The 115,343-nt window shown below is 72.5% G+C and carries 92 protein-coding genes, 2 tRNA genes and 1 riboswitch (1 of these 95 running past the window's edge); of the genes, 37 read left to right on the top strand and 57 right to left on the bottom strand.

Features of this window, described 5'->3' with window-relative positions; translation table 11 throughout:
* Positions 1–189: 189 nt before the first annotated feature.
* Complete coding sequence (locus IG86_RS0118940) at positions 190–564, bottom strand: DUF3499 domain-containing protein (RefSeq protein ID WP_030659884.1); 375 nt, start codon at positions 562–564, stop codon at positions 190–192.
* Between the two features lie 90 nt (positions 565–654).
* Here IG86_RS0118940 and IG86_RS0118945 point away from each other — a divergent pair, with 90 nt between their 5' ends.
* The gene (locus tag IG86_RS0118945; protein WP_385872772.1) at positions 655–1,134 is read left to right on the top strand and encodes a metallopeptidase family protein; all 480 of its coding nucleotides are present in this window, start codon (positions 655–657) and stop codon (positions 1,132–1,134) included.
* Between the two features lie 26 nt (positions 1,135–1,160).
* Here IG86_RS0118945 and IG86_RS0118950 read toward each other — a convergent pair whose 3' ends face one another.
* From IG86_RS0118950 to IG86_RS0118960, 3 genes are all read right to left on the bottom strand, one after another.
* Positions 1,161–2,645, bottom strand: coding sequence for a DUF5719 family protein (locus tag IG86_RS0118950; RefSeq protein ID WP_030898189.1), 1,485 nt, complete (start codon positions 2,643–2,645; stop codon positions 1,161–1,163).
* Entirely contained in the window at positions 2,642–6,298 is a 3,657-nt protein-coding gene (locus tag IG86_RS0118955; protein ID WP_051785272.1) for a glycosyltransferase family 2 protein, read from the bottom strand. Before IG86_RS0118955 ends, IG86_RS0118950 begins: the two co-directional genes overlap by 4 nt.
* 238 nt (positions 6,299–6,536) lie before the next feature.
* Positions 6,537–6,800, bottom strand: coding sequence for a WhiB family transcriptional regulator (locus IG86_RS0118960; protein ID WP_003983763.1), 264 nt, complete (start codon positions 6,798–6,800; stop codon positions 6,537–6,539).
* Positions 6,801–7,424: 624 nt separating this feature from the next.
* On the opposite strand from IG86_RS0118960, the gene IG86_RS0118965 reads away from it, so the two are divergent.
* The 3 genes from IG86_RS0118965 (at position 7,425) to IG86_RS0118975 (ending at position 10,316) form a co-directional block, all read left to right on the top strand.
* Positions 7,425–8,000 carry a cysteine dioxygenase gene (locus IG86_RS0118965; protein ID WP_244305933.1) on the top strand — a complete coding sequence of 192 codons (576 nt, stop codon included), beginning with the start codon at positions 7,425–7,427 and terminating at the stop codon, positions 7,998–8,000.
* Positions 8,001–8,061: 61 nt separating this feature from the next.
* Positions 8,062–9,021, top strand: coding sequence for a 2-phospho-L-lactate transferase (gene cofD / locus IG86_RS0118970; protein ID WP_030827733.1), 960 nt, complete (start codon positions 8,062–8,064; stop codon positions 9,019–9,021).
* Positions 9,018–10,316 carry a coenzyme F420-0:L-glutamate ligase gene (locus IG86_RS0118975; protein WP_030827731.1) on the top strand — a complete coding sequence of 433 codons (1,299 nt, stop codon included), beginning with the start codon at positions 9,018–9,020 and terminating at the stop codon, positions 10,314–10,316. The genes cofD and IG86_RS0118975 overlap by 4 nt, the downstream gene beginning before the upstream one ends.
* A gap of 109 nt (positions 10,317–10,425) precedes the next feature.
* On the opposite strand, the gene IG86_RS0118980 is transcribed toward IG86_RS0118975, so the two are convergent.
* Together IG86_RS0118980 and IG86_RS0118985 are read right to left on the bottom strand one after the other, a co-directional pair.
* Complete coding sequence (locus IG86_RS0118980) at positions 10,426–11,433, bottom strand: DNA-3-methyladenine glycosylase family protein (protein ID WP_030827728.1); 1,008 nt, start codon at positions 11,431–11,433, stop codon at positions 10,426–10,428.
* 204 nt (positions 11,434–11,637) lie between these two features.
* Positions 11,638–13,023, bottom strand: coding sequence for a peptidoglycan recognition protein family protein (locus IG86_RS0118985; protein WP_030827725.1), 1,386 nt, complete (start codon positions 13,021–13,023; stop codon positions 11,638–11,640).
* A gap of 139 nt (positions 13,024–13,162) precedes the next feature.
* Here IG86_RS0118985 and IG86_RS0118990 point away from each other — a divergent pair, with 139 nt between their 5' ends.
* From IG86_RS0118990 to IG86_RS0119005, 4 genes are all read left to right on the top strand, one after another.
* Positions 13,163–13,912 carry a TIGR03089 family protein gene (locus tag IG86_RS0118990; protein ID WP_030827722.1) on the top strand — a complete coding sequence of 250 codons (750 nt, stop codon included), beginning with the start codon at positions 13,163–13,165 and terminating at the stop codon, positions 13,910–13,912.
* Positions 13,913–14,086: 174 nt separating this feature from the next.
* The gene (locus IG86_RS0118995) at positions 14,087–15,307 is read left to right on the top strand and encodes an LCP family protein (RefSeq protein WP_030827721.1); all 1,221 of its coding nucleotides are present in this window, start codon (positions 14,087–14,089) and stop codon (positions 15,305–15,307) included.
* 223 nt (positions 15,308–15,530) lie between these two features.
* Entirely contained in the window at positions 15,531–17,270 is a 1,740-nt protein-coding gene (locus IG86_RS0119000) for an LCP family protein (RefSeq protein ID WP_030898200.1), read from the top strand.
* A 61-nt stretch (positions 17,271–17,331) separates the two neighbouring features.
* Positions 17,332–19,023 (top strand): LCP family protein, encoded by a 1,692-nt coding sequence (locus IG86_RS0119005; RefSeq protein ID WP_234316134.1) that lies wholly within the window; start codon positions 17,332–17,334, stop codon positions 19,021–19,023.
* A gap of 73 nt (positions 19,024–19,096) precedes the next feature.
* On the opposite strand, the gene IG86_RS0119010 is transcribed toward IG86_RS0119005, so the two are convergent.
* Positions 19,097–20,122: a glycosyltransferase family 2 protein gene (locus tag IG86_RS0119010; RefSeq protein ID WP_030827711.1), complete on the bottom strand. Its 1,026-nt coding sequence runs from the start codon at positions 20,120–20,122 to the stop codon at positions 19,097–19,099.
* A gap of 187 nt (positions 20,123–20,309) precedes the next feature.
* On the opposite strand from IG86_RS0119010, the gene IG86_RS0119015 reads away from it, so the two are divergent.
* The gene (locus IG86_RS0119015) at positions 20,310–21,806 is read left to right on the top strand and encodes an LCP family protein (RefSeq protein WP_435867159.1); all 1,497 of its coding nucleotides are present in this window, start codon (positions 20,310–20,312) and stop codon (positions 21,804–21,806) included.
* A gap of 49 nt (positions 21,807–21,855) precedes the next feature.
* On the opposite strand, the gene IG86_RS0119020 is transcribed toward IG86_RS0119015, so the two are convergent.
* Positions 21,856–22,392, bottom strand: a complete 537-nt coding sequence (locus tag IG86_RS0119020; RefSeq protein ID WP_030659854.1) for an acyl-CoA thioesterase — start codon at positions 22,390–22,392, stop codon at positions 21,856–21,858.
* A 162-nt stretch (positions 22,393–22,554) separates the two neighbouring features.
* Here IG86_RS0119020 and IG86_RS0119025 point away from each other — a divergent pair, with 162 nt between their 5' ends.
* Positions 22,555–23,877, top strand: coding sequence for an LCP family protein (locus IG86_RS0119025; RefSeq protein ID WP_078848360.1), 1,323 nt, complete (start codon positions 22,555–22,557; stop codon positions 23,875–23,877).
* 52 nt (positions 23,878–23,929) lie between these two features.
* Here the strand turns inward: IG86_RS0119025 and manB are convergent, their stop codons facing one another.
* The 3 genes from manB to IG86_RS0119040 all read right to left on the bottom strand — a co-directional run bounded on the left by manB (position 23,930) and on the right by IG86_RS0119040 (position 27,110).
* Complete coding sequence (gene manB / locus IG86_RS0119030; protein ID WP_030898205.1) at positions 23,930–25,012, bottom strand: mannose-1-phosphate guanylyltransferase; 1,083 nt, start codon at positions 25,010–25,012, stop codon at positions 23,930–23,932.
* A gap of 150 nt (positions 25,013–25,162) precedes the next feature.
* Entirely contained in the window at positions 25,163–25,804 is a 642-nt protein-coding gene (locus IG86_RS0119035) for a hypothetical protein (RefSeq protein WP_051785273.1), read from the bottom strand.
* 148 nt (positions 25,805–25,952) lie between these two features.
* Positions 25,953–27,110 (bottom strand): acyl-CoA dehydrogenase family protein, encoded by a 1,158-nt coding sequence (locus IG86_RS0119040; RefSeq protein ID WP_030898207.1) that lies wholly within the window; start codon positions 27,108–27,110, stop codon positions 25,953–25,955.
* 213 nt (positions 27,111–27,323) lie between these two features.
* On the opposite strand from IG86_RS0119040, the gene IG86_RS0119045 reads away from it, so the two are divergent.
* On the top strand, positions 27,324–28,667 hold the full coding sequence (locus tag IG86_RS0119045) for a UDP-glucose dehydrogenase family protein (RefSeq protein WP_030827695.1): 1,344 nt from the start codon (positions 27,324–27,326) through the stop codon (positions 28,665–28,667).
* A gap of 106 nt (positions 28,668–28,773) precedes the next feature.
* On the opposite strand, the gene IG86_RS0119050 is transcribed toward IG86_RS0119045, so the two are convergent.
* The 4 genes from IG86_RS0119050 to IG86_RS0119065 all read right to left on the bottom strand — a co-directional run bounded on the left by IG86_RS0119050 (position 28,774) and on the right by IG86_RS0119065 (position 32,826).
* Positions 28,774–29,853: a membrane dipeptidase gene (locus IG86_RS0119050; RefSeq protein WP_030827692.1), complete on the bottom strand. Its 1,080-nt coding sequence runs from the start codon at positions 29,851–29,853 to the stop codon at positions 28,774–28,776.
* A gap of 146 nt (positions 29,854–29,999) precedes the next feature.
* On the bottom strand, positions 30,000–31,178 hold the full coding sequence (locus IG86_RS0119055; protein ID WP_030827689.1) for a dipeptidase: 1,179 nt from the start codon (positions 31,176–31,178) through the stop codon (positions 30,000–30,002).
* Positions 31,175–31,711, bottom strand: coding sequence for a 5-(carboxyamino)imidazole ribonucleotide mutase (gene purE / locus IG86_RS0119060; RefSeq protein ID WP_030659829.1), 537 nt, complete (start codon positions 31,709–31,711; stop codon positions 31,175–31,177). The genes IG86_RS0119055 and purE overlap by 4 nt, the downstream gene beginning before the upstream one ends.
* Complete coding sequence (locus IG86_RS0119065) at positions 31,708–32,826, bottom strand: 5-(carboxyamino)imidazole ribonucleotide synthase (RefSeq protein WP_030827686.1); 1,119 nt, start codon at positions 32,824–32,826, stop codon at positions 31,708–31,710. The genes purE and IG86_RS0119065 overlap by 4 nt, the downstream gene beginning before the upstream one ends.
* Positions 32,827–33,033: 207 nt before the next feature.
* Here IG86_RS0119065 and IG86_RS0119070 point away from each other — a divergent pair, with 207 nt between their 5' ends.
* Positions 33,034–33,576 carry a GtrA family protein gene (locus IG86_RS0119070; RefSeq protein ID WP_030827683.1) on the top strand — a complete coding sequence of 181 codons (543 nt, stop codon included), beginning with the start codon at positions 33,034–33,036 and terminating at the stop codon, positions 33,574–33,576.
* Between the two features lie 9 nt (positions 33,577–33,585).
* Here IG86_RS0119070 and IG86_RS0119075 read toward each other — a convergent pair whose 3' ends face one another.
* Both IG86_RS0119075 and IG86_RS0119080 read right to left on the bottom strand, forming a co-directional pair.
* The gene (locus IG86_RS0119075; RefSeq protein ID WP_030827680.1) at positions 33,586–34,851 is read right to left on the bottom strand and encodes an ATP-binding protein; all 1,266 of its coding nucleotides are present in this window, start codon (positions 34,849–34,851) and stop codon (positions 33,586–33,588) included.
* A 9-nt stretch (positions 34,852–34,860) separates the two neighbouring features.
* Positions 34,861–35,538: a response regulator transcription factor gene (locus tag IG86_RS0119080; RefSeq protein WP_030659823.1), complete on the bottom strand. Its 678-nt coding sequence runs from the start codon at positions 35,536–35,538 to the stop codon at positions 34,861–34,863.
* Between the two features lie 498 nt (positions 35,539–36,036).
* On the opposite strand from IG86_RS0119080, the gene IG86_RS0119085 reads away from it, so the two are divergent.
* Positions 36,037–37,557, top strand: coding sequence for a peptide MFS transporter (locus IG86_RS0119085; RefSeq protein WP_030827677.1), 1,521 nt, complete (start codon positions 36,037–36,039; stop codon positions 37,555–37,557).
* A gap of 63 nt (positions 37,558–37,620) precedes the next feature.
* Here the strand turns inward: IG86_RS0119085 and IG86_RS43010 are convergent, their stop codons facing one another.
* The 8 genes from IG86_RS43010 to hutU form a co-directional block, all read right to left on the bottom strand.
* Entirely contained in the window at positions 37,621–38,931 is a 1,311-nt protein-coding gene (locus IG86_RS43010; protein ID WP_157854849.1) for a hypothetical protein, read from the bottom strand.
* Positions 38,928–40,076, bottom strand: coding sequence for a hypothetical protein (locus IG86_RS0119095; RefSeq protein WP_078848362.1), 1,149 nt, complete (start codon positions 40,074–40,076; stop codon positions 38,928–38,930). The genes IG86_RS43010 and IG86_RS0119095 overlap by 4 nt, the downstream gene beginning before the upstream one ends.
* Before the next feature lie 5 nt (positions 40,077–40,081).
* The gene (locus IG86_RS0119100; protein WP_051785274.1) at positions 40,082–41,110 is read right to left on the bottom strand and encodes a COG1470 family protein; all 1,029 of its coding nucleotides are present in this window, start codon (positions 41,108–41,110) and stop codon (positions 40,082–40,084) included.
* Between the two features lie 17 nt (positions 41,111–41,127).
* Positions 41,128–41,814 carry an LPXTG cell wall anchor domain-containing protein gene (locus IG86_RS0119105; protein ID WP_030898215.1) on the bottom strand — a complete coding sequence of 229 codons (687 nt, stop codon included), beginning with the start codon at positions 41,812–41,814 and terminating at the stop codon, positions 41,128–41,130.
* Positions 41,815–41,927: 113 nt separating this feature from the next.
* A complete protein-coding gene (gene hutI, locus IG86_RS0119110; protein WP_030827661.1) occupies positions 41,928–43,106 on the bottom strand; it encodes an imidazolonepropionase in 1,179 nt (392 codons plus the stop codon).
* Between the two features lie 81 nt (positions 43,107–43,187).
* A complete protein-coding gene (locus IG86_RS0119115) occupies positions 43,188–44,528 on the bottom strand; it encodes a formimidoylglutamate deiminase (RefSeq protein WP_030898218.1) in 1,341 nt (446 codons plus the stop codon).
* Complete coding sequence (locus IG86_RS0119120; protein WP_030898221.1) at positions 44,519–45,709, bottom strand: allantoate amidohydrolase; 1,191 nt, start codon at positions 45,707–45,709, stop codon at positions 44,519–44,521. The genes IG86_RS0119115 and IG86_RS0119120 overlap by 10 nt, the downstream gene beginning before the upstream one ends.
* A gap of 68 nt (positions 45,710–45,777) precedes the next feature.
* Positions 45,778–47,442, bottom strand: coding sequence for a urocanate hydratase (hutU, locus tag IG86_RS0119125; protein ID WP_030827653.1), 1,665 nt, complete (start codon positions 47,440–47,442; stop codon positions 45,778–45,780).
* A gap of 105 nt (positions 47,443–47,547) precedes the next feature.
* On the opposite strand from hutU, the gene IG86_RS0119130 reads away from it, so the two are divergent.
* A complete protein-coding gene (locus IG86_RS0119130; RefSeq protein WP_030898226.1) occupies positions 47,548–48,900 on the top strand; it encodes a type III PLP-dependent enzyme domain-containing protein in 1,353 nt (450 codons plus the stop codon).
* 41 nt (positions 48,901–48,941) lie between these two features.
* Here the strand turns inward: IG86_RS0119130 and IG86_RS0119135 are convergent, their stop codons facing one another.
* A complete protein-coding gene (locus IG86_RS0119135; protein WP_030827648.1) occupies positions 48,942–49,784 on the bottom strand; it encodes a MurR/RpiR family transcriptional regulator in 843 nt (280 codons plus the stop codon).
* A gap of 142 nt (positions 49,785–49,926) precedes the next feature.
* Here IG86_RS0119135 and IG86_RS0119140 point away from each other — a divergent pair, with 142 nt between their 5' ends.
* Positions 49,927–50,310, top strand: coding sequence for a hypothetical protein (locus IG86_RS0119140; protein WP_030827645.1), 384 nt, complete (start codon positions 49,927–49,929; stop codon positions 50,308–50,310).
* Positions 50,311–50,704: 394 nt separating this feature from the next.
* Here IG86_RS0119140 and IG86_RS0119145 read toward each other — a convergent pair whose 3' ends face one another.
* Complete coding sequence (locus IG86_RS0119145; protein WP_030898231.1) at positions 50,705–52,087, bottom strand: cystathionine beta-synthase; 1,383 nt, start codon at positions 52,085–52,087, stop codon at positions 50,705–50,707.
* Positions 52,088–52,215: 128 nt separating this feature from the next.
* On the opposite strand from IG86_RS0119145, the gene IG86_RS0119150 reads away from it, so the two are divergent.
* The 3 genes from IG86_RS0119150 (at position 52,216) to IG86_RS0119160 (ending at position 55,890) form a co-directional block, all read left to right on the top strand.
* The gene (locus IG86_RS0119150) at positions 52,216–53,232 is read left to right on the top strand and encodes an SGNH/GDSL hydrolase family protein (RefSeq protein WP_030827639.1); all 1,017 of its coding nucleotides are present in this window, start codon (positions 52,216–52,218) and stop codon (positions 53,230–53,232) included.
* A gap of 168 nt (positions 53,233–53,400) precedes the next feature.
* Positions 53,401–54,621, top strand: coding sequence for an acetyl-CoA C-acetyltransferase (locus IG86_RS0119155; RefSeq protein WP_030827637.1), 1,221 nt, complete (start codon positions 53,401–53,403; stop codon positions 54,619–54,621).
* 453 nt (positions 54,622–55,074) lie between these two features.
* Positions 55,075–55,890, top strand: coding sequence for a hypothetical protein (locus IG86_RS0119160; RefSeq protein ID WP_030827634.1), 816 nt, complete (start codon positions 55,075–55,077; stop codon positions 55,888–55,890).
* Here the strand turns inward: IG86_RS0119160 and IG86_RS0119165 are convergent.
* The gene (locus IG86_RS0119165) at positions 55,874–56,218 is read right to left on the bottom strand and encodes a hypothetical protein (protein WP_030898234.1); all 345 of its coding nucleotides are present in this window, start codon (positions 56,216–56,218) and stop codon (positions 55,874–55,876) included. The genes IG86_RS0119160 and IG86_RS0119165 overlap by 17 nt on opposite strands.
* Before the next feature lie 101 nt (positions 56,219–56,319).
* Here IG86_RS0119165 and IG86_RS0119170 point away from each other — a divergent pair, with 101 nt between their 5' ends.
* A complete protein-coding gene (locus tag IG86_RS0119170; RefSeq protein ID WP_030659790.1) occupies positions 56,320–56,550 on the top strand; it encodes a DUF4287 domain-containing protein in 231 nt (76 codons plus the stop codon).
* Between the two features lie 121 nt (positions 56,551–56,671).
* Here the strand turns inward: IG86_RS0119170 and IG86_RS0119180 are convergent, their stop codons facing one another.
* Complete coding sequence (locus tag IG86_RS0119180) at positions 56,672–57,520, bottom strand: Bax inhibitor-1/YccA family protein (RefSeq protein WP_030659788.1); 849 nt, start codon at positions 57,518–57,520, stop codon at positions 56,672–56,674.
* Between the two features lie 169 nt (positions 57,521–57,689).
* Positions 57,690–57,771: transfer RNA gene (locus IG86_RS0119185), tRNA-Leu, on the bottom strand.
* Positions 57,772–58,204: 433 nt separating this feature from the next.
* On the opposite strand from IG86_RS0119185, the gene IG86_RS0119190 reads away from it, so the two are divergent.
* Positions 58,205–58,969 (top strand): ABC transporter ATP-binding protein, encoded by a 765-nt coding sequence (locus IG86_RS0119190; RefSeq protein WP_107051929.1) that lies wholly within the window; start codon positions 58,205–58,207, stop codon positions 58,967–58,969.
* Positions 58,970–59,027: 58 nt separating this feature from the next.
* On the top strand, positions 59,028–61,580 hold the full coding sequence (locus IG86_RS0119195; protein WP_030898239.1) for an ABC transporter permease: 2,553 nt from the start codon (positions 59,028–59,030) through the stop codon (positions 61,578–61,580).
* Between the two features lie 88 nt (positions 61,581–61,668).
* Here the strand turns inward: IG86_RS0119195 and IG86_RS0119200 are convergent, their stop codons facing one another.
* The 9 genes from IG86_RS0119200 to IG86_RS0119240 form a co-directional block, all read right to left on the bottom strand.
* Positions 61,669–63,045, bottom strand: a complete 1,377-nt coding sequence (locus IG86_RS0119200; RefSeq protein ID WP_030898243.1) for an SAM-dependent methyltransferase — start codon at positions 63,043–63,045, stop codon at positions 61,669–61,671.
* Between the two features lie 146 nt (positions 63,046–63,191).
* The gene (locus IG86_RS0119205; protein WP_030827617.1) at positions 63,192–64,577 is read right to left on the bottom strand and encodes an NAD(P)/FAD-dependent oxidoreductase; all 1,386 of its coding nucleotides are present in this window, start codon (positions 64,575–64,577) and stop codon (positions 63,192–63,194) included.
* Positions 64,578–65,075: 498 nt separating this feature from the next.
* Positions 65,076–66,029, bottom strand: a complete 954-nt coding sequence (locus IG86_RS0119210; RefSeq protein WP_030898246.1) for a Ppx/GppA phosphatase family protein — start codon at positions 66,027–66,029, stop codon at positions 65,076–65,078.
* Positions 66,026–66,568: a DUF501 domain-containing protein gene (locus IG86_RS0119215; RefSeq protein WP_030827612.1), complete on the bottom strand. Its 543-nt coding sequence runs from the start codon at positions 66,566–66,568 to the stop codon at positions 66,026–66,028. The genes IG86_RS0119210 and IG86_RS0119215 overlap by 4 nt, the downstream gene beginning before the upstream one ends.
* 69 nt (positions 66,569–66,637) lie before the next feature.
* The gene (locus IG86_RS0119220; RefSeq protein ID WP_030827608.1) at positions 66,638–67,126 is read right to left on the bottom strand and encodes an FtsB family cell division protein; all 489 of its coding nucleotides are present in this window, start codon (positions 67,124–67,126) and stop codon (positions 66,638–66,640) included.
* Positions 67,127–67,215: 89 nt separating this feature from the next.
* A complete protein-coding gene (gene eno / locus IG86_RS0119225; protein ID WP_030028493.1) occupies positions 67,216–68,502 on the bottom strand; it encodes a phosphopyruvate hydratase in 1,287 nt (428 codons plus the stop codon).
* 272 nt (positions 68,503–68,774) lie between these two features.
* Positions 68,775–69,479 carry a LysM peptidoglycan-binding domain-containing protein gene (locus IG86_RS0119230; RefSeq protein ID WP_030827605.1) on the bottom strand — a complete coding sequence of 235 codons (705 nt, stop codon included), beginning with the start codon at positions 69,477–69,479 and terminating at the stop codon, positions 68,775–68,777.
* Positions 69,480–69,482: 3 nt separating this feature from the next.
* A riboswitch (cyclic di-AMP (ydaO/yuaA leader) is annotated at positions 69,483–69,654 on the bottom strand.
* 280 nt (positions 69,655–69,934) lie between these two features.
* The gene (locus IG86_RS0119235) at positions 69,935–70,888 is read right to left on the bottom strand and encodes a transglycosylase family protein (protein WP_324610399.1); all 954 of its coding nucleotides are present in this window, start codon (positions 70,886–70,888) and stop codon (positions 69,935–69,937) included.
* A gap of 157 nt (positions 70,889–71,045) precedes the next feature.
* A complete protein-coding gene (locus IG86_RS0119240; protein ID WP_045937247.1) occupies positions 71,046–72,341 on the bottom strand; it encodes a cytochrome P450 family protein in 1,296 nt (431 codons plus the stop codon).
* A 180-nt stretch (positions 72,342–72,521) separates the two neighbouring features.
* Here IG86_RS0119240 and IG86_RS0119245 point away from each other — a divergent pair, with 180 nt between their 5' ends.
* The gene (locus tag IG86_RS0119245) at positions 72,522–73,709 is read left to right on the top strand and encodes a globin domain-containing protein (protein ID WP_234316299.1); all 1,188 of its coding nucleotides are present in this window, start codon (positions 72,522–72,524) and stop codon (positions 73,707–73,709) included.
* Between the two features lie 3 nt (positions 73,710–73,712).
* On the opposite strand, the gene IG86_RS0119250 is transcribed toward IG86_RS0119245, so the two are convergent.
* Both IG86_RS0119250 and IG86_RS0119255 read right to left on the bottom strand, forming a co-directional pair.
* Positions 73,713–74,765 (bottom strand): nucleoside triphosphate pyrophosphohydrolase, encoded by a 1,053-nt coding sequence (locus IG86_RS0119250; protein WP_030898255.1) that lies wholly within the window; start codon positions 74,763–74,765, stop codon positions 73,713–73,715.
* A gap of 28 nt (positions 74,766–74,793) precedes the next feature.
* Positions 74,794–75,414 (bottom strand): SurA N-terminal domain-containing protein, encoded by a 621-nt coding sequence (locus IG86_RS0119255; RefSeq protein WP_030827593.1) that lies wholly within the window; start codon positions 75,412–75,414, stop codon positions 74,794–74,796.
* A gap of 193 nt (positions 75,415–75,607) precedes the next feature.
* Between IG86_RS0119255 and IG86_RS0119260 the strand changes: the two genes are divergently transcribed.
* A complete protein-coding gene (locus tag IG86_RS0119260; RefSeq protein WP_030898258.1) occupies positions 75,608–77,959 on the top strand; it encodes a YfhO family protein in 2,352 nt (783 codons plus the stop codon).
* A gap of 38 nt (positions 77,960–77,997) precedes the next feature.
* Here IG86_RS0119260 and IG86_RS0119265 read toward each other — a convergent pair whose 3' ends face one another.
* The 3 genes from IG86_RS0119265 to mfd form a co-directional block, all read right to left on the bottom strand.
* Positions 77,998–79,581 carry a serine/threonine-protein kinase gene (locus IG86_RS0119265; RefSeq protein WP_030898260.1) on the bottom strand — a complete coding sequence of 528 codons (1,584 nt, stop codon included), beginning with the start codon at positions 79,579–79,581 and terminating at the stop codon, positions 77,998–78,000.
* Entirely contained in the window at positions 79,578–80,210 is a 633-nt protein-coding gene (locus tag IG86_RS0119270) for a hypothetical protein (protein ID WP_030827587.1), read from the bottom strand. Before IG86_RS0119270 ends, IG86_RS0119265 begins: the two co-directional genes overlap by 4 nt.
* 168 nt (positions 80,211–80,378) lie before the next feature.
* Positions 80,379–83,915 carry a transcription-repair coupling factor gene (mfd, locus tag IG86_RS0119275; protein WP_030827586.1) on the bottom strand — a complete coding sequence of 1,179 codons (3,537 nt, stop codon included), beginning with the start codon at positions 83,913–83,915 and terminating at the stop codon, positions 80,379–80,381.
* Between the two features lie 438 nt (positions 83,916–84,353).
* Here mfd and IG86_RS0119280 point away from each other — a divergent pair, with 438 nt between their 5' ends.
* On the top strand, positions 84,354–85,625 hold the full coding sequence (locus IG86_RS0119280; protein WP_107051928.1) for a DUF2079 domain-containing protein: 1,272 nt from the start codon (positions 84,354–84,356) through the stop codon (positions 85,623–85,625).
* A gap of 89 nt (positions 85,626–85,714) precedes the next feature.
* Here IG86_RS0119280 and IG86_RS0119285 read toward each other — a convergent pair whose 3' ends face one another.
* The gene (locus IG86_RS0119285; protein WP_030827574.1) at positions 85,715–88,300 is read right to left on the bottom strand and encodes an ABC transporter permease; all 2,586 of its coding nucleotides are present in this window, start codon (positions 88,298–88,300) and stop codon (positions 85,715–85,717) included.
* Positions 88,297–89,073 (bottom strand): ABC transporter ATP-binding protein, encoded by a 777-nt coding sequence (locus IG86_RS0119290; RefSeq protein ID WP_385873209.1) that lies wholly within the window; start codon positions 89,071–89,073, stop codon positions 88,297–88,299. Before IG86_RS0119290 ends, IG86_RS0119285 begins: the two co-directional genes overlap by 4 nt.
* A gap of 388 nt (positions 89,074–89,461) precedes the next feature.
* Between IG86_RS0119290 and IG86_RS0119295 the strand changes: the two genes are divergently transcribed.
* Both IG86_RS0119295 and IG86_RS0119300 read left to right on the top strand, forming a co-directional pair.
* On the top strand, positions 89,462–91,087 hold the full coding sequence (locus IG86_RS0119295) for an MDR family MFS transporter (protein WP_030898264.1): 1,626 nt from the start codon (positions 89,462–89,464) through the stop codon (positions 91,085–91,087).
* An 84-nt stretch (positions 91,088–91,171) separates the two neighbouring features.
* Positions 91,172–92,011, top strand: a complete 840-nt coding sequence (locus tag IG86_RS0119300; RefSeq protein WP_234316300.1) for a hypothetical protein — start codon at positions 91,172–91,174, stop codon at positions 92,009–92,011.
* Between the two features lie 41 nt (positions 92,012–92,052).
* Here the strand turns inward: IG86_RS0119300 and IG86_RS0119305 are convergent, their stop codons facing one another.
* Complete coding sequence (locus tag IG86_RS0119305; protein WP_030827564.1) at positions 92,053–92,604, bottom strand: CGNR zinc finger domain-containing protein; 552 nt, start codon at positions 92,602–92,604, stop codon at positions 92,053–92,055.
* Positions 92,605–92,684: 80 nt separating this feature from the next.
* Between IG86_RS0119305 and IG86_RS0119310 the strand changes: the two genes are divergently transcribed.
* Positions 92,685–93,554, top strand: coding sequence for an alpha/beta fold hydrolase (locus IG86_RS0119310; RefSeq protein WP_030827562.1), 870 nt, complete (start codon positions 92,685–92,687; stop codon positions 93,552–93,554).
* A gap of 239 nt (positions 93,555–93,793) precedes the next feature.
* On the opposite strand, the gene IG86_RS0119315 is transcribed toward IG86_RS0119310, so the two are convergent.
* From IG86_RS0119315 to IG86_RS0119325, 3 genes are all read right to left on the bottom strand, one after another.
* On the bottom strand, positions 93,794–94,666 hold the full coding sequence (locus IG86_RS0119315; RefSeq protein WP_030827559.1) for a cellulose-binding protein: 873 nt from the start codon (positions 94,664–94,666) through the stop codon (positions 93,794–93,796).
* A gap of 130 nt (positions 94,667–94,796) precedes the next feature.
* Entirely contained in the window at positions 94,797–97,160 is a 2,364-nt protein-coding gene (locus tag IG86_RS0119320) for an SUKH-4 family immunity protein (protein ID WP_030898267.1), read from the bottom strand.
* Positions 97,161–97,167: 7 nt separating this feature from the next.
* Positions 97,168–98,163: an SMI1/KNR4 family protein gene (locus IG86_RS0119325; RefSeq protein WP_078848563.1), complete on the bottom strand. Its 996-nt coding sequence runs from the start codon at positions 98,161–98,163 to the stop codon at positions 97,168–97,170.
* A 230-nt stretch (positions 98,164–98,393) separates the two neighbouring features.
* Between IG86_RS0119325 and IG86_RS0119330 the strand changes: the two genes are divergently transcribed.
* Together IG86_RS0119330 and IG86_RS0119335 are read left to right on the top strand one after the other, a co-directional pair.
* The gene (locus IG86_RS0119330; protein WP_030898268.1) at positions 98,394–98,954 is read left to right on the top strand and encodes a YwqJ-related putative deaminase; all 561 of its coding nucleotides are present in this window, start codon (positions 98,394–98,396) and stop codon (positions 98,952–98,954) included.
* 2 nt (positions 98,955–98,956) lie between these two features.
* Positions 98,957–99,463, top strand: coding sequence for an SUKH-3 domain-containing protein (locus IG86_RS0119335; protein WP_030827547.1), 507 nt, complete (start codon positions 98,957–98,959; stop codon positions 99,461–99,463).
* Positions 99,464–99,912: 449 nt separating this feature from the next.
* On the opposite strand, the gene IG86_RS0119340 is transcribed toward IG86_RS0119335, so the two are convergent.
* Positions 99,913–101,172, bottom strand: coding sequence for a histidine kinase (locus IG86_RS0119340; RefSeq protein ID WP_030827544.1), 1,260 nt, complete (start codon positions 101,170–101,172; stop codon positions 99,913–99,915).
* Positions 101,173–101,340: 168 nt separating this feature from the next.
* Between IG86_RS0119340 and IG86_RS0119345 the strand changes: the two genes are divergently transcribed.
* The 5 genes from IG86_RS0119345 to pth all read left to right on the top strand — a co-directional run bounded on the left by IG86_RS0119345 (position 101,341) and on the right by pth (position 105,541).
* Positions 101,341–101,412 (top strand) — tRNA-Gln (locus tag IG86_RS0119345).
* Positions 101,413–101,522: 110 nt separating this feature from the next.
* Positions 101,523–102,968, top strand: coding sequence for a bifunctional UDP-N-acetylglucosamine diphosphorylase/glucosamine-1-phosphate N-acetyltransferase GlmU (gene glmU / locus IG86_RS0119350; protein ID WP_030827541.1), 1,446 nt, complete (start codon positions 101,523–101,525; stop codon positions 102,966–102,968).
* A 133-nt stretch (positions 102,969–103,101) separates the two neighbouring features.
* Entirely contained in the window at positions 103,102–104,079 is a 978-nt protein-coding gene (locus IG86_RS0119355; protein ID WP_030027111.1) for a ribose-phosphate diphosphokinase, read from the top strand.
* A gap of 178 nt (positions 104,080–104,257) precedes the next feature.
* On the top strand, positions 104,258–104,851 hold the full coding sequence (locus IG86_RS0119360; RefSeq protein WP_030827538.1) for a 50S ribosomal protein L25/general stress protein Ctc: 594 nt from the start codon (positions 104,258–104,260) through the stop codon (positions 104,849–104,851).
* A gap of 99 nt (positions 104,852–104,950) precedes the next feature.
* Positions 104,951–105,541 (top strand): aminoacyl-tRNA hydrolase, encoded by a 591-nt coding sequence (gene pth / locus IG86_RS0119365; RefSeq protein WP_030827535.1) that lies wholly within the window; start codon positions 104,951–104,953, stop codon positions 105,539–105,541.
* A 75-nt stretch (positions 105,542–105,616) separates the two neighbouring features.
* On the opposite strand, the gene ppc is transcribed toward pth, so the two are convergent.
* The gene (ppc, locus tag IG86_RS0119370) at positions 105,617–108,385 is read right to left on the bottom strand and encodes a phosphoenolpyruvate carboxylase (protein ID WP_045937286.1); all 2,769 of its coding nucleotides are present in this window, start codon (positions 108,383–108,385) and stop codon (positions 105,617–105,619) included.
* 373 nt (positions 108,386–108,758) lie between these two features.
* Between ppc and IG86_RS0119375 the strand changes: the two genes are divergently transcribed.
* Together IG86_RS0119375 and IG86_RS0119380 are read left to right on the top strand one after the other, a co-directional pair.
* Complete coding sequence (locus tag IG86_RS0119375; RefSeq protein WP_030827529.1) at positions 108,759–109,739, top strand: acyl-CoA desaturase; 981 nt, start codon at positions 108,759–108,761, stop codon at positions 109,737–109,739.
* Entirely contained in the window at positions 109,736–110,410 is a 675-nt protein-coding gene (locus IG86_RS0119380) for a TetR family transcriptional regulator (protein ID WP_030827526.1), read from the top strand. The genes IG86_RS0119375 and IG86_RS0119380 overlap by 4 nt, the downstream gene beginning before the upstream one ends.
* A 116-nt stretch (positions 110,411–110,526) precedes the next feature.
* On the opposite strand, the gene IG86_RS0119385 is transcribed toward IG86_RS0119380, so the two are convergent.
* Together IG86_RS0119385 and IG86_RS0119390 are read right to left on the bottom strand one after the other, a co-directional pair.
* Positions 110,527–110,904 (bottom strand): VOC family protein, encoded by a 378-nt coding sequence (locus IG86_RS0119385; protein ID WP_030898272.1) that lies wholly within the window; start codon positions 110,902–110,904, stop codon positions 110,527–110,529.
* Positions 110,905–110,906: 2 nt separating this feature from the next.
* A complete protein-coding gene (locus tag IG86_RS0119390; RefSeq protein WP_030898274.1) occupies positions 110,907–111,764 on the bottom strand; it encodes a trans-aconitate 2-methyltransferase in 858 nt (285 codons plus the stop codon).
* Positions 111,765–111,925: 161 nt separating this feature from the next.
* Here IG86_RS0119390 and IG86_RS0119395 point away from each other — a divergent pair, with 161 nt between their 5' ends.
* Entirely contained in the window at positions 111,926–112,423 is a 498-nt protein-coding gene (locus tag IG86_RS0119395) for a MarR family winged helix-turn-helix transcriptional regulator (protein ID WP_030659599.1), read from the top strand.
* Here IG86_RS0119395 and IG86_RS0119400 read toward each other — a convergent pair.
* The 3 genes from IG86_RS0119400 to IG86_RS0119410 all read right to left on the bottom strand — a co-directional run.
* On the bottom strand, positions 112,382–113,149 hold the full coding sequence (locus tag IG86_RS0119400) for a LuxR C-terminal-related transcriptional regulator (RefSeq protein WP_030659597.1): 768 nt from the start codon (positions 113,147–113,149) through the stop codon (positions 112,382–112,384). The genes IG86_RS0119395 and IG86_RS0119400 overlap by 42 nt on opposite strands.
* 639 nt (positions 113,150–113,788) lie before the next feature.
* The gene (galE, locus tag IG86_RS0119405) at positions 113,789–114,748 is read right to left on the bottom strand and encodes a UDP-glucose 4-epimerase GalE (RefSeq protein WP_030827519.1); all 960 of its coding nucleotides are present in this window, start codon (positions 114,746–114,748) and stop codon (positions 113,789–113,791) included.
* Between the two features lie 113 nt (positions 114,749–114,861).
* Positions 114,862–115,343 carry the 3' portion of a response regulator transcription factor gene (locus IG86_RS0119410; RefSeq protein ID WP_030827517.1) on the bottom strand. The gene runs 211 nt beyond the window's last position, so only the last 482 of its 693 coding nucleotides appear in the window; its start codon lies beyond the right edge, outside the window; its stop codon occupies positions 114,862–114,864.

Here is a 115,343-nt window from a genome sequence, read left to right on the forward strand (position 1 = left end):
AACCTCGACGAAAGCAGCACCGAACAGCTCCGCCAGGGACTCGTCCCACTCGTCCGGCACGACACCACGCACGTCGTACGCCTTGACGATGTTCGAAAGATCTGCGGCCACTGCGTGCCCTCCTGAGGTTCTGTGCGGTTCGGCAAAACCTACCCTGAACCTGCAGCTCCACCGCAGATGACCCGAGCGTCAGGAATCGGGCGATCTGAGGACGCGCAGGTGTCCCCGACGGGTCTCGCCGGTGGCCTGGCCGCCCTTGCCGGTCCCGCCGGGACCGGCCGCGCGGCCCGGCGGGCGCGCGGCTTCGCGGACGGCGTTGGCCAGGGCTTCGAGGTCGTCGCCGCTGGGGCGCGACGGACCGGACCCGTCGGACAGACGGACGACCTCCCAGCCCCGCGGGGCTGTCAGGCGCTCCGAGTGCTCGGCGCACAGGTCGTAGCAGTGGGGTTCGGCGTAGGTGGCGAGCGGGCCGAGAACTGCGGTCGAATCGGCGTAGACGTACGTCAGTGTCGCGACGGCAGGGCGGCCGCACGCGGTGCGCGAACAGCGACGTACAAGGCTCACGACGTTGGACGGTACCGCACTCTTGACCGGGCCGCGACGACTCCACCTCTGCTCCCTCCCCCGTGTCGTGCTCGGAGCTACCCTGCGGGGGTGACGGACACCCCTCTGCCCCCTTGCCCCGCCGAGCCCCCCGCGGGGAGTCCCGTCGAGCCCAGAACGCGTCGGCGGGACCGGCACGGGCGCGGGATGCGCGGTCCGCTGGCCCCGCCGCAGGTGCCGCTGGCGGCGAGCCGGGCGGAGCTGTTCGGGGATCTCGTACGGGACTCCGTCGAGCGGCTGGAGCGGCGCTGGCCGCAGCTGTCGGAGGTGGAGTTCCTGGTCGGTGACGTGCCGGGGCCACCGGGCGGTCCGGACGGCGGCTGGAACGACGAGGCGGTGCCGCTCGGCGCGGTGTCGGAGCCCCGGCAGGGGCGGCCGGCCCGGATCGTGGTCTTCCGGCGGCCGGTGGAGATCCGTACGAAGTCGCGCGACGAGAAGGCGATGCTGGTCCACGAGATCGTGGTGGAGCAGGTGGCGGAGCTGCTGGGGCTCACTCCGGAGACCGTGGACCCCCGCTACGGCCAGGACTGATCCGGCCGCGACGGGGGTCCGGCCCGTCACCTGGTCAGGACGGAGAGGTCCTGGGCGGCCTTGGGCACCGACACCGTGGAGTGGTCGTCCGAGAGGCCCTGGACGGTGAACATCGTGATGCCGTCGTTCGGGAGGGACAGGGTGCGGGCCGCGTGGACCGGGCCGCCCGAGAGCGTCTCGACGGTGAGGGCGTAGGAGCCCTTCCCGCCGGCGGGGGCCAGCGTCAGCGTCTGCGTGGTGCCCGCCTTGACCGTGACCTCCTGGGAGGCCGGCTCGCCGCCGCCGGTGCCAGGGGACGCCGTCACCTTGACCTTCGCCTCGGCGCTCGGAGCGGTCAGCGCCAGCAGGGTGGTGTTCTCCTCGGGCCGGTTGTCGGCGACGGTGGCCCGGGCGCCGACCGGCCGGGTGGCCGGGACGAATCCCAGTTCCTGCTTGGCCCCGCTGCCGCGGACGACGCGTACCGCCGCGACCAGCGGGGCGGCCTTCTTGGCGTCGGTGGGGGCCAGCACCAGCGAGCCGGGCTCGCCGCGGGTCAGGTCCTTGAGGTCCATCACCGCCGTCATCCCGGCCTTGACGTGCAGCTGCTCGCTGCCGGCCGGGCTGATGGAGCCGCCCGGTCCGGCCAGGCGCAGCTTCAGGTCCGCGTCCTCCTCGCCGGGTACGAAGGCGACCAGCCGTACGGAGGTCGCGTCCGCCGGGATGCCGGGCAGCACCAGTGAGCCGGTCGGGTCGGTGGACGCGGGCAGCCAGTCGGCGCCGACGTTCTCCTCGGCGACCTGTACGGAGGCGCCCACCCGGCCGGCGCGGGTCGTCACGTGGGCGGTGGCGTCGGCGAGCTGGGTGGCGGGGAGGAGGGAGGAGAGCAGGACGGTCTTGGTGGACTTGGCGTCGACGCGGATGTTCTCGCCGGTGCCCGCCTCGGGCTTGGCCATGCCGTCGGGGCCGAAGAGGGTGATGTCGACGATGGCGGCCGCGTCGTCGGGGTTGGTGAGGTGGAGGTAGTCCTCGCGGCCCTTGGCGGTGCTGACCCCGGGGAACCAGAAGTCGGTGCCGGGCGCGGTGCAGCCGACGCCGAGCACGCCCCGGGCCCGGCCGACCGAGACCTTGGTGGTGAGCTGCGCCGTCCAGCCGGGGGCGAGGACCCCGTCGGCGCTGCCGGTGAGGGCGGGGGCGTCGGCTCCGTTGGCGGTGGCGCCGACGGGCTTGCCGGGTTCCTTGGGCTCCAGGACGGGTTTGGCGTCCTTGGTCGCGCCGAGCAGCCGGGCCGAGCCCTTGCCCTCGCCGGCGGCGGCGCCGGGCGTGAAGGAGGTGTACGTGGTCTCCGCGATGTCCGAGGAGCTGGGCCCGGGGCACACCAGCAGGGACCGCTCCACCGGCATCCGGGCGGAGGCGGCGGCCTTGCCGTCGGACGCCCCGCCCGCGGGGGCGGGCGCGGTGAGGGCGGCGACGCCGGTGAGGGCGGCCAGCGCGGCGGTCACGGCCGCCAGCGTCAGGGGTGCGCGCTGCTTCACTGCTGGGGGCTCCCGTCAGGACGCGGGTCGTGCTGTGCGTGGACGTCGTGGGGTGGGTACGGCTCGTAGGGCTCGTACGGGTAGGGGTAGTGCTGCCCGTCCTGGTCGTGGACCGGCTGGTGCGGCTGCTGCGGGTACGGGGTCCCGTAGGCCGCGCCGCCCTGCTGCTGGTCGTACCCGGTGTACTGCTGCTCGTACGGGTACTGCTGCTCGGGCTGCTCGGGCTGCTGGGGCTCGTAGGCGTAGCCGCCCTGGTCGTCGTACGCCTGGTACGCGTAGGACTCCTCGCCGTACACCGGCTGCGCGGGGATCTGCGCGTACGGGTCGGCGGCGGCCGCGGTCTCCACGGGGCCGGGGGCGGCGTCCGCCTCGGCCTCGGCGCGCAGCCGGCGGGCGCGGCGGCCTTCGCCGGCTTCGCCCGGGCCGGGGCGGGAGGTGGGCGCGGCCTCCTCCTCGGGCAGGTCGTCGTCGAGCTGGGCGCGCCGGCCGGGCAGGGCCATGACCAGCAGGACGAGGGCGAGCAGGCCCTGGGTCCAGTTCCAGGCGGTGCGCAGCGGGGAGTCCTCGTGGACGAGGTCGAGGCGGCCTCCGCCGGCGGGGAGCTCGAAGCCCTGGGCCCAGCCGTCGAGGGTCTTGGCCTTGAGGGGCTTGCCGTCGAGGGTGGCCTGCCAGCCGCCGTCGGCCCGGTCGGCGATGCGCAGCACGCGGCCGGCCTCGCCGGCGGGGATCTTGCCGTGGGCCTCGACGGGGCCGGCGGCGACCGGGATGGGGGCCTCGCCCTGCTTGGCGGAGACGATGACGGCGCGCGGCAGCCAGGGCTCGACGCCCCAGAGGGCGGTGCCGTCCTGCTGGTGGCGTCGGCTCAGGCCCGGGGTGGCGTCGAGGACGCGGCGGATGTCCTCGGGGCCGCCGGGGCGGAACATCACGAAGCGGACGGCGTAGGCGCTGAGCTGGCTGGACTGGTCGGCGCCGGAGCCGGCGACGAGGTTGGAGACGACCTTGTCGAGGCGGGGGTCGTCGCCGGTCCGGGCGGTGATCTCGGCGTCGCCGAGGCGGCCGCCGGGGCCGCGGACGAGGCTGTAGGAGACGGTGGCGGGCCGGTTGAGGTCGAGGAGCAGGGTGCGGGTCTGGTTGTCGTCGCCGCCGGCGTCGGCGACGAAGGCCGGCACCTGTACGGGGTCGCGGCGCTGGAGCGGGCCGTCGGCGCCGGCGACCACCCAGGTGGCCGCGGCGATGAGCGGGCCCGCGGCGGCGGCGAGGGCGATGAGGGCGGCGAGCGGCTGGCGCCAGCCGAAGTTGCGGGCGGCGACCCGGTCCTTGGCGCCGTCCGCGCCGACCGTGGCGGCGGCGAGGAGGGCGATTCCGTAGACGAGGGTGGCGGGTCCGGCCCAGGCGGTCCGGTTGGTGAGGACGGCGAGGAGGAGGGCGGCCAGGGCGGTGGCCCAGGCGGTGCGGACGGCGAACTGCCGGTCGGCGCGGAGCAGGGCCGCCAGGGCGGCGAGGACGACGCCGGCGAGCAGCAGGCGGGCGCCGGTGCCGGGGCCGCCGGGGCTGAGGCCGAGGAGGTCCAGGGCGCCCGCGGAGCCGGCGCCGTAGGGCAGTCCGGCTTCCTGGAGGAGGCGGCCGGGGTGCGTGAGCAGGCCCAGCGACCAGGGGGCGAGGACGAGGAGGGGGACGGCGAGGGTGGCGAGCAGCCGCAGGCCGTACGTCTTCCACTGTGCGCGGCGCAGGACGAGCGCGGCGGTGCCGAGGAGGACGGCGAGCGGCCAGGCGACCGGGGTGAAGGCGGTGGCCAGGGTCAGCAGGAGCGTGTACGTCCACACCGCGCGCCAGCCGCCCCGCTGTTCGGGTGCGGCGTGCTCGCCGAGGCCGAAGGCGGCGATGGCGGAGCGGGCGATGAGGGGGAGCACGACGGCGAGGACGGCGGTGCCGAGGCGGCCGCCCGCGAGGGCGCCGGTGACGGCGGGGAGGAAGGCGTAGGCGGTGGCGGCCCAGGCGCGCAGCAGCCGGGATTCGACGAGCGGCCGGGAGGCGAAGTAGGCGGTGAGGCCGGCCAGCGGCACGGATCCGACGAGCAGGAGGGTCAGGGCGGCCTGGGTGGAGCCGAACAGCAGGGTGGAGAGGGCGCCGAGGGCGGCCAGGTAGGGCGGTGCGGAGGCGGTGGAGCCGGTGCCCACGGGGTGCCAGCCGTCGGTGTGGATGTTCCACAGGTCGAGGCCGCTGTCGGGGGCGGGCAGCAGGGCGCCGCCCATGAGGGAGCCGCCGCCGATCAGGGCGCGGCAGGCCGCGAGGGAGACCAGAAGGAGCAGTCCGAAGAGGAAGGGTGCGGGGTTGCGCGCGATCCGCTTGAGGCGTGCGAAGCGCTCGGTCTCCTGGTAGTCGCCGTCCTCGCCGGGTGCGCTCAGGATGCTGGCGCCGCCGTGGCGGCCGGCGGGGGCGGAGTCGGTGTGGCGGTCGCCGCCGAAGTACCCGGCGAGCTGTTCGGCGTTGGCCCGCAGGGAGGCTCCCGGCGGCGGGAAGAGCTGGCGCAGTTCGGAGGCGGGGACGGCCGGGCGGCTGCGGGCCTTGCGGGCGGCGAGCAGGCGGCCGGGGCGCAGCAGGGTGGCGAGGAGGCCGGTGATCTCGTCGACGGCCTGGCCGGGGGCCTTGCCGATCAGGTAGGCGAGGGTGCGCAGGACGGTGCCGAGGACGACGCGCAGCAGTACGTAGGGCAGGGCGCGGCCGGAGCTGTTGGCGAGGATCGTGTAGACGGCGCCGGCCTTGTCGACGCGGTGCGGGCCGGCGGTGGTGCGGCCGGCGCAGTCGACGGTCCGGCGTTCGCGGGCGGAGGCCTCGGCGTGGCGCATGACGGCGTCGGGGGCGACGAGGACGGTGTGGCCGGCGCTCTGGGCGCGCCAGCACAGGTCGACGTCGTCGCGCATGAGGGGCAGGCGCCGGTCGAAGCCGCCGAGGTCGTCGTAGACGTCGCGGCGTACGAGCATGCCGGCGGTGGAGACGGAGAGGACGGGGCGGACCTGGTCGTGCTGGCCCTGGTCCTGTTCGCGGCGGTCGAGGCCGGTCCAGCGGCGGCCGCTGCGGGCGATGGTGACGCCGGCTTCGAGGAGCTGCTTCTTGTCGTACCAGCCGCGGAGCTTGGGGCCGATGATCGCGGCGTCGGGGTTCTCGTCGGCGACGCGGAGCAGTTCGGTGAGGGCGTCGGGTTCGGGGGCGCTGTCGTCGTGCAGGAGCCAGAGCCACTGGACGGGTTCGCCGTGGGGGAGGTCGGGGAGGTCGTAGGCGTCGTCGCGCCACGTGCGGCTGACGGGGTCCCAGCCGCTGGGGCGCTTGAGGTACGGGAGGTCCTCGGGGCTCAGGGTGCCTGCGGTGCGCGCGGATTCGTCGACGGCGGTGCCGAATCCGGTGCGGCGGGCGAGGTGGAGGACGCGGTCGTCGCCGAGGGCTTCGGTGAGGAGCCGCGCGGACTCGTCGGCGCTGCCGGTGTCGGCGGCGACGTGGTTCTGCGCGGGGCGTTCCTGGCCGAGGAGGCCGGCGAGCGTCCGGGGCAGCCAGCGGGCGCCGTCGTGGGCGACGAGGACCGCGGTGACGACGTGCCGGGGGAACTGTGGTGTGTCGGGGGCCTGGTAGGAGGCCGTCGACTGGCTGTGCAGGGACATCGCGGTACGGGCCCTCCGGCCGGGGGTCCGGGGGTGGTGTGCCCTCGGAGGCTGCTGGACAGCGCCCCACCCTAACGGCTGCCAAAGCAGCGGTCCGCCTCCTGCGGGGAAGGTGCAGGAGGCGGACCGTGTGTGGTGCTCTTCGTTCGGCTGTGCGTCGTGCTCGACGTCTTGCTCGGATATTCGGATATGTCGTGCGGGGTGCCGCGGGTGCCGGGCCGTTGGCGCTCCGGCGGTGTCAGACGGCTGCCTTTTTCAGGCGCCGGCGCTCGCGCTCGGACAGGCCGCCCCAGATGCCGAATCGCTCGTCGTTGGCGAGGGCGTACTCAAGGCATTCGGAGCGGACCTCGCAGGCGAGGCAGACCTTCTTGGCCTCACGGGTGGAGCCGCCCTTCTCGGGAAAGAAGGATTCGGGGTCGGTCTGGGCGCACAGGGCGCGCTCCTGCCATCCGAGCTCCTCGTCCGCTTCCTCGACCAGCAGTTCCTGAAACAGCTCGGTCATGTGCGCCCCTCGCTCTGTTGGTGCGTCCCCGTGGTCACGTCGTCACTCATTGCTACGTAACGACACGAGTGAAATTACAAGTGCGTGGCTCCGGGGCAGTCAAGCCGAGATCTGCTATTGGGCCCCTTATTCACTCTGCGGAACCAAGCCTATGCAGAAAGTGTTCATATCGCCAAAAATCGTGACACATGCCATCGGCGTCCTCAGATGTCACCTTCACCCGTTATCCACGCGTCACCTCGGAGTGGGGTTGCGATCGGCCCCGAAGAGCGGCGCAGATCACATTCAGGTCACGATGGCGAGATCAGGTTTAGCCCCGGCGCAGCGCAATTGCCCCGCCCTGGACTGCACAAACCTTTCTCCGCTCACAGTAACCGGATGAGGTGAAACTTTTCCCCCAAACCGGACATTGGGTTGACAGCCGGACCCCAAACCCGGTCTCCTTGTTCGCATGTCAGCGCCCGCAGCCACCACCCGGACCCCCATTCGTGGGTTCCTGTGCGCTGCCCAGGTTCGCTGTTGCTGTTGCTGCTGTTGATGCCCGTGGAGCCTCGGCTCCCCAGAGCTCCGGCACTCCCCCACAGCGACCGCCAGCACGACTGACATCCGTCGAGGTACACCCCGATGAACAGCACCACCACCAGCGCCACCACCGCTCCCGCGACCGCCGTCACCGACGCGACCGCCACCACCGTCGCCACCGCCGCCACCGTCGAGAGCGACCTCCAGATCGCCGGCGACATCCTCGCCGTCCAGCACCTCCTCCAGCCCGCCCGCGAACATCCGGCCACCGTCGCCGAGTTCGTCGGCCTGGCCCGCTCCATCGCCGAGGACCGCGCCTCCTGGGAGCACCTCGTCCGGTACGACGCCACCACCCGCTGGTACCACCGGCTGCGCACCGGCCCCGGCTACGAGGTCTGGCTGCTCAGCTGGGTCCCCGGCCAGGGCAGCGGCCTGCACGACCACGGCGCCTCCTCCGGCGTCCTGACGGTCCTGGAGGGCGAGCTCACCGAGCACACCTCCCGCGGACGGCTCACCCACCGCGCCGGCGGCCAGCGCGTCTTCGCCCCCGGCTACGCACACGAGGTCGTCAACGACACCCTCGACGGCGCGGTCAGCCTGCACGTCTACTTCCCCGGGCTGACCGAGATGCCGATGCACAGCTGCTCCCCGGCCGAATCCGAGTCCGTCCCCGCCTGACGCCGCCTGACGCCGAGCGGCCTGACGGTCCCGCCCGCCGCCCGGCTGACAGACTGTCCGCATGCGCATTGTTGTTCTGGCCGGCGGTATAGGCGGCGCCCGGTTCCTGTCCGGACTCAAGTCGGCGGTGCCCGACGCGGACATCACGGTCATCGGCAACACCGGTGACGACATTCACCTCTTCGGGCTCAAGGTCTGCCCCGACCTGGACACGGTGATGTACACCCTCGGCGGTGGCATCAACGAGGACCAGGGCTGGGGCCGCGCCGACGAGTCCTTCACCGTCAAGGAGGAACTCGCCGCCTACGGGGTCGGACCCACGTGGTTCGGCCTCGGGGACCGCGACTTCGCCACCCACATCGTCCGCACGCAGATGCTCGGCGCCGGCTACCCGCTGAGCGCCGTCACCGAAGCCCTCTGCGACCGCTGGCAGCCCGGGGTGCGACTGCTGCCCATGTCCGACGACCGGGTCGAGACCCACGTCGCGATCACCGAGGCCGGTACCGGGGAGCGCCGGGTCGTGCACTTCCAGGAGTACTGGGTCCGGCTGCGCGCCTCGCTCGACGCCGAGGCCGTCGTACCCGTGGGGGCCGAGCAGGCCAAGCCCGCGCCCGGCGTGCTGGAGGCCATCGCCGCGGCCGACGTGATCGTCTTCCCGCCGTCCAACCCCGTGGTGTCGGTGGGCACCATCCTCGCCGTGCCCGGCATCCGGGAGGCCGTGGCCGCGGCCGACGCCCCCGTCGTGGGCCTGTCCCCCATCGTCGGCGGCGCGCCCGTGCGCGGGATGGCCGACAAGGTGCTCGCCGCCGTGGGCGTCGAGGCCACCGCCGCCGCGGTAGCCCTGCACTACGGGACCGAGCTGCTCGACGGCTGGCTGGTCGACACCGCCGACGCGGACGCGGTCGCCGAGGTGGAGGCCGCCGGGATCACCTGCCGCGCGGTGCCGCTGATGATGACCGACCTGGAGGCCACCGCCGAGATGGCCCGGGCCGCGCTGGAGCTGGCGGAGGCCTCTCGGTGACGGCGGCGCCCTCCTACGAGGTGCGGGCCGTCGAAGGGATACCGGAGGTCAGGCCGGGCGACGACCTGGCGAAGCTGATCACGACGGCCGCGCCCGACCTGCGCGACGGCGACGTCCTGCTCGTCACCTCGAAGATCGTCTCCAAGGCCGAGGGGCGGATCGTGCGCGCGGACTCGCGCGAGGCCGCCATCGACGCGGAGACCGTACGGGTCGTCGCGCGCCGGGGCGCGCTGCGGATCGTCGAGAACCGGCAGGGCCTGGTGATGGCCGCGGCCGGTGTGGACGCCTCCAACACCACCCCGGGCACGGTGCTGCTGCTGCCGCAGGACCCGGACGCCTCGGCCGCCGCGATCCGCGCCGGGGTGCGCGACGCGCTCTGCGTGGACGTGGGCGTGGTCGTGACGGACACCTTCGGGAGGCCGTGGCGCAACGGGCTGACCGACGTGGCCATCGGCTCGGCCGGGGTGCGGGTCCTGGACGACCTGCGCGGCGCCACCGACGCCCACGGCAATCCGCTGAGCGCGACGGTGGTGGCGACGGCGGACGAGCTCGCCGCCGCCGGCGACCTGGTCAAGGGCAAGGCGGCCGGGCTGCCGGTGGCCGTCGTGCGCGGACTGGCGCACGTGATGGGCGAGGGCGCCTCGGCCCGGGACCTGGTGCGCGCCCCGGCCGACGACATGTTCCGGCTGGGGACCTCGGAGGCGGTACGGGAAGCCGTGACGCAGCGCCGGACCGTACGGGCCTTCACGGCGGAGCCGGTGGACCCGGGCGCGGTGCGGCGGGCGGTGGCGGCGGCCGTGACGGCACCGGCACCGCACCACACGACGCCGTGGCGGTTCGTGCTGCTGGAGTCCGAGTCCTCGCGGGTCCGGCTGCTGGACGCGATGCGGGACGCGTGGATCGCCGACCTGCGCTCGGACGGCAAGTCCGAGGAGTCCATCGCGAAGCGGGTACGGCGCGGGGACGTGCTGCGGGCCGCCCCGTACCTGGTGGTGCCGTGTCTGGTGACGGACGGGGCACACCACTACGGGCACGCCCGGCGGGACGCCGCCGAGCGGGAGATGTTCGTGGTGGCGATGGGCGCGGGCGTGCAGAACCTGCTGGTCGCGCTGGCCGGTGAGCGGCTGGGGTCGGCGTGGGTGTCCTCGACGATGTTCTGCCGGGACGTGGTGCGGGAGGTGCTGGAGCTGCCCGCGGACTGGGACCCGATGGGGACCGTGGCGGTCGGCCACCCGGCGGCGGCGCCGCCGCAGCGGCCGGGGCGTGCGGCGGAGGACTTCGTCCGGGTGCGGTGACGCCCGCGGCGGGCCCGGCGGACCGGCGGGCCCCCGCCTGCCCTGCCGGGCGGGCCCGCTGCGGCCTGATCGGCGGGGCCACCCGCGGCCAACGCCCTGCGGACACGACCTAGAAGCGGCCGATGTCGCTGCGGTACATGCGGGGGCTGCGGCGGGGCGGGGTGCGGCCCGCCAGGAGGATGAGGCGGGCCGCGCGGTGGCGCTGGCCGGCGTACGGGGCGAGGAGCTCCAGCATGGCCGCGTCGTCGGCGTCGCGGTCGCCGGCGAGGGCGTAGCCGATGATGCCGGGCAGGTGCAGGTCGCCGGTGGTGACGGCGTCGGGGTGGCCGTTGCTGCGCTGGAGGGTCTCGGCGGAGGTCCACGGGCCGATGCCGGGGACGGCCTCCAGCCGTCGTGCGGCCTCGGGCAGGTCCATGGCCGCCGCCTCCTCCAGGCGGTTCGCGACGCGTACGGCCCGGACGATGGTGTCGGAGCGTTTGGCGTCGACCCCGGCCTTGTGCCAATCCCAGGACGGGATCAGCGCCCAGGTGCGGGGGTCGGGCATGACGTAGAGGTTCTGCCCGTGGGGGCCGGGGGCGGGCTCGCCGTACTGCCGTACGAGGCGGCGCCAGGCGCGGTAGGCCTCGTCGGCGGTGACCTTCTGCTCCAGGACCGTGGGGATCAGGGACTCCAGCACCAGGCCGGTGCGGGTCAGGCGCAGGCCCGGACGACTGCGGTGGCTGGCGTGCACGAGGCGGTGGCGGGGGACGAAGACCGCCGGGTCGTCGCCGGCGCCGAGCAGCGCGGGCAGTTGGTCGAGCAGCCATGCTGCGCCGGCGCCCCAGGCCTCGGCGTCGATCTCGGTGCCGGCCGGTCCGGTGCGGGAGACGCGCAGGGTGGCGGGCCCTTCGGGGGTCCGGGTGGCGCGCCAGACGGAGCCGTCGGGTGTGGTGCGGAAAGTGGGGTCGCCGGGGCCGCGGCGCAGCGGGCCGAGGGTGAGGCCGAGGTCGACGGGGCCGTCGGGGACCCAGCGGCGCTCCCCGGCCCCGCCGCCCGCACTGCTTGCGCGCCCCGGCGGCACGTCGGTGCGCCCGCCGCGCACGGCGGTCCGGTTGAGGGGGTCGAAGCGGCCGGCCATGTACCGAGCCTAAGCGCTCCGCGGTGCCGCCATAGGTGGCACCGGCCCGGCGGGCGCCGGCGGGAGGGACCCGGGCCCGCGGAACACCTGGCGGCGGTGCCGGAGCTGCGGCGCGGGCGCCGGCCGCCCGGCCCCGCCCGGCCCCGGCTCCCGGGGCGGGGACGGGTGGGCCGGGCGGGACCTGCGTGACCGGCGAGACACCCCCTACGGGCGGCCCTGGAGTTTGGCCGAGGAGGTGCGGGTCGTCGGGAGTTTGCCGTAGAGCTTCTTGCCGGGGCATTCCGTGGCGAAGCCGTCGCGGTGGCCCGAGATGACGTTCATCGAGACGTTCCGGCCCTTCGGGTAGCGGTTGCCGCCGCCCGACTTGAGGGTGGTCTTCGCGCGCGGGTCCCGGCCGAAGAGGCCGAGCTTCCAGGCGGTGAGGCGGGCGACCGCGTCGACGGCGGCGGCAGGCGGCGCGGAGGAGGTGAAGGTGCCGAGCACCGCCACGCCCATGCTGTCCGTGTTGAAGCCCATCGTGTGCGCGCCGAGGACCGGCTTGGCGACGCCGCCCGCGCGGCCCTCGTAGACCGTGCCGCACTTGTCGACGGCGAAGTTGTAGCCGAAGTCGCGCCAGCCGCTGCTGACCACGTGGTAGCGGTACAGGCTGCGCAGCACCGCCGGGGCGTCCTTGCAGGCGTAGTTGTTGCCGGAGGCGCTGTGGTGGACGAACGCCGCCTTCACGGTGTTCGTGTAGGCGAAGGCCTTCTCGCGCAGGGACTCGTCCGCGCCCCACCCCTTGCGGGTGACGATCCGCGGGCGCGGGCCGATGTACGGGGCGGCCGCCGCGGTCAGTTCGCCGTCGCTGGCGAAGACGGCGTCGGCGGTGGAGTCGGCCTTGTTCAGCTCGGTGATCTCGTTCGCGCCGAGCTGGGCGTGCGGCACGTTCGCCGCGGAGGCCTCGGCCATCTCCATCGTCAGGCCGGGCGCCACGATCTCGCCCTTGTCGTCGCCCGGGCCGCTGTTCTTGCCGTCCGTGGGCCCCGCGGGCGGCGCCGCGCCCGGGTCGACGAGTTCGATCCGCATGCCCGAGGGCAGCCGGGATCCCGCGCGGGTGGCCGGGGCGTCCGTTTCCGCCTGGACGCGGACCTCCACGCCGTCGGACTCGCCGACCCACAGCGGGGCGGTGGCGCCGCGGACCCGGCCGGAGCCGCGCTCCACCGCGTCGGGGTCGGCCGCGTGCTCGCTGTTGTGGACCTCGACGTCCTGCCAGTCGGACCAGGTCGCGGTCCGGGTGGAACGCGTACGGACCTGGACGCGGCCGTTGAGCTGGGTGGCGACGTCGTCCCAGACGACACCGACCAGCGAGAACGTCTTGACCTCACGGGCGGTCAGGCCCTGCGTCTCGGGACCGCGGGGCGAGGCGCTCATGCCGGGGACGCCGGGGCTGCGGTCCGCCGCGGGTCCCACGGGGGCGAGCGGCAGCGACTGGGTGGACCCGGCCGGGGTCACGGGGACGGTTTCGGCGAGTGCTGGAGTCGGGAGCGCGAGGGGCAGGGCCAGTGCGGCGGCCGTCGCGACGCCGATCGAGGAAGCAAGGAATCCACGCATGAAAAGGATGGTGAACACGCGCACCACGGGGCGCCATCCGAGATCTGATGCTCCGTCCGCTGCGCCGCCGATACCCCTCCCCCGTACGGAGGAGCCGCGGGCCCCCGTACGGGGGAGGGCCCCGCGTACGCTGTGCCGGGTGAACGCCATGACCCGCACCCCTGCCGACCTGCTGCGATCCGCGCTCGCCGCCGATCCGGGCCGTCCGCTCGTCACCTTCTACGACGACGCCACCGGCGAACGCGTCGAATTGTCCGTCGCGACCTTCGCCAATTGGGTGGCCAAGACCGCGAATCTGCTCCAGGGCGACCTGGGGGCCGAGCCCGGGGACCGGCTCGCTCTGCTGCTCCCCGCGCACTGGCAGAGCGCCGTGTGGCTGCTCGCCTGCGACTCGGTCGGGGTCGTGGCCTCGGTGGGCGGCGACCCGGGCGGCGCCGATCTCGTCGTCAGCGGCCCGGACACGCTGGAGCGGGCCCTGGAGTGCGGCGGCGAGCGGGTGGCGCTCGCCCTGCGGCCGCTGGGCGGGCGCTTCCCGCAGCCACCGGCCGGGTTCGCGGACTACGCGGTGGAGGTGCCGGGCCAGGGCGACCGCTTCGCCCCGTTCTCCCCGGTGGATCCCGCAGGTCCCGCGCTGATCGTCGGCGGCGAGGAGCTCTCCCACACGGCACTGGTCGACCGGGCCCGCGAGGACGCGGCGAAGCTCGGCCTGGGCGAGGGCTCGCGGGTACTGACCGGGCTGGGCTACGACACCTGGGAGGGACTGTCCGCCGGGCTGTACGCCGCGCTGGCGGCGGGGGCCTCGGTGGTGCTCTGCCGAAACCTGGACCGGCTGTCGCCCGAGGGGCTGGCCCAGCGGACCGAGAGCGAGCGCGTCACCCACACGGTCTGACTCCGGCGCGCGGCCCGTCACCCACACTGATCAATCTCGGGAACGGTCGATCTGTCACCCGGACGGCCCTAGACACGCCCCCGCCCCCGGGCTGCTCCGGCGCCCCGGGGGCAGGATCGGCAGTGGCCGTGCTCACCCGTACGGCTGCTCGCAGCGGCGAGGGGACGGACGCCAGTGACGGACAGCGCAGGCATACCGGGCGGCACCGACGCGGCCGGAGGCGAACGACGGCCTCCGCGGAACCGCAGGCGTCGGCTGCTGCGCTGGATCGGTCTCGGGCTGGCCCTGCTGGTGCTGGTGGGGACGGCCGCCGGCTGGTGGCTCTACAACAAGCTCGACGGGAACATCACCGAGGACACCTCGGCCGCGGCCGAGCTGGCGCGCTACGAGCGCGAACGCCCGGCGCACCTCGCCACGGGCGCCCAGAACATCCTGCTGATCGGCTCCGACTCCCGCTCGGGCAGGGGAAACGCCGGGTACGGGGAGGACAAGGGCACCCAGCGCTCGGACACCACGATCCTGCTGCACCTGCCCCAGGACCGCCGGAGCGCGACCGCGGTGTCGATACCCCGGGACCTCATGACGCAGATCCCCTCCTGCCTGCGGCCGGACGGGAGCCGCACCGGCGCCTCCTTCGCGCAGTTCAACTGGGCGTTCGAGTGGGGCGGGGCCGCCTGCACCATCCGGACCGTGGAGAAGCTCACGGGCATCCGGATCGACCACCACATGGTCATCGACTTCAGCGGGTTCAAGCGGATGGTCGATGCCGTCGGCGGGGTGGAGGTGTGCCTCGCCAAGCCGATCGACGACGTGCAGGCCAAGCTGCGGCTGCCCGCCGGTCTGCAGACCCTCCGGGGCGAGCAGGCGCTCGGGTTCGTCCGCGCCCGGCACAGCCTGGGCAACGGCAGTGACACCGAACGGATGGGCCGCCAGCAGCAGTTCCTCGGCTCGCTCGTCAAGAAGGTGCAGAGCAACGGCGTTCTGCTGAACCCGACGCGGCTGTACCCGCTGCTGGACGCCGCGACGTCCTCGCTGACCACCGACCCCGGACTGGCCTCGCTGCGCAACATGTACGAACTCGTGCGGGGCGTACGGGACATACCGACCGATCGCGTCACGTTCCTGACCGTTCCGCGCCGACCCTACGCCCCCAACCCCAACCGGGACGAGCTGGTGGAACCGGACGCCACACGGCTGTTCCGGCAGCTGCGGGAGGACGAGCCGGTGACGGTGACCCCGCCGGAGCCGTCGGCTTCGAGCGCCGCCCGGACCCCCGCCCCGACCGCCACTGACGCGGTTCCGGAAGGGAATTCGACCGGCGAGGCAACCACGACGCCCTCCGCACCCATCCCTACCTTCACAGGAACGACCGCAGGGAACGCAGAGTGCCGGTAAAGCAATCCCAAAAGCCGGTGACCGAACCGAGTGGGATGGGCGGTTCACCCCGTTATAAGGGGAGTGGAATTTGTCACCACCATGGTTTGCGGCCGAACAGGACGGATAAGGTGAGCGATCCGGTGCCCGGCCGGACCGGAGACCGGGTACCAGCAGCCGGATCGTTGACCGTGCGCCTTGGGGAGGCGCGTCGCGAGGCACCCGACGGAGGATTCGAGCAACCGTGGATGCGCAAAGCCGTGGGCGGGCGGACGAGATCGACCCCGCAGACCAGTGGGTGCTCAATCCCCGCACCGGCCACTACGAGCTGCAATTGAACGACTCCGCAGCGCGAGAGCGGCCCAAGGTGGGCGCGCCCCGCAGATCCTCGTCGGCACCCTCCGCCCCCACCGCACCCTCCCCCGGCGTGCCGGGGCCGCGCCGCGGCGACGCCCCGCCCGGGGGCCGCAGGGGCGGCCGCTCGCGCAAGGGCGGCGGCGGCAGCGGTGGCGGACGCCGCAAGAAGGCCCTGCTGATCACCAGTGGGACGCTGGCGTTCCTGCTGGTCGGCGGCGCCACGGCGGCGTACCTCTACTACGACCACCTGAACGGCAACCTCAGCGTCACCGACATCGCGGGCGCCGGCACCGGCGGCTTCAAGAAGGACCAGGCCATCAACATCCTGGTCATCGGCACCGACAAGCGCAGCGGTGCGGGCAACGAGGGCTACGGCGACAAGGACAGCGTCGGCCACGCCGACACCACGATCCTGTTCCACATCGCCAAGGACCGCTCCAACGCCACCGCGCTGTCCATCCCCCGCGACCTGATCACGAACATCCCGGACTGCCCGACGAAGCAGCCCGACGGCACCACCAAGGCGATCCGCGGCACGAAGGGCGTGCGCTTCAACAACAGCCTGGGCCAGGAGGGCCGTGACGCGGGCTGCACGATGCGCACGGTCAAGGAGCTCACCGGCATAGAGGTCGACAACTTCATGATGGTCGACTTCAACGCTGTGAAGACCCTGAGCACGGCGGTGGGCGGCGTGCCCGTGTGCCTGGAGAAGGCCGTCGACGACGAGGACTCCAAGCTCAAGCTCTCCCAGGGCGAGCACCGGCTGGAGGGCGAGCAGGCGCTGGCCTTCGTACGGACCCGGCACGCCTTCGGCAACGAGAGCGACCTGGACCGGATCAAGACCCAGCAGCAGTTCCTCGGGTCGATGATGCGCGAGATGAAGTCCAAGGAGACGCTGACCAGCCCGAAGAAGTTCTTCTCGCTGGCGGAGGCGGCCACCAAGTCGCTGACCGTCGACCAGGGTCTGGGGTCCATCGACAAACTCACCGACCTCGCGGGCGAGTTGAAGGACATCGACCTCAAGAACATCACCTTCACCACCATGCCGGTGCTCGACAACCCCGCCGAGCCGGCGAACCGCAAGGCGACCGTCATCGTCAACCAGGGCCTCGCCGACCCGCTGTTGCAGATGATCCGGGGGGACGTCTCGCTCACGGAGGTCGAGAAGAAGGAGCAGGCGGCGAAGGAGGCGGCCGACGCGGACGCGAAGGCCAAGCAGGACGCGCTGCTCCAGGGCAACCGGGCGCCCGCCGGGGACGTACGGGTGAGCGTCTACAACGGCGGCGGACCCTCGGGCTCCGCCTCCACCACGCTGAAGTGGCTGCAGGACACCAAGGGGATGTCCAAGACCAGCAACCAGGGCAACGCCCCGGCGAAGGTCGGCGCCACCCAGCTGGAGTACGCGCCCAACCAGGCCGACCAGGCCCGGGCGCTCGCGGACGCCATGGGGCTGCCCGCCACCGCGCTGAAGATGGGGACGACGGACGCGGCGGCGAAGACCCCGATGAAGCTGACGCTGGGTCCGGACTTCCAGAAGCCCGGCACCCCGCTGGCGCCGCCGGTTCCGCAGGAGCTGCCCAAGGACGTCCAGCAGGCGCAGGCCGACAAGGCGATCTGCGCCAAGTAGCGGGACGTTGCCGGTCGGACCGGCGCAATGTCGACCAAGAAGGACCTTGAGGGGGATACGCGTGAGGCACAGCGACGTGCGGGAGGAGGGGGCGAGCGCCCAGGCCGACGGGGACATACCCGGCGACGGGGCGAGCGCTCCCGGCACGGTGCCCCCACAGAGGGGCGGCTCCAGGTCGGCCCGCCGGGGCGGCGCCCGTCCCACCAGGCCGCGCCGCCGGCGCGTGCTGCGCTGGGTCTCCTCCGTGCTGTCCCTGCTCATACTCGGGACCGCGGCGGCCGGCTACCTCTACTACCGGCACCTCAACGGCAGCATCCAGACGGACGCGCTGAACCTCGGTGAGAACAAGCTGGGCGGTTCCAAGCCCAACGCCTTCGGGCAGACCCCGCTGAACATCCTGCTCATCGGCTCCGACGCGCGCAACGACGCGGAGAACCAGGCCCTCGGCGGGGCCACGGAGACCTTCGACGGGCCGCCGCTCGCGGACGTCCAGATGCTGCTGCACCTGTCCGCGGACCGCAGCAACATGTCCGTGATCTCGATGCCGCGCGACACGATGCTGATGATGCCCAAGTGCACCGAGCCGGGCGGCAAGGTGCACCCCGCCAGCAAGGGGCTCGTCCAGACGAACGAGTCGATCCAGCGCGGCGGGCCGGGCTGCACCGTCGCCGCGTGGAGCGAGCTGACGAAGATCCCCATCGATCACTTCATGATGATCGACTTCAAGGGCGTGGTCCGGATGGCGGACGCCATCGGCGGCGTCCCGGTCTGCGTCGAGCAGAACGTGCACTCCCGCACGCGGGACGGCAAGGGCTCCGGCCTGAAGCTGCCGAAGGGCACCAGCGTCATCCAGGGCGAAACCGCCCTGCAGTGGCTGCGCACCCGCTACGGCTTCGAGGACGGCACCGACATCGGCCGCACCCACGCCCAGCACCAGTACATGAACTCGATGGCCCGCGAGTTCCGCAAGAACGCCAAGCTCAGCAACCCGGTCAAGCTCAACAGCCTGGCCCAGGCGGCGATCGAGGCCATGGTCGTGGACACCGGCCTGAACAAGATCGACAAGCTGTTCGACCTCAGCATGGAGCTCAAGAAGGTCCCGCCGGGCCGCATCACCATGACCACCATGCCGTGGGTCTACAGCACCAAGCCCGGCCTGGACGGGCGGGTCGAGCCCAAGGCGGGCGAAGCCGAGGACCTGTTCCGGATGGTCCGCGAGGACATCGCGCTCGACGGCCAGGGCTCGGGCTCCCCGGCCGCCTCCGCGTCCCCGGCCACCCCGTCCGCGCCCGCCCAGCAGCCGAGCCCCGCCGCCACCGCGGCGGCCACGGCCGCACCGCCCGCGAAGATCGCGGTCACCGTCCGCAATTCGACCGGCGGCAAGGACGGCACCGAGGCCAAGGTCAAGGGCCGGGCGAGCGAGGTCGCGGCCCTGCTCACCGGCAAGGGCTTCACTAAGGTCGTCGCCGACACCCAGACGGGTGCGGAGGACACCTCGGTGATCCGCTACGCCACCGACGCCCAGGCGGCCGACGCGGCCGCCGTGGCCACCGCCCTCGGCCTGCCCGCCGCCTCCGTGCAGAAGTCCGACCAGGTCGCCGGCATCGTCGTGTTCGTCGGCAAGGACTGGCGGTCCGGCGGCAGCCCGGCCGCGCCGGCGCCCGCCCCGACCAAGGCGCCGGACTCCGCGCACGCGCTCAACGGCGACAACGACCAGGCCTGCATGCCGATCCAGCCCGGCTTCACCTGGTAGCGCGCACACGAGAGGGGCCCGGCGCGGGAACTGCGGTCGTACGCAGTTCCCGCGCCGGGCCCCTTCGTACGTCTCAGGCCTGCGGGACGCCGGGCAGCACGGCCGGGCGGCGGCTCGCGATGAGCTTGTTCGCCAGGGCGCGCGGGCTGGTCAGGAAGCCGAAGCCCCAGGACAGGTGCATGGTCGCCAGGGCCAGGGGGATCTGCGCCCGGGCCTTCGGCGGCAGCCCCTTGCCGGCCGGGACGGAGCCCACGGCGATCGCCGCGAGGTAGCCGGCCGGGACTGCGAAGCCGAGCGGGCTGACGGTCACGCCCACGACCACGCCCGCGGCGATCGCGCAGACGAGGGTCGGCGGGGCCAGGTAGCGCATGTTGATGGAGCCCGAGTGGTAGCGGGCCACCACGTGCCGCCACCGGCCGTAGTCCTTGTACTGCTTGGCCAGGGCCTTGACGGAGCGTCGCGGGCGGTACTGGACCTTCAGCTCGGGCGAGAACCAGATCAGCCCGCCGGCTTCGCGGATGCGGAAGTTCAGCTCCCAGTCCTGGGCGCGGATGAACTCCTCGTTGTAGCCGCCCTGCTGTTCCAGCGCCTCACGGCGGAAGACGCCGAGGTAGACGGTCTCGGCCGGGCCGGCCTGGCCTCCGGTGTGGAAGGGGGCGTTGCCGACGCCGATCTTCGAGGTCATCGCGGCGGCGACGGCCTCCTCCCAGGCGTTCTGGCCTTCGGCGTGCATGATCCCGCCGACGTTCTGCGCACCGGTCTCCTCCAGGAGGCGGACGGCGGTGGCGATGTAGTTCGGGGAGAGCATGCCGTGGCCGTCGACGCGTACCACGATCGGGTGACGCGAGGCCTTGATGGCGGCGTTGAGCGCCGCCGGGGTCCGGCCGGTGGGATTCGGGACGGTGTGGACTCGGGGATCCTCGGCGACGAGTTCGGCGGCGATCTCGTCGGTGCGGTCCGTGGACGGCCCGAGTGCGATCACCACCTCCATCTCGCCCGCATACTCCTGTTCCAGGATGTGGCGGACGGACTCACGGAGGTAGTGCTCCTCATTGAGCACCGGCATGATCACCGAGACTGCGGGCTGCTGGGCGGGCATGTGGTCCTTCAAGGTCGGGTATCGGTGTCACGTTACCGCGTACGGGGGAACCGGGTGCGCGCCGAGTGATCGGTAAGGACAGCTGCTGATCGTATGGGCCTACTGTTCTGTCGAATCAGCGGGCTGAGTGCACAAGACCCGGCCCGGCAGTGACCGGTATCCCTGCTGCCCCGCGGAGGTGTCCGCCGTGCCCCAGCCGCACCGACCCACCCGTCCCGCCCGGCCGCCCGAGCCGCCGCGCGCACGGCGCGGCGGCGGTGGCGGGCGGGCCCGGCGCCGGGAGGGCCGGCCCCGGTGGGGGGTGCGGCTGGCTGCCGGGCTGTCGGTGGCGGTGCTGGGCTCCGGAGCCGTCGGGCACGCCGTGATGACCGGTCTGGACACCGGGATCGAGCGGGTGGACCCGTTCAAGGACATGAAGAACCGCCCGCAGGCCGGACACGGCATCAACTTCCTGCTGGTGGGCACCGACGGCCGGGACAAGATCAGCCCCGAGGAGAAGCGCGAGTACCGCCTGGGCGGGGCGCCGTGCCACTGCACGGACACGATCATGCTGGTGCACCTGTCGGCGGACAAGGAGCGGGCGAGCGTCGTCAGCCTGCCCCGCGACAGCTACGCCGAGGTGCCCGCGCACCGCGACCAGGTCACCGGCAAGGCGCACAAGGCTCACCCGGTTCGGCTGAACGCGGCGTACGCGGAGGGCGGTCCCAACCTCACCGTGCGGACGGTCGAGAACATGACCCGCGTGAAGATCGACCACTACCTGGAGGTCGACTTCACCAGCTTCATGAAGACGGTCGACGCGATGGGCGGGGTGGAGATCTGCACCGCCAAGACCATGCGCGACCCCAACACCGGCCTCGACCTGCTGCCCGGCACCCACCGGCTGACCGGCGGCCAGGCCCTGCAGTACGTACGCTCGCGCCACGTCGACGGCGCCTCCGACCTCGGCCGGATGCAGCGCCAGCAGCGGTTCATCGCCGCCCTCATCAAGCAGGCGACCGGCGGCGGGGTGCTGCTGAACCCCGTCAAGTTCAAGGAACTCAGTTCCACCCTGCTGGGGTCGGTGCGCGCCGACAAGGGCTTCGGCTCGGAGCAGATGCTGGCGCTCGGGCAGGCGATGCGGGACTTCACCCCCTCCTCCTCCGAGTTCGCCTCGGTGCCCATCGGCAGCCCCTCCTTCCAGGTGAAGGGCATCGGCTCCACCGTGAAATGGGACGAGCCGAAGGCGGCCAAGCTCTTCGAGGCACTGCGCGAGGACCGGCCGCTGGCCCCGGCCCGGCCCGGGAAGGCCGCCGCCGGCCGGCCCGCGGCGGTGCCGGTGGACGTGCCGCCGCCGCAGGTCCGGGTCCAGGTGGAGAACGGGACGCGGATCGACGGGCTGGGCGGGCGCGTCGACAGCGCACTGCGCGCCACCGGCTTCGACACCACGGGGACACCGGGCAACGGCGCCGGCCGCGACGTCAAGCGCACGGTGATCACGTACGACCCCCGCTGGGACCGCTCGGCGCGGTCGGTGGCGACCGCGCTGCCCGGCAGTGAGCTGCGGGCGGTCGCGGGGCAGGGCCGGACGGTCACGGTGATCGCCGGCGCCGACTACCGCAAGGTGGTGCCGGTCCGCGCGGAGGACCCGTACCAGGGTGCCTTCGGGGTGGTCAGCGGCGACCAGGTGGTCTGCGGCAACTGAGCGCCCGTACGGGCTCTTGGGCCGTGCGGGCTGCCCCGCGCGGGCCGTCTCAGTCGTCGAAGCCCTGGGCGGCGCGCTCCTCGCGCAGGGCCATGATGGCCTGGCGGCGGGCGAGCCGGTGGGTGCGGCGGATCTGGGCCTCCTGGTAGCGCCGCTCGTCCTGCTCCGTCTCGGGGAGCACGGGCGGGACCTGTCGGGGCTTGCCGTCGGCGTCCACGGCCGCGAAGACGAGGTAGGCGCTGCCGACCTGGGTGGCGGGGGTGGACTCGTTCCACCGCTCGGCGAGGACGCGCACGCCGATCTCCATGGAGGAGCGGCCGGTCCAGTTGCACTGGGCCTTCACGTGGACGAGGTCGCCCACGCGCACGGGTGCGAGGAAGGCCATCTCGTCCATGGAGGCGGTGACCGCCGGACCGCCGGAGTGACGGCCCGCCACGGCGCCCGCGGCGTCGTCGACCAGCTTCATGATGACGCCACCGTGCACCGTGCCCAGGAGGTTGGTGTCGTTGGCGGTCATGATGTGGCTGAGGGTCGTCCGGGAGGCGGCGGTCGGCTTCCCGGGCAGCTCGCCCGGTATCTGTGTCATACGGACACCTTAGGCGGTGTCCTGCGGGTCAGGGCCGGGCCCGGCCCTGACCCGCAGGACACCCCCTCTATGGGTCGTGGAGGCATCAGCTCTGCAACAGCACAGGTACGGAACCTCCCCCGGGCTGTCGGAGGCGCCGCTCCGGCATGCATCCTTGGGCGCATGAATGACTGGCCAGAAGGTCGTGACGACGCCTACGGACGCGGCAGCGCGCGTCCGCAGCCCGAAGGTGTGCAGCGGATGCGGCACATCCAGCGGCAGCCCCAGCAGCCGCCGCGGCCCCCGCAGCCCGGGCAGCCGCCGCGGCCGCAGCGCCCGGCGGGACCCGTGCCCACGCCCGGCGTCCCCCCGCAGCAGGCGGGCGGCCACGACACGTACGGCGGTTACGACAGCGGCTACAACACCGGCCAGGTGTACGGCTCGCCCGCCGGCGGCGCCCCGGGCCGGCCGGGAGGTCCCGGCGGGCCGTCGGGCCCCGACGGGCCGGGCCGGGCGCCCGGCCCGGCCCCGGACTGGCGCAAGCGCATCAAGGTCGGCTCGATCGTGCTGGTCTCCGCGCTGCTCGTGACGTCCGTCTCCACCTACTTCTGGGCCGACTCCAAGGTGCGCCGCGAGGTGGACCTCTCCAAGGTCATCGAACGGCCGAAGGAGGGCGACTGCACGACGTACCTGATCGTGGGCTCGGACAGCCGTGAGGGCATGTCCGACGAGGAGAAGAAGAAGCTCCACACGGGCTCGGCCGAGGGCAAGCGGACCGACTCGATGATGATCCTGGCGAAGTGCTCCAGCGGGAACACCATGATCTCGCTGCCGCGCGACTCGGACGTGGAGATCCCCTCCTTCGTCGGCTCCCAGTCCGGCAAGAAGTTCACCGGCACGGGGCGGCGGGTCAAGCTCAACGCGGCGTACGCGGAGGACGGCCCCGAGCTGCTGGTGCGCACGGTCGAGCACAACACGGGCCTGCGCATCGACCACTACGCGGAGATCGGCTTCGCCGGCTTCGCGAACATCGTGGACGCGCTGGGCGGTGTGGAGCTCGACATCGAGGAGGGCTTCAAGGACGAGAAGTCGGGCGCCGACTTCAAGGCGGGCAAGCAGACGCTGAACGGCGAGCAGTCGCTGGCCTTCGTACGGACCCGCTACGCCTTCGCCGAGTCGGACCTCCAGCGGACGAAGAACCAGCAGAAGTTCCTGTCGGCGCTGGCCAACCAGGCGGCGACCCCGTCGACGATCCTCAACCCGTTCGCGCTCTACCCGATGCTGGGCGCGGGCCTGGACACCCTGATCGTGGACAAGGACATGGGCCTGTACGACATGGGCCAGATGTTCTTCGCGATGAAGGGCGTCAACGGAGGTGACGGCGTGTCGATGAACATGCCGATCTCCGGGCAGCGCGGCGGCAACCTCGTCTGGGACAAGGCGAAGGTGCAGCAGCTGGTGAAGCAGATCCAGAACGACGAGAAGGTCACCGTCCGCGGGAACTGACGTGGGGCCGGGGCCTTGCGGGCCCCGGCCGTACGCGCTCCCCGGAGCGGGATCAGGCGTCCGGGGAGAAGCGGATGGCGGCGGCGGGCAGTTCCGCCTCGCACCACACCCGGGCGCCGGCCCGCAGTTCGTTGTCGGCGCCCACGACGGCGCCGTCGCCGACGACGGTGCCGTCCAGCACGGTCCGCGCGCCCACGGCGGCGCGGGCGCCGATGAGGCTCGCGTTGACCTGGGCGTCGGGGCCGATGACGGCGCCGTCGAGCACGATGGAGCCCTGGACGACCGCTCCGGCCTCGACGCGTGCGCCGGCGCCCACGACGGTGCCGCCCGACAGCTTGGCCCCGGCCGCCACCTCGGCGCCGGGCAGGACCAGGGACTCGCCCCGGCGGCCGGGTACGGCCGGGGAGGGGACGACCCCGCGGACGAGGTCGGCGGAGGCCTGGATGATGGATTCGGGCTTGCCGAGGTCCATCCAGTAGGTGTTCTCGGTGACTCCGTGGAGCTTGGCCCCGGAGGCGAGCAGGCCCGGGAAGGTCTCGCGCTCGACGGAGACGGGGCGGCCGGCCGGGATGGAGTCGATGACGCTGCGGCGGAAGACGTAGCAGCCGGCGTTGATCTGGTCGGTGATGATCTCTTCGGGCGTCTGCGGCTTCTCGGTGAAGGCGAGCACCCGCCCGTCGGGGTCGGTGGGGACGAGGCCGAAGGCGCGCGGGTCCTCGACCCGCACCAGGTGCAGGGAGACGTCGGCGTCGGCCGCCCGGTGGGCCTCGACGAGGCCGGCGATGTCCAGGCCGGTGAGGATGTCGCCGTTGAAGACGAGGACGGAGGAGTCGGGGCCGCCGGTCAGGCGCTGCCCGGCGTTGCGGATGGCTCCGCCCGTGCCGAGGGGCTCGTCCTCGACCACGTATTCGAGGCTGAGGCCGAAGTCGGAACCGTCACCGAAGTAGGGCTCGAAGACCTCGGCGAGGTAGCAGGTCGCCATGACGATGTGCGTGACACCGGCGGCGGCGGCCCTGGCTATCTGGTGGGCGAGGAACGGGACGCCCGCCGTGGGGACCATGGGCTTGGGCGTGTTCACCGTCACGGGACGCAGCCGCGTCCCCTGTCCGCCGACCAGCAGGATCGCTTCCGTCATTGCGTTCTCCCCAACCGATTACGGCGTACGAAGGTCCAAATTTAGCCCATCCGGGGGCGCCCCAAGGCCGATGCCGGATGTGTCGACCGGCGCGCGCACCGTACGGGCGCGGCGGTCGGTATGTCATGAAATGACCGGGTGTTCGCGCCGTCAGGAGGCGAACGGATCGGTGTGGCCGGGGAGTTGCTGCCCGGGCCGCAGGAAGCCCGGCCGGCCCGAACCGTCCCGTACCGGTACGAACCCGGCGGCGGTGAGCCGGCCGGTGATCTGCTGTCGGCGGATCTCGCCCAGCTTGTACGCGCCGGTCAGGAACGCCGCGAGCACACCGCCGCCGACGAGCGCGACGAGCGGTTTCCCGGAGACGAGCAGGACGAGGGCCAGGACCGCGCACATGCCGTAGCCGAGCACCTTGCGGGGCGTGTCCGCGGCGTGGGAGGACAGGACGTCGAACATGATCCGGTCCTTGGTCCGGGCGACCGCGTCCCCCGCCTCGGGCAGGGGCCGCAACGTCCCCTTCCGCATCCCGGGAACGGCGCCGCCGTTTCCGGCCGCGGGGTACGCGGCGACGGTGGCCGCCTCGCGGGTCCGGGCCCGGGGGCTCGGGTCGCGGTACATCCGGGCCAGGACGAGCGTCTTCTTGTGCCCGGTCCGGATCGACTGCCCGTACTCGAAGCCGTAGTGCTCGGCCACGTGGACCAGGGCGGCCATGCGTCCCACGGCGGAGCCGGGGCCGATCTCGACGACGTCCTGACGGGCGATCTGCCGGAGCAGTCCCGATATCTCGCGTTCCACGGACACTTTCCCCGCCCCGCCCCCAAGCACCGGGCACCGGGCACCGGGGCCAGGCGCCGACCACTGATCGGCGCACAGCCTAGTGGTACCCGGACGACCCCCGGCCACGGCCGGAGGTCGTCCTGGTGCGCGGGTCGCCCCCTCGCGGCTACGGCAGGTTGCGGGCCATGACGATCCGCTGGACCTGGTTCGTGCCCTCGTAGATCTGGGTGATCTTGGCGTCGCGCATCATGCGCTCCACCGGGTAGTCACGGGTGTAGCCGTAGCCGCCGAGGAGCTGGACGGCGTCCGTGGTGACCTCCATGGCCACGTCGGAGGCGAAGCACTTGGCCGCGGCGCCGAAGAAGGTCAGGTCGCTGTCGACGCGCTCGGACTTGGCGGCGGCCGAGTAGGTCAGCTGGCGGGCGGCTTCGATCTTCATGGCCATGTCCGCGAGCATGAACTGCACGCCCTGGAAGTCGCCGATCGGCTTGCCGAACTGCTTGCGCTCCTGGACGTAGCCCTTGGCGTAGTCCAGGGCGCCCTGCGCGATGCCGAGCGCCTGGGCGGCGATCGTGATGCGGGTGTGGTCGAGGGTCTTCATCGCGGTGGCGAAGCCGGTGCCCTCGGCGCCGATCATGCGGTCGGCCGGGATCCGGACGTTGTCGAGGTAGACCTCGCGCGTCGGGGAGCCCTTGATGCCGAGCTTCTTCTCCGGGGCGCCGAAGGACACGCCCTCGTCGCTCTTCTCCACGACGAAGGCGCTGATGCCCTTGGAGCGCTTCTCCGGGGCGGTGACGGCCATGACCGTGTAGTACTCGGAGACGCCCGCGTTGGTGATCCAGCGCTTGACGCCGTTGAGCACCCAGAAGTCCCCGTCGCGCACGGCGCGGGTCTTCATGCCGGCGGCGTCGGAGCCCGCGTCCGGCTCGGAGAGCGCGTAGGAGAACATCGCGTCGCCCTTGGCGAGCGGGCCGAGGTACTTGGCCTTGAGCTCCTCGGAGCCGGAGAGGATCACCGGGAGGGAGCCGAGCTTGTTCACGGCCGGGATCAGGGAGGAGGAGGCGCAGACGCGGGCCACTTCCTCGATCACGATCACGGTGGCCAGGGCGTCCGCGCCCGCGCCGCCGTAGGTCTCGGGCACGTGGACGGCGTGCAGGTCGTTGGCGACCAGCGCGTCGAGGGCCTCCTGCGGGAAGCGGGACTCCTCGTCGACGGCGGCTGCGAACGGCAGGATCTTCGCCTCGGCGAGCGAGCGGACCGACTCGCGGAGCATGTCGTGCTCCTCGGCCGGGCGGTACAGGTCGAAGTCGGCAGAACCCGCCAAGATCTCTCACTCCCCAGGGTGACACGCGATACGTGATGCTAACTACCGTTAAGTAACCCAAGCTTAGTGTCCCGGTCACGGATGGCGATATGGACGAGCCACGTGAGCTGCATGACAGAGACGGTGCTGCAGGGGCGCTCCTGGAGACCGTCCCCGCCGGTGGGCCCGACTATGCTCAGTGGCCGCAAACGGCCCCGCACCTCTGGAGCACCCATGGCCCCCCTCAGGATCACTGTGATCGGAACCGGCTACCTCGGCGCGACCCACGCCGCGGCGATGGCCGAGCTGGGCTTCGAGGTGCTCGGTCTGGACGTGGTGCCGGAGAAGATCGAGATGCTGGCCGCGGGCCGGGTGCCGATGTACGAGCCCGGGCTGGAGGAACTGCTGGCCAAGCACGTGGCCGGGCTGCCGGGCTCGACCGGGCGGCTGCGGTTCACGACCTCCTACGAGGAGGTCGGCGCCTTCGGCGACGTCCACTTCGTCTGCGTGAACACCCCGCAGAAGCACGGCGAGTACGCGTGCGACATGTCCTACGTCGACGCCGCGATGTCCTCGCTGGCCCCGCACCTGACGCGGCCGGTGCTGGTCGTCGGCAAGTCCACGGTGCCGGTGGGCTCGGCGCAGCGGCTGGCGGAGAAGCTGGCGGAGCTGGCCCCGGCGGGCGGGGACGTGGAGCTGGCCTGGAACCCGGAGTTCCTGCGGGAGGGCTTCGCGGTGCAGGACACCCTGCACCCCGACCGGATCGTGATCGGCGTCCAGGGCGAGCGCGGCGAGAAGCTGCTGCGCGAGGTGTACGAGACCCCCATGTCCGAGGGGTCCCCGCTGGTCGTCACGGACTTCCCGACCTCCGAGCTGGTCAAGACCGCCGCCAACTCCTTCCTCGCCACCAAGATCTCCTTCATCAACGCGATGGCGGAGGTGTGCGAGGCCGCCGGCGGCGACGTGGTCAAGCTGGCTGAGGCCATCGGCTACGACGAGCGGATCGGCGCGAAGTTCCTGCGGGCCGGGATCGGCTTCGGCGGCGGCTGCCTGCCGAAGGACATCCGGGCCTTCATGGCGCGCGCGGGCGAGCTGGGCGCGGACCAGGCGCTGACGTTCCTGCGCGAGGTCGACTCCATCAACATGCGTCGGCGCGGTCACATGGTCGAGCTGGCCCGCGAGGCCGTGGGCGGGTCCTTCCTCGGCAAGCGGGTCGCCGTGCTCGGCGCCACCTTCAAGCCGGACTCGGACGACGTCCGCGACTCCCCCGCGCTGAACGTGGCCGGTCAGATCCACCTGCAGGGCGGTCAGGTCACCGTCTACGACCCCAAGGGCATGGACAACGCCCGGCAGGTCTTCCCGACCCTCGGGTACGCGGACTCCGCGCTCGCGGCGGCCCGCGGCGCGGAGGTGGTCCTCCACCTCACCGAGTGGCGCGAGTTCCGCGACCTCGACCCGGCGGAGCTCGCCTCCGTCGTGACCGACCGGCTCGTGCTGGACGGCCGCAACGCGCTGGATCCGGTGCGGTGGCGTGCCGCCGGCTGGACGTACCGGGCGATGGGGCGGCCCCGGGCCTGACCCCCTTCGGGGTTGCCCGGCCGACTGCCCGGTGCGGGCGCGCCCGGCGCGGGCGCACGGCGGGTGCGGCGCCGTAGCGGGGGCGCTGCCCCCGGACCCCCTCGCCTCAAACGCCGGCGGGGCTTGCCTTGCGGCGGGCGGTGAATTCCGCGTCCCGGATCACGCGCTGGGCGTTGCCCCAGGTCAGCAGGGCGAGGTCCGATTCGGGCCAGCCGCGGTCCAGGAGTTCCGCGATCAGCCGCGGGTAGCCCGAGGGGTCGGTCAGGCCGGAAGGGCGCACGACCGGCGGCTCGGCGCCGAAGGCCGCGCCGAGTCCGACGCCCTCCGGGCCCGCGACCGCCCGGACGTGGTCCAGGTGGTCCGCGACCGCGTGCAGGGAGTCCCCGGTGCGCGCGCTGTCGAAGGTGACCATCACCAGGCCGTTCGCCTCGCGCACCGCGAGGAGCACCTCGTCGGGCACGTTCCCCGGATGCGGGTTCAGCGCGGCGGCCGCCGTGTTCGAGATGATCACCGGGGCCTTCGAGGCGCCCGCGAGCCGGCGGGCGGCCGCCGGTTCGCAGCCCGTCAGGTCCAGGAGGATCGCCAGCCGGTTCGCCTCGTGCACCACCTCGTGGCCGAAGGCCGTCAGTGTCTCCTGCGCCCAGGGCGCTCCGGCGGGCGCGAGGATCCGTACGCCCAGCGCGTGGAAGGCGCGCAGCGCGCCCAGCGAACCGGCCAGAGCCCGGCCCGGCACGGGGCCGAGGAAGGAGGCGATCCGGCCGCGGTTGCGGGCGTCCGCCATGTCGTCGGCGCTGAGTGCGAGGCGGAGGCTGTCGGGGTAGCGGCGTACCAGGGTCAGCGCCGCGTCGATCTGTTCCAGGGTGTCGGAGACCACCTGGTCGCCGGCCTCGTCCTCGCCCGCCCGGCCCTGAGGCGGCACGAGCAGGGACCAGAACTGGGCCCCCACTCCGCCGGCGCGCAGGCGCGGGATGTCGGTGTCGACGCCCGCGTCGGGGGTCTCGATGTCGTGGTACGGGCTCTGGCGCAGGGTCCAGACCAGCGTGTTGCACCCGTCGGCGACGGGGTGGACGGACAGCAGCGCGGCGGCCCTGTCGAGGGCGCTCGCCTTCGTCTCGGGTCCGGCGGGGACCGGGAGGTCCTCGGCCCCGACGCCCACGGAGTGGGGTTCATCCTGCAGGTCGGCCATGGCATTCGCTCCGGTCTCGGCGGCAGCAGGGAGATGCAGCCACCGTGACACGCGGGGCGGCGCGGACGCCCGGCGGGTGGGGCGTTCGGGTGATCCGCAGGTCACACCCGGTCACCACACCCACCGGACCGTCGCCCTCCCGGCGGCTAGATCACCGCGTTCGACGGGCCCCGGGTCGCCGACAGCTCGCGCGCCACCGCTTCCGCGTCACGCAGCGCGCGTACCGCGTTGGACCAGGTCAGCTTGGCCAGATCGGCCCTGGACCAGCCGCGTGCGAGGAGCTCCGCGACCAGGTTCGGGTAGCCGGCCACGTCGTCCAGCCCGGACGGGGTGAAGGCCGTGCCGTCGTAGTCGCCGCCGATGCCGATGTGGTCGACCCCGGCGACCTCCCGCATGTGGTCCAGGTGGTCGGCCACGGTGGCGGCGGTGGCCACCGGCCGGGGGCTCGCCTCCTCGAACGCCCGGTGCAGGGCCATCGCCTCGGGGGTGGTGTCGAGGTGGTGGAAGCCGTGCGCCCGCAGGTTCTCGTCCGCCGCCAGGGTCCACTCGACGGCCGCCGGGAGGATGAACTTCGGCACGAAGGTGGCCATCGCCACCCCTCCGTTGGCCGGCAGCAGCGCCAGCACGTCGTCGGGGATGTTGCGCGGGTGGTCGCAGACCGCCCGCGCCGAGGAGTGCGAGAAGACCACCGGCGCGACCGACACGGCGAGGGCGTCGCGCATCGTCGTCGCGGCGACGTGCGAGAGGTCCACCAGCATGCCGACGCGGTTCATCTCGCGGACGACCTCGCGGCCGAAGCCGGTCAGACCGCCGTGCCGGGGCTCGTCGGTCGCCGAGTCCGCCCAGTCGATGTTGTCGTTGTGCGTGAGCGTCATGTACCGCACGCCCAGCCGGTGCAGGGCGCGCAGCGTGGCGAGCGAGTTGTTGATGGAGTGGCCGCCCTCGGCGCCCATCAGCGAGGCGATCCGGCCGGCGGCGCGGGCCTCCTCCATGTCGTCCGCCGTCAGCGCCCGCACGAGGTCGCCGGGGTAACGGTCGATCAGCTGGGCGACGGCGTCGATCTGCTCCAGGGTGGCGCTGACCGCCTCGTCGCCCGCGTAGTCCGAGCGCACGTACACCGACCAGAACTGCGCCCCGACACCCCCGGCGCGCAGCCGGGGGATGTCGGTGTGCAGGTGGGCGGACTGGTCGCCCGCGATGTCCCGTTGCGCCAGGTCGTAGCGCACCTGCTGGCGCAGCGCCCAGGGCAGGTCGTTGTGACCGTCCACGACGGGGTGCTCGGCCAGCAGCTCGCGCGCCTCCGCCAGACGCTGCGCCGCGCTCACTTGCCGAACCCGAAGGACTCCGCGTTCGCGACCTTGGTGCGCAGCCGCTTGCCCTTCTCGGTGGCCTGGTCGTTGAGCTCCTGCTGGAACTCGCGCATCCGGGCCAGCAGCTCCGTGTCGTGCGCGGCCAGCATCCGTACGGCCAGCAGACCGGCGTTGCGCGCCCCGGCGACCGAGACGGTGGCGACGGGAACGCCCGCCGGCATCTGGACGATCGACAGCAGGGAGTCCATGCCGTCGAGGTACTTCAGCGGCACGGGCACGCCGATGACCGGCAGCGGGGTGACCGAGGCGAGCATGCCGGGCAGGTGGGCGGCCCCGCCCGCGCCCGCGATGATCGCCTTCAGGCCGCGGCCGGCGGCCCGCTCCCCGTACTCGATCATCTCGCGCGGCATCCGGTGGGCGGAGACGACGTCGACCTCGTAGGGGATCTCGAACTCGTCGAGGGCCTGGGCGGCGGCCTCCATCACGGGCCAGTCCGAGTCGGACCCCATGACGATGCCGATGACAGGACCTGCGGCGGTGGTGCTCATTGCGTGACCGTTCCTCTGAGGTAGTCGGCAGCGTGGCGTGCGCGCTCCAGCACATCGTCCAGGTCGTCGCCGTAGGTGTTGACGTGGCCGACCTTGCGACCGTGTTTCACGTCCTTGCCGTACATGTGGATCTTCAGCTGGGGGTCGTGGGCCATGCAGTGCAGGTAGGCCGCGTACATGTCGGGGTAGTCCCCGCCCAGCACGTTCGCCATGACCGTCCACCTGGCGCGGGGGCGCGGGTCGCCCAGCGGGAGGTCCAGGACCGCGCGCACGTGGTTGGCGAACTGGGAGGTCACGGCCCCGTCCTGGGTCCAGTGGCCGCTGTTGTGCGGACGCATCGCCAGTTCGTTGACCAGGATCCGGCCGTCGGTGGTCTCGAACAGCTCCACGGCCAGGTGGCCGGTCACGCCCAGTTCCTGCGCGATGCGCAGGGCGAGGGCCTGGGCCTCGCCGGCCAGCTCCTCGGAGAGGTCGGGGGCGGGAGCGATCACCGTGTCGCAGACCCCGTCCACCTGGCGGGACTCGACGACGGGGTAGGCGACCGCCTGCCCGTGCGGGGAGCGGACGATGTTCGCCGCGAGTTCGCGGACGAAGTCCACCTTCTCCTCGGCGAGGACCGGGACGCCCGCCTTGAACGGGGCCTCGGCGTCCTGCGGGGTGCGGACGAACCACACCCCCTTGCCGTCGTAGCCGCCGCGCACGGTCTTGAGGATGACGGGGAACCCGCCCACCTCGTCCGCGAAGGCGGCCACGTCGTCCGGATCGCTCACGATCCGGTGGCGGGGGCTGGGCGCGCCGATCTCGTCGAGCTTGGCGCGCATCACCCCCTTGTCCTGGGCGTGTACCAAAGCGTCGGGCCCCGGGCGGACGGGGATGCCGTCCGCTTCCAGGGCCCGCAGGTGCTCCGTGGGTACATGCTCGTGGTCGAAGGTGATCACGTCACAGCCGCGCGCGAAGGCACGCAGCGTCTCCAGGTCGCGATAGTCGCCGATGACGACATCGCTCACGACCTGGGCCGCCGAGTCCTGTGGTGTGTCACTGAGGAGCTTGAATCTGATGCCGAGGGGGATACCCGCCTCGTGGGTCATGCGGGCGAGCTGACCGCCGCCGACCATGCCGACTACCGGGAACGTCACTCCTCCAGGGTATCCGCCGGTATTCCGCCATCCGGACCTGACCCTGGCCCGATCCCCCGGTGTGCCGTGCGTCGCAGGGTGCCGGAAGGCACAGACGGAGCACTGGGGGGAGACTTAGCATGGGCGGGTTGACGGAGAACACGGACGCCCCGTGACGGGGCGGTGACCGACAGGACTGGCCTACTGATGACCACGCAGGGCGGATCTGTCCTCGAACGCGTACGCGGCCTCGTGCGAGAGGTCGCCAAGTTCGGGGCGGTCGGCGGCCTGGGCGTCCTGGTCAACCTGGGAGTCTTCAACCTGATCCGTCACACCACCGATCTCCAGGTGGTCCGCGCCAGCGTGACGGCCACGATCGTGGCCATCGCCACGAACTACCTCGGCTTCCGCTACTTCGCCTACCGGGACCGCGCCCAGAGCGGCCGCACCCGCGAGATGGCCCTCTTCGCCGCCTTCAGCGCCATCGGCCTGGTCATCGAGAACGGCGTGCTCTACACCGCGACCTACGGCTTCGGCTGGGACGGGCCGGTCGCGAGCAACGTCTTCAAGTTCATCGGCATCGGCACGGCCACCGTCTTCCGCTTCTGGTCGTACCGGACCTGGGTCTTCAAGGCCCTGCCGCCGGTCGCCCCGCCCGCGGCCGCCGAACCGCTGCCCGAGCCGGCGCCGCGGCCCAGGCCGGAGCGCCGGCCCGATCCGCGGCCGGAGCCGGAGCCCGCGAACAACTAGCGGGACCCCCTAGCGGACGGTCTTCTCCGGCTCTGCCGGTTGCGGGGCCGTGCGGCTCAGGAACAGCGCGAACACCGGCGGCTGCGTCTGGAGCAGCTCCAGGCGGCCGCCGTCCGCCTCCGCGAGGTCCCGGGCGACCGCGAGGCCGATCCCGGTGGAGTTGCGGCCGCTGATGGCCCGCTCGAAGATCCGGTTGCCGAGGTCCGGCGGGACGCCCGGTCCCTCGTCCGTGACCTCCAGCACCGCCTGGTTGCCGATGACCCTGGTGCGCAGGGCGACGGTGCCGCCGCCGTGCATCAGGGCGTTCTCCACCAGGGTGGCCAGCACCTGGGAGACCGCGCCGGGGGTGCCGACGGCCCGTACGCCCTGCTTCCCGGAGCGCACGATGGCCCGGCCGGCGCTGCGGTAGGCCGGCCGCCACTCCTCCACCTGCTGTTTGACGACTTCGTCGAGGTCGAAGGGGACGGCGGAGCCCGTACGCGGGTCCCGCGAGTTCGTGAGCAGCCGCTGCACGACGTCCGTGAGCCGCTCCACCTGGGTCAGGGCGATCGTCGCCTCTTCCCGTACGGTCTCCAGGTCGTCGGTGACCGTGATCTCCTCCAGGCGCATCGACAGCGCCGTGAGCGGGGTGCGCAGCTGGTGGGAGGCGTCGGCGGCGAGGCGCCGCTCGGCGGTGAGCATCCGGCCGATGCGTTCGGCGCTGGAGTCCAGCACGTCGGCGACCCGGTCCAGCTCGGGAACCCCGTACCGCTTGTGCCGGGGCCGCGGGTCGCCCGAGCCGAGCCGCTCGGCGGTCTCGGCGAGGTCGGTGAGCGGGGAGGCCAGCCGGTTCGCCTGCCGTACGGCGAGCAGTACGGCGGCCACGACGGCCAGCAGGGCCACCGCTCCGACCACGGCCAGGGTCCGTACGACCTCCCTGGTCACGGTGGAGCGGGCCTCCTCCACGACGACGATCTCGCCCTGCTCGCCCCGCGCGGTGCCGCGTACGACGCTGTCGGGGATCGACGCGCCGACCTCGACGGCCGGCTGCCCGGGGATCGTGATCCGGGCGTAGTGGCCGGCGTCGAGCTGTTCGGCGAGGGCGACGGGGTCGGTCGGCTTCTTCTCCAGGACGTTCGCCTCGACGACGCTCACCAGCCGCAGCGCCTCGGACTCGACCCGGTCCTGGGCGCTGCTGGTGATGGTCCGGGTCTCCACGATGACGAGGGAGACCCCGAAGACGGCGATCACGACGAGCACCACGGCGAGCGTGGACTGGATGAGGCGGCGGCGCATGGGCTGGAACTAGCTCTTCTCGAAGCGGAAGCCGACGCCTCGGACGGTGGCGATGTAGCGGGGGTTGGCGGCGTCGTCGCCCAGCTTCTTGCGCAGCCAGGAGATGTGCATGTCGAGGGTCTTGGTGGACGACCACCAGGTGGTGTCCCAGACCTCGCGCATGAGCTGGTCGCGGGTGACGACCCGGCCCGCGTCGCGCACCAGGACGCGCAGCAGGTCGAATTCCTTGGCGGTGAGCTGGAGCTCCTCCTCGCCCATCCAGGCGCGGTGCGACTCGACGTCGATGCGGACGCCGTGGGTGGCGGGGGGCTGGGCGGCCTCGTTGGCGCCGCGCCGCAGCAGGGCCCGGACCCGGGCCAGGAGTTCGGCCAGCCGGAAGGGCTTGGTCACGTAGTCGTCGGCGCCCGCGTCCAGGCCGACGACCGTGTCGACCTCGTCCGCGCGGGCGGTGAGGACCAGGATCGGGAAGCCGTGGCCCTCGGCGCGCAGCCGGCGGGCCACTTCGAGGCCGTCCATGCCCGGCAGGCCCAGGTCCAGGACGACGAGGTCGACGCCGCCCTGGAGTCCCGCGTCCAGGGCGGTGGGGCCGTCCTCCCGGACCTCGACCTCGTACCCCTCCCGGCGCAGGGCGCGGGCCAGGGGCTCCGAGATGGATGCGTCGTCCTCGGCGAGCAGTACACGCGTCATGTGGGTGATGGTAGTCCGAGGCGACTGCATCGAGAGGCCTGCCGGCAGACCCCTTCCGATCTGGCTTTATGGACTACTAAGCGCCTTCGAATATGGTCGAACGGTTCCCGACTCGCCTTGTGATCCATCTCTCAAGTCCTTTCATATGCCGCAGTGTCGTGTCGTATGGTGGCGAGACGCCTGATGCAATACCTCAGGGACCTTTGTGCCGAAAAACAGCGCATAGGTCTCTATTTCTGTCCGGAACCGGACGGGCAGTCTTATCGAGGACTGACCCGGTCGGCCTTGACGACAGTGAATGACCTGTTGGCCGGGCCCCTCGCGTGATGGTGCGCGGGTGGGCGTGGATCCCGGTTACGGATGTCCCTTCACCCCCGATACGACGGGGGCGAGCCCCCGGGCGTGGGGTGGGAGGTCCGTCCGCCGGTGCCGGCCACCCCCCACCGGGCGCGGATGAGCTCACGAAGCCGAAGCGTCCCGAGCAAGCAAGGATCGACCATGGCTTCCAGCCTGACGACGGCCTCACCGAGCCCCGCTCACGAGAAGACCGTCCTCGGCCACCCGATCGGCCTGGCCACGCTGTTCATGACCGAGATGTGGGAGCGCTTCTCCTACTACGGCATGCGTGCGCTTCTCGTTCTGTACTTGGTCTCCGGCGGCGTCGACGCCGCGACCGGGAGCCAGGGCGGTGGCCTCGGCTTCACCGCGGCGACGGCCACGGCGATCTACTCCGTCTACGTGGCCATGGTCTACCTCATGGCCATGCCCGGCGGCTGGTTCGGCGACCGTGTCTGGGGCGCCCGCAAGACGGTCGCCATCGCCAGCTTCGTCATCATGGCGGGTCACGTGGCGCTGGCCGTCCCCGGCCAGCTCGCGTTCTTCGTCGGTCTGCTGCTGGTCGCGGTCGGCTCCGGTCTGCTGAAGGCCAACATCTCCACGATGGTCGGCCACCTGTACAAGGACGCGGACGACCCGCGCCGTGACAGTGGCTTCACGATCTTCTACATCGGCATCAACGTGGGTGCCCTCCTCGCCCCGATCGGCATCGGCATGGTCGGCGAGCTCGTGAACTGGCACCTGGGCTTCGCGCTCGCCGCCGTCGGCATGGGCATCGGCCTGGCCGTCTTCCTGCTCGCGGGCCGCACGCTGAGCCCGAAGAGCAGCCTGGTCCCGAACCCGCTGAGCGCCGCCGAGCGCAAGGCCGTGATCACCAAGGCCCTCGCGGTCCTGGCCGTCGTCGCCGTCTTCTACGGCGCCGTCGTCGCCGCGGACATGTTCACCATCAAGTGGGCGCTGTACCCGATCACGATCGCCGGTCTGATCATCCCGGTCGCCGTCCTGACCCGCATCAAGCGGGACAAGGACCTCACCCCGGGCGAGCAGACCCGGATGAGCGCCTACATCTGGTTCTTCGTGGCCGCCGCCGTCTTCTGGATGATCTACGACCAGGGCGGTTCGACCCTCTCGCTGTTCGGTGACAAGAACTCCGAGCGCGCCCTGCTCGGCTGGGAAGTCCCGACCACCATCTTCCAGTCGCTGAACCCGCTCTTCGTGGTGGCCCTGGCCCCGGTCTTCGCGGCCGCCTGGGTGGCGCTGGCCCGCCGCAACCGCGAGCCCAGCACCATCGTGAAGTTCTCGGTGGCCCTGATCATCGTCGGCGCCTCGTTCTTCGTCTTCGCCGTCCCGCTGAGCCAGACCGCCGGCAACGACACCAAGGTCACCATGTGGTGGCTGGTGCTCATCTTCCTGATGCACACCGTCGCCGAGCTGTGCCTCTCCCCGGTCGGCCTGTCGGTCACCACGAAGATGGCGCCGCAGAAGTACGGCTCCCAGATGATGGGCGTCTGGTTCCTGGCCGTCACCGCCGGTGACTGCATCACCGGTCTGCTCGGCCTCGCCGAGGTTCAGCTGAACGGTGTCGGCGTGATCCTCTTCCAGGCGTTCGCCGCCGTGCTCGCCGGTGTCGCGATCTTCATGTACCGCAAGAAGGTCAACGCGCTGATGGGCGGCATGAACTGACCCGTCCCGCTCCGGCGGGGAGACGGCCCGGCACACCTCGCGGTGTGCCGGGCCGTTTCCGTGTCAGCGGGTGCCGCGCAGGCGGCGCCACGGGGTGAAGGTGAACACCGCGCCGCCGAGCAGGATCACCGTGCCGGCGACGAGGGCGAGGGCCTTGATGCCGCCCTCGTCCTGCGCGCCGGTCTCGGCGAGGCCGCCCGAGGTGGTGCTGCCGCTGGCGCTGGTCGAGGAGCCGGAGCCGCCCGGCTGGGCGGTGGTGTCCAGTTCCAGCGAGACGCCACTGCTCGTCGCCTTGCAGGGGACGTTGATCGGCGTGGAGCCGGGGGCCATCGTGACGTCGATCGTCAGCTGGTCCGGGCTGAGCGTCACCTTGCCGGACTTGCCGGGCTTGTAGGTGCCGGTCATGTCGCTGAGGCTGACCGGGGCCTTGTCCGGGATCGGCTCGGCGTTGGCCGGGCCGGAGACCTTGACCGTGCCGCTGTCCGCCCCGCCGAGCTTCACGTCCATCGAGGGCTTGAGGGCTCCCGCGGGCAGCGCCATGGGCGCCGCCATGGCGCCCTTGGCGGTCTTGACGGTGAGGTCGTAGCTGCCGCCGTTCTTCTTGGCGTTGATCGTGACCGGGGTCTTGATGCCGCCCGGGACGACCGCGCCGCAGTCGAAGGACACCTCGACCGCCTTGCCCGGGAAGTCGGTCTGGCCGCCCCCGCCGCCGCTGCCGCCCGAGGCGGTGGAACCGCCCGTGGTGGAACCGCCCGTGGTGGAACCGCCGGTCGTGGAGCCGCCCGTCGTCGTGCCACCGGTCGTCGTACCGCCCGTGGTACCGCCGCTTGAGCCGCCCGACACGTCGATGACGGCCCCGCCCTTGACCTCGCCGACCGGCGCGCACTTGGTGACGAAGGTGCCGAAGGGGAAGGAGACGGCGACGTCGTACTTGCCGGGGGTGAGGCTGATCCTGCCGGCCTTGGTGAGCTTCAGCTTGCCCTTCATCGTGGACATCTGCATGGGGGCCTTCTTGGGGATCGGCGGGTTCTTCTTCTCCCCGACGACCTTCAGCTCCCCGCCCCCGCCGCCGACGGTGATCCAGCCGGTGGGCTGGACGGAGTCCTGCGGGATGTCCATCAGGTCCGTGTTGTTCGAGGCCGGCTTGACCGTCTCCCAGGACACGTCGACCTCGTCGCCGACCTTGGCCGTGGCCGGCGCGGTGACCTTGGCGGTGGTCTCGCCCTCCACCGGGGATCCGCCGCCGGCCGGCGGCACGCACTTGACCTTGAACGTGGCCTCGGCGGCCTGGGCTGCAGGAGCCGTGATGGCGAGGCCCGCGCCGCCGAGCAGCAGCGCGACCAGGGCCGCGCTCACCCTCCGTCGGTTCTTCACGATGGTCCCTTCGTCGTCGAACGGTTCTCAGACGGTGCGGACGTCTGTGGTGCTGTCTCCGGCGCGCTGTCCGGGGTGAACCACGGCAGGACCGCCGTGGTGGTCTCAGGGGGCTCCGCCGGCCGTTCGGCGCGGGCCGGCGCGGCCGGGCGCGCGGCGGGGAACCTGGGCAGCCGGGCCGTCACGGCGGCCGCGGCCTCCGCGGTCCGCATGCCGCGGTGGCGTCCGGCTGCGTGCCCGGTGCGCGGCCGGACCTTGTCGACGACGGCCATGCCGGTACGGAAGACCGCGGCCGGGATCACCAGGAGGAGCAGGCCCCAGAACAGCAGGACCCCGTACGGGCGGGCCACGCCCCAGGGCTGGGTGGCCACGACGGTCTCGCCGTACTTGAGGGAGATCGTGTAGTCGCCGTGTGCGCCCGCGGGGAGGGTGACGTCGAGCGCGACCTCCGCCTTGCCGCCCGGCGGGATGGTCCCCTTCCAGCGGGCCTCCTCCCACAGCGGGGCGAACACGCCGTGGGCGGTGCCGAGCTGGAAGACGGGGTCCTTGACGGGGGCCGTGCCGAGGTTGCCGACGGTGACCTTGAACTTCCGGCCGGGCGGGGCGCCGAACCAGGTCAGCACCCCGTCGTCCCCTTCGAGCCGGACGCCGGTGAGCATCGCGAGGCGGCCGGTGCCGGACTCGGCGGGCAGTTCGGCCACCGGATGGTCGGTGATCTTCAGGGGGGCCGCGACGGTGGACTGGTCTCCGTTGACGGAGGTGACGTTGACGATGCAGGGGCAGGGCTTCGGCGGTGCCACCACGGGCAGCCGGGCCGCGAAGCGACCGTCCTCGGCGACGGAGACGGCCGCGCCGTCGGCGTTGGCGCAGCTGTTGGTGCCGCCGATCATGTTCTGCCCGCACACCAGCAGCATCACCAGGGTCTTGGGTCGCCAGCCGGTGCCCGTGACGGTGAGTTCGGTGCCCTTGGCGGCCTCCTGGAGGGAGAGCGCGACGGTGGGTTTGCCCTCGTCCGCGGCGGACGGGACCGCGGGCAGGAGTGCGAGGGCGCACGCCGCCAGGGCCACCAGGAGGGACCGGACGGCGCCGCCGAACCCGCCGCCGGCCCTGTCACCGGTCCTGCCGTCGACCTTGCCGTCGACCATGGCGCTCACCTGGAGGCTCCCGTCAGTTCGTGTTCCGGTGCTGGGGTCGTCGCTCCGTGCTTCCCGGACGGTCCGCCCGGCGCCCCGCCGTCCGCCGGCCGCCGCCACGGGCTCCGGCGGCGTACGAGGAACAGCGCGGCCGACGCGGTCCCGCCGAGGACGAGCAGCCCGAGGCCCGTCCAGCCGGCCGCCCGCCACGGCACGAACCAGGCGGAGGCGGCCGCCCCGGCCCGGGCCCCGCCGGGGGCGGTCACGGTGACGCTGACGCGGACCCGGTCGAAGACCGGGGCGCCGGGCCAGGGTTCGGTCAGCTCGACCCGCTGGCCGGGGAGCAGTTCGACCGGAACGGCGCGCGGGCCCCGGCCCGGGACCTCGCCGAAGAGGCCGTCGGCGCGGATGTCCAGTTCGGGCGCGAGGGCGACGTTGCCGCGGTTGACCAGGGTGTAGGCGACGACCGCGGCCGCGCCCCGGCCCCGTACGGCGACGTCCTCGACGGTGAGGGCGGCCAGGGTGGGGCCGCTGACCCGCAGGTGGACCCGTACGCCCACCTCCCGGCCGGCTTCGGCGGCGATCACGGCGGCGGGGTGGTCGCCGGGTGGGGACGCGGGGGGCACGGTGACGGTGAAGGGGACCACCGCGCGGGTGCGGGGCGGGATCCTCACGGTGGCTCCGGCGCCGAAGCCGAACCAGGAACCGGCGCCGCCGGGAGCGCCGGAAGCGGCCGGGCGGGCCGCGAGGGCGCCGTCGGCGGTGTTGTAGGCATCGGCCCCGCGCAGGGTGACGGTGCGCTCCTGATCGGTGGTGTTGGTCAGGGCGAGGCGGTCCTCCAGCACGGCGGCGGGGGCGCCCTCCAGGTAGAAGTACGGGCGGGCGCCGCCGGGCCGGGCCGCGGCCGTTCCGGCGGCGGGTTCGGCGGTCCAGCCCGGTCCGTCGGCGGCCGCGGGGGGCGCGGGGGCCGTGTGCAGCGCGGCCGTGGCCAGCAGGACCAGGAGGAGGCGGCGGGCGTCGCGCCTGAGCGTGTGGAGCACGGGCATGGCCGGGGGCGCTCCGTTCAGGACCGGGCCCGCCGGCCGCGCCGGGTCAGCCAGAGCACGCCGGCCGCGCCGGTGAGCAGCACGGTGCCGCCGAGGGTGCCGAGGGCGAGGGCGGAGTCGGTGGGTCCGGTCTGCGGGAGGGTGTCGGGCGGTGCGTCGCCGCCGGGCTGCGCGCCGGCCCCGCCGGCTCCTCCGGCCGCGGTGACGTCCAGTTCCAGCGAGGGCCCCGGGTTGTTGCCGGGGGTGCAGGTGGTCGTGGTGCCCATCGCCTTGATGGTGAGCACGCCCGCGGTGAAGGTGACCTTGCCGCTCTTCTTGGGCGTGTAGGTGCCCGAGAGATCGGTGATCTTGATGGGGGTGTCGGGCGGCACGGCCTCGGGGTTGGACGGGCCGGAGACCGGTACGGACACCTTCTCGGCGCCGCCGACCACGATGACGGCGCCGGGGCTCATGGCGCCCTTGCCGAGCTCGATGGGGCTGGAGGAGACGCCCTTCTGGAAGGACATCGTCAGCTTGTAGCCGTCGCCCTCCTTGACGGCCTTGATGTCGATGGGCGACACGGCCGACTTGTCCCCGATCGGGGTCTTGCAGTCGTAGGCCACGTCGACGACCGCGGCGTGGGCCGTGGGGGCGGCGAGCAGTACCGCCGATCCGGCCAGCGCGGAGGCCAGCGCGAGCGCGGTGGAGCGTTTGCGGTCGGACACCTTCGTCTTCCCCTCGGGCCACAAATAGCTGACGACACATCAGATCGGTGGCTCAAGGTACGCCCGGGGCCTTACGGAGGGAAGACAAAGGACAGGCCCGAATTGACCGTTCGTCAGTAGGCGCGGACGCCCTTGCGCCACACTCCCGAGACGAGCGGTACGCCCGGCCGGTAGGCCAGGTGGACGTGGCTGGGAGCGTCCAGCAGGGCCAGGTCGGCGCGGGCTCCCGGGGTCACGGCGCCGATGTCCGCGCGGCGCAGGGCGCGGGCGCCGCCGGCCGTGGCCGACCAGAGGGCCTCGTCGGGGGTCATCCGCATGTCGCGGACGGCGAGCGCGATGCAGAACGGCATGGAGCTCGTGTAGGAGGAGCCCGGGTTGCAGTCCGTGGACAGCGCCACGGTGGCGCCCGCGTCGATCAGCCGCCGGGCGTCGGGCCACTGGGCGCGGGTGGAGAACTCGGCGCCGGGCAGCAGGGTGGCGACCGTGGTGTCCGCCGCCTGGGCGAGGGCGTCGACGTCGGCGTCGGTGAGGTGGGTGCAGTGGTCGGCGGAGGCGGCCTCCAGCTCGACGGCGAGCTGCACGCCGGGGCCGTGGGAGAGCTGGTTGGCGTGGACGCGCGGGATCAGCCCGGCGGCGGCGCCGGCGGTGAGGATCGCACGGGCCTGGTCGCCGTCGAAGGCACCCTTCTCGCAGAAGACGTCGACCCAGCGGGCGTACGGGGCGCAGGCGGCCAGCATCTCGCCGGTGACGAGGTCGACGTAGCCGGCGGGGTCCTCGGCGTAGTCCGGGGAGACGATGTGCGCGCCGAGGTAGGTGACCTCGTCGGTGTGCGCGGCGGCGATGCGCAGGGCGCGGGCCTCGTCGGCGACGGTGAGGCCGTAGCCGGACTTGGTCTCGAAGGTGGTGGTGCCCTGGCGGCGGGCCTCGTCGAGGTGGCGGACGAGGTTCGCCTCCAGCTCGGCGTCGGAGGCGGCGCGGGTGGCGGCGACGGTGGTGCGGATGCCGCCGGCGGAGTAGGCGCGGCCGGACATCCGGGCGTTGAACTCCTGGGTGCGGTCGCCGGCGAAGACGAGGTGCGAGTGCGAGTCGACGAAGCCGGGGATCAGGGCCCGGCCCTGCGCGTCGAAGCTCTCGTCGGCGGCCGGGGCCTTGTCGGCGGGGCCGACCCACGCGACCTCGTCGCCGTCGATGACGACGGCGGCGTTCTCGATCAGTCCGAGCGGCGAGCCGTCGCCGAGGGCGGGGTCGTTGGTGACGAGGCTGCCGATGTTGGTGATGGCCGTGGTGGTCACTGGGTTCCTCTCAGTTTCCTGGGGCTCCGCCCCAGACCCCGCGCCTCAATCGCCGGCGGGGCTGGTTCTACGGCGGCACGGTCAGGAGCGCAGGGCATCGATCGATTCGGCCAGGGCGGACGGGACGTCGGCGACGAGGGTGTGGTGGCCGTCGCGGACGATGTGGCGGCCGGCGACCACCGTGTGGCGGACGTCAGCGGCGGTGGCGGCGAAGACGGCCGTCTCGGCGCCGAGCCGTGGCAGGGGGCCGGCCGTGCGGACGGAGTCCAGGGCGACGGTGGTGAAGTCCGCGAGCGCGCCCGCCTCCAGGCGGCCCGCGTCGACCAGGCCGAGCGACGCGTGCCCGTCACCGGTGGCGGCGGTGAGCAGCGCGTTCGCCGTCCAGTGGCCCCGCGTACGGCTGCGCAGCCGCTCGTTCAGCTCCATCGCGCGCGCCTCTTCGAGGAGGTCGATGACGGCGTGGCTGTCGCTGCCCAGCGACAGCGGGCTGCCCGCCTGCTGGAGCCGGGTGGCCGGGCCGATGCCGTCGGCGAGGTCGCGTTCGGTGGTGGGGCACATGCAGGTGCCGGTGCCGGTGCCGCCGAGCAGGGCGATGTCGGTGTCGGTGAGGTGCGTGTTGTGGACGCCGGTGGTGCGCGGGCCGAGCACGCCGTGGTCGGCCAGCAGCTGCGTCGGGGTGCGGCCGTGGGCGGCCCGGCAGGCGTCGTTCTCGGCGGTCTGCTCGGACAGGTGCACGTGCAGGGGCGCCCGGCGCTCCTCGGCCCAGCGGGCGACGGTGGCCAGCTGGTCCGCGGGCACGGCCCGCACCGAGTGCACGGCCGCACCGATCAGGGCGTGTTCGCGGGGCTTGAGCGCGCTGACGCGTTCGGCCCAGGCTTCGGCGCTGCCGTCCGAGAAGCGCTGCTGGTGGGCGTTGGGCGCCTCGCCGAAGCCGGACGACAGGTAGGCGGTGTCGAGGAGGGTGATCCGGATGCCGGCCGCGGCGGCCGCTTCGATCAGGGCCTCGCCCATGGCGTTGGGGTCGGCGTACGGGGTGCCGCCGGGCGCGTGGTGGACGTAGTGGAACTCGCCGACGTTCGTGATGCCGGCCAGGGCCATCTCGGCGTACACCGCGCGGGCGAGCGCGAAGTAGTTGTCGGGGGTGAGGTTCTGGGCGGCCCGGTACATCAGCTCGCGCCAGGTCCAGAAGGTGCCGGAGCCGACCTGGACGGCGCCGCGCAGCGCCCGGTGGAAGGCGTGGCTGTGCGCGTTGGCGAGGCCCGGCAGGGTCAGGCCGCGCAGGGCCTCCGCGCCGGGCGGCGGGGTCGCGACCCCGGTGCGCAGGGCGGCGATCCGCCCCTCGGCGGACACGTCCAGGGCGACGCCCGGCTCGACATGGGTGCCGAGCCAGGCGTGCTCCAGCCAGTACGTCGTCAGCGACATGCCAGGCCTTCCAGTACGTCGGCGAGGGCGAGGACGCCGGCCACGCAGTCGTCCTCGGCGGCGAACTCGCGCGGGGAGTGGGAGACCCCGGTGGGGTTGCGCACGAACAGCATCGCGGTCGGGACGGCGGCGGAGAGGATCCCGGCGTCGTGTCCCGCCCCTGTTCCGAGGACGGGGACGGACCCGCCCAGGATGCGGTTCAGCTCGTCGCGCAGGGCGTGCTCGAACTCGACGACCGGGGTGAAGGACTCCCGGACGATCCCGAGGTCGATGCCGTCCTGGTCGGCGCGCTCGCGGGCGGCCTTCTCGATGGCGGTGACGACCGTGTCGAGGGTCGCCTGGTCGGCGGCGCGGGAGTCGAGCCAGCCGCGCACGAGCGACGGGATGGCGTTGACCCCGTTGGGCTCGACGGAGATCTTCCCGAAGGTGGCGACGGCACCGGCGAGGGCCGCCTCCGTGCGGGCGGCCAGCACGGTCGCCGCGTACGTCAGCATCGGGTCGCGCCGGTCCACGAGCCGCGTGGTGCCGGCGTGGTTGGCCTCGCCGCGGAAGTCGAACCGCCAGCGTCCGTGCGGCCAGATCGCGGAGGCGATGCCGACCCGGTCGCCGGACAGGTCCAGGGCGCGGCCCTGTTCCACGTGCAGTTCGACGAAGGCGCCGATGCGGCCGAGCCGTTCGGGATCGGCACCGATGGCGTCGGGGTCGTATCCGGCGGCCTCCATGGCCTGGGGCAGGCTGACGCCGTCGGCGTCGCGCAGCTCGTAGGCCTTCTCCTTCGTCAGCTGGCCGGCGGCGAGCCGGGAGCCGACGCAGGCGAGCCCGAAGCGGGCGCCTTCCTCGTCACCGAAGTTGGTGATGGCCAGCGGCCTGGAGAACTCCGCGCCCCTCCTGCGGAGTTCGTCCAGGGCCGCGAAGGAGGACACCACTCCGAGGGGGCCGTCGAAGGCCCCGCCGTCGGGGACGGAGTCCAGGTGCGAGCCGGTGACCACGGCGTCCCCGGCGAGGGGGTCGCCGAGCCAGGCCCACTGGTTGCCGTTGCGGTCGGTCTCGTAGGCGAGCCCGCGCGCCTCGGCCTGCTCCTGGAACCAGGTGCGGCAGTCGGCGTCGGCCCCGCTCCAGGCGTAGCGGCGGTAGCCACCGGTGTCGGCGTTGCGGCCGACGGGCGCCAGCTCGGCCCACATCTCGTGGAACGACGGCGCCCCGCCGGAGCCCGCGGCCGGCGCGGCCGCGGGCGTGAACTCGGCCTCGCTCACGCGTCGTCGCCCTCGCGCATCGGGACGCGGACGCCGCGCTCGTCGGCGACCGTCTCGGCGATGTCGTAACCGGCGTCGACGTGGCGGATGACGCCCATGCCCGGGTCGTTGGTGAGGACGCGGCGGATCTTCTCGCCGGCCAGCGGGGTGCCGTCGGCGACGGTGACCTGGCCCGCGTGGATGGAGCGGCCCATGCCGACGCCGCCGCCGTGGTGGATGGAGACCCAGGACGCGCCGGAGGCGACGTTGACCATGGCGTTGAGCAGCGGCCAGTCGGCGATGGCGTCGGAGCCGTCGAGCATGGCCTCGGTCTCGCGGTACGGGGAGGCCACCGAGCCGCAGTCCAGGTGGTCGCGGCCGATCGCCAGGGGCGCGGCGAGGGTGCCGTCGGCCACCATCTCGTTGAAGCGCTCGCCGGCCTTGTCGCGCTCGCCGTAGCCGAGCCAGCAGATGCGCGCGGGCAGGCCCTGGAAGTGGACGCGCTCGCCGGCCATCTTGATCCAGCGGTGCAGGGACTCGTTCTCCGGGAAGAGCTCCAGCATCGCCTTGTCGGTCTTGTGGATGTCCGAGGCCTCGCCGGACAGGGCGGCCCAGCGGAAGGGGCCCTTGCCCTCGCAGAACAGCGGGCGGATGTAGGCCGGGACGAAGCCGGGGAAGGCGAAGGCGCGGTCGTAGCCGGCCAGCTGGGCCTCGCCGCGGATGGAGTTGCCGTAGTCGAAGACCTCGGCGCCGGCGTCCATGAAGCCGACCATGGCCTCGACGTGCTTGGCCATGGACTCGCGGGCCCGGGTGGTGAAGCCGGCCGGGTCCTTGGCCGCGTAGGAGGCCATGTCGTCGAAGTCGACGCCGACGGGCAGGTACGCCAGCGGGTCGTGCGCGGAGGTCTGGTCGGTCACGATGTCGACCGGGGCGCCCTCGGCGAGCATCTGCGGGAGCAGCTCGGCGGCATTGCCGAGGAGGCCGATGGAGAGCGGCTTGCGGGCGTCACGGGCCTCGACGGCCAGCTGGAGAGCGTGGCGCAGGTTGTCCGCCTTGACGTCCAGGTAGCGGTGCTCGATGCGGCGGTCGATGGCGCGCGGGTCGACGTCGATGCAGATCGCGACGCCGTCGTTCATGGTGACGGCCAGCGGCTGGGCGCCGCCCATGCCGCCGAGGCCGGCGGTGAGGGTGATCGTGCCGGCCAGGGTGCCGCCGAACTTCTTCGCGGCGACGGCCGCGAAGGTCTCGTAGGTGCCCTGGAGGATGCCCTGCGTGCCGATGTAGATCCACGAACCGGCGGTCATCTGGCCGTACATGGTCAGGCCGAGGTGCTCCAGGCGGCGGAACTCCTCCCAGTTGGCCCAGTCGCCGACCAGGTTGGAGTTGGCGAGGAGCACGCGCGGGGCCCACTCGTGGGTCTGCATGACGCCGACCGGGCGGCCGGACTGGACCAGCATGGTCTCGTCCTGCTTGAGGGTCTGCAGGGTGCGGACCATGGCGTCGTACGAGCGCCAGTCGCGGGCGGCCTTGCCGGTGCCGCCGTAGACGACGAGCTTGTCGGGGTGCTCGGCGACCTCGGGGTCGAGGTTGTTCTGGAGCATCCGCAGCGCGGCCTCCTGCTGCCATCCCAGGGCGCTGAGCTCGGTGCCGCGCGCGGCGCGTACGGGGCGGGGTCCTGACATGGCGGGTGCCTCCTCCGATGTTGGTAATTCCATTCACATACTCGCGCTCTGAATAGATTCAGTCAACAGCTGCGCCCGGCCCCGTCGGGTGATGGGATGGCGGACATGGCCGCAGACACGGAGGGCGAGGGCGCCGCCGAGCGCCGGGATCTGGTCGTACGGGCCGCCGTCGAACAGGGACTGGTGGGCGGGACGGACTCCGCGCAGCCCCTGGTCTGCCTGCTGGACGCCGACGGGATCCGGGCCTCCGCGGCCGCCCTGACGACGGCCTTCGCGGACGCCCTGGCACCCGGCACGCCCGTCCTGCACGCCTTCGCCGTGAAGGCCGCCCCGCTCGTCCCGGTGCTGCGGCTGCTCGCCGCGGCCGGGCTCGGCTGCGAGGTGGCGAGCCCCGGCGAGCTGGCACTGGCCCGGGCGGCCGGGGTGCCCGCGGCCCGGACGGTCCTGGACTCCCCCGCCAAGACGACGGCCGAGCTGCGCGAGGCGCTGGCGCTGGGGATCGCCGTCAACGCCGACAACCGGCAGGAGCTGCAGCGCCTCGACGCGCTCGTCGCCGGGGCGCCGACCGCGTCCCCGATCGGCGTCCGGATCAACCCGCAGACCGGCGCGGGCGCCATCGACGCGCTGTCCACGGCGACGTCCACCTCGAAGTTCGGCGTCGCCCTGCGCGACCCCGGGGCCCGGGAGTGGCTCGTACGGGCCTGCCTGGACCGGCCGTGGCTGACCCGCCTGCACATCCACTCGGGCTCGCAGGGCGTCCCCCTGGAACTGATCGCGGAGGGCGTACGGGAACTGCACGCCCTGGCCGAGGAGATCAACGCGGCGGCCGGGCACCGCCGGATCGACACCCTCGACATCGGCGGCGGCCTGCCGGTGAACTTCGCCTCGGACGAGGCGGCCCCGACGTACGCCCAGTACGTCCGCGCCCTGCGCGGGGCCGTCCCGGCGCTCTTCGACGGCTCGTACGGCCTGGTCACCGAATTCGGCCGGTCCCTGCTGGCCAAGCACGGGCTGGTGCTGGCCCGGGTCGAGTACACCAAGAGCAGCGGCTCCCGGCCGATCGCGCTCACCCACGCCGGCGTCCAGCTGGCGACCCGCACCGCCTACGCCCCGGCCGCCTGGCCGGTGCGGATCCTGCCGTACGACGCGAAGGGCGCCCCGAAGGCCGGCGCGCCGGTGGCCCAGGACGTCGCGGGCCCCGCCTGCTTCGCGGGGGACCTGCTGGCCACGGCCCGCGAGCTGCCGCTGCTCTCCCCCGGCGACCTGATCGGCGTACCGGACACCGGCGCGTACTTCTTCACGGCCCACTACGGCTACAACAGCCTGCCCCGCCCGGCGGTCCACGGCTTCACGGTGACCCCGCGGGGCGGGGTCCGCTTCCGCCTCGCCAGGCCCGCGCAGACCCTCACGGACATCGTGGCGGAGGCGGGCGGCACCCTGGGCGACGCCCTGTTGTAGCGGGGCCCCCGGCGTATCGGAGGCTCAGCCGGCGGCCGGGCTCACTCCACGAACAGGCCGCGGGACGCGGCGCGGGTGTCGAAGGCCTCCAGGCGGGCCTGGGCGTCCGGCAGCGCGTCCGCCATCGCCTCCAGCAGCACCCGGCCCAGCAGCATCGGCGCGCACGCCGTGTCGAAGGCCAGCCCGGTACCGACCGGGGCGGGGATCAGGAGGTCGGAGTGGCGGGCCACCGGGGCGAAGGCCGAGTCCGCGACCGTCACCACGGTCAGGCCGGCTTTCCGGGCACGTTCCAGGGTGTCGACGACCTCCCGGGGGTGCCGGGGCAGCGCGAAGCACAGCAGCGCCGTCGCGCCCTCGTAGAGGGCCGCGTCGATGCGGTCCTCCATCATCGAGCCGCCCTCGTCGAGGAGCCGTACGTCCGGGTGCACCTTGGCCGCGAAGTACGCGAAGCCGCGCGCCTGCGAGGACGCCGCCCGCAGCCCGAGCACGGGGAGCGGCGTCGAGGCGGCCAGCAGCCGCCCGGCTTCCTCGACCGGCGCTGGGTCGGCGAGCATCTCGGCGAGCTGCCGCAGGTTCTCGATCTCGCCGAGGACGGCCTGCTGGTACTCGTTGTACGAGTCCTCCTGCACGGCGGCGGCCCGCTCGGCCGGAGCCACCTCGCGCAGGTGCCTGCGCAGTGCGGGATAGCCGTCGAAGCCGAGCGCCACGGCGAACCGGGTGACCGACGGCTGGCTCACCCCGGCCAGGTCGGCGAGCTCGACGCTCGACAGGAAGGGCACCTCCGCCGCCCCGCGCACCATGCAGTGCGCGATCCGCCGCTGGGTCGGCGTCAGCCGGTGCCCCTCGAACAGCGCCTGGAGCCGCGCCGCCGGGCTGTCGCTCATGCCGTCCCCCTCCGTCCCGGTGGTTTATTCAGTCACGGAGCACTCTGCATGCGGTTATGCAGTGGGGCAAGCCGGTGCCCGCGATGCGGATAGGGGGGCTAGCCCCAGTGCCGGGGCCTGCGGCGCTTCCTACGGTGAGGACATGGACGCCCACGCCCAAGAGCTCAAGAAGGAACTCGACGCGACGCTGAAGGCCCGGCGGGAGCTGGGCCCGGAGTACGAGGCCGCGCTGGTGGACTCGTTCGTCGAGAAGGTCGACACCCAGCTGCGGCGCAGGCTCGCCGAGGAACGGCTGGCCACGGCCCGCGGCGAGAGCCCGTACGCCGCCGCCGGACCGGCCGAGGGGAACTTCGGCGAACGCTTCGGCTTCGCGATCATCACCCTGGTCCTGGCGGTGCCGCTGTCGGCCGTCGGCGCCGCGCAGACGGGCTTCAAGGGGCTGGTGGTGGCCTGGGTGGGCGTGCTCGGGGTGAACTTCATCCACGCCGCCCGCCTGCGGCGCGCCCGGCCGGATCCCCTCGACTGACCGCCGCCGCTCGCCTGCGGCACCGCTGCGGGGCTCCGCCGCGCACCCCGCGCCTCAAACGCCGGCGGGGCTGAATGCGAGCCGGCACCAGGCGCCCCGGAGGCGGACCGAGCCCAGAAGTTCTGGCGCGGGGACCGCCGCACCCTCGGCGGGCGAGGGGCGGGACGACGGCGGTCCCCGCGGAGGACACGGCCGGGTCAGGGCCGTCCGCGTCCGTGGTGTTCGCGTGTCCGGGAGCCGCTCCGGAGGTGCGCCAACACCGTCGGTGGTGTCGGCCGGGTCCGGTCTCCCGGGCTCCCTGCCGACAACCACCACTGTGCCGGAGCCGTGTTAAGGCCGTGCTGCCGTCACGTGTCCGGCCCGTACCGTTTGCGCGACGGCCGGAAAACGCGGGTTACTTCCCGCTCTTCGCCAGGAAGGCGAGGAGGTCCTGGCGGCTCACCACACCGGTGGGCTTGCCCTCGACCAGCACGATCGCGGCGTCGGCCTCGCCGAGCACCGCCATCAGCTCGGACACCGGCTCGCCCGAGCCGACCTGCGGCAGCGGCGAGCTCATGTGCTTCTCCAGCGGGTCGGTCAGGGAGGCCCGCTGGGCGAACAGCGCCGCCAGCAGCTCCTTCTCGACCACGGAGCCGATGACCTCGGCGGCCATCACGTCCGGGTGACCGGCGCCCGGCTTGACGATCGGCATCTGCGAGACGCCGTACTCGCGCAGGACCTCGATGGCCTCGCCGACGGTCTCCTCGGGGTGCATGTGGACGAGGGAGGGGATGCCGCCCTCCTTGTCGTTCAGCACGTCGCCGATGCGCGCGGCGGGGCCGGCCTCCTCCAGGAAGCCGTGGCCCGCCATCCACTCGTCGCTGAAGATCTTGCTGAGGTAGCCGCGGCCGCTGTCCGGCAGCAGGACGACGACGACGTCGTCCGGGCCGAGGCTCTCGGCGGCCTTGAGCGCGGCCACGACGGCCATGCCGCAGGAGCCGCCGACGAGCAGGCCCTCCTCCTTCGCCAGGCGGCGGGTCATCTGGAAGGAGTCCTTGTCGGACACCGCGATGATCTCGTCCGTGACGTTCGGGTCGTAGGCGGTCGGCCAGAAGTCCTCGCCGACGCCCTCGACCAGGTACGGACGGCCGGAGCCGCCGGAGTAGACCGAGCCCTCGGGGTCGGCGCCGATGACCTTGACCTTCCCGCCGCTGACCTCCTTGAGGTAGTTGCCGGTACCGGAGATCGTGCCGCCGGTGCCGACGCCAGCGACGAAGTGGGTGATCTTCCCGTCCGTCTGCTCCCACAGCTCCGGACCGGTGGTCTCGTAGTGCGAACGGGGGTTGTTCGGGTTGCTGTACTGGTCGGGCTTCCAGGCGCCGGGCTCGCGCGCGAGGCGGTCGGACACGTTGTAGTACGAGTCCGGGTGCTCGGGGTCGACGGCGGTCGGGCAGACCACGACCTCGGCGCCGTACGCGCGCATCACATTGATCTTGTCCATGGACACCTTGTCAGGGCAGACGAAGATGCACTTGTAGCCCTTCTGCTGGGCCACGATGGCGAGTCCTACACCCGTGTTGCCGCTGGTCGGCTCCACGATGGTGCCGCCGGGCTTGAGGGCTCCGCTCTGCTCGGCGGCCTCGATCATCCGTACGGCGATCCGGTCCTTCACGGATCCGCCGGGATTGAAGTACTCGACCTTCGCAAGGACGGTGGCCTGCAGGCCTTCGGTCACACGGTTGAGCTTCACCAGCGGGGTGTTGCCGACGAGGCTGATCATCGAGTCGTGGAATTGCACCATGTTCTCCAAGGAGGGGACTCCACGGGTTCTCCGGGAGGCACCGCCAGGGTATGCCGAAAGGGATTGGCCGACCGTGTGTACGGGGCAGGTAGGGGTCAACGAGGACCGAGGAGGTGGCCTGAAAGGTGTCGAGGGCGAGAACTGCCCGCCGTATCGCGGCGGGGGCGGCGTACGGCGGTGGCGGAATCGGACTCGTCGGGGCCGCCGCGGTGGGGCTGGTACTGGCGGAGGTGCAGTTCGCCAAGCGCACGGTGGGCACCGGGCTGGGCGAGCCGCCGCGCGCGGACGGGCTGTACGGGAGCGAGTTCGGCGGCCCGGAGCAGAGCCCGGGCCCGCTGCGGCTGGGCATGCTGGGTGATTCCACGGCCGCCGGGCTCGGTGTCCGGCGGGCCCGGCAGACTCCGGCCGCGCTGCTGGCCTCGGGGCTCGCGGCGATCGCGGAGCGGCCGGTGGAGCTGCGCAACGTGGCCCTCTCGGGTGCCATGTCGGACGACCTGGACCGCCAGGTGGGGTTGCTGCTGGACCGGGACGCGCCCCCGCCGGACGTCTGCGTGATCATGATCGGCGCGAACGACGTGACGCGCCGGATGCCGCCGACCCAGTCGGTGCGGCTGCTGACGTCGGCGGTGCGCCGGCTGCGCCTGGCGGGCTCCGAGGTGGTCGTGGGCACCTGCCCGGACCTGGGCACGATCGAGCCGGTGTACCAGCCGCTGCGCTGGCTCGCGCGCCGCGTGTCCCGGCAGCTGGCCGCCGCCCAGACCATAGGGGTGGTCGCACTGGGCGCCCGTACGGTCTCGATGGGGGACCTGCTGGGCCCGGAGTTCGCCGCGAACCCGCGTGAGATGTTCGGCCCGGATTCCTACCACCCGTCCGCGGAGGGGTACGCGACGGCCGCGATGGCCGTGCTGCCGACCCTGTGCGCGGCGCTGGCGCTGTGGCCGGAGTCGGACCGGCTGGACGTGTCGCGGGACGAGGACATGCTGCCGGTGGCGAAGGCCGCGTCGGCCGCCGCGGGCCAGGCGGGTACGGAGGTCACGGCGGCCCGCGGTCCGTGGGTTCTGCTCAAGCACCGCCGTCGGCGGCGGGTTCCGGGCGAGGACCCGGCACCCGCGGCTCCCGGCGCGGCGGAGCTCGCCCCGTAGGGGGTGCCGGCCCGGGCACGGCCGGGGTGGCGCACCCTTGGGGGTGCGGGCCCCGGCCGGCCGGGCCCGTGGGAGCGACCGGCATCACACCCCCAGGCCGGTGACCTCGACCGTACGGGGCGGTAACTTCGCATGCGGTCCCGCAACGACGCACCCCTTGGAGTCCCGATGCCCGAAGCCGTCATCGTTTCCACCGCCCGCTCTCCCATCGGGCGCGCCTTCAAGGGATCCCTCAAGGACGTCCGCCCGGACGACCTGACCGCGACGATCATCCAGGCCGCCCTGGCCAAGGTCCCCGAGCTGGACCCGCGCGACATCGACGACCTGATGCTCGGCTGTGGTCTGCCGGGCGGCGAGCAGGGCCACAACCTCGCGCGCATCGTGGCCGTGCAGATGGGCATGGACTTCCTGCCGGGCGCCACGATCACCCGGTACTGCTCCTCGTCGCTGCAGACCTCCCGCATGGCCCTGCACGCCATCAAGGCGGGCGAGGGCGACGTCTTCATCTCCGCGGGCGTCGAGATGGTCTCGCGGTCCGTGAAGGGCTCCTCGGACGGCCTGCCGGACACCCACAACCCGCTCTTCGGTGACGCGGAGGCCCGTACGGCGGCCGTCGCGCAGAGCGAGGGCTCGGCCTGGCACGACCCGCGCGAGGACGGGCTGATCCCGGACGCGTACATCGCGATGGGCCAGACCGCGGAGAACCTGGCCCGCCTCAAGGGCGTGACCCGCCAGGACATGGACGAGTTCGGCGTCCGTTCCCAGAACCTGGCCGAGGAGGCCATCAAGAACGGCTTCTGGGCCCGCGAGATCACCCCGGTCACCACCCCGGACGGCACGGTCGTCTCCACCGACGACGGCCCGCGCGCGGGCGTGACCCTGGAGGGCGTGCAGGGCCTGAAGCCCGTCTTCCGCCCCGACGGCCTGGTGACGGCCGGCAACTGCTGTCCGCTGAACGACGGCGCCGCCGCGCTGGTCATCATGAGCGACACCAAGGCCCGCGAGCTGGGCCTGACCCCGCTGGCCCGGATCGTCTCCACCGGTGTCACCGGCCTCTCTCCCGAGATCATGGGCCTGGGCCCGGTCGAGGCGTCGAAGCAGGCCCTGAAGCGGGCCGGCCTGACGGTCGGCGACATCGACCTCTTCGAGATCAACGAGGCCTTCGCGGCCCAGGTCATCCCGTCGTACCGGGACCTGGAGATCCCCCTCGACAAGCTCAACGTCAACGGCGGGGCCATCGCCGTGGGTCACCCCTTCGGGATGACCGGCGCCCGGCTGACCGGCACCCTGATCAACAGCCTGCAGTTCCACGACAAGCAGTTCGGTCTGGAGACGATGTGCGTGGGCGGCGGCCAGGGCATGGCGATGGTGATCGAGCGGCTGAGCTGAGCCGTAGCGGAGGGCAGGGGTCGGCCGGCCGTACCGATCTGCGGCTCCCCCGCGTGGCGAGGCAGGCACCTGCCCGCAGCGGTGGCGAGGCTCGGTGGCGAGGCTCAGCGCGACCATGGGATCGAGCGGCTGAGCTGAACCAGGTCGTGGCCCAAAGTAAGGCTCTGGCTACTGGATCAAGGACGGGGCCAGGCGCCCCAAGGACCCGCACCCCGTACTGACGCGGGTTCTAATCCCGTCGCGGCCTACCTGTGACCGAATCTCCCCCAGGATGTGACCTATGTCCTGGGGGATCGGTGTTTACGCAGGTCAGCCACGGCACAGGGGTGCAAGGTGTGACGAAAGCCCTGTCCATTTCGTGACGTAATGCACTGCACGCCATTCCCAGGCCGGGACACTCTGATGTAGGAAGTCGGGGGATCGAATCACCTCAGGAGTTAGTCAGTGAGCGCCATGTCTCTTGCCCTGCTGCTGACCACGGCCGCTGCCACGGCCGTGGGCGCTGCTGCTCTGCACGCCGTCCACGGTCTGCGCAAGCAGGTCACCGCCCTGCGCAGTGAGCTGGCGGTGCCGGTCCACGCCCGTGGCACGACCGTCCCGCACGCCCGCAACGCCGCCGAGTCCCCCGCCGCGGAGATACGAGCCGCCGTGGCCGAGGCCCTGGCCGAGGAGCGCGAGCGCGAGCTGGCCGAGGCGCGCGCCTTCTGGGCGGCGCAGGAGGCCCGTGACGCCGCCGACGCGCCGTCGCTGCTGGGCGGACTGTCCGGGCTCGGCGAGGACAACCCGATCTTCCTGCCCCGGCAGGCCGACCTGGTGGGCCTGGAGCCGGTCCTGGGCGAGGAGGCCCTCGACGAGCTGCCCGGCTACCCAGAGGATTCGGCCGAGCTGGCCGCCGCCCGTCGGCGCCACCCCTCGCACCCCGACTTCGTACCGGTCCAGGCCTCGCACCCCGGCGCCGACCACGAGCGCACCGTGAACCGCCTGGAGGAGCTCGCGGAGGCCCGTACGGCCCTCGCGGACGTCCGTCCCGGCCCGCTGGGCACGCTGGACGTGTACGTCTTCACCGACGGCACGACGCTCTGCATGACCCCGGGGCACCGGGAGACCGCGGAGCGCCTCGCCGAGGCGCTGCGCTCGGGCACCGCCCCGGTCCTGCTGGGCGGCTCGGGCATCTCCGGCGCCTACGCGCTGACCTTCTCCTGCGGTGACTCCGAGGACCCCGACAGCAACGTCTACATCCTCGCGGACCGCGTCATCGCATCGCTCTGATCTCCGCCTGCTCCACCAGCGATACGGCCTCGTCCAGCACCTCGGACGGGGCCTTCGCCGTGTCCGGGGCGCCGGCCCGGCCGCGCAGGGCCTCGACGAGGTCCCGTCCGGCCACCGCCACCTGGTCGCCGACGACGAAGAGGCCCTCGTCCGGCATCTCCCGGGGTGCCCGCCCGGGCTCCTCCAGGCGCTGCGCGCGTACGGAGAGCTCGCGGGCCAGGTCCAGTGCGGCGGCGGCCGCTCCCTGCTGGAGGCGGCTCTGCGGGGCGGCCCGCAGCCGGTCGGCGAAACGTTCCACGGCGGCGCTCAGGGGCGAAGTGTCAAGCACCCGGCCGACCTTACGCGCCGTCCGGGCACCATTGCCAACGGGCGAACTCTCCGGCACGGTGGCGTGAAGAGAACAGCACGGCAAAACCTCCGGAGGCGCCCATGTCCGTAGAGTTCTCCGAGCAGACCCACCGCAACATGATCGACAGAATCCCCCTGACCACCGGTCGTGAGGTCTCCGACTGGCTGCGCACCGTCGACGATGGCCCCTCACTCGTCCGGTTCGAGGAGAAGGTCAGCTGGCTGCGCGGCGCGCACGAGCTGTCGTACGGCCAGGCCAAGGCGATCATCCACGAGTACGACCTGCGCCGGGCCGCACGCCGGTTCGGCTGACCACCCCTCCCCCGACCCCGTAGTCCCTACACGCGCGGGAAGGCCCCGCGAGCGGTGTGCTCGCGGGGCCTTCCCCGTGCCGTGTGCCGGACCGGGCGGGCCTGGCGGCCCGCAGGTCCTGCTAGTCGTCGCCCGAGAGGATCTGGAAGATGCGCAGCATCTCGATGTAGATCCACACCAGGGTCATGGTGAGGCCGAAGGCCGCCAGCCAGGCCTCCTCGCGCGGGGCGCCGTACGTCACGCCGTCCTCGACCTGCTTGAAGTCGAGGGCGAGGAAGCAGGCGCCGAGGATGACGCCGATGGCGCCGAACAGCAGGCCGAGGCCGCCGCTGCGGAAGCCGAGGCCGTCACCGCCGCCGAAGACCGCGAACAGCGTGTTCGCGAGCATGAGGAGGATGAACCCCAGTGCCGCGGCCATCACGAAGCCGTAGAAACGGCGGGTGACGCGGATCCAGCCCATTTTGTACGAGAAGAGCACGGCGGCGAAGACGCACATCGTGCCCAGCACGGCCTGGATGACCACGCCGGCACCGAAGTAGGTGCTGGTGGCCGCGCTGATCACGCCGAGGAACACGCCCTCGAACGCCGCGTAGGCCAGGATCAGGCCCGGGGAGGCCTTCTGCTTGAACGACTGGATCATGGCGAAGACGAACGCCACCAGGGCGGCGCCGATGCCGATCGCGTACGACTTGTTGATGTTGGCCGGGTCGACGGGCAGCAGCACCCAGGAGAGGGTCGCCGTCACGATGAGCGTGCCGAGCGTCATGGCCGTACGGCTGACGACGTCGTCCATGGTCATCGCGTTGGTGCGCGCCGGCGCCTGCGGCATTCCCGTGGTCGGGTCGGTCGCGTACGGGTTCGTCGCGTACGGGTTGGTCCCGGCCTGCTGGTGCTGCGCGTCAAAGCCCGCGTAGCCACCGTTGTCGCGGCTGAACCCCCGTCGCGAGAAGACCGGGTTACTGCTCCTCATCTCACTCCTCCGTGGCCACCGAGCGCGGCCTTGCAACAAGAGTAATGCGCTCGCAAAGAAAGCACCCTACTGCTGGAGGAGGATCTTAGGAGAAGGCATGGCGAAGCGCAGGGGATAAACGAGGGAGCCTCGCCGCGGCCGCGAGGAGGACCTCGCCAGAGCTGCGGAGTGCCCGGAGCCGGACTTGAACCGGCACGGCCCGAAGGCCAGCGAGGTTTAAGCTCGCCGTGTCTGCATTCCACCATCCGGGCAGGGCGTGGCGGCCCCCGTGGAAAAAGCCTTGAACGCTGCGCCGAGCCTATCCGGAAGACACTCGCCGCCGACCGGCCGCCTATCCGATGTTGTCTGATTTTATTGGCGCTTGAGGGTCCGTCAGGCCCCAGAATGCACGGTCGGCCCGTTCTGGACGTCGATCACCACCTGTACGGGAATGACGGGATTTCGATGGCCCGCGCCACCCCCCCGCGCCACCCTCCGCGCCACCCCGGGCCACCGCCCGCCGACCAGGGCTCATGTCATCTCCCGCCGGAGTTCCTGTCATACCAGAGGAGGAGGCGCGCCCTCCCGCCGTCAGTCTCGAGTGGGCCCGTGAACAGGCACGGCGGCTGATCCGCGGGAGGTAAGGGCGCGGTGAGGATGGAGGGGTCCCCGCACAACAGACCGAGGAGCCGTCCTGTGACCACCATGAACTACGCCCCGCACACCGCCCAGGCCGTGGCCGCCCGCGCCACCGGCCTCTCCAAGGTGTACGGCCAGGGCGAGACCCAGGTGGTCGCCCTGGACAACGTCTCCGTGGACTTCGGCCAGGGGCAGTTCACCGCGATCATGGGCCCCTCGGGCTCCGGCAAGTCCACCCTGATGCACTGCGTCGCCGGCCTGGACACCTTCTCCGCGGGCTCCGTCCGCATCGGCGAGACCGAGCTGGGCTCCCTGAAGGACAAGCAGCTCACCCAGCTGCGCCGGGACAAGATCGGCTTCATCTTCCAGGCCTTCAACCTGCTGCCCACGCTGACGGCCCTGGAGAACATCACGCTCCCCATGGACATCGCGGGCCGCAAGCCCGACCGGCAGTGGCTCGACACCGTCGTGGACATGGTCGGCCTCTCCGGCCGCCTCGGCCACCGGCCCACCCAGCTCTCCGGCGGCCAGCAGCAGCGCGTGGCGGTCGCCCGCGCCCTCGCCTCCCGCCCCGAGATCATCTTCGGTGACGAGCCGACCGGAAACCTGGACTCCCGCTCCGGCGCAGAGGTCCTCGGCTTCCTGCGCAACTCCGTCCGCGAACTCGGCCAGACCGTCGTGATGGTCACCCACGACCCCGTCGCCGCCTCCTACGCGGACCGCGTCATCTTCCTCGCCGACGGCCGGATCGTCGACGAGATGCTCAGCCCCACCGCCGACGGCGTGCTGGACCGTATGAAGGCCTTCGACGCCAAGGGCCGCACCAGCTGATCCCGGGTCCCGCCCCGGCCCTTCCTCCAGACTTCCAGCCCCAGGACTGAGATCCCCCATGTTCCGTACCGCCCTGCGCAACGTCCTCGCGCACAAGGCCCGGCTGCTGATGACGGTGCTCGCCGTCACCCTCGGCGTCGCCTTCGTATCCGGCACCCTCGTCTTCACCGACACCCTCAAGAAGTCCCTCTCCGGCCAGTCCGCCAAGAGCTACGACGGCGTCGCCGTCTCGGTCACCTCCTACGGTCAGGGCCGCAACGAGGAGGGCCAGAAGGAGGGCGAGCCCGGCCTCGGCCAGCCGACCCTCGACAAGATCAAGGCGCTCCCGGGCGTCGACTCCGTCTCCGGCCGCGTCTCCGGCTTCGCCGGCGTGGGCGACGAGAACGGCAAGCTGATCGGCTCCGGCTGGTCCAACCAGGGCGCCAACTACACGCCCGTCAAGGACGGCAAGAACCCGCGCTACGCCTTCGTCCAGGGTGCCGGCCCGGCCAAGGCCGACGAGGTCGCCCTCGACAGGGCCACCGCCGACAAGGGCGCCTACAAGGTCGGCGACAAGGTCCGCGTCGCCACCAACGGCCCGGTCAAGGAGTACTCCCTCGCCGGTGTCTTCACGACCGAGGACGGCGCAGTCCAGGCCGGCGGCAGCCTGGTCCTCTTCGAGACCAAGGTCGCCCAGGAGCTCTACCTCAAGCCCGGCTACTTCCAGGAGCTGTCGGTCGGCGCGAAGGACGGCACCTCCGCCGACAAGCTCCTCGCCGACATCAAGCCGCTGCTCGACAGCAAGACGACCAAGGCGCAGACCGGCGCGGCGCTCGCCGACGAGCAGGCCAAGCAGATCGAGAAGGGCCTCAGCAACCTGAGCACGATGCTGCTGGTCTTCGCCGGCATCTCGCTCTTCGTCGGCATCTTCCTGATCTACAACACCTTCACGATGCTGGTCACCCAGCGCACCAAGGAGCTGGCCCTGCTGCGCGCCGTCGGCGCCAACCGCGGCCAGGTCATGCGCTCCGTGCTCACCGAGGCCCTCGTCGTCGGCGTCCTGTCGGCCGCCGCCGGCCTGCTCGGCGGCATCGGCCTGGCGATCGGGATCCGCTCCGTCATCGGCTCCCTCGGCGCCAAGCTGCCGGGCGGCGCCCCCGTGATCGCCCCGGGCACGGTCATCGCCGCCCTCGTCATCGGCGTCGTCGTCACCACCGTCGCCGCCGTGCTGCCGGCCTGGCGCACCGGCCGGATCGCCCCCGTGGCCGCCATGGGCAGCGCCCACCTGCCGGCCACCTCGAAGTCCCTGCTCGTCCGCAACATCCTCGGGTCGATCATCAGCGTCGCCGGCATCGGTCTGGTCTTCCTGGGCGTGTCCACGGGCGGCGACACGGGCCGCATGACCATGGGCGGCGGCGCCTTCTTCATGCTGATCGGCATGATCGTGCTGCTGCCGCTGCTCTCCAGGCCGGTCATCGGCGCCGTCCGCCCGCTGCTGCAGAAGGCCTTCGGCGTCCCCGGCAAGCTGGCCGCCCAGAACGCCGTCCGCAACCCGCGGCGCACCGCCGTCACGGCCGCTTCCCTGGCGATCGGCCTGACCCTCGTCACCACGCTGTCCGTGCTCGGCATCACCGTCGGCAAGGTCGTCGACCGCATGAGCACCGAAAAGCTCAAGGCCGACTACCGGGTCTCCATGTCCTCCGACGCGGGCAGCCTCGACAAGTCCGTGGCCGAGACCCTGGCCAAGGCCCCCGGCATCAAGGCGGTCTCCCCGCAGACGGCCGGCTACTTCCTGGTCGACGGCGACTTCCGGGCCGCCTCCGGCGTCAACCCGGCCACCATCGGCCAGCTCCTCAACGTCGAGGTCCTCAGCGGCTCGCTCGACGGCCTCGCCAAGGGCGAGGTCGCCGTCGCCGAGAAGACCGCCAAGAAGCAGAACTTCACCGTCGGCACCCAGATCAAGCTGCGCTACGACGACGGCAAGGAAGCGTCCGTCAAGGTCGGCGCGATCTTCAAGGACATGGAGGGCCTGCTCTCCCCCTACGTCATCGACGACAAGATCCTCAGCGAGCACAGCGAGGAGACGTACATCCCCGAGGTGTACGTCAACGTCGACGGCGGGGCCTCCAAGGCCGCCCAGCAGAAGGTCGTCGACGCCCTCGGCAAGAACCCGGCCATCACCGTCGCCACCCAGCAGGACATGCGCAACGAGATGGGCGGCATGATCAACACGATGCTGAACATCATGTACGGCCTGCTCGGCATGGCGCTGGTCATCTCGGTGCTCGGCGTGGTCAACACCCTGGCCATGTCCGTCTTCGAGCGGACCCAGGAGATCGGCATGCTGCGGGCCATCGGCCTCGACCGCAGCCGGGTCAAGAACATGATCCGCCTCGAAGCCGTGGTGATCTCGCTCTTCGGAGCCGTCCTCGGCGTCGCCATCGGCATCTTCCTCGCCTGGGCCGTCGGCTCCACGCTGGCGAAGGCCATGCCCGGCTACGAGCTGATCCTCCCGTGGGACCGGATCGGGATCTTCCTCCTGCTGGCCGCCGTGGTCGGCGTCCTGGCCGCCATGTGGCCGGCCCGCAGCGCCGCCCGCCTGAACATGCTGACCGCCATCAAGACCGAGTAGGAGCCGCACGCGGGAAGCGGCGGGAGGACACGGAAGGGCCCCGGGGCGACATGCCCCGGGGCCCTTCCCGTCGTCCGCGCAGGAACGATCAGCCCGGCTGCGCGCCCCAGGTGCGCAGCCGCAGCGGCAGCCCCGAGTCCCCGCGGCCCGCGGCCCGTACCGCGAGCACCTGGTTGACCCCGAGGCGGCCCCGTTCGAAGCCGAGGGCGGAGGCGGCCATGTAGAGCTGCCAGACCCGGACCCGGCCGGCCGAGGTGAGGGCCACGGCCTCGTCCCAGTGCTCCTCCAGCCGTGCCACCCAGGCCCTCAGGGTCAGCGCGTAGTGCTCGCGCAGCGCCTCCACGTCGCGGACCTCGAAGCCGGCCCGTTCCAGTTCGCCGACGGTGGTGCCCACCGGGGAGAGCTCCCCGTCGGGGAAGACGTAGGCGTCGATGAACTCGTCCACCCGGTAGGCCGCTTCGTCGGCCTCCGGCGGGCGGGCGATCTGGTGGTTGAGCAGCAGGCCGCCGGGGCGCAGCAGGGCGTGCAGGGTGCGGGCGTAGCCGCGGTAGCGGTCGGCTCCGACGTGTTCGGCCATCCCGATGGAGGAAATGGCGTCGTAGGGGCCGTCCTTGACGTCCCGGTAGTCCTGGATCCGGATCTCGACCAGATCGGCCAGGCCCTCGTCCGCGGCCTTCTTGCGGGCGTACACGGCCTGTTCGCGCGAGAGGGTGACCCCGGTGACCCGGGCGCCGTACTCGCGGGCCGCGTGCAGGGCCAGGGAGCCCCAGCCGCAGCCGACGTCGAGGAGCCGGTCACCGGGCTTCAGCGCGAGTTTGCGGCAGACCAGGTCGAGCTTGTCGTGCTGGGCCCGCTCCAGGGTCGAGCCGGGCGTCCAGTAGGCGCAGGAGTACACCATGGAGGGGCCGAGGACCCGCTCGTAGAAGTCGTTGCCGACGTCGTAGTGGTGGCTGACGGCCTGCCGGTCGCGGCCCTTGGTGTGCCGCGGGCCGCCGCGCCGGGCCGCCTCCTCCGCGGGCGGCGGGGGCGCCGGCAGCGGGCGGGCCAGGGTCACGAGGTCCCGTACGGCGCCCCGCGCCTCGGCGTCGCGCAGCAGCGCGGCGGTGCCCGCGGCGGCCGAGGCGCGCCGGGGCAGGAGCGTGCGCAGCGCGGCCAGGCGGGCCGAGCCGGGCGTGGGCGCGGGTACGGGTTCCCGGGCCCTTTCCCAGAGCAGGCCGGCCACCCGGTCCAGCAGCTCGAACAGGTCGCCGTCGACGGTCAGGTCGCCGGCCACCCAGGCACGGGCCAGGCCCAGTTCGCCGGGCTTCCACAGCATCCGGCGCAGGGCACGGCGCCCCCGGACGACGAGCACGGGGCCGTCGGGCGGCCCGGCCTCGCTTCCGTCCCAGGCACGGATGCGCACGGGCAGGGGGCCGCCCAGCAGGGTCTCGGCAAGAGCGGCCAGCCGCGGAGCGGCGTCGGTCATGGCGCACCTCCACAAAGTTCCGACCCATCCGTCTACCCATCCGCGGCCCCGGGTACGCCGAAGGGGCCGCCCGCACCACGGATGGCGGGCGGCCCCTTCGGGGTCGTACCTTCTACCGGCTCAAGGGCCGGGTTCCCGACGCAGGGTCAGGAGGCCTTGGCCTTCTCGGCCGGGGCAGCGGCGGCGGCCGGGGCCGGCGCCGGCTTGGCGGCCTCGTAGAACTCCTCGCGGGGGGTCTCCAGCGCACCGAGGGAGACGACCTCGCGCTTGAGGAACATGGCGAGGGTCCAGTCGGCGAAGACGCGGATCTTGCGGTTCCAGGTCGGCATGGCCATGCCGTGGTAGCCACGGTGCATGTACCAGGCGAGCCGGCCCTTGAGCTTGATCTTCGTCTTGCCCATGACGATCATCGCGACGCCCTTGTGGAGGCCGAGGCCCGCCACCGCACCCTTGTTGGAGTGCGAGTACTCGGTCTGCGGGAAGCCCCGCATGCCCGAGATGACGTTGTCGCCGAGGACCTTGGCCTGACGCAGCGCGTGCTGTGCGTTCGGCGGGCACCAGGCGTTCTCGACGCCGGCCTTGCGGGCGGCCATGTCCGGCACCTGGGCGTTGTCGCCGGCGGTCCAGATGTAGTCCGTGCCCGTGACCTGGAGGGTCGGCTGGGCGTCGACGTGGCCGCGCGGGCCCAGCGGCAGGCCGTAGCGGGCCAGGACCGGGTTCGGCTTGACGCCGGCGGTCCACACGATGGTGTTGGAGTCGACCTCGAGGCCGTTCTTCAGCACCACGTGGCCGTCCACGCAGGAGTCCATGGAGGTGCTGAGGTAGATCTCGATGCCGCGGGACTCGAGGTGCTCCTTGCCCCAGGTGCCGAGCTTGGGCCCGACCTCGGGGAGGATCTTGTCGGCCGCGTCGACCAGGATGAAGCGCATGTCCTCGCGCTTGATCGTGGAGTAGTACTTGGCGGCGTCGCGGGCCATGTCCTCGACCTCGCCGATCGTCTCGGCGCCGGCGAAGCCGCCACCGACGAAGACGAAGGTGAGGGCCTTGCGGCGGACGTTCTCGTCCGTCGTGGACTCGGCCTTGTCGAGCTGCTCGAGTACGTGGTTGCGCAGGCCGATGCCCTCCTCGACACCCTTCATACCGATGCCCTGCTCGGCGAGGCCGGGGATCGGGAAGGTGCGGGAGACGGCGCCGAGGGCGATCACCAGGTAGTCGAAGGGCAGCTCGTACGCCTCGCCGACCAGCGGCGTGACGACGGCGACCTTGCGGTCCTGGTCGATGGTGGTGACCCGGCCGGTGAGAACCTCAGCCTTGGGCAGCACGCGTCGCAGCGGGACGACGACGTGCCGAGGCGAGATGCTGCCTGCGGCCACTTCGGGGAGGAAGGGCTGGTAGGTCATGTACGAGCGCGGGTCGACGACCGTGACGGTCGCCTCGCCGTAGCGCATCTTCTTCATGATGCGCTTGGCTGCGTACAGGCCTACGTACCCACCTCCTACAACGAGGATCCTGGGACGCTCCGTGGTGCTCATGAGAACGAGTATCCAGCACCCAATGGGGTGTTGCTCGTGAGCCCCTTCACAAGGAGTCGGGAGGCCTCTGCTACACTCCGCCGCCCACGTGACGGACGTCATGGCGCGCAACGGGAACCAAGAGGTATCGGGAGTCGTTGTTCACCCGTCCTGAACTGGCCTCCAAGGCCGAAACCGGAGTAGACCACCGGGTTCGTGGATACCTACCGACGCCACTCGCCAGCCTCCGCGAATCGCACGAACACCCGCCGCGGACACCCCCGCGGACCCCCGGAACGGCCCGAAGCGGCCCTCCAGTGCGCCATCAGGCACTTTTTCCTTGTGAAGAACTTCACGAACTTCGTCGGCGCGGGGGGACCTAAGGCCCCCGTAAGGCCCTTCCGAAGGTCCCGAAACACGCACAGCACCCCACGGTTCGTCCGTCCCGGGGGTGCTGCGTGTGGGATCCACGGGGTCAGAACCCGCGATGACCTTTCATCCCCTGGCGGCCCTGGCCCGTCACGCGGGCGCGGCCGCCGCGCTCCACGCGATGCCGTCGAGGATGTCGTGCTCGGAGACGACGACCTCCTGGGCGCCCGTGCGCTCCATGATGGCCAGCAGGACCAGCGCGCCCGCGCCGATCACGTCCACCCGGCCCGGATGCATCACGGGGATCGCCGCGCGCTCGGCGTGCGTGGCCGTCAGCATCCGCTCGGTGATCGCGCGGACCTGCTCGTAGGAGATCCGGGAGTGGTGGATCGCCGACGACTGGTACTCGGGCAGGCCGAGGGCGATGCCGGCGATGGTGGTCACCGAGCCCGCCAGGCCCACCAGGGTGCGCGCCTCGGCCAGCGGGACCGTCCGGGACGCCAGGTCCAGCGCGGCCTCGATGTCGGCGCGGACGGCGGCGATCTGCTCCTCGGTCGGCGGGTCGGTGACGACGCCGTCCACCACCAGGTGGCGCTCGGTCATCCGGACGCAGCCGACGTCGACGGAGCGGGCGGCCCGCACGTGGTCGTCGCCGACCACGAACTCGGTGGAGCCGCCGCCGATGTCGACCACCAGGAACGGCCGCTCCAGGTGTTCGTGCGCGGTCAGCTCCTTGGTGGCGCCGGTGAAGGAGAACTCGGCCTCCTGGTCGCCGGAGATCACCTCGGGCTCGACGCCCAGGATCTCCACGACGCCCCGGACGAAGTCGTCGCGGTTCTCGGCGTCGCGGGAGGCGGACGTCGCCACGAAGCGCACCCGCTCCGCGCCGAACTCCTTGATGACCGCCGCGTACTCACGGCAGGCGGCGAAGGTGCGCTCCAGCGCCTCCGGGGCCAGGCGCCCGGTCTTGTCCACGCCCTGGCCGAGCCGGACGACGATCATCCGCCGGTCCAGCTCGGTCAGCTCGCCCGTGGCGGGGTCGCAGTCCGCGACGAGCAGCCGGATGGAGTTCGTACCGCAGTCGATGCCCGCGACCCGGGTCACTGCGTCTCCTCTGCCTTCTTCTCGCCGCACGGGGTGACGCAGGCGCCCTTGGCCCACCACTCGGGCAGCATCGCGAGGGCCTCGTCGCCGAACGGGTTCACACCGGGGCCGGCGGCCAGGGAGTGGCCGACGAGTACGTGCAGGCACTTGACCCGGTCCGGCATCCCGCCGGCGCTCGGGAAGCCCTGGAGCACCTCGATGGCGTCGCGGCGGCGGATGTAGTCCTCGTGCGCGGCCTGGTAGGCGGCGGCGAGTTCCGGGTCCTCGGCGAGCCGGGCCTGCATCTCCTTCATCACGCCGTTGGCCTCCAGCGTGCCGATGGCGGAGGCCGCGCGCGGGCACGTCAGGTAGTACAGCGTCGGGAAGGGGGTGCCGTCGGGAAGCCGCGGCGCGGTCTCCACCACGTCGGGCTGACCGCAGGGGCAGCGGTGCGCGATGGCGCGCAGCCCGCGCGGGGGGCGGCCGAGCTGCTGCTCGAACGCCTCGATGTCCGCGTCGGTCGGCTCGGTCCGGTCGGTCTGGGGCGGGGGCGTCTGCATGCCTGGAGGGAGTCTCTTCGTTCTCGTGGATGGGTGCTGCGGTACTGCGGTCCTGCGGCGGCGCCGTGCTCAGTCGCCGGGCCGGTCGGCCTTGTCGACGCCGTCCCAGACGTTGGAGTACCAGGGGCGGTCCGAGCCGGCCTGGCCGGTCCGGTGCGGCTCCGGGGGCTGGGCCCCGGGGTCGCTCATGATGTAGCCGACCTCCCCCGGACGCAGGAAGTGCAGGTGCTTGCGCGCCTGCTGTTCCGCGTAGGCGTCGTCCTGCCAGCGGGCCTTCTCGTCGCGGAGCCGCTCCAGGCGGTCCCGCGCGGCCGCGGCGGCCCGCTGCTGCTCCGCGATCTCCGAGCGCTGGGAGACGTACTGGCGCATCGGATACGCGAGGGCGACCACCAGCGTACAGAGCACGAGCACCAGGAGCGCGGCCCTGCCGGTGAGGCGGCTGCGGCGCACCTGCCGGCGCGACTGCGAGCGGTAGACGTGGGCCGCGGTCCGCTCACCGAGCTGCTTGAGCCGCGTCGCGGTGGAGAAGGTGGAGAACCGATCCCGGTTCCCGGCCATTGGTCCGCCTCCCCTTTGTACGCACTACGCAATACGTCCCCGCACACGGTACGGGACCGAGTGCGGGGACGTACGGAGGCAGAGCGTGATTAGCCCTTGAAGCGCGGGAAGGCGCTGCGGCCCGCGTACACCGCGGCGTCGTCGAGGATCTCCTCGATGCGCAGCAGCTGGTTGTACTTGGCGACGCGGTCCGAGCGGGCCGGGGCGCCGGTCTTGATCTGACCGCAGTTCACGGCGACGGCGAGGTCGGCGATGGTGACGTCCTCGGTCTCGCCGGAGCGGTGCGACATCATGCACTTGAAGCCGTTGCGCTGGGCCATCTCGACGGCGTCGAGGGTCTCGGTCAGCGAACCGATCTGGTTCACCTTCACGAGCAGGGCGTTCGCGGAGCCCTCCTCGATGCCGCGGGCCAGGCGCTCGGGGTTGGTGACGAAGAGGTCGTCGCCGACGATCTGGACCTTGGCGCCCAGGCGGTCGGTGATGGTCTTCCAGCCGGCCCAGTCGTCCTCGAACAGCGGGTCCTCGATGGAGACGAGCGGGTACGCCTCGACGAGCTCGGCGTAGTAGTCGGTCATCTCGGCGGCCGAGCGGGACTGGCCCTCGAACTCGTACTTGCCGTCCTTGTAGAACTCGGACGCGGCGACGTCGAGCGCGAGCGCGATGTCCTTGCCCGGGGTGTAGCCGGCCTGCTTGATGGCCTCGATGATGAGGTCGAGCGCGGCGCGGTTGGACTCCAGGTTCGGGGCGAAGCCGCCCTCGTCACCGAGACCGGTGGACAGGCCCTTGGTGTGCAGGACCTTCTTGAGGGTGTGGTAGACCTCGGCACCCCAGCGCAGCGCCTCGGAGAAGGACTCCGCGCCGATCGGGGCGATCATGAACTCCTGGATGTCGACGTTGGAGTCGGCGTGCGACCCACCGTTGAGGATGTTCATCATCGGAACGGGCAGCAGGTGCGCGTTCGGGCCGCCGAGGTAGCGGAAGAGGGGGAGGTCCGAGGCCTCGGACGCGGCGTGGGCGACGGCGAGCGAGACGCCGAGGATGGCGTTGGCGCCGAGCGAGCCCTTGTTGTCGGTGGCGTCCAGGTCGAACATGGCCTGGTCGATCAGGCGCTGCTCGGTGGCGTCGTAGCCGACGAGCTCCGGGCCGATCTGCTCGATGACGGCGAGGACGGCCTTCTCGACACCCTTGCCCATGTAACGGTTGGGGTCACCGTCACGGAGCTCGATGGCCTCGAAGGCACCGGTGGAGGCGCCGGACGGAACGGCAGCACGGCCGGTGCTGCCGTCGTCGAGGCCCACCTCGACCTCGACCGTGGGGTTGCCTCGGGAGTCCAGGATTTCCCGGGCTACGACGACGTCGATGGACGGCACGAGCATCTCCTTCTGGGATGTGACGCTGGGTGTGCGGTGGCGTCAGGCCGTGGGATGGCCTGGCCGACTAGAGCCTAACCGGATCCGGGCACTCACCCTGCCGACCGCCCGGGTCCTGGGACGAAAAAGGGCCCGAATACCCCTCTTCCCGGACATAGGGCCCTGGATGACGGGGGTTCCGCTGCCGCACACACCGCCGCCCGGCGCGTGGGGGGAAGGGCGCCGGGCGGTGGGAATTCTGCATGTTGCGTACGCTTTTGCGGCTATTGCCGCAGCGGTCAGCTGAGCTTCAGCTTCTGACCCGGGAAGATCAGGTCGGCGTCCGAGACGATGTCCTTGTTCAGCTCGAACAGCTGCTGCCAGCCGCCCTTGACGCCGTTGGCCTCGGCGATGGTGCCCAGGGTGTCGCCGGCCTTGACCTCGTACGAGCCGTTGCCGGTCTTCGGCGCGGCAGGGGCCTCGGTGCGCTCGGAGCGGGTGACCGGGGCCTCGGCGCGCTTGGTGTCCTTCTTCGGCGCGGCCTTGGTCTCGGTCTTCTTGGTCTCGGTCTTCTTCGTCTCGGCCTTCGGCTTGGTGGAGGCCGGGGTCTCGGAGGACCCGCCGGTGTACGAGGAGTTCGACAGACCCTTGCCGCAGTGCGGCCAGGCGCCCTTGCCCTGCTTCTTCAGGACCTTCTCGGCCACGGCTATCTGCTGCGCCTTCGAGGCCTGGTTGGCCTGCGCGGCGTACGACTTGCCGCCGAACGACGCCCACGTGGAGGACGAGAACTGCAGTCCGCCGTAGTAGCCGTTGCCCGTGTTGATGGACCAGTTGCCACCGGACTCGCACTGCGCGACCTTGTCCCACTCGGACGCGGTGGCGGCACTGGCGGCGCCCGCGGTCATCAGGGGGGCGGCGACGGCCACACCGGCGACACCGGCGAGCGTGACGATGCGGACGGCCTTGGAGCCGCGACGGTGCTTGCCCTTGCCGGAAAGCAGCATGAGGTTTCTCCTCACCGACGCCTACGAGGTGAGCTGTCGGGTTCGGGCCTGTGAGTGCCCGGCGATGCGACCTAGCGCACCGCTTAACCCCAAGCCGCTTGCGTGACCGTCTCTCAACGGACGCTCGCGGCACCTACCTTGGGTCCCCCGCTCCTGCCTTCGGCGCTTTACGCGACGACTGTTCCCCCCGTCCGCCGGCAGGACTCGGCGATGCGGTCGAAGGAGCTCGCGGTGGCGAGCGATTCAGAAGGTAGACATAGCTCTCCCCGATGTTCAACGAGGAACATCGGGGAGAAAGGGCCCCTACTTGCGCTCTCCACAGGGGTGTTTGCGCAGGTGAGACCGGGGTTTGCGGAAGCCCCCCGGCGGGACACGCCAGTTGACCGGAAGAGACACATGTCTCACTTGCAGAAAACAGACAATCAAGGTCTTTCCGGGCGAACCAACTGTCCTTATTACGTGGTTAGATCCAGGTTCTGCCCAGGCTTGATCAGGTCCGCGTCCTCGCCGATGACCTGCTCGTTGGCCTCGTAGAGGCCGCTCCAGCCGCCCTTCACGCCCTTGGCAACCGCGATGGTCGCCAGGCTGTCGCCCGCCTGCACCGTGTAGACGGGGTCCGACGCGGCATCAGACGGGGTGCCCTCCTCGGGGGAGGGTGCACCGCGGTGCTTGCCGTTGCCCTCGGCGGGAGTGGCGCCCGGGGTCGCCGGGGTCGTCGGTGCCACGGGGGCCGTCGGGTCGGTCGGGGACGGACTCGGGGTGACCGGCGGGGTCGTGGGCGCCGTCGGGTCCGCCGGGTCGGTCGGGAGGACCGGGGCCGTCGGGTCGGTGGGGCTCACCGGCGGGGTCGCCGGGTCGGTCGGGAGGACCGGGGTGCCCGGGTCGGCCGGAGGCGTCGTCGGGGCGTCGGGCGCGGGCATGACGGGCAGTCCGAGGGACGGCGCGTCGGGGATCAGGAAGGGGGTGCCCGACGGGCTCGGGGTCTCCGCGGTCGAGAGCCCGAAGTCCGTGGCCGGCTTGCCGCCCTTGGTGGAGGGCACGGCGTCGTCGGGGCGGGACGGTGCGGGGCCCACCACGGTGGGGCTGCCCGGCAGACCCGGGTCGACGACCGCGGCCGGGCCCTGCTGGTCCAGTCCGGCGGAGGCCGCGCACAGCGGCCAGGCCTGCGGGCCCTGGGAGGCCAGCACGCGCTCGGCCACGGCTATCTGCTGCGAGCGGCTCGCGAGGTCGGCCCGCTCGGCGAAGTCCAGACCGCCGGCGTTCTGCCACTGCTCCTGGGTGAACTGGAGGCCGCCGTACGCGCCACTGCCGAAGTTGGCGCTCCACGAGCCGCCGCTCTCGCACTCGGCCACCTTGTCCCAGGTGGTGGTGTCGGCAGCGGTGGCGCTGGTGGCGGCAAGCAGCGGCATGGCCAGCGCAGAGCCAGTGACTCCGGCTGTGACGACCAGCGCGGGGACCTGGCGGGGGCGTCTGTGACGGCCGTTCCCGGAGAGCATGAGGGATCACCTTTCGCATAACAGCGGGGTAACGGCAGAACCTAGCGGCCTTCGAACGATTGTCACAAGTTCAAGCAGGATCTGACTTTTGATCAGATCTCGCACAAGTGTTTTGGGCCGTGAAGCGAACGGGAAGAGTACGTAGCCCTCGCATGATCAACCCCCCACGCCAGCGCAGCTCTTGGGGCGGAACGGCGAGTTCCAGGTCGGGCAGGCGCGTCAGCAGGGTCGCCAGCGCGGTCTGTCCTTCGAGCCGGGCCAGCGGCGCGCCCAGGCAGTAGTGGATGCCGTGCCCGTATCCGAGGTGCTGGTTGTCGGCCCTGGAGAGGTCGAGGGTGTCCGGATCGGCGAACCGCTCGGGGTCCCGGTCGGCGGCCGCGAGGACGACCAGGACCGGATCGCCGGTCTCGACGCGCTCGCCGCCGAGGGTCAGCGGCTCGGTGGCGAACCGCCACGTCGCCAGCTCCACGGGGCCGTCGTAGCGCAGGAGTTCCTCGATGCCGGTGGCCAGCAGTCCGCTCTCCCCGGCGGCCAGGGAGCTCTGCAGGCGCTCGCGCTGCACGGGGTTCATGAAGAGGGAGTGGACGCCGTTGCCGATGAGGTTCACGGTCGTCTCGAAGCCGGCGAAGAGCAGGATGAAGGCCATGGCGGTGGCCTCGCCCTCCGTCAGATGGTCGCCGTGGTCGCTCGCCCGGATCAGGTCGGAGATCAGATCGTCGCCCAGATCATCCCTTTTGCGATGGATGAGCTCTCCGAGGTAGGTCCGCATCTGCTTCACCGACCGGGCGACCCCGCCCCGCGGGCCGCCGCCGTGGCGGATCATCATCCCGGCCCAGTCGCGGAAGTCGTCCTGGTCCTCGCGCGGTACCCCGAGCATCTCGCAGATGGCGTAGATGGGGAGCGGGAACGCGAACTCGTGGATGAGGTCCGCCTCCCCCCTCTCCGCGAACCCGTCGATCAGGTGATCGGTGAGCGCCTGCACCCGCGGTGCGAACTCGGCGACCCTGCGCGGGGTGAACGCCTTCGACACCAGGCGCCGCAGCCGGGTGTGGTCCGGCGGGTCGATGTTCAGCAGATGCGTCATCAGCTCCGCCTTGCGCTCCCCCGGGATCCCGGTCTTGCCCTTGGCGTGCGCGGGCTCCGCGTGGTGCGCAGGATTCTTGCTGAGCCGCTGGTCGGCGAGGGCCTGACGGGCGTCCGCGTAGCGGGTGACGAGCCAGGCCTCGACCCCGCTGGGGAGCTTCGTGCGGTGCACCGGGGAGTGCTCGCGCAGCCATGCGTAGGCCGGATAGGGGTCGGTCGCGAACTCCCACGTGAAGAGTTCGGGCGCCGCGCCGCCGGAGGGAGTGGACGACTGATCGTGCATGTCCCCGACAGTAGCCGCCGCGTACGGGCGGACCGGCGCGGGCCGCGGCCCGCCGGCCGGTCATCCCATATGACTGCTTCGTCGGGGCTGTCCGTAGATCGGACAACGCTTGACCTCGCCCCGTCCGGCACTTCTACTTTCGGTCGTGTGGATGTGAGGATCTTGAAAAGCAGTTTCGCGGTGGTGGAGAGACGGGCCGAGCACGCGGTCAAGTTCTTCTATTCGCACCTCTTCTGGCACAACCCCGGAGTCCGTGACCTCTTCCCGGTCTCCTCCGAGGACATGGAACGCCAGCGGGACCGGCTCTTCGCCGCGCTCACCCACGTCATCTCCCGCCTCGACGGCGACGACGAGACCCTCGGCCCCTACCTGCGCGACCTGGGGCGCGACCACCGCAAGTTCCTGGTCCGCCCCGAGCACTACGCGGTCGTCGGCTCCAGCATGCTCGCCGCGCTCGCCGAGACCTCCGGCGAAGCCTGGACCCCGCAGGTGGAGAAGGCCTGGACCGAGGCCTACCAGGTGATCGCCGACGCCATGCTCGCCGGGGCCGACGCGAGCGAGGACCCGCCGTGGTGGGACGCGGAGGTCGTGCGCCACCTCCAGTACGGGCAGGACATCGGCGTGCTCACCCTGCGGCCGCACGCCCCCTTCCCCTATCTCCCCGGCCAGTACGCGAGCGTGAGCAGCGACCGGGTCCCCCGGACCTGGCGCACCTACTCCATCGGCAACGCCCCCCGCCCCGACGGCACCGTCGACCTGCACGTCAGCCGGATCGACCACGGGCGGCTCAGCACCGCCCTGGTCCGCGAGACCCGGCCGGGCGAGGTCCTGCGACTCGGCGCCGCCGGCGGGCAGCTGACCTTCCGCCGCTCCGACCGGCCGGTCAGCCTGATCGCCGCCGGCACCGGCTGGGCCCCGATCCGGGCCATGCTGGAGGAGCTCGCGGACCGGCCCCCCGATCAGGACGTACGGCTCTTCGTGGTGGCCCGGGACTGCGCGCACCTCTACGACCGGCCGCTCATCGACGCGTACGGCTCCTCCTGCGGCTGGCTCGACGTCACCTACATCACGCCCGCCCCCGGCCGGCACCGCAACGAGGCCACCGAGCGGCTCGCGACCGCCCTGAGCAACCGGGGCCTGTGGCCCGACCAGGACGTCTACCTCAGCGGGCCGGCGCAGTTCATCGACGACACCGCGCGGCTCCTGGAGGACCTCGGCGCCCGCCCCGGCCGCCTCTTCCACGACTCCGTACCCGCCGCCGCCGAGCACGGGCAGGGCGGCCGCCCGCTGGGCTTCGCCGAGTGGCTCCTGAACCGCCCGGCCCCGCACTGGCACAACCCCTCGGCCCGCGCCCCGAGGGAGCACTGACGGCTACTGGGGGATCGCCGCGACGCCCTCGGCCGCGCGGATCGCGTCGCGGTAGACGCGGGCCGCCGCGCGCAGCGCGGTCTCGGGGTCGACCCCCTCCGCCTCGGCGCGCGCCGCCAGTCGCAGCAGCTCGTAGCCGATGCCGTCGCCGCGGGGCAGCTCCACGGCCACCCCGCCCGTACGGGCCCGGCCCGCGAGCTTGGCCGCGAGCGCCAGTCCCGGCTGGCCCACCGGGATCCCGTCGGTGACCGACTCCCGCTGCTTCTCGACCGCCTTGGTGCGCTGCCAGTGCGCGTGGACGTCCTCCGGGGTCTCGGCCTCCGCGTCGCCGAAGACGTGCGGGTGCCGGTGGATCAGCTTCTGCACGAGGGCCCCGGCCACGTCGTCGATGGAGAAGGCCCCGAGGCCCTCCCCGTCGGCGTCACCGTCCTCGTCGCCCTCGCCCTCGTCCTCGCCGCCGGGGATCCCCTCCTCGGCGATCCGGGCGTGGAAGACCACCTGGAGCAGGACGTCGCCGAGCTCCTCGCGCAGTTCCTCCCGGTCGCCGTCCTCGATCGCCTCGACGAGCTCGTACGCCTCCTCGATCGCGTACTTGGCCAGACCCCGGTGGGTCTGGCGGGAGGTCCACGGGCACTCGCGGCGGACCCGGTCCATCACCTGGACCAGGTCGAGCAGGCGCGCGCCCGGCAGGTCGTACGAGCCGGGCAGCAGTTCCAGGTCGGGCATGGAGACCCGGCCGGAGCCGGCCAGCCGGGCCAGCCCGTCGGTGAGCCGCTGGTCGCCCTCCCCGGCCGGGAGCACCACGACCGTACGGCCGCCCGCGCAGGCCTCGACCAGCTCGTGCGCGTCCGGGACCGCGTGCTCGACCTCGACGCCCGCCTCCCGCAGGTACGGCAGCTGCGGGTGCCCGGGGTCGGCGCACAGCACCCGGTCCGCGGCGTGCAGGGTCTGCCACGCCGGCCAGGACAGCACCCCGGGTGCGACCCGGTGGCTGGTGGTCAGCAGGACGATACGGCCGGTGGGCTCGGCGGCGGTGGGCTGGGAGTGCTCGGTCACCCTCCGAACCTACCCCCGCCGCGGGACGTCAGGCTCCGGCGGGTGCCTGCTCGGGGCGCGTACGCTGGGTGATCCAGGGGGTCTCCACCGGGCCGAGTCCGACCTGCTGGGCGTCCCAGGCCCCGTAGCGCGGGTTGACCTCGATGTGGAGGGCCTGCGACGCCTTGGCGAGCGGCTCGATGATCTTGTCCTCGCCGTAGCGCTCGCTCAGCTTGCCGAGCAGCAGCTGGAAGCGCACCTCCTCGTCGATCTGCCCGGCGGCGAGCGGGACGCGGCCCTGAAGGGCCGCCTGCTCCAGCGCCGCCGCGCCCTTGCCGCCCTCCTGGGCCCGGCGGGCGTCCTCGATCTCCTTGGTCGTGACCGAGATGCCCGCGTCCTTCGCGGCCCGCTCCAGCACCCGGAGCTGGATCATCTTGCCGAGCTTGATCCGTTCCAGCTGCGGGGTGTTGGAGATGAGCGTCGCCGCGTGCTCGGAGCGGTTCTGTGCGGCGCGGACGTCGCCCACCTGGGCCTGGAGCGAGGAGGTGGTGATCCGTTCACCGCCGACGACGGCCGCGGTGCCGGGCCGGGTCTCGCCCGAGCAGGCGGACAGCAGGGGCGCCGCCACGAGCAGGGCGGCGGAGACGGAGAGCGCAGTGCGACGGTGCAAAGGAGCCTCCAGGGCCGGGAGATTGTGCGTCAATGCACAAGGGCCGTGCGGTGATCGATGGTATGCAGTAAGGGTGGCCCGGGCCACCGGTTCGACCAACGATTCGCGGGGTGTCCGGGGTACGTGTCTGTTCGTGTCGCGGCCACTCCGCGGCCACTCCCGCGTCCCGCGGTGCTGCCAGGGTCGGCCCACCATGTCGACACCGCACCGCTCGCCGCGCCGCCGCAGTCTGTCCGGTTCGGCGCTCGCCGCCCTGCTCACGGCGGTGGCCGTGTGCGCCGGGGACGCCGCCGCCCGGGTCTTCCCGTACGGATCGCGCCACCGCAGCGTCAACGACCTCGGCAATCAGTTCGTACCCTTCCACGCGCACCTGTGGGACCTCCTGCACGGCCGTGCCCGGGGCGGACTGCTGTTCAACTGGCAGTCCGGATACGGCACGAGCTTCCTGCCCGACCTCGGCACCTACCTGACCAGCCCGCTGTCGGCCCTCGTCGCCCTCTTCCCGCGCGCCGACATCGACCTGGCCGTGTACGTCGTCACCGTGCTGAAGACGGCGGCCGCGGCGGCGGCCATGGCCTGGCTGCTGCGCACCCTCCACCGGGGGCCGTGGTGGGCGGCCGGGCTGCTCGGCGCCTCGTACGCGCTGTGCGGCTGGTCGGTGATCGAGGCCTCCTACAACCCGATGTGGCTGGACGGGCTGATCGCCTTCCCCCTCCTGTGCCTCACCGGTGAATGGGCCCTGCGCGGGCGGCGGGTGCTGCTCGCGCCGCCGGTCGTCGCCGTCTGCTGGACGGCGAACTTCTACACCGCCTACATGGCGACGCTCGGCGCCGCGCTGGTGGTGCTGGTACGGGTGGTGCTGACCCGGGACGGCGTCCGGATCCGGATCGCGGTGATCGCGCGGGCGGCCGGGACCACCCTGCTGGGCATCGCGCTGGCGGCGCCCGTCCTGCTCCCGCTGTTCCTCAGCTCGGGCCAGGCCTACCCGGGGTGGGTCAAGGAGTTCCGGCCGGTGTCCTGGGCGGACCTCTTCGCGCGGATGCTGCCGGGCACCTACTCCTTCTCCTCCCCCGCCGTCTTCGTCGCCACCGGCACCCTGCTGCTGGTGGCCGCGCTGCCCTTCCACCGGTCGGCGCCGCCGCGCGACCGGCTGTGGTGGACGGCGCTGACGGCGGCGGTCGCGCTGTCCCTGCAGTGGGCGCCGACCCATCTGGCCTGGCACCTGTTCGCCACTCCGAACGGCAGCCCGTACCGGCAGACCTTCGTCCTGGCCGGGATCGCCGTCATCGCCGCCTGGAGCGCCCTGGAACATGGCCTGCCGCGGTCGCCGGCGCTGGCCGCGGGGGCGGGGCTGCTGACGGCCGCCGCGCTGTGGGCGCGCGGGAGCACGCTGACGACGGCATGGGGATACGCGCTGTTCGCGGGCGGCCTTGCGGCGGCGGCCGGAGCCTGGTGGGCGCTGCGCCACCGCCGCCTGGTCCTCCCGGCGGCCGGGCTGCTGGCCCTGGTCCTGCTCGCACAGGCGGCGGCGACCACCGCCTTCGGCCACAAGGGCAAACTGGGCGGCCTCGACGACTACCCGTCCTGGGGACAGGACCACACCTCGCGCGCCCGGGCCCTGGCGGCCGCCGAGGGCTGGCCGACGTACCGCACCGACCCGAGCCGGCCCGCCCTGTCGGGCAACGACCCGCTGCTGCTGGGCGGCGAGGGCGGCTCGTACTACAGCAGCCACACGCCCGAGGTGTTCACACGGACGATGGTCGCGCTCGGCGCCGGCTGGACCTCGCGCGGCCGCAACGTCCAGAGCATCGACAACCCGGTGACGGACGCCGTCTTCGCGGTCGGCGCGCGCCTGCGGCCGGACGGCACGGTGCTGCGCGCCGAGGTGCCCCCGCTGGTGACGACCCGCCCGCCCGGCGCGTCCCTCTCCTACGGCGACTCGCCCTTCGCCAACCAGGAACTGCTGCTGGGCGCCCGCGTGTACGAGGACCCGCTCTCGCCCGGGATCTGCCGCGCGGGCACCGAGGCCTACCTGTGGGCGCCGGAGTACAACGCCACGGCCCGCCTCGCCGACGGCCCGGCCTTCCGCCTGAACGGCAACGCCCCCCGCAACCGGGCGGCCCTCCAGCCGATGGGCGTCTCCCGCGGCGCTTCCTCGGCGCTGGTCTTCGACGCCGCCCCGCCCGCGCGCTGGACCCTGTCGTGCCTGGACCGCACCCGCCTCGACGCGGCGGTGGCCGCCCTGCGGGCCACGGCCGCGACCTCGGTCCGGGTCGGCTCCTCGGGCGTGCGGGCCGTGCTGCCCGCGGGCAGCACGGGCACGGCGGTCCTCTCCGTCCCCGCGATCACCGGCTGGACCTGCAACGACCGCCCCGCCGCGGCCCACCTGGGGCTGGTCGCGGTCCCGCTGGCCCCCGGCACCACGCGGGTCGCCTGCTCCTTCCGCCCGCCGGGGCTGGTGCCCGGCCTGGCGGTCGCGGCGGTGGCCCTGACGCTCCTGACGGTCACCGCCGTCAGGAACCGCGGCGCCCGCCGCCGGGCCTAGAGGGCCCGGCTCGGCGGACCCGGCTCAGCGGACCCGGCTCAGCGGACCTGGCTCAGCCACTGCAGGGTGCGGCGTATCTCCGACGGGAAGGGGTGGGTCGGGCCGTGCAGCCGCTCCGCGTCGAACAGCAGCCGGGCCAGGTTGTCGTGGGCCGCCGGGCGGTCTCCGAGGGAGAGCAGCAGGTGCGCGATCCGGCGGCGGATCTCCAGCGGCAGGGCCTGGTCCGGGTTGGCGTAGCGGTTCTCGAAATACGGGAGCAGCGAGCGGTACTCCGCCAGGGCGGCGGCCGGCTCGCCGAGCTGCTCCAGGCACTGCGCCGCGTCGTAGCGGAACCGCAGGGACTGGGGGTCGCCGACCGGGAACTCCTCCGCGAGGCGGCGCAGTTCGGGCAGGGCCCGGCGGTACTGCCCGTCGTCCATCAGCGTGGCCGCGTACTGCTTGCGCAGGGAGCGGACCACCGATGAGTGCTCGCCGTGCTCGGCGGCCGCCGCCGGAAGGATGCCGCCGAGGATGTCCACGGCCTGCGTGAGCCGGCCCTGGTCCAGGAGCGTGCGGGCCTGGTCCACGGCGCCCGGGATGTCGGGCTTCTGCGGCACCGGCACCGGAGCGGGGGTCCGCGTGGGCGTCGGCGCGGACGTGGGCGGCACGGGGGTGCCCGTCGGCGTGGACGTCGGCGGGGTGGTCGGCCGCGGCGGGATCACCGCGGCCCGGTCCGGCCAGGGGGCCTGGGGACGGACGAAGGGCCGGGTCGGGTCGAGCGGACGGACCGGGCCGCGGCCGTCGCGGGCCGGCAGCAGCGGGGCGAGGGCCTCGTAGACCTCCTGCGCCGAGGACGGCCGGTCCTGCGGGTCCTTGGCGAGGAGGCGCATCAGGAGAGCCTCCAGCTCCTGCGGGACCTCCGGGCGCTGCGGGCGGACCGGGACCGGGGCCTCGTACAGGTGGCGGTGGAGCACGCCCAGGGCGGTGGACCCGGCGAAGGGGACGTTGCCGCTGAGCAGTTCGTACAGCAGCACGCCGAGCGCGTACAGGTCGGTGTACGGGCCCACCGCGCCGCTCATCGCCTGCTCGGGCGCCATGTACGCGGGGCTGCCGATCGGCGTGCCGGTGCTGGTGAGGCGGGTGGTGTCGGTGTCCATCACCGAGGCCACGCCGAGGTCGAGGACCAGGACGGTGCCGTCCGGGCGGACCATCACGTTGCGGGGCTTCAGGTCGCGGTGGACGATCGGCACCGCGTGCACGGCCGACAGCACCGAGCACAGCTGCGCGACGACCGCGACCGCCCACTGCCACGGATAGGGGCCGTGCGCGGCGAGGTGGTCGGCGAGGTCGGAGCCCTCGACGTAGCCCATGACGAGGAACAGCTCGTCGCCGTCGCTGCCCGCGTCGTGGACGGTGACCAGGCCGGGATGGTCGACCTGCGCCGTGACCCGGCATTCGCGCACGAAACGGCGGCGCAGCTCCTCGGCGACCGTGCCGGGGCCGGCGACCTTGTCGGGGCGCAGCAGCTTGACGGCGACCCGCCGGTCCAGGCGGCGGTCGTAGGCGGTCCAGACCTGGCCCATGCCGCCCTGTCCGAGGATGCTCGCCAGCTGGTAGCGGTCTCCGATGAGGCGTTCGGTCACTGCTGCGGATCCCGGTAGGGGGTCTGGTTCGGGTCATGCGGGCGCCCGCCGGGCGGCGGGGTCTGCTTGCGCAGCAGCTCGCTGAGCTCGTCGAGTTCGGCGCGCACCTGCCCGATGCGCGGGGGCGGGGTCGGCTGCGGCGGCACCTGGGGGGCGGCCGGCGTCTGGCCCGAGATCACGGTGGGGGCCTGGGCGGCGTGCGGGTAGCCGTAGGACGGCGAGGTCTGCTGCGGGTGGTTGTAGGGCGTGGGCTGTCCCGGGTACCAGGGCGCGGGCGCCGCGGCCCTGAGGGCCTCGTGGTGCTTGATGTCGGCGACGAGGAAGTACACGCAGATCGCGAAGCCCGTGAGGATCGAGCCACCGGCGCCGAGGTTGCCCTGCCAGCCGTCGACCTCGGGGGTCGGGTCCAGCTGGATCAGCGTCATCCAGACGACGGCGAGGACGCCGCTGACCACCAGCAGCGTCCAGTCCCGGGACTTACGGGTGACCAGCGCGAGCCGCAGCATCGATCCCCACGCCAGGAAGCCGCAGCTCAGAAGGGGCAGCAGCATGAACACCACGCGCAGTGTCACCACGCCGCCCGGGGTGGACTGGGGGGCGTGCTGCGGCGGAAGGCCGGGGCCGTGCATCGCTGCTCCTGACGGGCCGTGCGGAAGAGGTTTCGGGTCTGAGGGTATACAGCGTTCCCGGCCATCAGTGAGGGGATGCGCGCAACCGTTGCAGGGTCGCAGCACGACCCCCGGCGGCGCGCCGGCCGCGGCCGGGAGCGGGAGCTCCCGGGCCGCGGCCGCCGGGCGCTACGAGCCGAGGATGGTCGTGAGGAACTCTCCGGTCCAGGCCAGCAGTTCGCGGCCGACCACCGGCTTGCCGCCGATCTTGCCCGCCTTGGGGCGCGGGACCAGGATCTGCGAGGTCGCCGGCTTGAGGACCGTGCCCGGGTAGAGGCGCTTGAGCCGCAGCTCCTGCGACTCGCGCAACTCCACCGGCCCGAAGCGGATGTTGTTGCCCTGGAGGGTGATGTCGCCGACCCCGCAGGCCCGTGCCAGCATCCGCAGCCCGGCCACCAGCAGCAGGTTCTCCACCGGCTCCGGGAGCTTTCCGTAGCGGTCGGTGAGTTCCTCGCGGACGGCCTTGACGTCCGCCTCGGAGGTGGCCGACGCGATGGACCGGTACGCCTGGAGGCGCAGCCGCTCGCCCGGCGCGTAGTCGTGCGGGACGTGCGCGTCGACCGGCAGCTCGATCTTGACCTCCAGCGGCGGCTCCTCCTCCACCCCGCCGTTCTCGACGGCGGCCCGGTAGTCGGCCACCGCCTCGCCGACCATGCGGATGTACAGGTCGAAGCCGACGCCCGCGATGTGACCGGACTGCTCGCCGCCGAGCAGGTTGCCCGCGCCGCGGATCTCCAGGTCCTTCATCGCCACGTACATGCCGGCGCCCATCTCGGTGTGCTGGGCGATCGTCGCGAGCCGCTCGTGCGCGGTCTCCGTCAGCGGCTTCTCCGGCGGGTACAGGAAGTACGCGTACCCGCGCTCCCGCCCTCGGCCGACCCGGCCGCGCAGCTGGTGCAGCTGCGACAGGCCGAAGTTGTCGCCGCGCTCCACGATCAGGGTGTTGGCGTTGGAGATGTCGATGCCCGACTCGACGATGGTCGTGGAGACGAGGACGTCGAACTTCTTCTCCCAGAAGTCGACGACGACCTGCTCCAGCGCCTGCTCCGACATCTGGCCGTGCGCCGTCGCGATCCGCGCCTCGGGCACGATCTCGCGCAGCTTGGCCGCCGCCCGGTCGATGGACTCGACCCGGTTGTGGATGTAGAAGCACTGGCCCTCGCGCAGCAGTTCACGGCGGATGGCCGCGCCGATCTGCTTCTCCTCGTACGGCCCGACGAAGGTGAGCACCGGGTGCCGCTCCTCCGGCGGGGTGGTGATCGTCGACATCTCGCGGATGCCGGTCACCGCCATCTCCAGGGTGCGCGGGATCGGCGTCGCGGACATCGTCAGCACGTCGACGTTGGCGCGGAGCTTCTTCAGCTGCTCCTTGTGCTCCACGCCGAAGCGCTGCTCCTCGTCGACGATGACCAGGCCCAGGTCCTTGAACTTCGTCTCCTGCGAGAACAGCCGGTGGGTGCCGATGACCACGTCCACCGCGCCCTCCCGCAGGCCCTCCAGCGTCGCCTTCGACTCGGTCTCGCTCTGGAAGCGGGACAGCGCCTTCACGTTGACCGGGAACTGGCTGTAGCGCTCGGAGAAGGTCCCGAAGTGCTGCTGCACGAGCAGGGTGGTCGGTACGAGGACGGCGACCTGCTTGCCGTCCTGGACGGCCTTGAAGGCGGCGCGCACCGCGATCTCGGTCTTGCCGTAGCCGACGTCGCCGCAGATCAGCCGGTCCATGGGGACCGACTTCTCCATGTCCTCCTTCACCTCGGCGATCGTCGTGAGCTGGTCGGGGGTCTCCGCGTACGGGAAGGCGTCCTCCAGCTCGCGCTGCCAGGGGGTGTCGGGGCCGAAGGTGTGCCCGGGCGCCGCCATGCGCGCGCTGTAGAGCTTGATGAGGTCGCCGGCGATCTCCTTGACGGCCTTCTTGGCGCGGGCCTTGGTCTTGGTCCAGTCGGCGCCGCCGAGCCGGTGCAGCGTCGGGGCCTCGCCGCCGACGTACTTGGTGACCTGCTCCAGCTGGTCGGTGGGGATGTAGAGGCGGTCGCCGGGCTGACCGCGCTTGGCGGGGGCGTACTCCACCAGCAGGTACTCGCGGGTGGCGCCCTGCACGGTGCGCTGGACCATCTCGACGTAGCGGCCGACGCCGTGCTGCTCGTGGACGATGTAGTCGCCGGCCTCCAGGGTCAGCGGGTCGATCGTCTTGCGGCGGCGGGTCGGCATCCGGCCGAGGTCCTTGGTGGCGGTCCGCTGCCCGGTCAGGTCGGTCTCGGTGAGCACGGCCAGGCGCAGCACCGGGTCGACGAAGCCGTTGTCGATCGATCCGCAGGAGACGTGGACCAGGCTCGGCTCCAGGGCGGCCAGGTCCGGCTCCAGCCGGGCGGCGATGCCCTCGCCGGCGAGCACCTCGACGGTGCGGGCGGCCGGGCCGTGGCCCTCGGTGAGGTAGACGGTGTGCCAGCCGTCGGCGATCCAGCCCTTGGTGTCGGCCAGGGCGCGGGCGGTGTCGCCGCGGTAGGCCTCGGGGGCGTGCATGCCCAGCTTGAGGGTGTCGGCGGCCAGGTCGGTGTCGTCCGCGGCGAACGGGGAGATCGACCACCACATCATGTCCAGCTCGCGGGCCCGGTCGCGGACGTCGGCGATACCGCGCAGCGAGGCCGCGCCCACGTCGATGGGGGCGTCGCCGCCGCCCGCGGTGGCCGCCCAGGAGGCCATCAGGAACTCCTGGCTGGTCGCGACGAGGTCGGCGGCCCGGGTCCGTACCCGCTCGGGGTCGCAGACGACGGCCATCGCCCCGGCGGGGAGCACGTCGATCAGCAGTTCCATGTCGTCGACCAGGACCGGGGCGAGGGACTCCATGCCCTCCACCGCGATCCCCTCGGCGATCTTGCCGAGGAGTTCGCCGAGCTCCGGGTGGGCCTCGGCGAGGGCCAGGGCCCGCTCCCGTACGGCGTCCGTCAGCAGCAGTTCACGGCACGGCGGCGCCCACAGGCCGTGCTCGGCGATCTCCAGGGACCGCTGGTCGGCGACCTTGAAGTAGCGGATCTCCTCGACCTCGTCGCCCCAGAACTCCACGCGCAGCGGGTGTTCCTCGGTGGGCGGGAAGACGTCGAGGATGCCGCCGCGCACGGCGAACTCGCCGCGCTTCTCGACGAGCTCGACGCGTGCGTACGCGGCCGCGGCCAGCGCCTCGGTGACCTCGCCGAGATCGGCGGTCGCGCCCTGCCGCAGGCTCACCGGAACCAGCTCGCCCAGGCCCTTGACCTGCGGCTGGAGCACGGACCGGATGGGGGCGACGATCACGCTGACGGGGCCTGCGGCCGGGTCGTCCTTGCTGGGGTGCACCAGCCGGCGCAGTACGGCGAGCCGGCGGCCCATGGTGTCGCTGCGCGGGCTGAGCCGCTCGTGCGGGAGGGTCTCCCAGGACGGGTAGTCGGCCACCTCGTCGGGCGGCAGCAGGGAGCGCAGCGCGGCGGCCAGGTCCTCGGCCTCGCGCCCGGTGGCGGTGACCGCCAGCACGGTCCGCTCGGTCCGCCGGGCCAGCGCGGCGATCGCGAAGGGGCGCGCGGCGGCCGGTCCGACGAGGTCCACGTGCATGCGGTTGCCGTCACCGGCCGCGGTGACCGCCTCGGTGAGGGCGGCGTCCCGGGTGACGGCGTCGAGCAGTCCGTGCAGGCTCATGAGGAGGCTTTCCGTCCGGTGAGGGTCTGGGCTTGGGGGTGTGAAGGGGCAACGCGAAGCACCCGACACGTCGTACGGGCCGGGGGTTCCCACCCTACGACGGCGCCCGCACCGGCGCGCGAGGGATTCGGGTCACGGCGTGCGGGCGCGTCCGCGGGGCGACCCTGATCATCCCGGGACCCTCCTCAGCCTAAAGACGTTGCTCCCGCTTTACGATGTTCACGTAACCACCGCCTGAGCTCGCCGCGTCCTTTTCGCAGGAGTTCACGCCGAACGGCCGAGGAGCACGAGTCCGTGACGAGCGATGCCATAGCCCGCCCGGCACCGGCCCCCCAGGCCCCGCCCAGGGCGGCCGCCTCCCGCTGGCCCGCGCCCTGGCTGGTGGCCTGCGGGCTCTTCCTCGTCTACCTCGTGCTGTCCGTCGGCCGGTTCCGGCGCATGGACTGGGCCTCCTGGGACCTGGGGATCTTCGAGCAGGCGATCCGGGCGTACGCCCACCTCCAGGAGCCGGTCGCCGACCTGAAGGGGCCGGGCGCCAACATCCTCGGGGACCACTTCAGCCCGATCATCGCGCTCATCGCGCCCGTCTACCGGGTCTTCCCCGGGCCGATCACGCTGCTGGTCGTACAGGCCGCGCTGTTCGCGCTCTCCGCGGTGCCCGTCACCCGGGCGGCCGGACGGCTCCTGGGCCGGGCCCGCGGGATCGCCGTCGGCGTCGCGTACGGCCTGTCCTGGGGCATCCAGCGGGCGGTGGAGTTCGACTTCCACGAGATCGCCTTCGCCGTGCCGCTGCTGGCCTTCGCCCTGGAGGCGGTCCTGGCCCGGCGCTGGCGGGCCGCCCTGCTGTGGGGGCTGCCGCTGCTCCTCGTCAAGGAGGACCTCGGCTTCACGCTGGCCGCCCTGGCGGTCGTGGTGGCCTGGCGCGCCCGCGGCTGCGACCGGCGCACCGTCTGGACGGCGCTCGGCATCGCCGCGGCCGCCTGCGTGTTCGCCGTACTGGTGTTCACCGTGTTCATACCGGCCTTCGCGGCCGACGGCTACGGCTACTGGAACAAGATCGAGGGCGGCGGCCCCTTCGCCGGTGCCGGCACCAAGCTGGCCACGCTGGGCTGGGTGCTGATCCCCACCTCCGGCCTGCTCGCCCTGCGCTCGCCCCTGCTGCTGGTCGCCGCGCCCACCCTCGGCTGGCGGTTCCTGTCCGGGGACGACCACTACTGGTCGACCGACTGGCACTACAGCGCCGTGCTGATGCCCGTCGTCGCCCTCGCCCTGGTCGACGCCATCGACACCGTCCGGCGCGGCGACCGGCCCCGGCTGCGCGCCTACGCCCTCCAGATGCCCACGGCGGTGCTCGCCGCGTCCCTCGCCCTGGCCATGACCAGCATGCCGACCGCCAAGCTCACGGAGGCGTCCACCTACGAGAAGCCCGAACGCGTCGTCGCGATCGAGCGGCTCCTCGACCGGATCCCCGACGGGGCCACCGTGGAGGCGGACACCACGCCGCTGACCCGGCTGACCTCCCGCTGCCGCGTCCTGTGGATCGGCGGCAGCAAGGGCGTCGTCCCCGACTGGATCACCATCGACAACGGGAACAAGTGGGCCGGTGAGGACCCGACCGGCTACGCCTCCCAGCTCCACCCGGGCGAGCGGTACACCCTGGTGGGCGAGGCCGGCGGGATCGTCCTGATGCGGCGCGGCACCACCGGCTGAGCGGGCCCCTGCCCCCCTGCGCGAAAGGGCGCAGGCCCGGGACTCGCGGTCCCGGGCCTGCGCCCACCCCCGTACGAACGCGGCGCCGGCTACTCGCTCGCGATCGCGTTCAGGACGTTCATCCGCCCGGCCCGGAAGGCCGGGACCAGTGCGGCGAACAGGCCCACGAAGGCCGAAGCGGCGAACACCCCGATGATCGTCGGCCACGGGATCTCCAGGACCTTCAGGCCCTCCAGCGCCAGCAGCTGCTGTGCGGTGGCGCCCCAGCCCATGCCCAGCCCGAGACCGAGCAGGGCACCGAAGAGGGCGATGACCACCGACTCCAGGCGGATCATGCGGCGCAGCTGGCGGCGGGAGAGACCGATGGCGCGCATCAGGCCGATCTCGCGGGTCCGCTCGACCACCGACAGGGCCAGGGTGTTCACGACGCCCAGCACCGCGACGATGATCGCGAGGCCGAGGAGGCCGTAGACCATGTTGAGCAGCTGGCCGACCTGGTCCTTCAGGGCCTGCTTGTAGTCGGTCTGGTTGCGCACCGCGTACTGCGGGTACTCGCCCATGGCCGCCTTGACCGACTTGTAGGCGGCGGCGTCGGACTGCCCGTCCTTGGCGGTGGCCAGCAGCATGAAGGGCAGCGGCATCCGGTCCGCCGGCACGTTCGCCCGCGCGGTCTCGGTGCTGATGTACTTCATGCCCTTGTCGAGGTTGCCCTCGTCGCTGGTGATCGCCGCGACCTTCAGCTTGACCGTCTTGCCGCCGCTGAAGGCGACCGTCATCTCGTCACCGAGCTTGATGGCGTGCTTGGCGGCGTACAGGGAGCCGACCGACATGGAGCCGTCGCCGTAGGCCGCAGCGTGCTCGCCGGCCGTCATCTTGCGCCGGATGTCCTTGGCGTACGTCGGGTCCGTCGCGCCGAGGTCGGTCTCCTCGGTGGTGCCGTCGGGCGCGGTGAGCTTGACCTCCAGCTGGCGGTAGGCGGTGACGTGGTCGAGGCCGGCGGTGGCGCGCAGCGCCTGCTCGGCCTGCGGCAGGACGGGCTGGCCGGACTCGGAGGCGACGATGTAGTCCGCGCCGACGGACTGGTCGAGCTCTTCGGTCGCGGAGGCCACCATCGAGGAGCCGACCACCGACAGGCAGGCGACCAGCGCGAGGCCGATCATCAGCGCGGCGGCGGTGGCGCCGGTGCGGCGCGGGTTGCGCAGGGCGTTGCGCTCGGCGAGCCGGCCCACGGACCCGAAGGGCCGCAGGACCACACCGGAGAGCACCCGCACCACGCCCGCGGCGAGCAGCGGGCCGATGACGATGAAGCCGATGAGGGTGAGGACGACGCCCAGGCCCAGCCAGAGGGATCCGGCCGCGGCCTTCTCCGCGGCTCCGGCGAGGTAGAGGGAGGCTGCGCCGATGCCGGTGAGGACCAGACCGAGCGCGGCGCGGACCCGGCCGGCCTTCTTGTCGCCCGGGGTCCCGGACTCGCGCAGCGCGGCCATCGGGGAGACCTTGCCGGCGCGGCGGGCCGGGACGAAGGCGGAGACGACGGTCACGATGACACCGAGGACGATGCCGACGACGGGCGTGGTCCAGGCGACCGTCAGGTCGTCGGTGGACAGGTGCATGCCCATCTGGCCCATGAGCGCCATCAGTCCGACGGCCAGGCCCACGCCCGCGGCGACGCCCAGGACCGAGCCGACCACGCCGAGCAGGAAGGCCTCCACGACCACGGACTTCAGGACCTGTCCGCTGTCGGCGCCGATGGCGCGCATCAGGCCGATCTCACGGGTGCGCTGGGCGACCAGCATGGAGAAGGTGTTGAAGATCAGGAAGATGCCGACGAGGAAGGCGATGCCGGCGAAGCCGAGCATCACGTACTTCATGACGTTCAGGAAGGCGCCGACGTCCTTGCGGTTGGCGTCCGCCGCTTCCTTGGCGGTCTGGAGCTTGTAGGCGTCCGCTCCGACGGCTCGTCCGACGTTCGCCTTGAGCTGCTCGTCGCTCACGCCGTCCTTGGCGGTGACGTTGACGTGCGTGAAGGAGTCGGGGGAGCCGAGCAGCGACTTCTGCGCGGTGGCCGTGTCGAAATAGACGACGGCCGCGCCCGGGTTGGTCACGGTGAAGGCGGCGATACCGGTGATCTTGGCGCGGATGTCGCCGGTGATGGCGATGGTGCGCAGTTCGTCACCGAGCACCAGGCCGTGCTTCTTCGCGGTGTCGGCGTCGACCATCACCTCGGTGGGGCCGCGCGGCGCCTGCCCCGAGGTGATCTTCATGGACTTGAGCTCGTTGTCGCTCCAGTTGCCCGCGATGGTCGGGGCGCCGGTGGTCGAGCCCATGTTCTCGTTCTTGGCGTTGACGACCGTGACGGCCATCGAGACGACGCCGCCCTCGGCGCTCTTGACGCCCTCGGCCTTCTTGACCTGCTCGACGACCGAGCCCGCCAGCGTCTCGGGCTTGCCGCGGTCGGGGGTCTCCTCCCCGCTCTCGGCGCTCTTGGGGCTGACGGTCACGTCGGAGTTGGTGACGGCGAACAGCTTGTCGAAGGTGGTGTTCATGGTGTCGGTGAACACCAGGGTGCCGCAGACGAACGCGACGGAGAGCAGGACCGCGACGGCCGAGAGCGCCATCCGCCCCTTGTGCGCGACGAAGTTGCGCCGCGAGGTCTTCAGGACCGTGTTGCTCATGAGGTCCGCCCGCGCGCGTCGAAGTCCTTCATCCGGTCCAGGACCTGGTCGGCGGTGGGCGCGTGCATCTCGTCGACGATCCGGCCGTCGGCCAGGAAGATGACGCGGTCGGCGTAGGAGGCCGCGACGGGATCGTGGGTGACCATGACGATGGTCTGGCCGAGCTCGTCCACCGAACGGCGCAGGAAGCCGAGGACCTCGGCACCCGCACGGGAGTCCAGGTTTCCGGTCGGCTCGTCACCGAAGATGATCTCGGGGCGGGCGGCGAGGGCGCGGGCGACCGCCACGCGCTGCTGCTGGCCGCCGGACAGTTCGGTCGGACGGTGCTTGAGCCGGCCGGCCAGGCCCACGGTCTCCACCACCCGGTTCAGCCACTCCGCGTCGGGCTTGCGGCCCGCGATGTCCATGGGGAGCGTGATGTTCTCCAGGGCGTTGAGCGTGGGCAGCAGGTTGAAGGCCTGGAAGATGAAGCCGATCCGGTCGCGGCGCAGCCGCGTCAGCTTCTTGTCCTTCAGCCCGGTGATCTCGGTGTCGTCCAGGTGGATCTGCCCGCTGGTCACCGTGTCGAGGCCGGCCAGGCAGTGCATCAGCGTGGACTTGCCGGAGCCGGAGGGGCCCATGATCGCGGTGAACCGGCCGCGCATGATGTCCACGTCCACCTCGTCGAGGGCGACGACACGCGTCTCCCCGGAGCCGTAGGCCTTGACGACCTTCCGCGCCCGGGCCGCGACGGCAGCATGCCCTCCAGTACCCCCGTGCCTGGTTTCGGTCATTGCCGTTGTCACGGTCTGTCTCCTTCTTCGAAATGCGTACGTGTGCGTGAACGTCCGTGCGTGCTTCGCCGTGATGAGTCTGTGGCGGCAGGGCCCTACGGCGCGCTGGTGCCCGTAGCCGTATCCACCCGGGGGTTAACCCCACCCGGCCCCCCGGTTCGTATGCTCCAGTTAAGGAGACGCCGGAGGCCTCCACCTCCTCCGCCGGGAGGAAACACCCCTGGCCCGTAGTGCGGAGGGACCCCTAGGGGTTGTCCGCCCTTCGGACGAGACGGCCTGGGGGATACCGCCCGCACGACGGCGGTGAGATGGTGTCCCCCGCAACTACGTGCAAGGGGAAGGAATCTCGGTGCCGGCAGCGGACAGCACGGACGCGGGCCCGGACGGCATACCCGCCGGGCGTGCGGGCGCCGCCCCCGGCGCCGCCGTTTCGGCCACGGGCACGAACGCGGGCACGCACACGGGCGGGCCCGCGGGCGGGGGTACGGGCGGGGCCGCCGGCGGGGGCGCGGACCGGCCGGCCGAACGCCCGGCGACCCCGGTGGTCGCCTCCCTGATGCTCGGCATGGCCCTCGTCGCCCTCGACAGCACCATCGTCGCCACCGCCGTCCCGCAGATCGTCGGCGACCTCGGCGGCTTCTCCGTCTTCTCCTGGCTCTTCTCCGGCTACCTGCTCGCCGTCACCGTCACCCTGCCGGTCTACGGCAAGCTGTCCGACACCTTCGGCCGCAAGCCCGTCCTGCTCTTCGGCATCGCCCTCTTCCTCCTCGGCTCGCTGCTGTGCGCGTCCGCCTGGAACATGGCCGCCCTCATCGCCTTCCGCATCGTCCAGGGCCTGGGCGGCGGAGCCCTCCAGGGCACCGTCCAGACCCTGGCCGCCGACCTGTACCCGCTCAAGGAACGCCCGCGGATCCAGGCCCGCATGTCCAGCGTCTGGGCCACCTCGGCCGTGGCCGGCCCCGCCCTCGGCGGGCTGCTCGCCTCCTACGCGCACTGGCGGTGGATCTTCCTGATCAACCTGCCGCTGGCCGCCATCGCCCTGTGGATGATCACCCGTCACCTGACGGAGCCCGTACGCTCCCCGGGCCGCCGCGGCCCGGTCGACTGGGCGGGCGCCCTCGGCGTCTTCTGCTGCGGCGGCCTCCTGCTCTTCGCGCTCGTCCAGGGCGGGGTCGCCTGGCCCTGGCTGTCCGCCCCCTCACTGGGCCTGCTGGGCGCGAGCGCCGTCCTGGCCGCCGTGGTGGTGCGGGTGGAACGGCGCGCGGAGGAACCGATCCTGCCCGGCTGGGTGTGGCGCCGGCGCACCATCGCCGCCGTCAACCTGGCCATGGGCGCGCTCGGCCTGCTGATGGTCGCCCCGATGGTCTTCATGCCGACGTACGCCCAGTCCGTACTCGACCTCGGCCCCGTCGGCGCCGGACTCGTCATGTCCGTGATGACCCTGAGCTGGCCCGTCACCGCCGCCCTCAGCCAGCACGTCTACCGGCGCATCGGCTTCCGCAACAGCGCGGCCGTCGGCATCGGCCTCGCCGCGGTGATCCTGTACTCCTTCACCCTGCTCCCGTACCCCGCCCGGCCCTGGCAGCCCGCCCTGATCATGCTGCTGCTCGGCGCCTCCCTCGGCCTCTTCCAGCTCCCGCTGATCGTCGGGGTCCAGTCCACCGTGGGCTGGGCCGAACGCGGCACCACCACGGCCTCGGTGCTCTTCTGCCGCCAGGTCGGCCAGAGCGTGGGCGCCGCCCTGCTCGCAGCCGTCGCCAACGCCACCATCGCCGCCCGCCTGGCGGACGCCCCCGTGGCCGGACTCCCGCGCCACCTCGACGACGTCGCCAAGGCCCTGGAGCACCCGGACCTGCTCCCCCGGGCCGCCGCCGACCACCTGCGCGGGGCCGTGGCCGCCGCCGTGGAGCACATCTTCCTCGGCGCTACGGCGGCCGCCGTGGCCGCGCTGCTCGTCCTGCTCCTGGTGGCACCCCGCAGATTCCCGGTCCTCCCCGAACTGCGCGACGACTGAACCGCCGGCGCCCGGAGAGCCGCCTTGTCATGACCAGGGCAGTGGGCGACCCTCGTACGCAGCACCGTCATCCGGGGGGACACCATGGCATCCGCACTGTGCGCACTACTGTTACTGGCCGCGCTGGCCGGCCCGCTCTGCCTGCGGCTGAGCCGCCATCCGGCCTTCATCACCGGCCGCGACGGCCGGCTCTCCACCTCCACGGCACTCGCCCTGGCCTGGACGGTGATCCTGGTCTGGCTCCTGCTCGCCATCCTGGGCTACGGCCTCACCGCGGGCGGCGGAGTGGCCTACTTCCGCGGCGCCGACGGCCCGCTGTCCACACTGACGACGGTGTACCTGCCGCTGCTCGGCGGCCCGTACGTGGCGCTGATCGCCGCCAAGACCGTCGTAGGCCTGCGCGTGGAACACGGCAGCCTGGCCAAACCCCCCGCCCCGCCGACCCCGTCCGGCCGCCGCCCGCTGCGGGAGCTCATCGCGAACGACAGCGGACGCACCGACCTCGTCGACCTCCAGTACGTCACGCTCAGCGCGACCACGATGCTCTACGTCGTCCTCTTCTTCCTCGCCGACGTGGGTGCGGGCCTGCCCCGCCTGCCCGAGGAGATCTGGGCCCTGACGGGTGCCCCGGCGGGCGCCTACCTCTTCAACAAGATCGCCACCCGCGCCAACCCGGTGATCACCGGAGCCTCCGTCTCCGGCGACCACCTCACGGTCGAGGGCGGCGGCTTCGCCGACGCCCGCCTGACGGTCGACGGCGCCGCCGTCCCCACCCGGTCCGACCCGCTGACGGGCACCCTGACCGCCCCCCTCCCGCCCGAGGCGCACCCCCCGCTCACCCTGGTGGTCACCGCCCGCGGCCTGCGCAGCGATCCGTACTGCTACGAAGGCCCCGCCGTCCCGGCCCAGCCGACCGCGAACTAGGTCGTGTCCGCAAAGTCCCGCCTGCGCGGCGGACTGGCGAGTCAGTCGCCCTTGTGGCGGGCGTAGTAGCGCGCCACACGGGTCCGGTTGCCGCAGACCCCGGCCACGCACCAGCGGCGGCGCGGGTGCGCGGGGAGGAACAGCAGCACGCAGTCGTGCGCCTCGCACTCACGCACCCGGCCGGCGCCCGGGTCCGTCAGCAGCTCCGCGACCGCGTCGGCCAGTTCGGCCGCGAGCCGCCGGGCCGGCTCCGCCTGCCTGTGCACGGCCGCGCCCAGCCCGGCCTCCTCGCTCCAGGCCAGCACCCGGTGGCACGGCGCCCCCGACAGGGCCCCGTTCAGCACGCGCAGCGACTGCGCCGGGGGCCGCTCACCGCGCCGGACGGCATCGAGCGCCGGCCGCGCCGCCTCCCGTACGGCCCGTACGGCGGCCACCTCGCCCTCGCCCACGGCATCGACGGCGGTCAGCCGCCCCGCCTGCTCCGCCAGCCAGGCGGCGAGCCCCGCCCGGTCGGCGACGAGGTCGCCCTCCGCGGTCCGGGTGTTGAGGAGGTCCAGCGCGAGGTGCTCGCCGATCAGAGGAAAAGTGGTCACTCGCTAATGCTAATGCAACCGCTTGACCCATTACAGATCGCCAGCGAGACTAATGGAAACAAGGACGCAGGAGGCATGTGATGACCGCTCGCCGCACCATCCCCACCATCCGGCACCGCTCCGTCGACGTGGACGGCGTCCGCGTCGCCTACCGCGAGAGCGGCCCGGCCGAGGGCCCCGTACTCCTGCTCCTGCACGGCTTCCCCACCGCCTCGCACCAGTTCGCCCGCCTCATGGACGCCCTCGGCGACACCCCCCACCGCCTGGTCGCCCCCGACCTCCCCGGCTTCGGCCACACCACCACCCCCGCCGGCTTCACCCACACCTTCGACCGGCTCGCCGACATCGTGGAGGGCTTCACCGACGCCCTCGCCCTCGACCGCTACGCCCTCTACGTCTTCGACTTCGGCGCCCCCGTCGGACTACGGCTCGCCACCCGCCGCCCCGACCGGATCACCGGCCTCATCGTCCAGAACGGCAACGCCTACGACGAGGGCCTCTCCGACGCCGCCCGCGAGTTCGCCGGCCTGCGCCGCCCCGGCGACGAGGAACGCGTCCGCGGCCTCTTCACCCCCGAGGGCACCCGCTTCCAGTACGAGACCGGCGTCGCCGACACCACCCTGATCTCCCCCGACAGCTGGACCCTCGACCTCCACCACCTCGACCGGCCCGGCCGCACCGACGCCCAGGCCGACCTCGCCTTCGACTACGCGTCCAACTTCGCCCACTACCCCGCCTGGCAGGCCTGGCTGCGCACCGCCCGCATACCGGTACTGGTCGTCTGGGGAGCGGGCGACCCCTTCTTCACCCCGGCGGGCGCGAAGGCCTACCTCCGCGACGCCCCCGACGCCGAGGTCCACGTCTTCGAGGACGCGGGCCACTTCGCCCTGGAAACCCACCTCCCCCGGATCGCCCCCCTGATCGAGGACTTCCTCAAGCCGCTGCGATAGCCACCAGGGCAGCGAGGACGCGACTCGCCCCGGCCGGGGACGGGGACGGGGACGGGGTGGGTGCTGTCAGGGACGTGAAACGTGATTTGTTGGCGCGGCAGGAGCCCGTAGAACTCAATCCGCCTCAGGCGCCATAATTCATGCAGTCCCGGACGGTACCCACCCCGGCCCCGGGCCTGGCCCCACCCCGACCCGGTCGGCCACACCCGCCCCGGCCCGGCCGGGGCAACGCCCCCGCCTCAGCCCTCCGCCGGCGCCCGCCCCGTCAGCGCCGACAGGCTGGCCTTCACATGGGCCATGTGCGCCCGCATCTCCTCCTGCGCCTCCACGTGCTCGCGCAGCACCCGCTCCGTCTCCCGACCGATCCGCTCCTGCGCCACCCTCGCCTGCGCCAACAACTCCGCGGCCCGCGCCTCCGCGTCCTCCTGCCCGTGCCGCGCCGCTTCCTCCGCCTCCGCGTACCCCCGCCGCGCCTCCGCCAGCCCGGCCTCCGCGTACCGCTCCGCCTCCGCGTGCCGCGTGTCCGCCTCCGACTCCCGCGCCGCCAGCTCGCGCCCCGCCGCCTCCCAGCGCTCCCCCTGCTCCCGTTCCCGCTCCACCCGCGCCGCCTCCGCCCGGCGCCGCACCTGCGCCAGCGCCGCCGCCGCGTCCGCCCGCCACGCGGCCGCGTCCTGGCGCGCCCCCGCCCGCAGGTCGTCCGCCTCCCGCTCCGCCCGCAACAGCCCCTGCCGCGCCCGGACCTCGGTCTGCTCCCGCACCGCCTCCGCGTCGCCGCGCGCCAGTTCCGCCGCCCGCTCGGCCCGCGCCCCGGCGGCGTCCAGCGTCGCGGCCGCGTCCGCCCGCGCCTCCGCCCGTACGGACTCCGCCTCCTCCTCCGCCAGCAGCAGGATCCGCCGGGCCCGTTCGCCCAGCTCGTCGTACGTCTGCGGGGCGAGCCCGGCCACCACCTCGCGCAGCCGGGCCGCCTCCGCCTCCATCTGCTTGGCCAGGACCGTCAGCCGCGCCACCCGCTCCCAGGCCTCGTCACGGCTCCCGGAGAGCCGGGCGAGATACCGGTCGACCTCTTCCATGCGGTAGCCGCGACCGCGCACGGTCCCAATGGGTGCACTCATCCTGGATGCGCCTCTCTCGCGGGGATTCCCGTCAAGGATGCGCCATTTGCTCCCTGAAGCCCGAATGGCCGGGCCGAGACCCCCTCCGAGGGTCCCGACCCGGCCACTCACACTCACACTCAGACGGCCGTCACAACAGGCCGTCCCACATCTGCTCCAGCAGCACCGACCACCAGTTCTCCGGCGACGACAGCGCGGCGCTGTCCAGCCCCGCCAGATTCGCCTGGAAATCGACGGTCCAGCGCCCCGCCTGCTCCGGCGTCAGATGCTGGCGCAGCCGCCACATGTGACCCAGCATCGCCATCGAGCGCACGAACTGCGGCAGGCTCGAATTCACGAACTGCGGCGGCACCGGGGCACCCCCCGGACCGCCCTCGACCGGCACCGCCACGATGTGCGCGGTCCCGTACTGCACGCACAGCGCCTTGCCGAAGTCGCTGCCGATCACCAGGTACGAACCCGCGTCCGTCGCCGGCTGCACCTGCCGCTGCCCCGCCAGCTCGGCCAGCGTCGGCACCGGCTGCCCCGGCGCCGCCTGCGCCCAGAAGAACGGCCCGAAATCGACCGGCAGGCCCGCCCACATCAGCGTCTGCGCCACGATCTCCGGCACACCCTGACGGGACACCGCCCGCTGGTCGAACCGGAACACGCCCTGCGGACCGAACGCCGCCGCCAGCTCCTGCCCGATGGCCTCCAGCGGGATCGCCGGCTGCAGCGGAACCTGCGGCAGCGGCGCGCGCACCGGCGCCGGGCGCGCCGGACCGTCGGCGACCTGGTGCAGCTCGCCCTGATGGGTGAGCAGGTGCCGCATGCCCTGCTGACGGCCCGCGTGGTCCTGCCCGTACGGAGCGACGCTCGTGATCCGCACCTGCGGCCACGTCTCCCGGATCATCCGGGCGCAGTAACCGCCGGGCAGCTCACAGGACTCCAGCTCGGTGTGCAGCTCCAGCACCTGCTGCGGCGGCACGTTCATCGCGCGCAGCTCGTAGAGGATCTGCCACTCCGGGTGCGGGGTACCGGGCGCCGAGCGGCGGATGAGCTGCTGCTCGGAGCCGTCGGGAGCGCGGTAGCGCAGTACGGCCTGGTAGCCGGGGCCGACCGTGGGCGCACCCGTCGGGGCCTGCGGCTGCGCCGCGGGGCCGCCGGGCGGCGGACCGGGCGGACCGGGCGGCTGCGGTACGCCGGGGCCCGCGAGCATCGTCGCGGCATGGTCGAGCCCACCACCGGGCGCACCGGGAGCCCCGGGCGGACCGGGAGGCTGGGGTACGCCCGGACCCGCGAGCATCGTCGCGGCGTGATGGGCCCCGCCACCGGGAGCGGCGGGCGGACCGGGCGGACCCGGAGGCTGCGGCGCACCGGCACCCGCGCCCGGAGCACCGGGCGGACCGGGAGGCGCCGGCGGCTGACCCGTCACGGCCGGACCGGCCAGCATCGTCGCGGCGTGGTCGAGCCCACGACCCAGCGACCCGGGAGCCCCGGGCGGACCCGGAGGCGCCGGCGGCTGACCCGTCACGGCCGGACCGGCCAGCATCGTCGCGGCGTGGTCGAGCCCACCGGGGGCCCCGGGCGCACCCGGCGCCCCGGGCGGACCGGGCGGCGTCGACGGCTGCCCCGCACCCGGAGCCCCCGCGGCGCCCGGCCGCGAGACCCGGGCCTTGCTCGTCGGCGCGTCCGCGATGTCCTGCGACGAGGACCCCAGCGCGGGCACGATCGCGGTCCTCGGCAGCTGGCTGCCGCCCGGCATCAGCGTCGTCTTCGCCTCGGAGGCCACGCCGGAGGGCGCCGGAGCGTCCTCCAGGTCCGACCCGGACAGCGGCGGCGCGAACACGGTCGCCGGCAGCGGCACGGACGCGTCGTCGGTGCCGGAATTCACATCGGTCCCCGCCCAGGGCGTGGCCCCGGTCGGCACCGCGGCCGCGGGAGTCGCCGGAACCCCGTCGTTGGCGGTCGGCTCGTACGGGATCTCACCGCCGCGCCGCAACGGCACCGCGTCCACGGCGCCCGGAACCACAGCGGGAGTCTCGGCCGGACCGGACTCCGCCGAAGCCGAAGCCGAAGCCGACTCCGCCGACGGCGACGCGGAAGCCGGGGCCGCCGCGGCGGCAGGCGCGCGCGGGATCCCCGCGCGGTCGGCCGCCTCCTGCAGCCACTCCGGCGGACTGAGCATGAACGACGTCTGCTCCGAGTCGATCCGCGGCGGCGGAACCGAAGCCTCCGAAGGCGGCGTCGCGGCCGCGGCCCCGTACTCCTCCTCGTACCGGCGGATCACCTCACCCACCGGCAGCCCCGGCCAGAGCGTCACCTCGCCGCTGTCGCGGGCGATGACCAGCCGCTGCCGGCCGCCCCCCGACACCGGACCCGCCGCACGGTCCTCCGCCCACACCACGAACCCGAGCCCGAACTCCCGTACGCGCACCTCACGGTGCTGGTACGCGGGCACGTCCCCGTTGATCCATTCCTCGGCGCGCTCCTGCGCCTGCGCAAACGTCACCATCGCGCCGTCACCCCTCATCCGAACCGGTACGCGCCACCGGAACCGAACGTGCGAATCCGCCGTCCACCATCAGACCGGCCACCGTCTCCAGTTCCGGCGGGTTACCCGCCAACCGCTCCAGAAAGGCGTCGAAATCACCGCCGCACGGCAGCAAAAGCCGCTCCACGCGCTCCTGCACCGACCAGCCGTCCCGGTCGCGTGCGTCGTCGTACGGGGAGAACCACACCGATCCGATGCCCTCGCCCTTCACCTTCAGCGCGAGCAGTCCGCCCTGCGCGAAGGCGACGCACAGGTAGTCCTTCGTGAGGTGGTCGCGCAGGCACTTGTTGACGTACACCAGGTCATTGATCGCGGCCTCCTCCCGCACCGTGAAGAACGGCTGGTCGACCAGTACGCCCAGGTCCACGTCCAGGCCCGCGCCCACCGGCGCGCAACCGCCGGCGGCCTTCAGGAACGAGCGGTACGCCTCGGGCAGCCGGTAGCCGAGGTCCTCCTCGACCCCCTGCACCTGCTCCTCGCCGACCGACACCACCGACTTCGGCAGCCCCAGGTGCGCGGGGCGCACCTCCTGCAACGGCCGCGTCCCGCGCTTCTCGTGGTCGACCGGAGCCGTCGTCAGACCCGCGTGGTGCCGCAGCAGCGCCTTCACCTCGACGGGGACGAGCTCCATGCGCCGCGAACCCGCCACGTGGTGCCAGGTCCAGCCGTGCGGGGTGGCCACCGGCCCGACCGTGTCCCACAACTCGTGCCCCGCGGCCTTCATCGCCGCGTTCGCGGACACGTAGTCCGTCAGCCGCAACTCGTCGACGCCGAAGCCCTCGGGCGGTTCGGCGATCTCCACCGCCGCACGCGCGTAGGCGGAGAAGTCCGGATACCCGTCGCCGTCCATCCGCACTCCGTGGGGATGCCGAGCGGCCCGGACCGGGTCCGGGAAATGCACGACCTGCCCCGAGTAAGCGGCGTTGGGTGGCGCGGCCTGCTGCCCGAGCCGACCTGTCGTCATGGCGGTAGCCCCCTGCTGGATCTGGCTGGTTCACCACAGCCTATGCGCTGGGGCAAGAGGCTCCCCCGCCCGCGACCCGCACACCAGCCCGAGGGCCAGGAACATCCGAATTGATACGAAAATTCGACCCCGCTTCCGTATGACAGATGACATTTGGCAGGCTGTCCCCGCAGCACGGGGGCGTGCGCGAAAGCGGTCACCACCGCCGCCACGGGAGGGAAAGCGCGACCATGCAGAACACGGCAACACGTACGGATCCGGGCGACGGCACCGCCGGAGCGGCCGGCACACCCGCCGAAACGGGCGGCCCCGCCGGCGACCCACGCCTGCGCTGGAGCAGCAGCGACAGCCGGCCCACCCCACCCGTCCTGCGCTTCCGCCGGGACGGCATCCTGCCCACCGTCGCGGCCGCTCTCTCCGTACGCGGTGAGACCCTGACCGGGACCGCCGGCAAGGCCGACCAGCCGCCCGCGCTCCACCCCCTCGTGCAGGACTTCCTGGACACTCTGACCAGCGGCCAGCGCGAACGTTTCACCGGCCGATGTCCCGAGGCGATACTGCTCTCGCGCCACCTGGCCGCCGTCGAGGGCGCCCGCTCCCGGCGCGCCTCCCGCAAACCGCTCTCGCCCAGCGAGGCCCGCCGCTCCCTCAAGCACGCGAAGATCACCGCCCGGCGCATCCGCGAGGACGGCGACCCCCTCCACGGCAGCTACGCGCCCCCCTGCCGCTCCTGCGACGCCCTCCTCGCCCACTTCGGCGTACGCTCCGTCGACCTCACCCCAGCCGAGTAGCCATGACGACCACCTCCGCCTCCTACGACCGCTCCTCGACCACCCGCTTCCCGGTCGCGGTGGACTCCGCGCTGCGGACCGCCGGGTGGGAACCCGGCCGCTGGGACATCAAGCAGGCCGAGTACTGGGCCGACGCCCTGCGGGACCACACCACCCCGGCCGGCCACCGGCACACGGTGTTCCCGGCCGCCGTCGAGGCCTGGGCCGAGTTCGGCGGCCTCACCGTCACCGCCCCCGGCCCGGGCCGCCAGATCGCCCCGGTCCCGGTGCGCATCGACCCCCTCACCGGGCTCCACCTCGCGCGCACCTTCGCCGACCTGGGCCGGGCCCTGTCCACGCAGCTCTGCCCGCTCGGGGTCGAGGCCGGCGGGGAGACCCACCTCGCCCTGGACCGCGAGGGCCGCGTCTACGGCATCGACCACACGGGCGACTGGTATCTCGGCCCCACGGTCGACGAAGCCCTCACCCTTCTCCTGACGGGCCTCCAACCCCCCCGCCTCACCACGTAGCTCCCGCCGGGGTGCCCGGCTCCGGCCGGTGTTCTGGGGCTCTGCCCCAGGCCCCGCGCCTCAATCGCCGGCGGGGCTCGGTGGTGTGGGCGGGGCCCCGCCGGAGTGTCTCCTCGGCTCGCGCGGTACCGCATCTCGCGGCCGTACCCGGCGGTGCGCGCTCGTCCTGCGGGGACACTCCGCCGTACCGAGACAGCCCGCACGCGCCGAGCCGAGGAGACACCCCTCCCCGGCCCCGCGACCCGCCCGCACCATCAAGCCCCGCCGGCGATTGAGGCGCGGGGTTTGGGGCAGCGCCCCAGCACACCGGCCGGGGCCGCCCCTGACTGCTACCCCCGCGGGAGCGGACGGGCAGGCGCAGCCAAACCCAGCCCCGCCGGCGATTGAGGCGCGAGGTCTGGGGCGGAGCCCCAGCAGCACCGGGGCCGGGCCGCCGACCCGGCCAGGGGCTAGGCCGGGAGGACCGCCGAGACGCGGAAGCCGCCCGTTTCCGTCGGCCCCGACACGAACACACCGCCCAGGCCGAGCACCCGCTCCCGCATGCCGACCAGCCCGTTCCCCCCGCTCGGCAGCCCGACCCCGTCCGCCGCCCCCTCGCACGGACCGTTCTCCACCTGCATCGCCACCTCGCCGTCCCGGTGCGCGAGCCGCACCACGACCCGCGCCCCCGGAGCGTGCTTGTGGCAGTTGGTGAGCGCCTCCTGCACCACGCGGTAGGCCGTCTGCTCCACCTCCGCCGCATAGACGGCGTCCGCCCCCTGTACGACCATCTCCACGGCCATCCCGGCCGCCCGGGACTGTCCGACCAGCGCCTCCAGCTCCGCCAGCGAGGGCCCCTCGTCCGCGCCGCCCACGAGCGCGACCGGCCCCGCCGTCGCCACGGCCGCGGCGACGGCCACCGCCGGCTTCGGCGCCGCCCGCAGCACGCCGAGCATCTCCCGCAGCTCCGTGAGCGCCTGCCGCCCCATGTCCCCCACCAGCGCGGCGTTCTTCGCCGCCCGCGCCGGGTCCTTGGCCGCCACCGCCTCCAGCGCGGCCGCGTGCACGACCATCAGCGACACCCGGTGGGCGACCACGTCGTGCATCTCCCGCGCGATCCGGGTCCGCTCCTCGGTACGGGCCCACTCGGCCCGCTCCTCCGCCCGGTCCGCCAGCAGCGACAGCTCCCGCTCCAGCGAGTCGGCCCGTTCCTGCAGGCTCTCCATCAGCCGCCGCCGGGCGCCGATGTAGAGCCCGAGCAGTACGGGCGGCACGGTCAGCGCGATCGCGACGAATCCCGACAGGGCGACCACGAGCGCCGGATCGGCCTCCACGTCGCCGCGCGTCTTCAGGTACATGACGATGAAGGTCGCCACCAGCGACATCGAGGCGAGCCCGGCGATGATCCGCCGGGGCACCTCGGACGAGGCGAGCGTGTACATGCCCGCCACCGACAGCAGGAATCCCATCTCGGCCGGCGCCACGGCGATGCCCACGAGCACCACGGCGATCGGCCACCGCCGGCGCAGTACGAGCGTGGCCCCCACCACGGCCCCGAACAGCACCCCCGCGGCCACGGGGATCCCCGCCTCGCGGGCGAAGCCGATCCCCTCCCACGCGCACTCCGTGGCGGACAGCGCGGCCAGCGCCAGGTCCACCACGACATCCCGACGCCGCGTCCACCACAAAGGCGGCCCGGCACGGCCTTGCTCTTCCCCCGTACTGGTCATGCCGTCCAGCGTACGCAGGCGCCCCTACAGACCACCGACAGAACCAACGCGCCCGCGAACCACCGCAAGGCGCCGATCTTTACCGTCGCATCGGAGGGTGCTGGTGCGGCATAGTAGGTGCCGTCGACTCGACCACAGCGACGCAATGTCCGGTTCAGTCGCAAATAGTCCCCTGTGGTGTAATTGGCAGCACTGAGGCTTTTGGTGCCTTATGTCCGGGTTCGAGTCCTGGCGGGGGAGCTTTCGCACGTTCGGGTCCTGACCACAGAGGTCGGGACCCGGCTTCGTTCCGGGCCCCCGGCCCCCCGGTATCCTTCACGGGTCCACCCCCGAAGCCGAAGGGCACACCCGTGAGCGCCAACCGCCCGGCAGCCGTCGTCGTACTCGCAGCGGGTGAAGGCACCCGCATGAAGTCGGCCACACCCAAGGTTCTGCACGAGATCTGCGGGCGCTCGCTCGTCGGTCACGTCGTCGCCGCCTCCCGCGAGCTGGACCCCGAACACCTCGTCGTGGTCGTCGGGCACGCCCGGGAGCAGGTCACCGCGCACCTGGCCGGCATCGACGCCGACGTCCGCACCGCCGTCCAGTACGAGCAGAACGGCACCGGCCACGCCGTCCGCATGGCCCTCCAGGAGCTCGGCGGGCCCGTCGACGGCACCGTGATCGTCGTCTGCGGCGACACCCCGCTGCTGACCGGGGAGACCCTGGACCGGCTGGCGCGGACGCACGCCGCCGACGGCAACGCCGTCACCGTGCTCACCGCCGAGGTGCCCGACTCCACCGGCTACGGCCGCATCGTGCGCGACGCCGGCGGCGCCGTGACCGCGATCGTCGAGCACAAGGACGCCACCGACTCCCAGCGCGCGATCCGCGAGATCAACTCGGGCGTCTTCGCCTTCGACGGCGCCCTCCTGGCCGACGCGCTCGGCAAGGTCCGCACCGACAACAGCCAGGGCGAGGAGTACCTCACCGACGTCCTCGGCATCCTGCGCGAGGCCGGGCACCGGGTCGGCGCGGCCGTGGGCAGCGACCACCGCCAGATCCTGGGGATCAACAACCGCGTGCAGCTCGCCGAGGCCCGCGCCCTGCTGAACGCGCGCCTGCTGGAGCAGGCCATGCTCGCGGGCGTGACGGTCGTCGACCCCGCCAGCACCTTCGTGGACGTGACGGTCACCTTCGGGCAGGACGCGGTCGTGCACCCCGGCACCCAGCTCCTGGGCGCCACGCACATCGGCGAGGGCGCCGAGGTGGGCCCCAACACCCGGCTGCGGGACACCCGGGTGGGTGCGGGCGCGCGCGTGGACAACACGGTGGCCGAGAGCGCGGTCGTGGGCCCGCAGGCGAACGTGGGCCCGTTCGCGTACCTGCGTCCCGGCACGACCCTCGGGGCGAAGGCCAAGGCCGGTACGTACGTCGAGATGAAGAACGCGACGATCGGCGAGGGCACCAAGGTGCCGCACCTGTCGTACGTGGGCGACGCGACGATCGGCGAGTACACGAACATCGGCGCGGCGAGCGTCTTCGTGAACTACGACGGCGAGCACAAGCACCACACCACCATCGGCTCGCATTGCAAGACGGGGTCGGACAACATGTTTGTGGCACCCGTCACCATCGGGGACGGGGCCTACACGGCCGCCGGATCCGTGATCACGAAGGATGTGCCCCCCGGCGCGCTGGCCGTGGCCCGTGGCCAGCAGCGGAATATCGAGGGCTGGGTGGCTCGCAAGCGTCCGGGAAGTGCTGCCGCCACCGCGGCGCAGTCGGCGGCCTCGGAGGACTCCGAGCGCCCCTGAGGTGAACTGACCGGAAACAGGTACGTCTCGAACGGCGTACCGTGATAGGTGCACGCAATTCGGCTGGCTCACCGTGTGCGGGACGGACGCACATGGGGGCGAGCAGCTTCAACACGTCTGAGGAGACAGTGCTGTGACCGGGATCAAGACGACCGGCGAGAAGAAGCTGATGCTCTTCTCCGGCCGCGCCCACCCCGAGCTGGCCGAGGAGGTCGCGCACCAGCTGGGAGTCGGCCTCGTGCCGACCAAGGCTTTCGACTTCGCGAACGGTGAGATCTACGTCCGCTTCCAGGAGTCGGCACGTGGCGCGGACTGCTTCCTGATCCAGAGCCACACGGCTCCGATCAACAAGTGGATCATGGAGCAGCTGATCATGATCGACGCGCTGAAGCGCGCGTCGGCGCGTTCCATCACCGTGATCATCCCGTCCTACGGGTACGCCCGCCAGGACAAGAAGCACAAGGGCCGCGAGCCGATCTCGGCGCGTCTGGTGGCGGACCTGCTGAAGACCTCGGGTGCGGACCGCATCCTGACGGTCGACCTGCACACGGACCAGATCCAGGGCTTCTTCGACGGCCCGGTGGACCACCTCTCGGCGCTGAACGTCCTCGCGGACTACGTGGGCGCGAAGGTGGACCGTACGAAGCTGACGATCGTGTCCCCGGACGCCGGTCGTGTGCGGGTGGCGGACCGCTGGTGCGACCGGCTGGACGCGCCGCTGGCGATCGTGCACAAGCGCCGCGACAAGGACGTCGCCAACCAGGTGACGGTCCACGAGGTCGTCGGTGAGGTCAAGGGCCGCGTCTGCGTCCTGGTCGACGACATGATCGACACGGGTGGCACGATCTGCGCCGCGGCCGAGGCGCTCTTCGCGCACGGCGCGGAGGACGTGATCGTGACGGCGACGCACGGCATCCTGTCGGGTCCCGCGGCCGACCGCCTGAAGAACTCGAAGGTGAGCGAGTTCGTCTTCACGAACACGCTGCCGGACCCGTCCGACCTGGAACTGGACAAGATCACGGTGCTGTCGATCGCCCCGATGATCGCGCGTGCGGTGCGCGAGGTCTTCGAGGACGGTTCGGTGACGAGCCTGTTCGAGGAGCAGCAGTAACCGCTGCGGCTAGATCCTTTTGAAGTGCGGCCTTCCCGCCGGGTAGACTCATGAAGTTGCTCGGCGAGGGAGGCCGCACTTTCGTGTGCGGATGCTCCGTTATCGACGCGCTCTTCGTAGCAGGCCGTTTCGGCCGGGTGACTTCAGTCCTTTTTCCGTCACCCCACGAGGAGTGAGCATGTCCGAGGTCAAGCTTTCCGCCACCCTGCGCGACACCTTCGGCAAGGGCTCTGCCCGCCAGGCCCGCCGCGACGCCCTGACCCCCGGTGTCATCTACGGCCACGGCACGGACCCGAAGCACGTCAACGTCGAGGCCCACGGCCTGATGATGGCGCTGAAGACCCCGAACGTCCTGCTGTCCCTGGACATCGCGGGCAACGGCACCGAGCTGGTCATCCCGAAGGCCGTGCAGCGCCACCCCCTGAAGCGCACCATCTCGCACGTCGACTTCCTGATCGTCAAGAAGGGCGAGAAGGTCGTCGTCGAGGTTCCCGTCGTGACCGAGGGCGACCTGGCCGCCGGTGGCAACCTCCTGGAGACCCTGCTCACCACGATCTCCGTCGAGACCGAGGCCACCCACATCCCGACCGAGATCACCGTCTCGATCGCGGGCCTGGAGGCCGGTGCGACCGTGCACGCCTCCGACCTGAAGCTGCCGGCCGGCACCACCCTGGCCGTCGAGGGCGACACCGCCGTCCTGCAGGTCGTCGCGCCGCAGGCCGAGGAGCCGGCCGCCGACGCCGAGGGCGAGACCGAGGGCGCCGAGGCCTGAGCCTCGCCCCTTCCTCTCAGCAGTTGCTGACCGACCGCCGTCCGGCTCCACTGGAGCGGGACGGCGGTCGTCTTCGTTCTAGGCGGTAAGGAGCTTTTGATGTCGGACGACGCGGCGCCCTGGCTGATCGTGGGTCTGGGCAATCCGGGGCCGGAGTACGCCGGGAACCGCCACAACATCGGGTTCATGGTGGTCGACCTGCTGGCCGAGCGGATCGGCGGGAAGTTCAAGGCGCACAAGGCGCGGGCGCAGGTGGTCGAGGGCCGCATGGGTCCGCCGGGGCCGGCGAACCGCCGGGTGGTGCTGGCGAAGCCGATGTCGTTCATGAACCTGTCGGGTGGTCCGGTGACGGCTCTGCGGGACTTCTACAAGGTGCCGCTGGAGCGGATCGTCGCGGTCCACGACGAGCTGGACATCGACTACCCGACGCTGCGCCTGAAGCTGGGCGGCGGGGACAACGGGCACAACGGTCTGAAGTCGATGACGAAGTCGACGGGTGCGGACTACCACCGGGTGCGGTGCGGCATCGGGCGGCCGCCGGGCCGGATGCAGGTCGCGGACTTCGTGCTGAAGGACTTCTCCTCCACGGAGCGCAAGGAGCTGGACTGGTTCGTGGACCGGGCGGCGGACGCGGTGGAGTGCCTGGTCGCCGAGGGCCTGGAGCGCGCCCAGTCGGCGTACAACTCCTGACGTCGGCGTGTGTACGCGCGGGAGCCCCCGCACCGGTCGGTGCGGGGGCTCCCGTGCGTGGTGGTGCGGGGCGGGTCAGCCGGTGTTGCGCAGGCCGGCGGCGACGCCGTTGACGGTGAGCAGCAGGGCGCGGGCGAGCAGCGGGTCGGCCGCCTCGCCGCGGGCGGCCGCCGCGCGCTGGCGGGCCAGGAGGGAGACCTGGAGGTAGGAGATGGGGTCGAGGTAGGCGTCGCGTACGGCGAAGGTCTGCTGGAGCACGGGGTGGGAGTCGAGGAGTTGCTCGCCCCCCGTGATGCGCAGGACCTCGCGGACGGTGAGTTCGTGCTCGGCCTCGATGCGGGCGAAGACGTGCTTGAGGTGGTCGGGGACGAGGGTGTCGACGTAGTGGCGGGCGATCCGCAGGTCGGTCTTGGCCAGTGTCATCTCGACGTTGGACAGGAAGTTGCGGAAGAAGTGCCAGCGCTCGCCCATCTCGGTGAGGGCGTCCTCGTGGCCGGCTTCGCGCAGCGCCTTGAGGCCGGAGCCGACGCCGTACCAGCCGGGGACGATCTGGCGGGACTGGGTCCAGCCGAAGACCCAGGGGATGGCGCGCAGGCCGTCGAGGCCGGCTCCGGAGTCGGGGCGGCGGGAGGGCCGGGAGCCGAGGTGGAGGTCGGCGAGCTGGTCGACGGGGGTGGCGGCGAAGAAGTAGGCGGGCAGGTCGGGGTCTTCGACGAGTTCGCGGTAGGCGGCGTGGGCGGCGTCGGAGACGGTGTCCATGGCCGCGTCCCAGCGGGAGAGGGCCTCGTCGGACTGTCGGGGCGCGGTGTGCAGGGCGGAGGCCTGCAGGGTGGCGGCGACGGTCAGTTCGAGGTTCTCGCGGGCCAGGGACGGGACGAGGTACTTGTCGGAGATGACCTCGCCCTGTTCGGTGACCTTGATCTCGCCTTCGAGGGTGCCCCAGGGCTGGGCGAGGATCGCGTCGTGGGAGGGGCCGCCGCCACGGCCGACGGTGCCGCCGCGGCCGTGGAAGAGGCGCAGGCGGACGCCGTAGCGGTGGGCCACGTCGCGCAGGCGGCGCTGGGCGCGGTGGATCTCCCACTGGCTGGTGGTGATGCCGCCGAACTTGGAGGAGTCGGAGTAGCCGAGCATGACCTCCTGGACGTCGCCGCGGAGGGAGACCAGGCGCCGGTAGGAGGGGTCGGCGAGCATTTCGTCGAGGATGACGTCGGCGGCGCGGAGCTCGTCGGTGGTTTCCAGGAGCGGGACGATGCCGATCTTGGCCCAGCCTGCGTGGAGGTCGATGAGGCCGGCCTCGCGGGCGAGGACGGCTGCGGCGAAGACGTCGTCGGCGCCCTGGCACATCGAGATGATGTAGGACTCGATGACCTCGGGGCCGAACTTCTCGAAGGCCTCCTTGACGGCGCCGAAGACGCCGAGGGTCTTGGCGCCGGCGGCGTCGAGGGGTGCCGGGGTGGGGGCCAGCGGGCGGCGGGAGCGGAGTTCCTTCGCGAGGAGCTTCTGCCGGTAGTCGCGGGGCATGTCGGCGTAGCGCCAGGATTCCTCGCCGAGCCGGTCGAAGAGCTGGCCGAGGGCGTGGTGGTGGGCGTCGGCGTGCTCGCGTACGTCCATGGTGGCGAGCTGGAGGCCGAAGGCGGCGAGGGTGCGGATGGTGCGGTCCATGTGGCCGTCGGCGAAGAGGCCGCCGCGGTGCTCGCGCAGGGAGGTCTGGATGAGGGTGAGGTCGGTGAGGAGCTCGGCGGTGCCGAGGTAGTCGCGGCCTTCCTCGTGGGGGATCCCCTTGGCGAGGCGCTCCCGGGTGTTGAGGAGCTTCTGGCGGATGCAGGTCGCCTTGAGGCGGTAGGGCTCCTCGGCGTTCAGCCGCTTGTAGCGGGGGCTGATCTCGGGGAGGCGTTCGAGGTCGGCCTGGAGGGAGGCGAGGAGTTCCTCGGTGGCTCCGGTGTAGCGGATGGAGTTGGACAGGAGGCTGCGCAGGAAGTCGACGAGTTCGAGGGCGTCGGTGATGCCGTGTTCGTGCTGGAGGATCAGCACGTCACGGGTGACGTCGGGGGTGACGTTGGGGTTGCCGTCTCGGTCGCCGCCGATCCAGGTGCCGAAGGTGAGGGGGCGGGTGCCGGGGGGCAGTTCGATGCCGACGCGGCGCAGTTCGGCGGCGAGGTCCTCCAGTACGTCGCCGACGGCGCCGGCGTGGAGTTCGTCGAGGTAGTAGATGGCGTTGCGGGCCTCGTCGGCGGGCTCGGGGCGGACGACGCGCAGTTCGTCGGTCTGCCAGACGAGGTCGATGTTCTCGGCGAGGCGCAGGTCGTGGCGGCGGCGGTCGCCGGCGCCGGTGACGGGCTCCTCCAGGAGGGCCGCGATGCGGCGCAGCTTGTTGAGGACGCTGCGGCGGGCCGCCTCGGTGGGGTGCGCGGTGAAGACGGGGCGGACGTTGAGGTTCTTGACCGTCTCGCGCAGGTGCTCGGGGTCGGCGTCCTTGAGCATGTCGGCGGTGCGGGCGAGGAGCCCGCCCTCGGCGGCGCGGTGGGCGCGCAGTTCCTTGCCGCGGTGGACCTGCTCGGTGATGTTGGCGAGGTGGAAGTAGGTGGAGAAGGCGCGCACGAGCTTGGCGGCGGTCTCCAGGTCGGTGTCGCCGAGGAGGGTGGCGGCGGCCTCGCCGTCGGTGCGGGTGAGGGCGCGGACGCGCTCGACGAGGTCGAGCAGGTCCTGGCCCTCCTGGCGTACGAGGGTCTCCCCGAGGAGGTCGCCGAGGCGGCGGATGTCCGCGCGCAGTTCCGCGTTGGCGGTGGCGGCCGGGGTGACGGGGGCCTGCTGGGTGGCCAGGGGGGCCTTGTCAGCACTGCTCACAGGTGCGGCTCCTTGCAGTGTTCGAGCGCTACTGGGCGGTGGGCTCCCGGCCGTGCGCGGCGTGGACCCGCCGGACTCCGTCCGGGGGACCGCCGCCCCTGAGGTGTGGCTCGGGCTGCCCGTGCGGACCGCGCTGTCCGACGGGGAACAGGATAGGTGTCCGATGCGTGTGCCTGGGCAAACGTCTCATAGGCCGAGTCGTCCAGGCCGTGTGACGGGTGGCGGGCGGAGCGGGCGCACGACGGTAGCCGTGGTCGCGCTCCTCTTGTCCCGGGCCCCGGCTTTGCCATACTTACGATGCCGTAGGTTACGGACCCGTAGGGTTCGTCAGCGGCGAGACTGCCGACTTCCCTCACCCCCCAGGGGACACCCCATGACCACCACTCCCGATCTGATCGAGGGTGCCTCCACACCCTCCGACACTCCTGTGCCGTCCGCGACGCTGGGCGGCGAGAGCAAGCGGTCGATCGAGCAGGTCGCACTGCTGCTGTTCATCACCGTTCCCTTCGTGGCGCTGCTGGCGGCGGTGCCGCTGGCCTGGGGCTGGGGGGTGAGCTGGCTGGACCTGGGCCTGATGGTGTTCATGTACTTCCTGGCCTGCCACGGGATCACCATCGGTTTCCACCGCTACTTCACGCACGGCTCCTTCAAGGCGAAGCGGCCGCTCAGGATCGTGCTCGCGGTGATGGGTTCGATGGCGGTGGAGGGCCCGCTCGTGCGGTGGGTGGCGGACCACCGCAAGCACCACAAGTTCTCGGACCACGAGGGTGACCCGCATTCGCCGTGGCGGTTCGGTGAGACGGTGCCGGCGCTGATGAAGGGCCTGTGGTGGGCCCACATCGGCTGGCTCTTCGACGAGGAGCAGACCGATCAGCAGAAGTACGCCCCGGACCTGATCAAGGATCCGGCGATCCGGCGCATCTCGCGGGACTTCATCTTCTGGACGATCTTCTCGCTGGCGATCCCGCCGCTGGTGGGCGGCCTGGTGACGATGTCGTGGTGGGGGGCCTTCACGGCGTTCTTCTGGGGCTCCCTGGTGCGGGTGGCGCTCCTGCACCACGTGACGTGGTCGATCAATTCGATCTGTCACGCGGTGGGCAAGCGGCCGTTCAAGTCCCGTGACCGGTCGGGCAACGTGTGGTGGCTGGCGGTGCTGTCGTGCGGCGAGTCGTGGCACAACCTGCACCACGCCGATCCGACGTCGGCCCGGCACGGTGTGCTGCGGGGGCAGGTCGATTCCAGTGCGCGGCTGATCCGCTGGTTCGAGCAGCTGGGGTGGGCCACGGACGTGCGGTGGCCGTCGGCTGCCCGTATCGACGCCCGGCGCAGGGAAAACGAGCCGAACGCGGCATGATGGGGGGCGTGGCGATCGACGGCGGTAATTCCAGCAGCGACAAGCCCAGGCGTGGCCGCCGGGTGCGGATGACGGGCGCGGAGCGGCGCCAGCAATTGCTGGACATCGGCCGGACCCTGTTCGCGGAGAAGGGCTTCGAGGGCACGTCGGTGGAGGAGATCGCGGCGAAGGCCGGGGTGTCCAAGCCGGTGGTGTACGAGCACTTCGGCGGCAAGGAGGGGCTGTACGCGGTCGTCGTGGACCGGGAGATGCGCCAGCTGCTGGACGGGGTGACGGGCGCGCTGACGGCCGGGCACCCGCGGGAGCTGCTGGAGCAGGCGGCGTTCGCGCTGCTGGACTACATCGAGTCGTACACGGACGGTTTCCGGATCCTCGTGCGGGATTCTCCGGTCGCGCAGTCGACGGGTACGTTCGCGTCGCTGATCAGTGACATCGCCACGCAGGTCGAGGACATCCTGGGCCTGGAGTTCAAGGCCCGGGGCTTCGATCCGAAGCTGGCGCCGCTGTACGCGCAGGCGCTGGTCGGGATGGTGGCGCTGACGGGGCAGTGGTGGCTGGACGTGCGCAAGCCGAAGAAGGCCGAGGTCGCGGCGCATCTGGTGAACCTGGCGTGGCACGGGCTGGACGGGCTGGAGTCGAAGCCGCAGCTGGTGGGCCGCCGCAAGAGCTAGGCAGTGCCTCCCGCGGCCACGACGGCGCCCCGTCACCGGTAATCCGGTGGCGGGGCGCCGTCGTGTCGTGCCCGGGGAGCGACCCCGCCGGGCAGGCGGGACTTCGCGGACACGACCTAGCGGGCGGGGTCCGCCCCGTACGGTTCCAGGAACTCCAGCCGGTTGCCGACGGGGTCCTCGGAGTAGAAGCGGCGGTGGCCCGGCAGGTTCTCGTCCCAGACGACCTTGGCGCCCCGCTCCTCCAGTCTCTGCGCGTACTCCTCGATGCCGGTCACCCGTAGGCCGGGGTGCGCCTTGCGGGCGGGCCGGAAGTCGTCCTCGACACCGAGGTGCAGTTGTACGGGTCCGGCGGCGAACCAGCAGCCTCCGCGGGCGGCGAGGACGGGCGGTTTGGGGATCTCGGTCATGCCCAGGACGTCGGTGTAGTAGACGCGGAGCCGGTCCTCCGAGTCAGGCGGCGCGGCGAGTTGGACGTGGTCGACGGCGGTGAGCACGGTCAGGCCTCCTTGCGGGCGACGGCGAAGATCCTTCGGAACGGGAAGACGGTTCCGCGCGGCCCGCTCGGGTAGGCCGCGCGCAGCCGGTCGCGGTATTCGGTGAGGAAGGCGTCGACGGCTTCGCGGTCGTCGCCGAGGGCGGTGAGGACGGGCCGCAGGGCGGTTCCCTTGACCCAGTCGAGCACGGGGTCGGGGCCTTGGAGGAGCTGGTGGTATGTGGTTTCCCAGACGTCGGCGGCGCAGCCCAGCGCGGTGAACCGGGCGAGGTATTCGGCGGGTTCGAGGAGGTGGATGTAGCGGGCGCCGTGTCCGGCGAGGCGGGAGCGCCAGCGCGGGGTGTCGCACTGCTCGGCGAGCAGGGCGTGGCTGGGGGCGGTGAAGTTGCCGGGGATCTGGAAGGCGAAGGTGCCGCCGGGGCGCAGGCCGTTGATCCAGGCGCCGAAGGAGCCGGGGTGGCCGGGGACCCATTGGAGGGCGGCGTTGGAGACGATCAGGTCGTAGGGCTCCTCGGGGAGCCAGCCGGCGATGTCACCGTGGCGGAAGTCGAGGCTGCCGCCGCCGGCGGTGGGGCTGGCGTACTGCTCGGTGGCGCGCTTGAGCATCTCCGGGGAGAGGTCGAAGCCGGTGATGGCGGCCTCGGGCCAGCGGGTGGCGAGAAGTTCGGTGACGTTGCCGGGGCCGCAGCCGAGGTCGGCGATGCGGGCGGGCCTGGTGGGGAGCTCGGGTATACGGGTGAGCAGGTCGAGGAAGGGCCGTGTGCGGTGGCCCGCGTGCCGGAGGTACTGCTGGGGATCCCAGGTGGGTGCGGAGGGCGCGGTGGACGTGGGGGTCCCTGCACGCGCGGTATCGGAATACATGTTCGAGCCTCCCTGCTGGCGGGGCGGTCGGAAGCGGAATCTGTTCCGGCCCCCTCCATGCCCCATGCTCGCTTCATTTATATCTCGATGTCAAGATACTCGTGGTCAAGATACTCGGGATGAAGAGACTTCACATCGACAGACCCCTTACACTGATCGGCATGGAGGACGAGGTCGACCGACTGGTGGCGGCATGGCGGCGGGAGCGCCCTGACCTCGACGTGGAACCGCTCGAGGTCCTGAGCCGCGTCAGCAGGCTCGCGCGCCATCTCGACCGCGCCCGCAGGCTGGCTTTCTCCGAGCACGGCCTGGAGCCCTGGGAGTTCGACGTCCTGACGTCGCTGCGCCGCGCCGGCGCCCCCTACCAGCTCTCCCCCGGCCAGCTGTTGACCCAGACCCTGGTCACCTCCGGCACCATGACCAACCGCATCGACCGGCTCGCCAAGAAGGGCCTCGTCGAGCGGCTCCCGGACCCCAGCGACCGCCGCGGGGTCCTGGTGCGGCTCACCCCCGAGGGCCGGGACCGCGCCGACCAGGCCCTCGCCGGGCTGCTGGCCCAGGAACGGGCGATCCTGGCCCAGCTCTCGCAGAGTCAGCGCGGTGATCTCGCCGGGCTGCTACGCCAGTTGACCGCTCCGTTCGACAACATCCCCGGCTAGGTCGGCGGGTCGTACGCCGGCCCGCCGGGCCAGCGCCACCGCGGCCAGGGTGGAGTGCACGCCGAGCTTGCCCAGCACGTTCTGCATGTGCGTGCGGACCGTGTGCGGGGACAGGAACAGCCGGGCCGCCACGTCCTTGCGGCCCAGCCCCGCCACCATGCAGCGCAGCACCTCGTGTTCGCGCGGGGTGAGGGACTCAACGAGCCGTTCGCTGTCCGTACGGTGCTTGCGCGCCGCGGTCAGTTCGCGGAGCACTCCGGTGAGCAGTGCGGGCGGAAGGTGGGTCTCCTCCCGCAGGACCCCGCGGATGACGGCCAGCAGGCGCGAGAGCGAGCAGTCCTTCGCCACCCAGCCCGAGGCGCCCGCCTGCAGTGCGAGGGCGGCCCGGCGCGGGTCGTCGCGCTCGGCGAGGACGACCGTGCGGACCCCTGGGTGGGCCACCCGCACTCCGGCCACGAGCGCGATCCCGTCCGAGGCGGGTGGCGGGGGCCCGGCCCCCGGCTCCCGCTGGGCCGGCACCGCCCCGGGGGCGGCGCCGAGATCGGCGTCGACCAGCAGGACGTCGAAGCGGCGGCCCTCGGCCACCGCGCGTTCGAGGCAGCGCAGCGCGGCGGGGCCGCTGCCGGCCGCGGACACGTCCACGTCCGGCTCGGCCGCGAGCGCGGCTGCGAGCGATTCGGCGAAGATGCGGTGATCGTCGACGACGAGAACCCGGATACGAACCACAAAACCCCCAAGGGTAGGGGAACGGACGACGGCGGGTACGGCGCCAGGACCGGGTGATCCGCAGGCCCGGCCGCCGCCGAGACATATCTGCACTACCCCGGACCGGACGCCGTACCCGACTTGTCTCGACCCCTGAATCAACACCGGCCCCCACCGGTGTCACGCATCAGCGTAGGGCCGGGGGCGGCTCGTGGTTGGCCGAATAGCAGAAGTTTTCCCCGCGGTTTTCAGGAGTGCGCGTTCCGAACGGGCTCGGCCGTGGCTGGAAATCGCCTGAATCGTCGGGCTGTGGGGCGACTTACGCGCGTGCGTGTGCCATGGGCAGTTGCACGGGGGGCATTTCACCCGGCGTGTGCACGCCGGGCGCCCGCGCGCGGCGCCCGGCCGCGGCGCATGGTCCCGACACACACGCCCCCGCCGGGCGCACGCCCCCGCCCGGCGCCCCGAGCCCCGACGGACCGCACCGGCCCGATACCCGAGGCCCCGAGGCCCGACGGAAACCGCTGTACGGGCGAGTGAGCCGAAGGGGCGCGCCGGGGAGTGAGGGCGTACGCACGGAGCAACGCGAGGTACGACCGTTGCGAGCACGTACGCCCTCACGAGCCGGCTACCGGCGCCCCGGAGGCGGAGGAGCCCCAATCAGGCAGTGTGGGTGCGGGCGAAGTTCCAGGCGTCCTGGATGATGCCGGTGAGGTCCGAGCGGTTGGGGGTCCAGCCGAGGCGCTCGTGGGCCGCGCGCGCGGAGGCGACCAGCATCGCCGGGTCGCCGGCCCGTCGCGGGGCGACGACTTCGGGGATCTCCCGCCCGGTGACCTTGCGGACGGTTTCGATGACCTCGCGCACCGAGAATCCGCTGCCGTTGCCCAGGTTGCAGATGAGGTGCTCCCCGGCGGTGGCGGACCGCAGTGCGGCCAGGTGGGCTTCCGCCAGGTCGGCCACGTGGATGTAGTCGCGCACGCAGGTGCCGTCCGGGGTCGGGTAGTCCTCGCCGAACACCGAGATCGACTCCCGCTCGCCGAGCGCGACCTGGAGGACCAGGGGGATCAGGTGCGTCTCGGGGCTGTGGCGCTCGCCGAACTCGCCGTAGGCGCCGGCCACGTTGAAGTAGCGCAGGGACACGGCGGCCAGGCCGTGCGCCACGCACTCGCCCGCGATCATGTGGTCGACGGCGAGCTTCGAGGCGCCGTACGGGTTGGTCGGCGCGGTCACGGAGGTTTCGGTGAGCAGGCCCTCGGTCGGCTCGCCGTAGGTGGCGGCGGTGGAGGAGAAGACGAGCCTGCGCACACCCGCCTCGCGCATGGCGGCGAGCAGGGCGAGGGTGCCGCCGACGTTGTTCTCCCAGTACTTGCCCGGGTTCACCACGGACTCGCCGACCTGGGAGGAGGCGGCGAAGTGCAGCACCGCGTCGAAGGAGGGGTCCAGGTACCGCGCGGCGTCCTGGATGCGGCCCTCGACGAAGGTCGCGCCCGCCGGGACCCCGACGCGGAAGCCGGTGCTGAGGTCGTCGAGGACGGTGACCTCGTGGCCGGCCTCCAGGAGGTGGGCCGCGACCACGCTGCCGACGTATCCGGCGCCACCGGTTACCAGGTACTTGCTCACTCGCCTACTGCCTCTCGCGGGGGACCACGCGCGTGTGCGTGCGCGTGCTTGGGCACTGGCTTACCCGATGCGGCACCCGTGGGGGAAATCGGCGGCCGTCGGCGGCCGCCCGGTCAGCCCTGCGCGGGGGTGGGCGACGGCCCGGGCAGGGCCCGGTCCAGCAGGCCGGTACGGGCGGCCAGCGCGGCCGCCTCCAGCCGCGATCCGACGCCGAGCTTCATCAGGACCCGCTGTACGTGCGTACGGGCGGTGCTCGGCGCGATCGACATGCCTGCGGCGATCAGCCGGGTGTCCTCGCCCTCGGCGACCCGCACCAGCACCTCGACCTCGCGCGGGGTCAGCAGCCGCAGCAGCCGGCTGCCCTCGTCGTCGGGCTGGACGGCGGGGTTCAGGAGTTCCGCGAAGGCGCCCTGGAGCAGTTGCGGGGCGATCGCCGCCTCTCCCGACCTCGCTTTGGCCAGCGCCCGCTCGACGCCCTCGATGCGCTCGTCCTGGCGCACGTATCCGCAGGCGCCGGCGGCGAAGGCGGCGGCGATCCCGCGCGGGCTGGGCACCGGGCCGAGGACGACCACGGCGATCTGCGGGCGCTCGCGCT

Source organism: Streptomyces virginiae, assembly GCF_000720455.1.
Taxonomy (GTDB): Bacteria; Actinomycetota; Actinomycetes; order Streptomycetales; family Streptomycetaceae; genus Streptomyces; species Streptomyces virginiae.

Bases quoted from the DNA above. Each gene is read 5' to 3' on its own strand.
- IG86_RS0119390 (WP_030898274.1), bottom strand. From the start codon at position 111,764: ATGTATTCCGATACCGCGCGTGCAGGGACCCCCACGTCCACCGCGCCC.
- IG86_RS0119070 (WP_030827683.1), top strand. From the start codon at position 33,034: ATGACCACGCAGGGCGGATCTGTCCTCGAACGCGTACGCGGCCTCGTG.
- IG86_RS0119205 (WP_030827617.1), bottom strand. From the start codon at position 64,577: ATGAGCACCACGGAGCGTCCCAGGATCCTCGTTGTAGGAGGTGGGTAC.
- IG86_RS0119095 (WP_078848362.1), bottom strand. From the start codon at position 40,076: ATGGTCGACGGCAAGGTCGACGGCAGGACCGGTGACAGGGCCGGCGGC.
- IG86_RS0118955 (WP_051785272.1), bottom strand. From the start codon at position 6,298: ATGTCCCTGCACAGCCAGTCGACGGCCTCCTACCAGGCCCCCGACACA.
- IG86_RS0119395 (WP_030659599.1), top strand. From the start codon at position 111,926: ATGGAGGACGAGGTCGACCGACTGGTGGCGGCATGGCGGCGGGAGCGC.
- IG86_RS0118980 (WP_030827728.1), bottom strand. From the start codon at position 11,433: ATGGCCGGCCGCTTCGACCCCCTCAACCGGACCGCCGTGCGCGGCGGG.
- IG86_RS0119075 (WP_030827680.1), bottom strand. From the start codon at position 34,851: ATGCGCCGCCGCCTCATCCAGTCCACGCTCGCCGTGGTGCTCGTCGTG.
- IG86_RS0119230 (WP_030827605.1), bottom strand. From the start codon at position 69,479: ATGCTGCTTTCCGGCAAGGGCAAGCACCGTCGCGGCTCCAAGGCCGTC.
- IG86_RS0119140 (WP_030827645.1), top strand. From the start codon at position 49,927: ATGGACGCCCACGCCCAAGAGCTCAAGAAGGAACTCGACGCGACGCTG.
- IG86_RS0119315 (WP_030827559.1), bottom strand. From the start codon at position 94,666: ATGAGTGCACCCATTGGGACCGTGCGCGGTCGCGGCTACCGCATGGAA.
- IG86_RS0119270 (WP_030827587.1), bottom strand. From the start codon at position 80,210: ATGCACGGCCCCGGCCTTCCGCCGCAGCACGCCCCCCAGTCCACCCCG.
- IG86_RS0119320 (WP_030898267.1), bottom strand. From the start codon at position 97,160: ATGGTGACGTTTGCGCAGGCGCAGGAGCGCGCCGAGGAATGGATCAAC.
- IG86_RS0119285 (WP_030827574.1), bottom strand. From the start codon at position 88,300: ATGAGCAACACGGTCCTGAAGACCTCGCGGCGCAACTTCGTCGCGCAC.
- IG86_RS0119120 (WP_030898221.1), bottom strand. From the start codon at position 45,709: ATGTGGGCCGAGCTGGCGCCCGTCGGCCGCAACGCCGACACCGGTGGC.
- IG86_RS0119130 (WP_030898226.1), top strand. From the start codon at position 47,548: ATGGCCGCAGACACGGAGGGCGAGGGCGCCGCCGAGCGCCGGGATCTG.
- IG86_RS0119330 (WP_030898268.1), top strand. From the start codon at position 98,394: ATGCAGAACACGGCAACACGTACGGATCCGGGCGACGGCACCGCCGGA.
- IG86_RS0119045 (WP_030827695.1), top strand. From the start codon at position 27,324: ATGGCCCCCCTCAGGATCACTGTGATCGGAACCGGCTACCTCGGCGCG.
- IG86_RS0118960 (WP_003983763.1), bottom strand. From the start codon at position 6,800: ATGACCGAGCTGTTTCAGGAACTGCTGGTCGAGGAAGCGGACGAGGAG.
- IG86_RS0119360 (WP_030827538.1), top strand. From the start codon at position 104,258: ATGTCCGAGGTCAAGCTTTCCGCCACCCTGCGCGACACCTTCGGCAAG.
- IG86_RS0119190 (WP_107051929.1), top strand. From the start codon at position 58,205: ATGAACTACGCCCCGCACACCGCCCAGGCCGTGGCCGCCCGCGCCACC.
- IG86_RS0119135 (WP_030827648.1), bottom strand. From the start codon at position 49,784: ATGAGCGACAGCCCGGCGGCGCGGCTCCAGGCGCTGTTCGAGGGGCAC.
- IG86_RS0119065 (WP_030827686.1), bottom strand. From the start codon at position 32,826: ATGGTCGGCGGCGGTCAGCTCGCCCGCATGACCCACGAGGCGGGTATC.
- IG86_RS0119280 (WP_107051928.1), top strand. From the start codon at position 84,354: ATGGACTGGGCCTCCTGGGACCTGGGGATCTTCGAGCAGGCGATCCGG.
- IG86_RS0119310 (WP_030827562.1), top strand. From the start codon at position 92,685: ATGACCGCTCGCCGCACCATCCCCACCATCCGGCACCGCTCCGTCGAC.
- IG86_RS0119235 (WP_324610399.1), bottom strand. From the start codon at position 70,888: ATGCCGCTGCTTGCCGCCACCAGCGCCACCGCTGCCGACACCACCACC.
- IG86_RS0119080 (WP_030659823.1), bottom strand. From the start codon at position 35,538: ATGACGCGTGTACTGCTCGCCGAGGACGACGCATCCATCTCGGAGCCC.
- IG86_RS0119200 (WP_030898243.1), bottom strand. From the start codon at position 63,045: ATGACCGACGCCGCTCCGCGGCTGGCCGCTCTTGCCGAGACCCTGCTG.
- pth (WP_030827535.1), top strand. From the start codon at position 104,951: ATGTCGGACGACGCGGCGCCCTGGCTGATCGTGGGTCTGGGCAATCCG.
- mfd (WP_030827586.1), bottom strand. From the start codon at position 83,915: ATGAGCCTGCACGGACTGCTCGACGCCGTCACCCGGGACGCCGCCCTC.
- IG86_RS0119085 (WP_030827677.1), top strand. From the start codon at position 36,037: ATGGCTTCCAGCCTGACGACGGCCTCACCGAGCCCCGCTCACGAGAAG.
- IG86_RS0119160 (WP_030827634.1), top strand. From the start codon at position 55,075: ATGTCTCTTGCCCTGCTGCTGACCACGGCCGCTGCCACGGCCGTGGGC.
- cofD (WP_030827733.1), top strand. From the start codon at position 8,062: ATGCGCATTGTTGTTCTGGCCGGCGGTATAGGCGGCGCCCGGTTCCTG.
- IG86_RS0119195 (WP_030898239.1), top strand. From the start codon at position 59,028: ATGTTCCGTACCGCCCTGCGCAACGTCCTCGCGCACAAGGCCCGGCTG.
- IG86_RS0119335 (WP_030827547.1), top strand. From the start codon at position 98,957: ATGACGACCACCTCCGCCTCCTACGACCGCTCCTCGACCACCCGCTTC.
- IG86_RS0119220 (WP_030827608.1), bottom strand. From the start codon at position 67,126: ATGGCCGGGAACCGGGATCGGTTCTCCACCTTCTCCACCGCGACGCGG.
- IG86_RS0118965 (WP_244305933.1), top strand. From the start codon at position 7,425: ATGAACAGCACCACCACCAGCGCCACCACCGCTCCCGCGACCGCCGTC.
- purE (WP_030659829.1), bottom strand. From the start codon at position 31,711: ATGAGCACCACCGCCGCAGGTCCTGTCATCGGCATCGTCATGGGGTCC.
- manB (WP_030898205.1), bottom strand. From the start codon at position 25,012: ATGACGGAAGCGATCCTGCTGGTCGGCGGACAGGGGACGCGGCTGCGT.
- IG86_RS0119240 (WP_045937247.1), bottom strand. From the start codon at position 72,341: ATGCACGATCAGTCGTCCACTCCCTCCGGCGGCGCGGCGCCCGAACTC.
- IG86_RS0119100 (WP_051785274.1), bottom strand. From the start codon at position 41,110: ATGCCCGTGCTCCACACGCTCAGGCGCGACGCCCGCCGCCTCCTCCTG.
- eno (WP_030028493.1), bottom strand. From the start codon at position 68,502: ATGCTCGTGCCGTCCATCGACGTCGTCGTAGCCCGGGAAATCCTGGAC.
- IG86_RS0119325 (WP_078848563.1), bottom strand. From the start codon at position 98,163: ATGACGACAGGTCGGCTCGGGCAGCAGGCCGCGCCACCCAACGCCGCT.
- IG86_RS0118985 (WP_030827725.1), bottom strand. From the start codon at position 13,023: ATGCGTGGATTCCTTGCTTCCTCGATCGGCGTCGCGACGGCCGCCGCA.
- IG86_RS0119115 (WP_030898218.1), bottom strand. From the start codon at position 44,528: ATGTCGCTGACGACGTACTGGCTGGAGCACGCCTGGCTCGGCACCCAT.
- IG86_RS0119300 (WP_234316300.1), top strand. From the start codon at position 91,172: ATGGCATCCGCACTGTGCGCACTACTGTTACTGGCCGCGCTGGCCGGC.
- IG86_RS0119260 (WP_030898258.1), top strand. From the start codon at position 75,608: ATGTCGACACCGCACCGCTCGCCGCGCCGCCGCAGTCTGTCCGGTTCG.
- hutU (WP_030827653.1), bottom strand. From the start codon at position 47,442: ATGTCAGGACCCCGCCCCGTACGCGCCGCGCGCGGCACCGAGCTCAGC.
- IG86_RS0119375 (WP_030827529.1), top strand. From the start codon at position 108,759: ATGACCACCACTCCCGATCTGATCGAGGGTGCCTCCACACCCTCCGAC.
- IG86_RS0119155 (WP_030827637.1), top strand. From the start codon at position 53,401: ATGCCCGAAGCCGTCATCGTTTCCACCGCCCGCTCTCCCATCGGGCGC.
- IG86_RS0119170 (WP_030659790.1), top strand. From the start codon at position 56,320: ATGTCCGTAGAGTTCTCCGAGCAGACCCACCGCAACATGATCGACAGA.
- IG86_RS0119180 (WP_030659788.1), bottom strand. From the start codon at position 57,520: ATGAGGAGCAGTAACCCGGTCTTCTCGCGACGGGGGTTCAGCCGCGAC.
- IG86_RS0119025 (WP_078848360.1), top strand. From the start codon at position 22,555: ATGAATGACTGGCCAGAAGGTCGTGACGACGCCTACGGACGCGGCAGC.
- IG86_RS0119340 (WP_030827544.1), bottom strand. From the start codon at position 101,172: ATGACCAGTACGGGGGAAGAGCAAGGCCGTGCCGGGCCGCCTTTGTGG.
- IG86_RS0119215 (WP_030827612.1), bottom strand. From the start codon at position 66,568: ATGCAGACGCCCCCGCCCCAGACCGACCGGACCGAGCCGACCGACGCG.
- IG86_RS0119290 (WP_385873209.1), bottom strand. From the start codon at position 89,073: ATGACCGAAACCAGGCACGGGGGTACTGGAGGGCATGCTGCCGTCGCG.
- IG86_RS0119020 (WP_030659854.1), bottom strand. From the start codon at position 22,392: ATGACACAGATACCGGGCGAGCTGCCCGGGAAGCCGACCGCCGCCTCC.
- IG86_RS0119050 (WP_030827692.1), bottom strand. From the start codon at position 29,853: ATGGCCGACCTGCAGGATGAACCCCACTCCGTGGGCGTCGGGGCCGAG.
- IG86_RS0119380 (WP_030827526.1), top strand. From the start codon at position 109,736: ATGATGGGGGGCGTGGCGATCGACGGCGGTAATTCCAGCAGCGACAAG.
- IG86_RS0119010 (WP_030827711.1), bottom strand. From the start codon at position 20,122: ATGCCCGCCCAGCAGCCCGCAGTCTCGGTGATCATGCCGGTGCTCAAT.